This window comes from Nonomuraea recticatena (assembly GCF_039533245.1).
Classification (GTDB): domain Bacteria; phylum Actinomycetota; class Actinomycetes; order Streptosporangiales; family Streptosporangiaceae; genus Nonomuraea; species Nonomuraea roseola.
The window spans coordinates 1-113,059 of the sequence record NZ_BAAATE010000001.1; the positions used below are offsets into that span (position 1 = coordinate 1).

The 113,059-nt window shown below is 70.9% G+C and carries 101 protein-coding genes, 1 tRNA gene and 2 pseudogenes (1 of these 104 cut by a window edge); 55 read left to right on the forward strand and 49 right to left on the reverse strand.

The window, feature by feature from the left end; genetic code table 11:
• The 4 genes from ABFX50_RS00005 to ABFX50_RS00020 form a co-directional block, all read right to left on the reverse strand.
• A partial coding sequence (locus tag ABFX50_RS00005) for an AAA family ATPase (protein ID WP_346142148.1) occupies positions 1-1,126 on the reverse strand: 1,126 nt, incomplete at its 3' end.
• Positions 1,126-2,265: an exonuclease SbcCD subunit D gene (locus ABFX50_RS00010; protein WP_183649432.1), complete on the reverse strand. Its 1,140-nt coding sequence runs from the start codon at positions 2,263-2,265 to the stop codon at positions 1,126-1,128. The genes ABFX50_RS00005 and ABFX50_RS00010, both read right to left, overlap by 1 nt.
• A 10-nt stretch (positions 2,266-2,275) precedes the next feature.
• Positions 2,276-4,051, reverse strand: a complete 1,776-nt coding sequence (locus ABFX50_RS00015) for an ATP-binding protein (RefSeq protein WP_346142150.1) — start codon at positions 4,049-4,051, stop codon at positions 2,276-2,278.
• Positions 4,052-4,182: 131 nt separating this feature from the next.
• Positions 4,183-6,210, reverse strand: coding sequence for a M14 family zinc carboxypeptidase (locus ABFX50_RS00020; RefSeq protein ID WP_346142151.1), 2,028 nt, complete (start codon positions 6,208-6,210; stop codon positions 4,183-4,185).
• Positions 6,211-6,321: 111 nt separating this feature from the next.
• On the opposite strand from ABFX50_RS00020, the gene ABFX50_RS00025 reads away from it, so the two are divergent.
• Genes ABFX50_RS00025 through ABFX50_RS00035 form a run of 3 tightly spaced genes read left to right on the forward strand, consistent with a single transcriptional unit; the run spans position 6,322 to position 9,356 of the window.
• Positions 6,322-7,047 (forward strand): ThuA domain-containing protein, encoded by a 726-nt coding sequence (locus ABFX50_RS00025; RefSeq protein WP_346142153.1) that lies wholly within the window; start codon positions 6,322-6,324, stop codon positions 7,045-7,047.
• An 8-nt stretch (positions 7,048-7,055) separates the two neighbouring features.
• Positions 7,056-8,069 carry a Gfo/Idh/MocA family protein gene (locus ABFX50_RS00030; RefSeq protein WP_346142155.1) on the forward strand — a complete coding sequence of 338 codons (1,014 nt, stop codon included), beginning with the start codon at positions 7,056-7,058 and terminating at the stop codon, positions 8,067-8,069.
• A gap of 21 nt (positions 8,070-8,090) precedes the next feature.
• Positions 8,091-9,356 carry an alpha/beta fold hydrolase gene (locus tag ABFX50_RS00035; RefSeq protein ID WP_346142157.1) on the forward strand — a complete coding sequence of 422 codons (1,266 nt, stop codon included), beginning with the start codon at positions 8,091-8,093 and terminating at the stop codon, positions 9,354-9,356.
• On the opposite strand, the gene ABFX50_RS00040 is transcribed toward ABFX50_RS00035, so the two are convergent.
• A complete protein-coding gene (locus ABFX50_RS00040; RefSeq protein WP_346142159.1) occupies positions 9,346-10,557 on the reverse strand; it encodes an MFS transporter in 1,212 nt (403 codons plus the stop codon). The genes ABFX50_RS00035 and ABFX50_RS00040 overlap by 11 nt on opposite strands.
• A gap of 66 nt (positions 10,558-10,623) precedes the next feature.
• Between ABFX50_RS00040 and ABFX50_RS00045 the strand changes: the two genes are divergently transcribed.
• From ABFX50_RS00045 to ABFX50_RS00080, 8 genes are read left to right on the forward strand one after another with little or no spacing between them, the layout of a single operon-like run.
• Positions 10,624-11,556, forward strand: coding sequence for a LysR family transcriptional regulator (locus ABFX50_RS00045; protein ID WP_346143009.1), 933 nt, complete (start codon positions 10,624-10,626; stop codon positions 11,554-11,556).
• A 34-nt stretch (positions 11,557-11,590) separates the two neighbouring features.
• The gene (locus ABFX50_RS00050; RefSeq protein WP_346142161.1) at positions 11,591-12,898 is read left to right on the forward strand and encodes an extracellular solute-binding protein; all 1,308 of its coding nucleotides are present in this window, start codon (positions 11,591-11,593) and stop codon (positions 12,896-12,898) included.
• Entirely contained in the window at positions 12,895-13,761 is an 867-nt protein-coding gene (locus ABFX50_RS00055) for a carbohydrate ABC transporter permease (protein WP_346142163.1), read from the forward strand. The genes ABFX50_RS00050 and ABFX50_RS00055 overlap by 4 nt, the downstream gene beginning before the upstream one ends.
• Positions 13,758-14,573, forward strand: a complete 816-nt coding sequence (locus ABFX50_RS00060; RefSeq protein WP_346142165.1) for a carbohydrate ABC transporter permease — start codon at positions 13,758-13,760, stop codon at positions 14,571-14,573. The genes ABFX50_RS00055 and ABFX50_RS00060 overlap by 4 nt, the downstream gene beginning before the upstream one ends.
• On the forward strand, positions 14,570-15,409 hold the full coding sequence (locus ABFX50_RS00065) for an ROK family protein (RefSeq protein ID WP_346142167.1): 840 nt from the start codon (positions 14,570-14,572) through the stop codon (positions 15,407-15,409). Before ABFX50_RS00060 ends, ABFX50_RS00065 begins: the two co-directional genes overlap by 4 nt.
• 2 nt (positions 15,410-15,411) lie before the next feature.
• Positions 15,412-16,140: a GntR family transcriptional regulator gene (locus ABFX50_RS00070; protein WP_346143011.1), complete on the forward strand. Its 729-nt coding sequence runs from the start codon at positions 15,412-15,414 to the stop codon at positions 16,138-16,140.
• An 11-nt stretch (positions 16,141-16,151) separates the two neighbouring features.
• The gene (locus ABFX50_RS00075; RefSeq protein WP_221241155.1) at positions 16,152-16,910 is read left to right on the forward strand and encodes a sugar isomerase domain-containing protein; all 759 of its coding nucleotides are present in this window, start codon (positions 16,152-16,154) and stop codon (positions 16,908-16,910) included.
• A 57-nt stretch (positions 16,911-16,967) separates the two neighbouring features.
• Complete coding sequence (locus tag ABFX50_RS00080) at positions 16,968-18,086, forward strand: L-talarate/galactarate dehydratase (RefSeq protein WP_346142170.1); 1,119 nt, start codon at positions 16,968-16,970, stop codon at positions 18,084-18,086.
• A 75-nt stretch (positions 18,087-18,161) separates the two neighbouring features.
• Here ABFX50_RS00080 and ABFX50_RS00085 read toward each other — a convergent pair whose 3' ends face one another.
• Genes ABFX50_RS00085 through ABFX50_RS00095 form a run of 3 tightly spaced genes read right to left on the reverse strand, consistent with a single transcriptional unit; the run spans position 18,162 to position 21,231 of the window.
• Entirely contained in the window at positions 18,162-18,980 is an 819-nt protein-coding gene (locus ABFX50_RS00085; RefSeq protein ID WP_221241156.1) for a carbohydrate ABC transporter permease, read from the reverse strand.
• Entirely contained in the window at positions 18,977-19,879 is a 903-nt protein-coding gene (locus ABFX50_RS00090; protein ID WP_346142172.1) for a carbohydrate ABC transporter permease, read from the reverse strand. The genes ABFX50_RS00085 and ABFX50_RS00090 overlap by 4 nt, the downstream gene beginning before the upstream one ends.
• Positions 19,876-21,231 carry an ABC transporter substrate-binding protein gene (locus tag ABFX50_RS00095; protein WP_346142174.1) on the reverse strand — a complete coding sequence of 452 codons (1,356 nt, stop codon included), beginning with the start codon at positions 21,229-21,231 and terminating at the stop codon, positions 19,876-19,878. The genes ABFX50_RS00090 and ABFX50_RS00095 overlap by 4 nt, the downstream gene beginning before the upstream one ends.
• A 165-nt stretch (positions 21,232-21,396) precedes the next feature.
• Between ABFX50_RS00095 and ABFX50_RS00100 the strand changes: the two genes are divergently transcribed.
• Positions 21,397-23,277 carry a heparinase II/III domain-containing protein gene (locus ABFX50_RS00100; protein WP_346142176.1) on the forward strand — a complete coding sequence of 627 codons (1,881 nt, stop codon included), beginning with the start codon at positions 21,397-21,399 and terminating at the stop codon, positions 23,275-23,277.
• A 2-nt stretch (positions 23,278-23,279) separates the two neighbouring features.
• Here ABFX50_RS00100 and ABFX50_RS00105 read toward each other — a convergent pair whose 3' ends face one another.
• On the reverse strand, positions 23,280-24,146 hold the full coding sequence (locus ABFX50_RS00105) for a 3-methyladenine DNA glycosylase (protein WP_379506582.1): 867 nt from the start codon (positions 24,144-24,146) through the stop codon (positions 23,280-23,282).
• Positions 24,147-24,211: 65 nt separating this feature from the next.
• Positions 24,212-26,326 carry an SF1B family DNA helicase RecD2 gene (gene recD2 / locus ABFX50_RS00110; RefSeq protein WP_346142179.1) on the reverse strand — a complete coding sequence of 705 codons (2,115 nt, stop codon included), beginning with the start codon at positions 26,324-26,326 and terminating at the stop codon, positions 24,212-24,214.
• Between the two features lie 299 nt (positions 26,327-26,625).
• On the opposite strand from recD2, the gene chvE reads away from it, so the two are divergent.
• From chvE to araA, 7 genes are read left to right on the forward strand one after another with little or no spacing between them, the layout of a single operon-like run.
• Positions 26,626-27,732 (forward strand): multiple monosaccharide ABC transporter substrate-binding protein, encoded by a 1,107-nt coding sequence (gene chvE / locus ABFX50_RS00115; protein ID WP_183649473.1) that lies wholly within the window; start codon positions 26,626-26,628, stop codon positions 27,730-27,732.
• 11 nt (positions 27,733-27,743) lie between these two features.
• Positions 27,744-29,237 carry a multiple monosaccharide ABC transporter ATP-binding protein gene (gene mmsA, locus ABFX50_RS00120; protein WP_346142182.1) on the forward strand — a complete coding sequence of 498 codons (1,494 nt, stop codon included), beginning with the start codon at positions 27,744-27,746 and terminating at the stop codon, positions 29,235-29,237.
• On the forward strand, positions 29,234-30,457 hold the full coding sequence (gene mmsB / locus ABFX50_RS00125) for a multiple monosaccharide ABC transporter permease (RefSeq protein ID WP_183649478.1): 1,224 nt from the start codon (positions 29,234-29,236) through the stop codon (positions 30,455-30,457). Before mmsA ends, mmsB begins: the two co-directional genes overlap by 4 nt.
• A gap of 57 nt (positions 30,458-30,514) precedes the next feature.
• Positions 30,515-31,501 (forward strand): LacI family DNA-binding transcriptional regulator, encoded by a 987-nt coding sequence (locus ABFX50_RS00130; RefSeq protein WP_183660173.1) that lies wholly within the window; start codon positions 30,515-30,517, stop codon positions 31,499-31,501.
• Between the two features lie 60 nt (positions 31,502-31,561).
• Entirely contained in the window at positions 31,562-33,253 is a 1,692-nt protein-coding gene (gene araB, locus ABFX50_RS00135) for a ribulokinase (protein WP_346143013.1), read from the forward strand.
• Positions 33,250-33,897, forward strand: coding sequence for an L-ribulose-5-phosphate 4-epimerase (locus ABFX50_RS00140; RefSeq protein WP_346125873.1), 648 nt, complete (start codon positions 33,250-33,252; stop codon positions 33,895-33,897). The genes araB and ABFX50_RS00140 overlap by 4 nt, the downstream gene beginning before the upstream one ends.
• Positions 33,894-35,351, forward strand: a complete 1,458-nt coding sequence (araA, locus tag ABFX50_RS00145) for an L-arabinose isomerase (protein WP_346142185.1) — start codon at positions 33,894-33,896, stop codon at positions 35,349-35,351. The genes ABFX50_RS00140 and araA overlap by 4 nt, the downstream gene beginning before the upstream one ends.
• 84 nt (positions 35,352-35,435) lie before the next feature.
• Here araA and ABFX50_RS00150 read toward each other — a convergent pair whose 3' ends face one another.
• The gene (locus ABFX50_RS00150; RefSeq protein WP_346142186.1) at positions 35,436-35,963 is read right to left on the reverse strand and encodes a DinB family protein; all 528 of its coding nucleotides are present in this window, start codon (positions 35,961-35,963) and stop codon (positions 35,436-35,438) included.
• Between the two features lie 115 nt (positions 35,964-36,078).
• The gene (locus ABFX50_RS00155) at positions 36,079-36,423 is read right to left on the reverse strand and encodes an STAS domain-containing protein (RefSeq protein WP_346142188.1); all 345 of its coding nucleotides are present in this window, start codon (positions 36,421-36,423) and stop codon (positions 36,079-36,081) included.
• Between the two features lie 125 nt (positions 36,424-36,548).
• On the opposite strand from ABFX50_RS00155, the gene ABFX50_RS00160 reads away from it, so the two are divergent.
• Together ABFX50_RS00160 and ABFX50_RS00165 are read left to right on the forward strand one after the other, a co-directional pair.
• Positions 36,549-37,028, forward strand: a complete 480-nt coding sequence (locus tag ABFX50_RS00160; protein WP_346142190.1) for a MarR family winged helix-turn-helix transcriptional regulator — start codon at positions 36,549-36,551, stop codon at positions 37,026-37,028.
• Positions 37,029-37,104: 76 nt separating this feature from the next.
• Positions 37,105-38,151 (forward strand): PP2C family protein-serine/threonine phosphatase, encoded by a 1,047-nt coding sequence (locus ABFX50_RS00165; RefSeq protein WP_221241159.1) that lies wholly within the window; start codon positions 37,105-37,107, stop codon positions 38,149-38,151.
• A gap of 67 nt (positions 38,152-38,218) precedes the next feature.
• Here the strand turns inward: ABFX50_RS00165 and ABFX50_RS00170 are convergent, their stop codons facing one another.
• A complete protein-coding gene (locus ABFX50_RS00170; protein WP_346142193.1) occupies positions 38,219-39,175 on the reverse strand; it encodes a carbohydrate kinase family protein in 957 nt (318 codons plus the stop codon).
• 236 nt (positions 39,176-39,411) lie between these two features.
• Here ABFX50_RS00170 and ABFX50_RS00175 point away from each other — a divergent pair, with 236 nt between their 5' ends.
• Entirely contained in the window at positions 39,412-39,807 is a 396-nt protein-coding gene (locus ABFX50_RS00175; RefSeq protein ID WP_346142195.1) for a YkvA family protein, read from the forward strand.
• Here the strand turns inward: ABFX50_RS00175 and ABFX50_RS00180 are convergent.
• Complete coding sequence (locus ABFX50_RS00180; RefSeq protein WP_346142196.1) at positions 39,797-40,315, reverse strand: DUF2804 domain-containing protein; 519 nt, start codon at positions 40,313-40,315, stop codon at positions 39,797-39,799. The genes ABFX50_RS00175 and ABFX50_RS00180 overlap by 11 nt on opposite strands.
• 109 nt (positions 40,316-40,424) lie before the next feature.
• Here ABFX50_RS00180 and ABFX50_RS00185 point away from each other — a divergent pair, with 109 nt between their 5' ends.
• Positions 40,425-41,057 (forward strand): hypothetical protein, encoded by a 633-nt coding sequence (locus ABFX50_RS00185; RefSeq protein ID WP_346142198.1) that lies wholly within the window; start codon positions 40,425-40,427, stop codon positions 41,055-41,057.
• On the opposite strand, the gene ABFX50_RS00190 is transcribed toward ABFX50_RS00185, so the two are convergent.
• Positions 41,026-42,411 carry an alkaline phosphatase PhoX gene (locus tag ABFX50_RS00190; RefSeq protein ID WP_346142200.1) on the reverse strand — a complete coding sequence of 462 codons (1,386 nt, stop codon included), beginning with the start codon at positions 42,409-42,411 and terminating at the stop codon, positions 41,026-41,028. The two genes, ABFX50_RS00185 and ABFX50_RS00190, sit on opposite strands and share 32 nt — an antisense overlap.
• A gap of 140 nt (positions 42,412-42,551) precedes the next feature.
• Here ABFX50_RS00190 and ABFX50_RS00195 point away from each other — a divergent pair, with 140 nt between their 5' ends.
• Entirely contained in the window at positions 42,552-43,466 is a 915-nt protein-coding gene (locus tag ABFX50_RS00195) for an alpha/beta hydrolase (protein WP_346142202.1), read from the forward strand.
• Positions 43,459-45,033 (forward strand): flavin-containing monooxygenase, encoded by a 1,575-nt coding sequence (locus ABFX50_RS00200; RefSeq protein WP_346142204.1) that lies wholly within the window; start codon positions 43,459-43,461, stop codon positions 45,031-45,033. Before ABFX50_RS00195 ends, ABFX50_RS00200 begins: the two co-directional genes overlap by 8 nt.
• 7 nt (positions 45,034-45,040) lie before the next feature.
• Here ABFX50_RS00200 and ABFX50_RS00205 read toward each other — a convergent pair whose 3' ends face one another.
• Entirely contained in the window at positions 45,041-45,424 is a 384-nt protein-coding gene (locus tag ABFX50_RS00205; protein ID WP_346125886.1) for a PPOX class F420-dependent oxidoreductase, read from the reverse strand.
• Between the two features lie 83 nt (positions 45,425-45,507).
• Positions 45,508-45,924, reverse strand: a complete 417-nt coding sequence (locus ABFX50_RS00210; protein WP_346142206.1) for a DUF4259 domain-containing protein — start codon at positions 45,922-45,924, stop codon at positions 45,508-45,510.
• A 139-nt stretch (positions 45,925-46,063) separates the two neighbouring features.
• On the opposite strand from ABFX50_RS00210, the pseudogene ABFX50_RS00215 reads away from it, so the two are divergent.
• The 4 genes and pseudogenes from ABFX50_RS00215 to ABFX50_RS00230 all read left to right on the forward strand — a co-directional run.
• Positions 46,064-46,192 (forward strand): annotated as a pseudogene (locus ABFX50_RS00215) (phosphorothioated DNA-binding restriction endonuclease); the annotation flags it as partial.
• Positions 46,193-46,230: 38 nt separating this feature from the next.
• Positions 46,231-47,241 carry a phosphotransferase enzyme family protein gene (locus ABFX50_RS00220; protein WP_346142208.1) on the forward strand — a complete coding sequence of 337 codons (1,011 nt, stop codon included), beginning with the start codon at positions 46,231-46,233 and terminating at the stop codon, positions 47,239-47,241.
• Positions 47,242-47,607: 366 nt separating this feature from the next.
• Positions 47,608-48,006, forward strand: a complete 399-nt coding sequence (locus ABFX50_RS00225) for a DUF1801 domain-containing protein (protein WP_346142210.1) — start codon at positions 47,608-47,610, stop codon at positions 48,004-48,006.
• A gap of 185 nt (positions 48,007-48,191) precedes the next feature.
• Entirely contained in the window at positions 48,192-49,469 is a 1,278-nt protein-coding gene (locus ABFX50_RS00230; RefSeq protein WP_346142212.1) for an ATP-binding protein, read from the forward strand.
• Positions 49,470-49,489: 20 nt separating this feature from the next.
• On the opposite strand, the gene ABFX50_RS00235 is transcribed toward ABFX50_RS00230, so the two are convergent.
• Positions 49,490-50,065 carry a helix-turn-helix domain-containing protein gene (locus ABFX50_RS00235; RefSeq protein ID WP_346142214.1) on the reverse strand — a complete coding sequence of 192 codons (576 nt, stop codon included), beginning with the start codon at positions 50,063-50,065 and terminating at the stop codon, positions 49,490-49,492.
• Entirely contained in the window at positions 50,062-50,781 is a 720-nt protein-coding gene (locus ABFX50_RS00240; protein WP_346142216.1) for an alanyl-tRNA editing protein, read from the reverse strand. The genes ABFX50_RS00235 and ABFX50_RS00240 overlap by 4 nt, the downstream gene beginning before the upstream one ends.
• Positions 50,782-50,925: 144 nt before the next feature.
• On the opposite strand from ABFX50_RS00240, the gene ABFX50_RS00245 reads away from it, so the two are divergent.
• The 3 genes from ABFX50_RS00245 to ABFX50_RS00255 all read left to right on the forward strand — a co-directional run bounded on the left by ABFX50_RS00245 (position 50,926) and on the right by ABFX50_RS00255 (position 55,163).
• Positions 50,926-52,062: a hypothetical protein gene (locus ABFX50_RS00245; RefSeq protein WP_346142218.1), complete on the forward strand. Its 1,137-nt coding sequence runs from the start codon at positions 50,926-50,928 to the stop codon at positions 52,060-52,062.
• A 148-nt stretch (positions 52,063-52,210) separates the two neighbouring features.
• Positions 52,211-54,487: a catalase gene (locus ABFX50_RS00250; RefSeq protein ID WP_346142220.1), complete on the forward strand. Its 2,277-nt coding sequence runs from the start codon at positions 52,211-52,213 to the stop codon at positions 54,485-54,487.
• 160 nt (positions 54,488-54,647) lie between these two features.
• Positions 54,648-55,163 (forward strand): hypothetical protein, encoded by a 516-nt coding sequence (locus tag ABFX50_RS00255; protein WP_183649571.1) that lies wholly within the window; start codon positions 54,648-54,650, stop codon positions 55,161-55,163.
• A gap of 3 nt (positions 55,164-55,166) precedes the next feature.
• Here ABFX50_RS00255 and ABFX50_RS00260 read toward each other — a convergent pair whose 3' ends face one another.
• On the reverse strand, positions 55,167-56,240 hold the full coding sequence (locus tag ABFX50_RS00260; RefSeq protein ID WP_346142222.1) for a beta family protein: 1,074 nt from the start codon (positions 56,238-56,240) through the stop codon (positions 55,167-55,169).
• Between the two features lie 169 nt (positions 56,241-56,409).
• Entirely contained in the window at positions 56,410-59,058 is a 2,649-nt protein-coding gene (locus tag ABFX50_RS00265) for an AfsR/SARP family transcriptional regulator (protein ID WP_346142224.1), read from the reverse strand.
• Positions 59,059-59,232: 174 nt separating this feature from the next.
• Between ABFX50_RS00265 and ABFX50_RS00270 the strand changes: the two genes are divergently transcribed.
• Both ABFX50_RS00270 and ABFX50_RS00275 read left to right on the forward strand, forming a co-directional pair.
• On the forward strand, positions 59,233-59,946 hold the full coding sequence (locus tag ABFX50_RS00270) for a hypothetical protein (protein ID WP_346142226.1): 714 nt from the start codon (positions 59,233-59,235) through the stop codon (positions 59,944-59,946).
• A 1,088-nt stretch (positions 59,947-61,034) separates the two neighbouring features.
• Positions 61,035-62,081, forward strand: coding sequence for a hypothetical protein (locus ABFX50_RS00275; RefSeq protein ID WP_346142228.1), 1,047 nt, complete (start codon positions 61,035-61,037; stop codon positions 62,079-62,081).
• A 316-nt stretch (positions 62,082-62,397) separates the two neighbouring features.
• Here the strand turns inward: ABFX50_RS00275 and ABFX50_RS00280 are convergent, their stop codons facing one another.
• The 6 genes from ABFX50_RS00280 to ABFX50_RS00305 form a co-directional block, all read right to left on the reverse strand.
• The gene (locus ABFX50_RS00280) at positions 62,398-63,720 is read right to left on the reverse strand and encodes a serine hydrolase domain-containing protein (protein WP_346142230.1); all 1,323 of its coding nucleotides are present in this window, start codon (positions 63,718-63,720) and stop codon (positions 62,398-62,400) included.
• Between the two features lie 86 nt (positions 63,721-63,806).
• Complete coding sequence (locus ABFX50_RS00285; protein ID WP_346142232.1) at positions 63,807-64,304, reverse strand: hypothetical protein; 498 nt, start codon at positions 64,302-64,304, stop codon at positions 63,807-63,809.
• Between the two features lie 133 nt (positions 64,305-64,437).
• Positions 64,438-64,842, reverse strand: a complete 405-nt coding sequence (locus ABFX50_RS00290; RefSeq protein WP_346142234.1) for an Imm7 family immunity protein — start codon at positions 64,840-64,842, stop codon at positions 64,438-64,440.
• 92 nt (positions 64,843-64,934) lie between these two features.
• Positions 64,935-65,354 (reverse strand): hypothetical protein, encoded by a 420-nt coding sequence (locus ABFX50_RS00295; protein ID WP_346142236.1) that lies wholly within the window; start codon positions 65,352-65,354, stop codon positions 64,935-64,937.
• 91 nt (positions 65,355-65,445) lie between these two features.
• The gene (locus ABFX50_RS00300; protein ID WP_346142238.1) at positions 65,446-66,420 is read right to left on the reverse strand and encodes an alpha/beta fold hydrolase; all 975 of its coding nucleotides are present in this window, start codon (positions 66,418-66,420) and stop codon (positions 65,446-65,448) included.
• Between the two features lie 217 nt (positions 66,421-66,637).
• Positions 66,638-67,465: a DUF6597 domain-containing transcriptional factor gene (locus ABFX50_RS00305; protein ID WP_346142239.1), complete on the reverse strand. Its 828-nt coding sequence runs from the start codon at positions 67,463-67,465 to the stop codon at positions 66,638-66,640.
• Between ABFX50_RS00305 and ABFX50_RS00310 the strand changes: the two genes are divergently transcribed.
• The 3 genes from ABFX50_RS00310 (at position 67,464) to ABFX50_RS00320 (ending at position 69,692) form a co-directional block, all read left to right on the forward strand.
• On the forward strand, positions 67,464-68,006 hold the full coding sequence (locus ABFX50_RS00310) for a TIGR03086 family metal-binding protein (RefSeq protein ID WP_346142241.1): 543 nt from the start codon (positions 67,464-67,466) through the stop codon (positions 68,004-68,006). The two genes, ABFX50_RS00305 and ABFX50_RS00310, sit on opposite strands and share 2 nt — an antisense overlap.
• A gap of 151 nt (positions 68,007-68,157) precedes the next feature.
• On the forward strand, positions 68,158-68,688 hold the full coding sequence (locus ABFX50_RS00315; RefSeq protein ID WP_183660177.1) for a SigE family RNA polymerase sigma factor: 531 nt from the start codon (positions 68,158-68,160) through the stop codon (positions 68,686-68,688).
• Positions 68,685-69,692, forward strand: a complete 1,008-nt coding sequence (locus ABFX50_RS00320; protein WP_346142242.1) for a hypothetical protein — start codon at positions 68,685-68,687, stop codon at positions 69,690-69,692. Before ABFX50_RS00315 ends, ABFX50_RS00320 begins: the two co-directional genes overlap by 4 nt.
• Before the next feature lie 35 nt (positions 69,693-69,727).
• Here ABFX50_RS00320 and ABFX50_RS00325 read toward each other — a convergent pair whose 3' ends face one another.
• The 3 genes from ABFX50_RS00325 to ABFX50_RS00330 form a co-directional block, all read right to left on the reverse strand.
• Positions 69,728-70,168, reverse strand: a complete 441-nt coding sequence (locus tag ABFX50_RS00325; RefSeq protein ID WP_346142243.1) for a DUF6355 family natural product biosynthesis protein — start codon at positions 70,166-70,168, stop codon at positions 69,728-69,730.
• Positions 70,169-70,705: 537 nt separating this feature from the next.
• On the reverse strand, positions 70,706-70,993 hold the full coding sequence (locus ABFX50_RS51235; RefSeq protein WP_428834679.1) for an LppU/SCO3897 family protein: 288 nt from the start codon (positions 70,991-70,993) through the stop codon (positions 70,706-70,708).
• A 202-nt stretch (positions 70,994-71,195) separates the two neighbouring features.
• A complete protein-coding gene (locus ABFX50_RS00330; RefSeq protein ID WP_346143015.1) occupies positions 71,196-72,023 on the reverse strand; it encodes a class I SAM-dependent methyltransferase in 828 nt (275 codons plus the stop codon).
• A gap of 426 nt (positions 72,024-72,449) precedes the next feature.
• On the opposite strand from ABFX50_RS00330, the gene ABFX50_RS00335 reads away from it, so the two are divergent.
• Positions 72,450-73,301 carry a class I SAM-dependent methyltransferase gene (locus ABFX50_RS00335; protein ID WP_346142245.1) on the forward strand — a complete coding sequence of 284 codons (852 nt, stop codon included), beginning with the start codon at positions 72,450-72,452 and terminating at the stop codon, positions 73,299-73,301.
• Between the two features lie 603 nt (positions 73,302-73,904).
• Here ABFX50_RS00335 and ABFX50_RS00340 read toward each other — a convergent pair.
• Both ABFX50_RS00340 and ABFX50_RS00345 read right to left on the reverse strand, forming a co-directional pair.
• Positions 73,905-74,864 (reverse strand): hypothetical protein, encoded by a 960-nt coding sequence (locus ABFX50_RS00340; RefSeq protein ID WP_346142246.1) that lies wholly within the window; start codon positions 74,862-74,864, stop codon positions 73,905-73,907.
• A 257-nt stretch (positions 74,865-75,121) separates the two neighbouring features.
• Positions 75,122-75,511 carry an ArsR/SmtB family transcription factor gene (locus ABFX50_RS00345; protein WP_346142248.1) on the reverse strand — a complete coding sequence of 130 codons (390 nt, stop codon included), beginning with the start codon at positions 75,509-75,511 and terminating at the stop codon, positions 75,122-75,124.
• Positions 75,512-75,610: 99 nt separating this feature from the next.
• On the opposite strand from ABFX50_RS00345, the gene ABFX50_RS00350 reads away from it, so the two are divergent.
• The 3 genes from ABFX50_RS00350 to ABFX50_RS00360 are packed head-to-tail and all read left to right on the forward strand — an operon-like array spanning position 75,611 to position 79,002.
• Entirely contained in the window at positions 75,611-77,677 is a 2,067-nt protein-coding gene (locus tag ABFX50_RS00350) for a heavy metal translocating P-type ATPase (RefSeq protein WP_346142250.1), read from the forward strand.
• Entirely contained in the window at positions 77,640-78,482 is an 843-nt protein-coding gene (locus ABFX50_RS00355; RefSeq protein WP_346142251.1) for an ATP-binding cassette domain-containing protein, read from the forward strand. Before ABFX50_RS00350 ends, ABFX50_RS00355 begins: the two co-directional genes overlap by 38 nt.
• On the forward strand, positions 78,445-79,002 hold the full coding sequence (locus tag ABFX50_RS00360) for a hypothetical protein (RefSeq protein ID WP_346142253.1): 558 nt from the start codon (positions 78,445-78,447) through the stop codon (positions 79,000-79,002). The genes ABFX50_RS00355 and ABFX50_RS00360 overlap by 38 nt, the downstream gene beginning before the upstream one ends.
• Positions 79,003-79,572: 570 nt before the next feature.
• Here the strand turns inward: ABFX50_RS00360 and ABFX50_RS00365 are convergent.
• Positions 79,573-80,487 carry a hypothetical protein gene (locus ABFX50_RS00365; RefSeq protein ID WP_346142255.1) on the reverse strand — a complete coding sequence of 305 codons (915 nt, stop codon included), beginning with the start codon at positions 80,485-80,487 and terminating at the stop codon, positions 79,573-79,575.
• Between the two features lie 409 nt (positions 80,488-80,896).
• Here ABFX50_RS00365 and ABFX50_RS00370 point away from each other — a divergent pair, with 409 nt between their 5' ends.
• Entirely contained in the window at positions 80,897-81,271 is a 375-nt protein-coding gene (locus ABFX50_RS00370; protein ID WP_346142257.1) for a hypothetical protein, read from the forward strand.
• Positions 81,272-81,331: 60 nt separating this feature from the next.
• Here ABFX50_RS00370 and ABFX50_RS00375 read toward each other — a convergent pair whose 3' ends face one another.
• From ABFX50_RS00375 to ABFX50_RS00390, 4 genes are all read right to left on the reverse strand, one after another.
• The gene (locus tag ABFX50_RS00375) at positions 81,332-83,131 is read right to left on the reverse strand and encodes a protein kinase domain-containing protein (protein WP_346142259.1); all 1,800 of its coding nucleotides are present in this window, start codon (positions 83,129-83,131) and stop codon (positions 81,332-81,334) included.
• 414 nt (positions 83,132-83,545) lie between these two features.
• Complete coding sequence (locus ABFX50_RS00380; RefSeq protein ID WP_346142261.1) at positions 83,546-84,901, reverse strand: leucine-rich repeat domain-containing protein; 1,356 nt, start codon at positions 84,899-84,901, stop codon at positions 83,546-83,548.
• A gap of 80 nt (positions 84,902-84,981) precedes the next feature.
• A complete protein-coding gene (locus ABFX50_RS00385) occupies positions 84,982-85,110 on the reverse strand; it encodes a hypothetical protein (protein WP_346142263.1) in 129 nt (42 codons plus the stop codon).
• Positions 85,111-85,702: 592 nt separating this feature from the next.
• A tRNA-Arg gene (locus ABFX50_RS00390) sits at positions 85,703-85,774 on the reverse strand.
• Between the two features lie 117 nt (positions 85,775-85,891).
• Between ABFX50_RS00390 and ABFX50_RS00395 the strand changes: the two genes are divergently transcribed.
• The gene (locus ABFX50_RS00395; protein WP_312895617.1) at positions 85,892-86,278 is read left to right on the forward strand and encodes a response regulator transcription factor; all 387 of its coding nucleotides are present in this window, start codon (positions 85,892-85,894) and stop codon (positions 86,276-86,278) included.
• Between the two features lie 9 nt (positions 86,279-86,287).
• On the opposite strand, the gene ABFX50_RS00400 is transcribed toward ABFX50_RS00395, so the two are convergent.
• The gene (locus ABFX50_RS00400) at positions 86,288-89,023 is read right to left on the reverse strand and encodes a helix-turn-helix transcriptional regulator (RefSeq protein WP_346142266.1); all 2,736 of its coding nucleotides are present in this window, start codon (positions 89,021-89,023) and stop codon (positions 86,288-86,290) included.
• 101 nt (positions 89,024-89,124) lie between these two features.
• Here ABFX50_RS00400 and ABFX50_RS00405 point away from each other — a divergent pair, with 101 nt between their 5' ends.
• From ABFX50_RS00405 to ABFX50_RS00415, 3 genes are read left to right on the forward strand one after another with little or no spacing between them, the layout of a single operon-like run.
• Positions 89,125-89,730 (forward strand): LysE family translocator, encoded by a 606-nt coding sequence (locus ABFX50_RS00405; RefSeq protein ID WP_183649680.1) that lies wholly within the window; start codon positions 89,125-89,127, stop codon positions 89,728-89,730.
• A gap of 43 nt (positions 89,731-89,773) precedes the next feature.
• A complete protein-coding gene (locus ABFX50_RS00410; RefSeq protein WP_346142269.1) occupies positions 89,774-90,403 on the forward strand; it encodes a TetR/AcrR family transcriptional regulator in 630 nt (209 codons plus the stop codon).
• A 12-nt stretch (positions 90,404-90,415) separates the two neighbouring features.
• Complete coding sequence (locus ABFX50_RS00415) at positions 90,416-91,456, forward strand: alpha/beta hydrolase (RefSeq protein ID WP_346142271.1); 1,041 nt, start codon at positions 90,416-90,418, stop codon at positions 91,454-91,456.
• Here the strand turns inward: ABFX50_RS00415 and ABFX50_RS00420 are convergent.
• From ABFX50_RS00420 to ABFX50_RS00445, 6 genes are all read right to left on the reverse strand, one after another.
• Positions 91,449-92,636 carry a hypothetical protein gene (locus tag ABFX50_RS00420; protein ID WP_346142273.1) on the reverse strand — a complete coding sequence of 396 codons (1,188 nt, stop codon included), beginning with the start codon at positions 92,634-92,636 and terminating at the stop codon, positions 91,449-91,451. The genes ABFX50_RS00415 and ABFX50_RS00420 overlap by 8 nt on opposite strands.
• Positions 92,637-92,645: 9 nt before the next feature.
• Positions 92,646-93,026: a RidA family protein gene (locus ABFX50_RS00425; protein ID WP_183649686.1), complete on the reverse strand. Its 381-nt coding sequence runs from the start codon at positions 93,024-93,026 to the stop codon at positions 92,646-92,648.
• A gap of 8 nt (positions 93,027-93,034) precedes the next feature.
• Positions 93,035-94,120, reverse strand: coding sequence for an alanine racemase (locus tag ABFX50_RS00430; RefSeq protein ID WP_312895619.1), 1,086 nt, complete (start codon positions 94,118-94,120; stop codon positions 93,035-93,037).
• 25 nt (positions 94,121-94,145) lie between these two features.
• Positions 94,146-95,684, reverse strand: a complete 1,539-nt coding sequence (locus ABFX50_RS00435; protein ID WP_346142276.1) for an N-acyl-D-amino-acid deacylase family protein — start codon at positions 95,682-95,684, stop codon at positions 94,146-94,148.
• Between the two features lie 130 nt (positions 95,685-95,814).
• Complete coding sequence (locus tag ABFX50_RS00440) at positions 95,815-98,979, reverse strand: DUF4153 domain-containing protein (RefSeq protein ID WP_346142278.1); 3,165 nt, start codon at positions 98,977-98,979, stop codon at positions 95,815-95,817.
• Positions 98,976-99,659, reverse strand: a complete 684-nt coding sequence (locus tag ABFX50_RS00445; protein WP_183649694.1) for a response regulator transcription factor — start codon at positions 99,657-99,659, stop codon at positions 98,976-98,978. The genes ABFX50_RS00440 and ABFX50_RS00445 overlap by 4 nt, the downstream gene beginning before the upstream one ends.
• Before the next feature lie 63 nt (positions 99,660-99,722).
• Between ABFX50_RS00445 and ABFX50_RS00450 the strand changes: the two genes are divergently transcribed.
• Positions 99,723-100,589: an arylamine N-acetyltransferase family protein gene (locus ABFX50_RS00450; protein WP_346142280.1), complete on the forward strand. Its 867-nt coding sequence runs from the start codon at positions 99,723-99,725 to the stop codon at positions 100,587-100,589.
• On the opposite strand, the gene ABFX50_RS00455 is transcribed toward ABFX50_RS00450, so the two are convergent.
• Positions 100,508-101,410 carry a Rossmann-fold NAD(P)-binding domain-containing protein gene (locus tag ABFX50_RS00455; protein ID WP_346142282.1) on the reverse strand — a complete coding sequence of 301 codons (903 nt, stop codon included), beginning with the start codon at positions 101,408-101,410 and terminating at the stop codon, positions 100,508-100,510. The two genes, ABFX50_RS00450 and ABFX50_RS00455, sit on opposite strands and share 82 nt — an antisense overlap.
• Positions 101,411-101,480: 70 nt before the next feature.
• On the opposite strand from ABFX50_RS00455, the gene ABFX50_RS00460 reads away from it, so the two are divergent.
• From ABFX50_RS00460 to ABFX50_RS00475, 4 genes and pseudogenes are all read left to right on the forward strand, one after another.
• Complete coding sequence (locus tag ABFX50_RS00460) at positions 101,481-102,407, forward strand: GlxA family transcriptional regulator (protein ID WP_346142284.1); 927 nt, start codon at positions 101,481-101,483, stop codon at positions 102,405-102,407.
• A 154-nt stretch (positions 102,408-102,561) separates the two neighbouring features.
• A pseudogene (locus ABFX50_RS51240) lies at positions 102,562-102,900 on the forward strand (protein kinase domain-containing protein); the annotation flags it as partial.
• A gap of 3,417 nt (positions 102,901-106,317) precedes the next feature.
• Positions 106,318-106,980: a protein kinase family protein gene (locus ABFX50_RS00470; protein WP_346142286.1), complete on the forward strand. Its 663-nt coding sequence runs from the start codon at positions 106,318-106,320 to the stop codon at positions 106,978-106,980.
• A gap of 252 nt (positions 106,981-107,232) precedes the next feature.
• Entirely contained in the window at positions 107,233-107,424 is a 192-nt protein-coding gene (locus ABFX50_RS00475; protein WP_183649705.1) for a hypothetical protein, read from the forward strand.
• Between the two features lie 19 nt (positions 107,425-107,443).
• On the opposite strand, the gene ABFX50_RS00480 is transcribed toward ABFX50_RS00475, so the two are convergent.
• Positions 107,444-107,752 carry a DUF3817 domain-containing protein gene (locus tag ABFX50_RS00480; RefSeq protein WP_221241167.1) on the reverse strand — a complete coding sequence of 103 codons (309 nt, stop codon included), beginning with the start codon at positions 107,750-107,752 and terminating at the stop codon, positions 107,444-107,446.
• A complete protein-coding gene (locus ABFX50_RS00485) occupies positions 107,752-108,522 on the reverse strand; it encodes an SURF1 family protein (protein WP_346142289.1) in 771 nt (256 codons plus the stop codon). Before ABFX50_RS00485 ends, ABFX50_RS00480 begins: the two co-directional genes overlap by 1 nt.
• A 105-nt stretch (positions 108,523-108,627) precedes the next feature.
• Here ABFX50_RS00485 and ABFX50_RS00490 point away from each other — a divergent pair, with 105 nt between their 5' ends.
• The 4 genes from ABFX50_RS00490 to ABFX50_RS00505 all read left to right on the forward strand — a co-directional run bounded on the left by ABFX50_RS00490 (position 108,628) and on the right by ABFX50_RS00505 (position 112,052).
• Positions 108,628-108,801: a flagellar basal body-associated FliL family protein gene (locus tag ABFX50_RS00490; protein ID WP_183649713.1), complete on the forward strand. Its 174-nt coding sequence runs from the start codon at positions 108,628-108,630 to the stop codon at positions 108,799-108,801.
• 131 nt (positions 108,802-108,932) lie between these two features.
• Positions 108,933-109,748 (forward strand): M24 family metallopeptidase, encoded by an 816-nt coding sequence (locus tag ABFX50_RS00495; RefSeq protein WP_312895620.1) that lies wholly within the window; start codon positions 108,933-108,935, stop codon positions 109,746-109,748.
• On the forward strand, positions 109,745-110,614 hold the full coding sequence (locus ABFX50_RS00500; RefSeq protein ID WP_346142292.1) for a metal-dependent hydrolase: 870 nt from the start codon (positions 109,745-109,747) through the stop codon (positions 110,612-110,614). Before ABFX50_RS00495 ends, ABFX50_RS00500 begins: the two co-directional genes overlap by 4 nt.
• The gene (locus tag ABFX50_RS00505) at positions 110,601-112,052 is read left to right on the forward strand and encodes a flavin-containing monooxygenase (protein WP_346142294.1); all 1,452 of its coding nucleotides are present in this window, start codon (positions 110,601-110,603) and stop codon (positions 112,050-112,052) included. The genes ABFX50_RS00500 and ABFX50_RS00505 overlap by 14 nt, the downstream gene beginning before the upstream one ends.
• On the opposite strand, the gene ABFX50_RS00510 is transcribed toward ABFX50_RS00505, so the two are convergent.
• Together ABFX50_RS00510 and ggt are read right to left on the reverse strand one after the other, a co-directional pair.
• A complete protein-coding gene (locus tag ABFX50_RS00510; protein ID WP_346142296.1) occupies positions 112,053-112,424 on the reverse strand; it encodes a peptidase inhibitor family I36 protein in 372 nt (123 codons plus the stop codon). It abuts the gene before it with no gap.
• Positions 112,425-112,500: 76 nt separating this feature from the next.
• Positions 112,501-113,059 carry the 3' portion of a gamma-glutamyltransferase gene (gene ggt, locus ABFX50_RS00515; protein WP_346142298.1) on the reverse strand. The gene runs 1,190 nt beyond the window's last position, so only the last 559 of its 1,749 coding nucleotides appear in the window; the start codon falls outside the window, past its right edge — the gene reads right to left on this strand; it ends in the stop codon at positions 112,501-112,503.

A 113,059-nucleotide genomic window follows, 5' to 3' on the forward strand; every position in this document is an offset into this window, starting at 1 on the left:
GGAGCCTGCCGCGCTCGCCCTCGGCCGCCGCCAGCGCGCCGGCGGCGCGCCTCGCGGCGTCGGCGAGGGCCGGCAGCGCGGCGGCGGCTCTTTCGGCGGCCTGCCGAGCGGCCGACGCGGCGGTGGTCAGCCGCTCCCGTTCGTCCAGGGCGGCCAGGCTCTGGGCGAGGGCCTGCCGATCACCGAGCGCGGCCAGCTCGTCGTGGGCGCGGTGCTCGTCGGCCTCGAGGGCCGCGGCCTCCTCGGCCAGCGCCGTGACCGCGGCGGCGGCCTGCCTGGCGGTCTCGGCCAGCGTCGGCACATCGGCGGGCATGACGAGCGCCAGCAGCGCCTCGACCCTGGCCGCCACGCTCTCACGGTCGGCGCGGGCCCTGCGGATCTGCTCGTCACGGGCGCGCAGCAGGTCGAGGTCGACGCTCGCGGCCAGCGCGCGCAACGTCGCCACCTGGTCGGAGGCCGCCCGCTCGGCCGCCTCGTCGGCCCCCGCGAGCTTGCCGAGCTGGTCGCGCGCGAACGAGGCGGCCTGCTTGGCCGCCTCCTCCTCCCGCACGGCCCGCTGCCTGATGCGCTCGTAGACGTCGGCGTCGAGCAGCTGGACGAGCAGGTCCTGCCGCTCACGCGGCGCCGCGTGCAGGAACTCGGCGAAACGCCCCTGCGGCAGCACCACGCACTGCGTGAAGAACTTGTACTCGAGCCCGGTGACCCGCTGGATCTCGGGCGTGACCGCGTCGCCCTCGGCGACGGGCCGCAGCACCGCCTCCAGCACCTCGGCCAGCTCGCCGGCCACCGCGGGGTCGAGCTCGTCGAGCCTGGCCTCCTTGGTGCGGACCGTGCCCTTCGCGTCGCGCTGCAGCGCCCTGACCACACCATGGCGGCGTCCCGCGCTGTCGAAGACCAGCGCGACCTTGCCCGCGGCGGCCGAGGGGGCGAGGGCGTGCGAGATGACGTTCTCCTTGCCCCAGCGCGGCACCGTGCCGTACAGGGCGAAGCAGATCGCGTCGATCACCGTGCTCTTGCCCGCGCCCGTCGGGCCGATCAGCGCGAAGTAGTCGATGTCGGAGAAGTCGATGGTGACCGGCTCGCGGAAACTGCCGAAGTTCTCCAGGTGCAGCAGCAGAGGGCGCATCAGCTCGTCACCTCGTCGTACAGCCGGTCGAACAGCCCCGCCACCTGGTCGTCGTGGCGGCCGCTGCTGCTGAGGTAGTCGCGGAACAGCTCGCGCGGGCTGCGGGTCGCGCTCGAGGTCTTGGGCGCGGCGCGCACGGGGCGGAAGCGCTCGTCGAGGGAGACGTCGAGCGCGCCCGGCAGCAGCTCGCGCACGGTGTCGGCCAGGCCGGGGCGCGCTCTCTCCTCCACGACCACCTTGAGCCACGCGTCGCCGACGTCCATGGCCTCGAGCTGCTCGAGGGTGCCGGTGACCGTACGCAGGGTGCGGGCCTGCGCGAAGGTCACCTCGCGCACCACGGCGGGACGGCCGGGCGAGACGTCGACCAGCAGCGCGCCAGGCGTGTTGGCCTCCTCGCCGAAGTCGACCGCCACGGGCGAGCCGCTGTACCAGATGGGGCACGGGCCGGGGATCTGCTGCCTGCGATGCAGGTGGCCGAGCGCCGCGTACTGCGTGGAGGAGGGAAAGGCGGTCGCCTCGAAGTAGTAGGAGAAGATCGACTGCGCCTCGCGCTCGCCGCCGCCGAACGCGCCGCCTGGCAGCGTGCCGTGCGTGGTGACGACGTTGACGGTGTCGGCGGCGAAGCCCGCGGTCAGGGCGCCGATCAGCTCGCCGATCCTGGCGGCGTAGTCGCGGTTGTGCTCGGCGGCGGTGCCGGTCAGCACCTCGGCGGCGCGCACCACGTACCGGTGCGACAGGAACGGCAGGACGGCCAGCCGCACGGGCTCGCCCGTCCTGGCCGTGAAGGAGAGCGTGCCGCCGTGGTCGGGACGGCGGAAGGCGCCGACCACGTGGATGCCCAGCGCGCCGAGCACCGGGCGGTAGACCTCGAACAGCTGCGGGTTGTCGTGGTTGCCCGCCAGCACCACCACGTCGCGCCCGTCCTCGCGCAGCGCCATCAGCGCTGGCATCACCAGCGACTGCGCCTCGGGCGTGGGGGCGGAGGTGTCGAAGACGTCTCCTGCGACGATGACGGCGTCGACGTTCTCCTCGCGGGCCTTGGCGACGAGCTCCCGCAGCACCGCGCGGTGCTCGTCGATGCGGGAGCGGCCCTTGAGTACCTTGCCGACGTGCCAGTCGGCGGTGTGCAGGATCTTCATCGAGCTCCCATCAGAACGGCGGGATGTCGTCTTCGACGCCTGGCAGTCCGGCGAAGGGGTCGGCGCTCGGCGCCTTGATCGGCACCGCCTCCGACGGCCTGGTGGCCCACGCGGGGAAGGGGAAGGCCACGGCCAGCGGCACGGGGATCTCGGGCTGGGCGACGAACATCGTGCCTGGCTTGGCGATCGTGGCACGCTCCCTGACCGTCGGCGGCAGCCAGCCGTACTCCGACCTGGCGGCCTCGGCGGGGTCGAGCCGTCCCGCCACCCGCACCGCGCTGTTGGAGACGATGCGCCGCTCCACCTCCGAGGCGGTCTGCTGGGCGCCGATGAGGATCACGCCGAGGCTCCTGCCACGCTCGGCGACGTCGAGCAGGATCTCCTTGATCGGGGAGTCGCCCTCGCGAGGGGCGTACTTGTTCAGCTCGTCCAGCACGACGAACAGCAGCGGGCGGGCCGTGCCCGAGCTCTCCTTCCTGGCGAACTCGCCGCGCAGGACCACGCCGACCACGAACCGCTGCGCGCGCTCGGGCAGGTTGTGCAGGTCGACGATGGAGACCTGGGCGTCGGAGGTGCGGATGGAGTGCGGACGCCCCCCTGCCACGTCGCCCCTGATGATCGGTGACAGCGGTCTGACCGCGCTGCGCAGGCGGCGCATGAAGGCGTTGACGGTGCCGAGCGGGGTCTGGGCGCCGGTCCAGGTCGTGCGGCTCGCCTCGTCCATGAGCTGCTCGCTGAGCAGCTCGACCAGATCGCTGAACGTGCGGCAGACCCTGCCCTCGCCGCCTTCACCGCCGGTGTCCAGCCTGATCGCGCCGGTGTCGCCCACCGGCCTGGCCCACGCCGCGAGCCTCGCCGCCACCTGACCGACCAGCAGGGAGTATCCGGCCCGCTCGTCGTCGGCGTCGGCGAAGACGAACCGCAGCAGCTCCTCGGCGCAGAACTCGGCCAGCGTCCAGTAGAAGGCGCTGACCCCGTGCGTGCGGGCCGCCACGTGCGGCACCGCGTTGGGGTCGTTCGGCCGGGGAGGGGCGAAGACGTGCACGCTGCCGAACGGCTCGGCGGGCAGGCCGAGCCTCCTGTACGTGGCCTCGGCCGTGGCGTCCAGGCGGGAGTTGCGATGGTCGAGGAAGAGCAGGTCCTCGCCCTTCACCGAGAAGATCAGCGCTTTGGTGTTGGCTGCCTCGTTCTGCAGCACACCCGAGTTGAAGATCGAGTAGATGAGGAACGTGGCGAACGAGGTCTTCGTCGCCACACCCGAGACACCCGAGATGGAGACGTGCGCGCCCCTGGTGCCGTCGAGGAAGTCGAAGTTCACGTAGAGCGGCTGGCCGTCGCGGCCCGTCCCCATGGGAACGCGCCGGTCCATGACGTCGAAGTAGAGCGCCTGGTCCCTGTCGCCCGCCCCCGCCCTGTAGACCGGCGCGCCGGGCAGCGGGGGCACGAAGACCTCGGGCTCGACCCTGGTCACCTTGACCTCGGCCACCTCGACCACGGCGGCGGGCAGCGCGCCGTCGGCGATGAGGAAGACGTCGGAGTCGTAGGTGGCGCCCTCGTGCCTGGCCTCCACGGTCGTCACCACGCCCGCGACCAGCACCTGACCGTAGCCGGGCACCTCACGCCTGGTCACGACGACGTCGTCGAGCTGGATCACCCTGCCGGGTTCGAGGCCCACCCAGAAGGAGAGGGGCGAGGCCGCCTGCGTGCCAAGAACCCTGCCGACCGCCTCACCGGACGCGGCCGTCCCAGACGTAGCCGTGAGGCTCGTCACCCCGTTCTCGATCACTCAGCTCCTCCGCCCCATAACGCCACCCATCGCAGCGTAATGGGGACAGAGGTGTGCGTCCGGCATCTCGAGCAACGGCGCCGAGCTTCGGCATGGCCGAGAGGGCGGCTGCGCCCGGTGGGGCCGTGTCGTCAGGGGGCTCGGTAGTCGGCGGCGAGGCCGATCATGGCGATCAGTCCCGAGGCGTACTCCAGCGCCTCCTTGTGTCCCTCCTCGAAGGGTGGCTGGAAGCCGACCCCCTCCCACGTGCGGGTGGCGGGGTTCCAGATGTCGTTGCCCACCTCGAAGTCCCAGCCGAAGATCCCGAAGTCGTACCAGAGCTCGTCGGCGGAGTTGCCCGCGGCCGAGTACAGCACGTCCGTCACGGGGCCCGTCTGCTGCGGCCAGGTGACGGTGCCGCGTTCGGCGGCGATGGCCTCCTCGATCGTGCGGGCCGAGCGCAGGAAGTAGGCCTCCTGCGCCTTGGTCGGGCGCGGCAGGGTGACGCGTCCCGCGGCCTGGTAGGCCCCGGGCGGCCACATGAAGTATCCGCCGTAGCTGTGCACGTTCATCGCGAACTTGATGTTGCGGTAGGTCCGGGCCAGCCAGATCACGTTTCTGCTCTCCGGCTCCGAGTGCTCGCCCGGCCCCGCGTACGTGCCGCTCAGGCAGTTGGCGGAGGCGCCGACGTAGCCGTCGAACAGGGAGCCGACGGCGTAGTTCCTGTTGACGTCCACTCCCCACGAGTTGCGCGCCGCCGGGTCGGCCTGGGCGGCGGGGCAGTGGTTGGTCATGTTCTTCCGCTGGAAGTTGTAGTCGTAGAAGCTGTAGTTCGCCCCGTCGGGGTTGACGGTCGGCACGATGAAGATGTCCGTGCGCTGCAGCAGTCTGCGGGTGGCGGGGTCGCGCGCGTAGTTGCGCAGCAGCCGTTCGGCCGTCTCGATGGTGACCAGGGGGGTCACCCATTCGCGAGCGTGCTCCTGGGCGTAGGCGAGCACGCCGGTGCGCGAGCCGTCGCGGTGCGCGCCGATGCGCAGCGCCAGCACCCGCGCGGGCTCGCGCGAGACGTCGGCCGGCGCCTTGAGGAAGTCGCTGAGCTGGGTGAGGGGCGCGGGGGCCACGACACCCTGCCCGTTGTCCGTGCGGTACGGCGTGGCCTTCACCAGCGACCCCGCGCCCGCGTTGACGGCGGCGATCACCTGGGCAGCCGTGCTGGTGATCGCGCCGGAGGCGTCGGTGGCCAGGCTGACGGTGATCAGCTTGCCGTTCACCGTCACCTGGAGCGGCCTGCCCTGCGCGCCGGGATCGACGAGCTCCATCGCCAGGTCGTTGCCGCCCTCGGAGCCGTACGCGAGCGAGGTGACGACGACCGCGCCGAACTGCGCCTGCGCGTGCCGCCGGTAGCCGTTGGTCAGGTACGGCAGCGCGATGACGTCGGTCAACTGGGGGAACTGCCTGTGCAGCGCCTTGACCCGCTCGTTGAGCTGGCCGGGCGGCATGTACTGGGTGATGAAGTCCTTGCGGTAGCCGGGGATCGTCCTGTCGGGCCTTTCGCCGTCGGGCCACTCCTTGACCCTGGCCTGGGCCGTCCCGCCACCTGCCGAGGTCACGGTGACCCACGAGGGCCTGTCGGCGACCGGCGCGGGGGTGCTGAGCTGGTGTCCGAGGTAGGCGCCCGCGTCGGTGTAGGGCACCATCGGCACCGTGCCCGAGGCGCCGCCCCTGCCCCGCCACGCGGCGCTGAGCGTGGCGGTCGGACCGGCGCTGCTGGTGGCCTCGACCGAGAGGAAGTAGCCGTCGCGGGTCCTGAACCAGACCGCCCTCTCGATGACGATCTGGTCGGCGGCGGCTGCCGCCTTCGGGGTCTTCGGGGTCTTCTGGGCGGCGGGGGCGCCCGCCTTCTCCACGCCGAGGGGGGCGAGCGCGGCCAACTGGCCTTCCGACAGGACGGCGTCGACCTGGATGCTCCCGTCCGGCTGCGGCCGTACGCGCTCGGTCAGGTCGGCGCCGGTGGCCACGACCTTCTCCAGGGTGGCGGTGTCCGGGACCGAGATCGTGACCAGCGAGGTCACCTCGGGTTCCGGCGGCGCGCCTGCCGCCGCGGGCGCCGAGGGTGAGGCGGCGAGGAACGTGGTGATGGTTAACGAGAGGACAACTGCGGAAGCTCGTAAGCCACGCATCGGCCTTCCTCCTTGATCAGCCGTATGCCGATCAGTGAAAGCCGAAACGACGGGTCAGGCAAGACCCGGCGATGTGGGTAGAGATCGGCATGACCGAAGGGAGAGACCGGAGTGGCCATCAATGTCACCGTCTGGGGCGAGAACGTGCACGAGGAGCGGGAGGAGGAGGTACGGCGGCGCTATCCCGAGGGGATGCACGGCCAGATCGCGCGGGGGCTCGGCGACGATCTGGGTGAACGGGTCAGGGTGCGCACGGCGACGTTGCAGGAGCCGGAGCACGGGCTGACCGAGAAGGTGCTGGCCGAGACCGACGTGCTGACCTGGTGGGGCCACGCGGCGCACGAGGAGGTGAGCGACGAGGTCGTGGCCCGCGTGCACGAGCGGGTGCTCGGCGGGATGGGCCTGCTCGTCCTGCACTCGGCCCACTTCTCCAAGATCTTCCGTGTGCTCATGGGCACCACGTGCACGCTCAACTGGCGTGACGGAGGCGAGCGCGAGCTGGTCTGGACGATCGAGCCGAGCCATCCGATCGCGGAGGGAGTGCCGAACCCGCTGGTCATCGAGGAGCAGGAGACCTACGGCGAGCCGTTCGGCATCCCGGCCCCCGACGAGCTGGTGTTCGTCAGCTCCTTCGGCGGCGGCGACGTCTTCCGCAGCGGCTGCTGCTTCCGCAGGGGCAGAGGCAGGGTGTTCTACTTCAGCCCCGGCGACCAGGACTATCCCGTCTACTACCACGAGGGCGTGCGGCGGGTGCTGGCCAACGCCGTCCTGTGGGCCGCCCCCGTGGGCGGTCCAGGCGTGCCGCTGAGCAACGCCCACACCCCCATCACCTGGTAAGGGAGCTCATGACCTTCGACACCGTCACCGAGGACCGTCCCCTGCGCGCCGTCATCGCCGGCGCGGGTTTCATCGGCCGGCAGTGGGCCACCGAGCTGCTGCTCCATCCCGATGTCTCGCTGGTCGGCTGGGCCGACATCGACCCCTCGAAGGTGCCGTCCGGGCGCGGCGTGCCCGCGTTCGGATCCGTGGCAGAGATGGTCGAGGCGGTGCGGCCCGACTTCCTCGTCAACGGCACGGTGCCGGCCGCCCACCACGAGGTCACGCTGGCCACGCTGGAGCGGGGGGTGTCGGTGCTCAGCGAGAAGCCGATGGCGGTCACCTTCGAGGAGGGCGCGGACATGGTCGCCGCCGCCGACAGGGCGCGCCGCCTGTTCATGGTCAGCCAGAACCGCCGCTATCTGCCCGGCCTGGTCGCCTACCGGCGCACGGTGGCCGCGCTGGGGCAGCTGGCGATCCTGACCTCGGAGTTCTACATCCCGTACAAGAGCGTCAAGTTCCTGGAGGATCTGCCGCATCCGCTCATCCAGGACATGGCCATCCACCTGTTCGACGCGGCGAGGGCGATCTCGGGGGCCGATCCCCTGTCGGTCTACTGCGAGTCGTTCAGGCCCGCCGCCAGCTGGTACACCGGCGCCTGCTCGGCCACGGCGATCTTCGAGATGACCGGCGGCCTGCGCTACGTCTTCAGCGGCAGCTGGTCGGCTCCCGGCCTGCAGACGTCCTGGACGGGCAGCTGGCGGGCGATCGGCGCGCGGGGCACCGCCGTGTGGGACGGCGGCTCGGTGATCGGGGCCGAGGGGGTGACCCCCGTGGAGCTCGAACCCGACCCCCACCAGGCCCGCGACAGGTTCCCTGGGCTGGCATGGGCGTTGGAGGAGTTCGTCGGCGCGCTGCGCACCGGCAGGCCGCCCCAGGGCGAGGGTCACGACAACCTCGCCAGCCTCGCCATGGTGACCTCCGCCCTGGAGTCGGCCCTCAGGGGCGAACGGATAAAGTGCCCTCTCTATGGAGCTACGTAACAAAGTCCGCGGGCGACGACCGTGACCGCGTACACCATCCCGGGCATGCACGTGCGGGAGCACGTCGCCGACGTCCCGCTCGACTGGGCCGAGCCCGGTGGCGAGAGCATCACGGTCTTCGCCAGGGAGCTGGTCGATCCCACCCGTAAGGACGACGACCTGCCCTGCCTGCTCTACCTCCAGGGCGGTCCAGGAGGGAAGGGCCCGAGGCCGCTCGGGCCCTCGGGCTGGGTCGGCCAGGCGCTGAAGACGCACCGGGTGATCCTGCTCGACCAGCGCGGCACGGGCCGCAGCTCCAGGGTGGACGGCCGGCTCATGTCGCGCTTCGAGACGGCCGAGCAGGGCGCCGCCTACCTGTCGTGCTTCAGGGCCGACTCGATCGTGGCCGACGCCGAGCACCTGAGGAAGACCGTCTTCGGCGGCGGGCGGTGGTCGACGCTGGGGCAGAGCTACGGCGGCTTCCTCACCCTGACCTACCTGTCGCAGGCGCCCGAGGGGCTGAGCGCGTGCTACGTCACGGGCGGGCTGGCGGGCCTGGAGGCCGACGCCACCGAGGTCTACCGGCGCACCTATCCGCGGGTCGAGGCGAAGAACAGGGAGTTCTACCGCCGCTACCCGCACCACGTGGAGACCGTGGCGGCGCTGGCCGACCGCCTGGCCGAGGGCGACGTGCTGCTGCCCGACGGCGACACGCTGACCGTGCGGCGGCTGCAGTTCCTCGGCCTCGACTTCGGCATGAAGCCCGGCTACGAGCGCATGCACTGGCTGATCGAGGAGGGCCTGACCACCGGCTTCCTGCACCAGGTGCTGGCCAGGACCTCCTTCGGCGACAACCCGCTCTACGCCGCGATGCACGAGAGCATCTACGGCTCGGGCCAGGGCCCCACCGCCTGGGCGGCCGAGCGGGAGCGGGCCGCGCACCCGGCGTTCGCCGAGACGGCCAGACCGCTGCTGTTCACCGGGGAGATGATCTATCCCTGGATGTTCGAGGAGGTCCGCGAGCTGCGGCCCTTCCGCGGCGCGGTCGAGGTGATGGCGGCGCGCGAGGAGTGGCCCGCGCTCTACGACCTGGACCGGCTGGCGGCCAACGAGGTGCCGGTGGCCGCCGCGGTCTACTTCGACGACATGTACGTGGACTCTGGCCTGCAGCTGGAGACGGCGGCGCGGATCGGCAACGCCGAGGCGTGGGTGACCAACGAGTACGAGCACGACGGTCTCGGCGACGACAGGGTCTTCGCCCGGCTGACCAAGCTCGTCGACGAGCGGGGCGGCGGCCTCAGAGGGTGAGCGCGGCAGAGGTGCGCCGCGCCTGCCCGGCCCCGCGCCTGCGCGGCCCTCTGCCCTCCGCCAGCACGCCCGCCGTCGCCGCCAGCAGCCAGGCGGCGGTGAAGGCGACGAGCCAGCTCCACCCCGCCGTGCCGTACACGATGCCGCCCATGGTGCCGCCGACGCTGCTGCCGACGTAGAAGAAGAGCGTGTAGAGGCCCGAGACCTGGCCGCGGGCGCCCTGCGGCGCCTCGGCCGCGGCCCACCCGTTGGCCACGGCGTGCGCGGCGAAGAAGCCGCCGGTCAGCACGATCAGCCCGGCCACCACCATGGCCAGGTTGTCGGGGATCGTCAGCAGCGTGCCCACGACGGTGACCAGGAGCGAGGCGACCAGGACGGCGCGCTTGCCGTACCTGCCGACGAGCCTGCCGGCGGTGCCCGAGGAGAGCGTGCCCGTCGCGTAGGCGAGGAAGACCAGCGAGGCGATGGCGGGCGCGAGGCCGAGCTCGTGGATGAGCCTGAACCCGGCGGCGTTGTAGACGGCGACGAAGGAGCCCACTCCCGCCGCCGCCACGCCGTACTGCGCGAGGAGCACGGGGCGGCTGAAGGCGGCCCGCAGGTTGAAGGCCGCTCGCAGGCCGCCGCCCCGCGCGGCCTTCTGACGCGGAGGCGAGGCGGGCAGCGTCAGGACGGTGACCACCGCGCACACCGCGGAGAGCCCCGCGACGCAGGCCAGCGCGCCGTGCCAGCCGAGCGGTTCGGCGACCAGGCCCGCCGCCAGCCTGCCCGCCATGCCGCCGACCGAGTTGCCCGCGATCATCGCGCCCACCGCGGCGGCCACGCCCGCGCCGCCGAGCAGTTCCATCAGGTACGCCGCGGCGACGCCGGGAAAGCCGGCGATGGCCACTCCCTGCAGGGCTCTGAGCACCAGCAGGCTCTCGAAGGTCGGCGCGAGCGGCAGCAGCAGGCCGAGCACCACCGAGGCGATCACGGAGACGAGGATGATCCGCCGCCTGCCGACGACCTCCGACAGCGCGGCCACCGGCAGGACGGCGACGGCCAGCGCGCCCGTGGCCACGCCGATGGCGAGGGAGGCTCGTCCGGGGTCGAGGTGGAAGTCGGCGGCGAGCTGGGGGAGCACGGACTGCGGGGCGTACAGGAGGGCGAAGGACGAGATGCCGGCGGCGGCGACGCCGACGGTCACCCGAGGTGCGATAACCACACCCAAGAAACTAAGCAAAGCTAATAAATACGTCTAATACCGCTATATGCGAAAATTCATACCGTGATGCATGAATTGGCGCCCAACCTCGAGTTGCTGGCCGCGATCAGGGAGACCGAACACGTCACGAGGGCCGCCGAGTTGCTCGGCGTTCCGCAGCCCACGGTCAGCAGGCGGCTCGCCGCGCTGTCGGAGGCGGTCGGCACGCCGCTGGTCGTCCCACACGGCCGCGGCATCAGGCTGACCAGGGCGGGCCGCACGCTGGCCGACTCGGCCGCCCGGGCGCTGGCCGTCATGGCGACAGGAGTCCGCGAGGTGCGCGAGGAGATCGACCCGGCCAGCGGGCGGATCGTCCTCGGTTTCCTGCACCTGCTTGGCCGCTCGCTCGTGCCCTCGCTGGTCTCGGGGTTCCGCGAGCGCCATCCGCTCGTGCGCTTCAGCCTGGTGCAGGGCTCGCGGCAGGTGATGCTGCGCCGCCTGCGCGAGGGCGAGATCGACCTGGCCTTCGTCGCGCCCCTCCCCTCCGGCGACCAGGACCTGACCGGCGCCCCGCTCGCCGCCCAGGAGCTCGTGCTGACCGTGCCCGCCTCGCACCGGCTGTCCAGGCGCAGGAGGGTGCGCGCCGCCGAGCTGGCCGACGAGGACTTCGTCACCCTGGAACAGGGCTACGGCGTGCGCCAGATCACCGACGACCTGTGCGCGGCGGCCGGGTTCCAGCCCAGGATCGCCTTCGAGGGACAGGAGTCCGACACGGTGCGCGGCCTGGTCACCGCCGGGCTCGGGGTGGCGCTGCTGCCGAGGTACGGCGCCGCGCCGCTCCCCGGCGCCGTCGAGATCCCGCTGTCTCCCCCGCTGTTCCGCACCATCGGCGTCGTCAGGCCCGCCCAGCTCACCCCGCTGGCCCAGGCCTTCCACGACTACGTGCTCGCCGAGACCCCGGACCTCGGCCTCGAGTTCACCCCGGCGAGGTCTTCCCACGCGGCGGGAAATTCGTTATAACAACCTAACGACCTGATGAATCAGGAGACCCCCCATGAAGACCTCGACGATGCGGACGGTCGCGGTGAGCGCGGCCTTGGCGATGATGGCGGCAGGGTGCGGCGGCGGCGGCGAGGACGGCACCCCAGCGGCCACGAAGATCTCTTTCCTCACGCACTGGGGCCCTGACCAGGTCAAAGCCCTGGAAGCGGCCGCCCAGGCGTTCCAGAAGCGCAACCAGGGCGTCACCGTCGACATCAGGGCCGTCCCGTTCGGCAACCTGCTGTCCACGCTGCGCACCCAGGGCTCCAGCCCGAACGGCCCCACGATCGCCAGCGTCTACGACCTGTGGCTGCCCGAGCTCGTCCGCGACGGCCTGGCGGGCGACATGCCCGCCGACGCCGAAGCGGACCTCGCGGCGAACTGGCCCAAGAACCTGGTCGAGGGCGTCACCAAGCAGGGCGGCCCGCGCGGCTACCCCAACGAGGTGGACCTCTACGCCCTCAACTACAACAAGAAGCTGTTCAAGGAGGCGGGCATCGCCGCGCCGCCCAGGACGTGGGCCGAGCTCGAGGCGGCGGCCGCGAAGCTGACCAAAGACGGCAGGCAGGGCTTCGGCGTCATCACCAGCTGGCCCGCGGGCGTCGTGCACCCGTGGCTGTCGCTGGTCAACTCCAACGGCGGCAGGCTCCTCGACGGCGCCGTCCCCAAACTCGACGACCCCAGGACCCTCGCCGCCGCCCAGCTCTACTCCAGGCTGGTGAAGTCGGGCGCCACCCAGGCCAAGATGAGCAACGCCAACGCCAACACCACGGGCCCCTACCTCGACAACTTCGTCAACGGCAGGACCGGCATGATCATCATGGCCAACTGGTGGCAGGGCGCGCTCAAGGAGGCGATGGGCGAGCGCTACCAGGACGTCGGCGTCGCCCCCATCCCCGTCGGCCCCGACGGCGCCACCAGCGCCTCGGTCTCCTACTCCTGGCTCACCGTGGTGAACGGCAAGGCCGACCAGGCCAAGCAGCAGGCCGCGTGGAAGTTCCTGACCTTCCTCAACGGCAAGGACAGCGGCAGGAACGGCTCCTCGGCCATGGGCGACATCCTCACCTCCATGGGCATCCTGCCGAGCAGCATCAGTGACCTGAAGGCGCACCAGGCCGAGCTGTCGGACCCGTTCCTGTCGGTGTACGTGGCCGAGCTGGCCAACGCCGTGCCCTTCCCCTCTGTGCTCGGCGGCGAGGCGATGAGCCAGGCCGTGCAGAAGCACGTCGAGAACGTCGTCTTCGGCAAGGAGACGCCCGAGGCCGCCATGGGCGCGGCGCAGCGGGAGGTCGCCGACATCCTGACCAAGGCAGGCACGTGACGCGGCACGCCAGGAGCATGGCGGCCGTGGCGTTCCTGTCACCCGCCATGCTGGTCATCGGCCTCTTCACGGTGGTGCCGATCGGGCTGACGTTCTGGATCAGCCTGCACGAGTGGTCGATGTACACCCCGCTGGGCGAGATGTCGTGGCGGGGGCTCTCCAACTACACCGACCTGCTCGGCGACGAGGGCTTCTTCACCGCGCTGGTCAACACCGCCGCGTACGTGGCGCTCGTCGTGGCCGTGACGCTGCCGCTCTCGGTGGCGCTCGGGATGCTGCTCTACTTCCCGAGGGTCATGGGCAAGGCCGTGGCCAGGGCGGTGCTGTTCTCGGCGTACGTGGTGCCGACGGTGGCCATCTCGATCGTCTGGGGCGCGCTCTACGCGCCCGACTACGGCCCGCTGTCGCAGCTGTTCGCCGCGTGGGAGCCCACCTGGCTCAGCTCTCCCGGCACCGCGCTGGTCTCGCTGGTGATCTTCCATGTCTGGCAGATGACCGGCTACTACACGGTGCTGGTGATCGCGGGGCTCACCCAGATCCCCTCCGACCTCTACGAGGCGGCCCGCATCGACGGCGCGGGGTTCTGGCGGCAGACCCGGCACGTCACGCTGCCGCTGCTGCGCCGTACCACTGTCTTCATCGGCCTGGTCGCGATCATCAACGCGATCCAGGTGTTCGACCCCGTCTACATCCTCACCCAGGGAGGGCCCGCGGAGAGCACGGCCGTGCTGTCGTTCGCGATCCAGCGCGCCGCCTTCCAGCACGGCATGGCGGGGCAGGCCAGCGCGATGGCGTTCACGCTGCTGGTGCTCCTGGTGGCTCTCGGCGGCGTGTTCCTCGCCGCGGTCAGGAGGCGGTCATGAGGCGTGCGCTCGCCGCGGCGGCGATCGCGCTGGTCATGCTGCCCGCGCTGTTCCCGCTGTACTGGATGGTGATCTCCAGCCTCAAGGGGCCCGAGGAGCTGCAGTCCATCCCGCCGACCTGGTGGCCTGGCGAACCGTCGTTCGGCGCGTTCGCCGAGGTGTTCGAGGCGGTGCCGTTCGGCACGGCCTTCCTCAACAGCCTGCTGCTGGCGGGCGTCGCGACGCTCTCGGTGCTGGTCACCAGCGTGCTGGCGGGGTACGTCTTCGCCAAGCACCACTTCAGGGGGCGCGAGGTGCTGTTCTGGGGCGTGGTCGCGACCATGTTCCTGCCGCCGGTCGTGACGCTCGTGCCGCTGTACTGGCTCGTCTCGTCGATGGACCTGGCCGACACCTATCTGGGCGTGCTGCTGCCGTGGCTGGCCAACGCGTTCGGCATCTTCCTCATGCGGCAGTTCGTCTCCGACGTGCCCGACGAGCTGCTGGACGCCGCGCGCATCGACGGCGCGGGTGAGCTGCGCATCGTGTGGCGGGTGGTCACGCCGCTGCTGCGGCCGGCCGTGGTGAGCCTGGCGATCTTCTCCTTCGTCTTCTACTGGAACAACTTCATCTGGCCGCTGTCGATCCTGCAGGACGACGCGAAGTTCCCCGTCGTGCTGGCCCTGAGCCAGCTGCTGAGCTACAGCACCTCGGTGCAGTACCAGAACGTGGTCATGGCGGGCGCGCTGATCGCCTCGCTGCCCACGATCGTGGTGTTCCTGCTGGCCCAGCGCGTCTTCGTGGCCTCGCTGTCCAGGACGGGGGTGAAGGGATGAGACACGTCGGCTTCGACGTGGGCGGCACCCTGCTGCGGGTGCTGGCCGCGAGCGGGGGCGTGCGCGGCCCGGTCGCCAGGCACGAGGTCCCCCGCTCCTACGAGGCGCTGCTCGACCTGCTCGCCGAGCTCACCGGCCCTGGCGCGGACGCGGTGGGCATCGGGCTGCCCGGCACCTCGGCGGAGGGAAGGCCGGTGTTCGTGCCGGCGCTGCCGTGGCTGGAGGGCCGTCCGCTCGCCCGCGACCTGGAGGCACGGCTCGGCGCCCCCGTGCGACTCGGCCTCGACGGCCATCTCACCCTGCTGGCCGAGTCGGTTGAGGGCGCGGCCAGGGGCAGGCGCTCGGCCGTTCTGGTGGCGGTCGGCACCGGCATCGGCGGCGCGCTGCTCGTCGACGGCAGGATCTGGCGGGGCGCGCACGGCAGCGCGGGCTCGTGGGGCTGGCTGCAGGGCGAGCCCGAACCCGCTCCCCTCGCCGCCGGGTACCCCGCGCACGGCGGGTTCGAGCGGGCCGCCTCCGGCTCCGCGCTCGGCGGGCGGGGCCCGGAGCTGGTCGCCGCCGCCCGCGAGGGCCGCGTGCCCCCCGAACTCGAGGCCCATGCCGTACGGCTGGCACGCGGCATCGCCGCGCTGGCCAGCACGCTCGACCCGGAGATCGTCCTGGTGGGCGGCGGCATGGCCGACGCGATGGACGTGCTCGGACCCATGCTGGCCGTCCACATCGAGCGGTTCGCCTCCCCCGACGGGCGGCGGGTGCCGGTGGTGGCGGCGGGGCTCGGGTCGGGCGCGGGAGTCGTGGGCGCCCTGCTCGCGGCTGAGATCGGGGAGGACTGGTGAACATGAGAGGGCTCGACCCCACGTCGGGCGTGCCGCTCTACCTGCAGGTGGAGCGGTCTCTGCGACATCGCATCGACGCGGAGGAGTGGCTGCCCGGCGCCCGGCTGCCCACGGAGGACGAGCTGGGCAAGGCCTACGGCGTGAGCAGGGTGACCATCCGCCAGGCGCTGGCCAGGCTGGTCGACCGCGGGGTGCTGGTGCGCGAGCAGGGCAGGGGGACGTTCGTCCGCGACACCAGCCTGACCGCGGGAGCGCGCGGCGTCACCTCCTTCACCGCCGAGCTGGCGGGGCTCGGGCATCCGTCGGGCGCCAGGGTGCTGGAACAGAGCGTGCTGCCCGCCGCCGACTGCGACCTGCCCAAGGAGATGGGCCTCGGCCCAGGCGACCTGCTGCTGCGGCTGCGCAGGCTCAGGACCGACACCGCCAGACCCGTCGGCGTGCAGACGGCGCTGCTGCCGCTCGAGCGCTTCCCCGGGCTCGATCGGCTCGACTTCACCGACCGCTCGCTCTACCAGACGCTGCGCGAGACCTACGGCGTCGTGCCGCGCGAGGCGATCGAGACCTTCACCGTCGGGGGCGTGCTCGACGAGGACGCCCCCACCCTCGGCGTCGCGCCGGGCGCGCACGCCTTCTACGTCGAGCGCCTCACCTTCGACGCGCACGGCCCCTTCGAATACGTCCGCAGCGTGATGCGCGGCGACCGCTACCAGATCCGCCTCGCCCTCCGATGAGAGGAATCCCCGTGACCTACACCCGCCTGATGATCGACCTGCTGGACCGCCTCGACTCCACCCAGGGCGAGGTGCTCGACACCGTCGCCGAGCGCTGCGCCGACGCCGTGCAGAACGGCGGCCTGATCCACCTGTACGGCAGCGGCCACTCGGTGATCCCCACCATGGACGCCTTCCCCCGCTACGGCAGCTTCGCCGGGCTGCACCCGCTGACCGACCCCCGGCTGATGTGGCACAACGTGCTCGGCCCCGGCGGCGTGCGCGAGCTGCTGTGGCTGGAGCGGACCGAGGGCTACGTGCCGCAGTACCTCGACCACGAGCCGCTCAACGCCGGTGACGTGCTGATCGTCTACTCGCACGGCGGGCGCAACGCCGCCCCCGTCGAGGCGGCCATGTACGGCGCCAAGCACGGCCTGTTCACCGTCGCCGTCACCTCGGTGGCCAACCTGGAGCGCCCCGCCGAGCACTCCAGCGGCAAGCGCATCGCCGAGGTCTGCGACGTCACGGTGGACACCGGCGTGCCCGTGCAGGACGCCATCGTCGAGGTGGACGGCTGGGACCGCCCGGTGGGCGGCGCCTCGACGGTCGTGGCCTGCGTGGTCAGCCACGAGATCGTCACCAGGACGGCGGGGGTGCTGGCGGGGCGCGGCGTGGTGATCCCCACGTTCGTCTCGCCGACCGTGCCGGGCGCCTCGGTCTCCTCCAACGACGAGGTCTTCGCCGACCACCGGCGCCGCCTGCACGCGGCCGAGGGCAGGGCGCAAGACTAGGGGTTCCGCGGCCGGGGATCTCCCCCGGCCGCGTCACCACGAGTTGGAGCCCCCGCCATGAACGACCGCATCACCTCGGTGCGTCTCTCGTCCGTTCGCCTCCCCCTCGACGTGCCCATCAGCGACGCCAAGGTACTCACCGGCAGGCAGCGGCCGATGACCGAGGTCGCCATGCTGTTCGCCGAGATCGCCACCGAGCAGGGCCACGAGGGCCTGGGTTTCGGCTACTCCAAGCGCGCGGGCGGCCCCGGCCAGTTCGCGCACGCCGTGGAGATCGCCCCCGACCTGCTCGGCGAGGACCCGAGCGACATCCCCCGCCTGTGGGAGAAGCTCGTCTGGGCGGGCGCGTCGGTGGGCCGCAGCGGGCTCTCGGTCCAGGCGATCGCCGCCATGGACATCGCGCTGTGGGACCTAAAGGCCAGGAGGGCCGGGTTGCCGCTGGCCAAGCTCCTCGGCGCGCACCGCGACTCGGTGCGCTGCTACAACACCTCGGGCGGGTTCCTGCACGCCCCGATCGAGCAGGTGCTGGAGAACGCCTCGGCGGCGCTGGAGCGCGGGATCGGCGGCGTCAAGATCAAGGTGGGGCAGCCCGACACGCGCGCCGACCTCGCCAGGGTCGAGGCGGTCAGGGCGCACCTGGGTGACGCCGTGCCGCTGATGGTCGACGCCAACCAGCAGTGGGACAGGCCCACGGCCCGGCGGATGGGCAGGGCCATGGAGCAGTACGGCCTGACCTGGATCGAGGAGCCGCTCGACGCCTACGACCACGAGGGGCACGCCGCGCTGGTCTCCTGCCTCGACACCCCCGTGGCCACCGGCGAGATGCTCACCAGCGTGGCCGAGCACGCGGCGCTCATCCGCGCGGGCGCCGCCGACATCCTGCAGCCCGACGCGCCGCGCATCGGCGGCATCACCCCATTCCTGCGCCTGACCGCACTGGCCGAGCACCACCGCCTCCAGCTCGCTCCGCACTTCGCCATGGAGATCCACCTCCACCTCGCCGCCGCCTACGGCCAGGAGCCGTGGGTGGAGCACTTCGAGTGGCTCGAGCCGCTGTTCGACGAGCGCATCGAGATCGCGGCCGGCCGGATGGCGGTGCCCTCCAGGCCGGGGCTCGGCCTGACGCTCAGTGAGCAGGCCGTGAAGTGGACGGTGGATCAGGCCGTCATCGCCTGACCCGGACAGGCGCCTCGGGACAGGCGCCTGGGGGGAAGGCGCCTGTGGGGGGGAGGCGCCTGTGGGGGGAGGCGCTCAGCCCTTGCTTCCCGTGGTCGCGATGCCCCTGACGAAGTGGCGCTGGCCGACGAAGAAGAGCACGATCATCGGCACGGTGGTGATGACGCTGGCGGTCATGACGATCTCCCAGTGCCACTCACCGCCGAAGCCGTACTGGTCGAGCAGGGCCTTGAGCCCGCGCGGCACCGTGAAGGTGGTGGAGTCGCGCAGGTAGATCAGCGGCCGCATGAGGTCGGTCCACGCGGCCTGGAACTCGAACAGCCAGGTCACCACGATCGCCGGCCTGCACAGCGGCAGCGCGATCCTGGTGAAGATCTGCCAGTTGTTCGCCCCGTCGACCCTGGCCGCCTCGAACGGCTCGCGCGGCAGGCCCAGGAAGAACTGCCGCAGCAGGAAGATGTAGAAGGCGCTGCCGAACAGGTTCTGCGCCCACAGCGGCGTCAGCGTGCCGACCATGCCGAGGGAGTTCCAGATGAGGTAGGTCGGGATCATGGTGACGGCACCCGGCAGCATCATCGTCGCCAGGACCAGCCCGAACAGCGGCCCCCTGCCGGGGAAGCGGAAGTAGGCGAAGCCCCACGCCACCATGGCGCTGGTGACCGTCACGGCGATCGCCGCCATGACGGTGACGAAGGCGGTGTTGAGCAGCCACAGCGCCATCGGCGCCTCCTGCCACACCTTGATGTAGTTGTCGAAGGTGAAGGTCTCGGGGATCAGCCGGTGGTCGAACACCTCTCCGCGCGGCTTGAAGGAGGCGCTCAGCAGCCAGACGAACGGATAGGCGAACAGCACCGAGATCACGCCGAGCGCGGCCCAGACGAGGATCCTCTTCACGGCCGATCCCCCTCGTAGTAGACATACCGCCGCGTGAGCAGGATCTGGACGGCGGTGACCACCATGATCACGACGAACAGCACCCAGGCCAGCGCCGATGCGTAGCCCATGTGCAGGAACTCGAAGGCCTGCTGGAACAGGTAGATCACGTAGAACAGCGCCGCGTCGTTGCTGTAGGTCGTGTTGCCCGATCCGAAGAAGGCGGTGTACGCCTCGGTGAACGACTGCAGCGCGTTGATGCTGTCGACGACGAACAGGAAGAACAACGTCGGGCTGATCATCGGCACGGTGATCCGCAGCGTCCTGCGCCACCATCCGGCCCCGTCGACCAGCGCCGAGTCGTACAACTGCTGAGGGACGGCCCGCAGCGCCGCCAGGATGATGATGACCGAGGCGCCCACGGTCCACAGGCTCATCAGCACCAGCCCCGGTTTGACCCAGTCGGGGTCGGTGGTCCACGAGGGCCCCTCGATCCCGAACAGGCCGAGAGCGCTGTTGATCAGCCCGCTCTGCCCGTTGAAGAGCAGCAGCAGCAGGATGCCGATCGCCACGGGCGGCGTCATCTTCGGCAGGAAGAAGACGGTCCTGAAGAAGCCCGTGGCCCTGGCCGCGCTGTTGAGCAGCAGCGCAAGGCCGAGCGAGACGACCAGCTGGACCGGCACCGACATCACCGTGAACACGAAGGTGTTCCTGAGAGCCAGCCTCACCTTGGGGTCCTGGAACAGCGTCACATAGTTGTCGAAGCCGATGAAGTTCGGGTCGTTGATGACGTCGTAGTCGGTCAGCGACAGGTAGGCGCTGTTGATGACAGGCCAGGCGGTGAAGACGAGGAACCCGATGATCCAGGGGCTGATGAACAGGAGCGCGGCCCTGGTCTCACCGGCGCGGACGCGCATCATCCCCACGCTTTGTCGAGGGCGGCCTGAGCCTCCTGCTGGGCCTGGTCGAGTGCGGCCTTCGGCTCCTGCTGGCCGTTGAGCACCCTGTTGACGGCGTCCTGCCACGCCTTCTTGAACTCGGTGTCGGCCGGGTTGGCCGGAAGGGTGAAGGTGTGCGCGCTCGCCTCGTAGACGGCCTTCACGCCGTCGTCCCACGGCCGGCCGCCCGAGGTCACCATCTTCCTGATCTCCGCGTCGGCCCTGGTGTTGCCGGTCAGGACCCCGGTGAACGGCTTGCCCTCCGCCTTCCGCTTGGCCAGTCGGGCCTGGGCCGCCGCCTTCCAGGTCTCGACCAGCGTCATGGTCTTGGCGAACCTGCAGGCGGCCTCGGGGTTCTTCGAGCCCTTCGGGATGGCCCATGCCGAGCCCGAGGAGTAGGCGATGGTGTTGCCCTGCTTGTCATGGAAGGTGTCGAAGGCCATCGGCGTCTTCGGCGAGACGTTGTTGAGCACGTTGACGTACCACTGCTCCATCGGCATCGCGCCGAGCTCGCCCTCGGCGAACTGGTTGCCCTTGCCGAAGAAGTCGGCCGAGTCCCTGACCGCCTTGACCTTCGCGAAACCGCCCTGCGCGTCGTAGACGCCGACGGCGAACTCCAGCGCCTCGACCACCCGCGCGCTGTTGAGCTGCGCCTTCCTTCCGTCGGCCGACAGCAGGTCCGCGCCGTTGGCCTTGGCCCACAGCGGCAGGAACTCCGGCAGCTTGCTGTCGAAGCCGATCTTCCCCGACGCCTTGAGCAGCTTCGGCGTCGCCGCGGCGATCTTCGTCCAGTCGGTGCCGTTGACGTCCTCGACCGTCAGGCCGGCCTTCCGCAGCAACGCGGCGTTGGCCATGGTGATCTGCACCTGGTTGAACTCGGGGACGGCCCAGAGCTCGCCGCCGAACGTCACCTGGCCGAGGGCGGGCTTGTCGTACATCGAGGTGTCGATCCGCTCGCCCTGGACGCACGCCGTGAGCGGGATGATCGCGCCGCGCGAGGCGAAGGTGCCGATCTGGTCCCTGTTGGCGTAGATGATGTCGGGAGGGGAGCCCGAGGCCACCGACGACAGGAACTGCTGGATGTCGAGGTCGCCCTCGATCAGCTTGACCTTCGCGCCACCGAGCGAGGCCTCGGCCTTCTCGATGCGTGTGGTCGCGATCTCGTCGATGCCCGCGATGCCCATCACCGTGAGCGTGCCCTGGAAGGCGGCCCGCGGGTCGTACGTGCCCGACGCCGTGGGTGCCGCTCCGCCACCGGTTCCTCTGGCACACGCGCTCAGCGCCATGGCGACGGCCAACGACACGACGGACCATCGGACGAGTCGCGATGTCATCTGGTTCGCTCCTCCACACCGGTCAGGCCACTCTGCCCCCCGCCAGTGTGGCGCAGTTCACATCTCTGAGAAGGTAGGCACGTCCGTCGCCGGCCGTCAACAGCCACGCGCCCGGCCTCCTTGACCGGGTGGAGCGGTTTTCCCAGCGTCGGCCGAGGAGGTTCGATGAACGCCGCGTACACGCCCGACTGGCAGGGGATCCGCCGCAGGGTCGCGACCAGCCCGTGGGCGGCGAACGTGCTGGCCGCGATCGGCTCCGACTTCACCCGCTGGACGGACGACCTCGTCATTCCAGGGCCCGACCGACCGTCCGCGTGGACGCACCACTACTTCTGCGACGCCGACGGCGCGCCCCTGCGCTTCGATCCGGCGGCCCCCGCGAGCCACGCCTGCACGCGCTGCGGCTGCGCCTACACCGGCGAGCCGTGGGACGGCGCGTGGCGTACCACGATGCACAACGCCGCCGCCGCCCAGGCCCAGCGCGCCGCCCTCCTGGTCAGGCTGGCCGACGACCACCGAGCCGCAGGGGAGCTCGAACGGATCGCCGCCGCCTACGCCCGCGACTACCTCTCCTACGACATCCACGGCGTCAACGCCGGCAGGGGCAGGGTCCACCCCCAGTCGCTCGACGAGGCCGTCTGGGCCGTCTGCCTGCTGCGGGCGCTGCGCTGGGCGGATGACGCGCTCACGCCCGCCACCTCCGCCGCCGCCGACGCCATGGCCCGCGCGATCGCCGACCTGTTGCGCCCCCAGGTCGGCATGGTCCACAACATCCACTGCTGGCTGCTGGCGGCGCTGGCCGAGTGCGCCGTCCGCCTGCGCGACCACGAACTGCTCCGGTGGTGCCGCGACTCCCCTTTCGGCGCGCAGGCGCAGGTCAGCGAGGGCTTCCACCCCGAGGGCCTCTGGTACGAGATCAACCCGCACTACCACTACTACACCGTCGCCGCCCTGCTGTCCTACCGCGAGGCCGCAGGTCCCGAGGGCCTGTCCGAGGAGGCGGCGCGGCGGCTGTCGCGGGCGATCACCGCCCCGCCCGCCCTCGCCTACTCCGACACCCGCCTGCCGGCCTACGGCGACGGATGGGCCGAGTGCCACGTCGGCGACTTCGCCCCGCAGGCCGAGGCGGCCTGCGCGATCCTGCCCGAGGAGCCGATCGATCTCGCCCCCTACTACGCCAGGACGCGCCGCGCCCCTGTCCCGCTGTGGATCGGCAACACCTCACCGGCGCCAGGCTGCGTGGAGCTGGAGGGCCGCTCGTCGGTCGCCGCCCTCGTCTTCGGGCCTGACGACGTCCAGGCCGCCTCGCCCGGCCGTCCTGGCTCCTTCGTCTGGCCGCACGCGGGGATCGGGTTGCTGCGCTCGCCCGCCGTACGGCTGGCCATGCGGTTCGGGCCGGACGCCGGCTGGCACGACCACCGTGACAAGCTCGGCGTCGACGTCGAGACGGCCACCGGGTGGTCCAGCCTCGACCTCGGGACCAGCGGCTACGGGTCTGACTTCACGGCGTGGATGCGCTCGCCCCTGGCCCACAACCTGGTGGTCGTCGACGGGGCGCGCCAGCCCGAGCACGCGGGACGGCTGCTGGAGTCGTCGGCTCGGCGGCTGGTGGCCGAGTCGGCGTGGGAAGGGCAGGTCATGCGCCGCTGCGTCACCGTCTCCGACGACGGCTGGAGCGACCTGTGCACGGTCACGCTGGCCGCGCCCCTGCGCATCGAGTGGGTCTTCCACGGAGACGGCGCCTTCCTCCCCTCGGCCCACGCTCTTCCCGCGCCCGGGCCGGACGGCGAGGCGGGGCACGCGTGGCTGCGGGAGGTCAGGCGGATCGAGGTGCCGCACGACAGGGTGCTGCGCGGCTCGTGGGAGGTCGACGGCGCCCCTGAGCTCACGCTCGCCGTACCCGGGGGGTTCGAGGCCTTCACCGCGCTCGCCGAGGGCAACCCGAACGGCCGTCCTCTCGGCGTGCTGCTCCTGCGCGGCCACGACGACCACGCCCGCTTCCACGCCACCTTCCGCCTGCGGGGTGCGAGCGAGGCGGCCGGCTGAGGTCAGCCCGCCGGGACGCGCAGGCCGTCGAGGAGCCGCTCGCACAGCTCCAGGAGCGTACGGCGCAGCGGCGCCGCCCGCTCGGCGAAGCCCCGCTGCGCCGCCGCGTACGTCACCCGGCCCTCGGGGGTCTCGATCGGCACGGGCTCGTAGCCGAGGGCGCCCAGGTCGTAGGGGCTGGCCCGCATGTCGAGGGTCCTGATGTCGCGCGCCAGCTCGAAGCAGTCGGCGACCAGCTCGCTCGGCACCAGAGGGGAGAGCTTGTAGGCCCACTTGTACAGGTCCATGTTGGCGTGCAGGCAGCCGGGCTGCTCGAGCTCCGCCTGCCGCTCGCGGGTCGGGTGCAGCGTGTTGAGCGGCCTGGCCGGCTCGGTGAAGAACCTGAAGGCGTCGAAGTGGCTGCAGCGCGCTCCCCTGCGCTCTACGACGGCGGCGATCTCCTCCGGCGGCATGCGCAGGGGCTGGGCGGCGTGCCGTACCTCGTCGGCGGGCAGCTTGTAGACCATCGCCCATTCGTGCATGCCGAAGCAGCCGAAATGGCCCTGCCGTGAGGCGGTCGCCGACAGCAGCGTGGCGGTCCACTCGACCATCGCGCCCCGCTTGGCCAGCAGCCGCTCCACGTCGAGGGTGGAGCCCTCGGCGGTGTCGACGTAGTCGGCGCCGTAGCCGCTCGCCCCCGCCAGCACGACGCCCGCGCCGGGATGCCACCTGCGCAGCCGTCCTGGACGGTAGCCGTAGTAGTCGAAGAGGAAGTCCTCCACCGGGTGGGGCGTGCCCGCCTGGCGGCGCTCGAGGTGCGGTCCGATCCAGGCGTCGACCCGTCGCTGATGCGACTCGGCCCTGGCCCGCCACTCCGGCTCGTCGAGGATCCTCACCGCACCATCGTAGAAACCCCCGCGGGGTGCCCGGTACTGCCGCACTTCCGCCTCGCCTCTCAGCCGAGGGCCGCGGTGAGGCGGCGCGACAGGCCGGTGTTGCGGCGCTGCCCGAGCCTGGCGACGGCCAGTTCGAGCGCCTCGCGCTGCCCGACCAGCACGACCCACGCCTTCGCCCTGGTGACCAGGGTGTAGAGCAGCCTGCGGCGCAGCATCACCCCGCCCGCCTCCACGACGAGCGGCGCGACCACGAACGGGTATTCGCTGCCCTGGGACCTGTGCACGCTGATCGCGTAGGCATGGGTGAGGTCGTCGAGCTCGTCGAAGGCGTAGGAGACGGTGTCGCCGTCGTCGATGAGCACCTCGACCACGCGCTCCTCCTGCTTGAGCGCGACCACCGTGCCCGTCTCGCCGTTGAAGACGCCCTTGTCGTAGTTGTTGCGGATCGGCATGACCCTGTCGCCCACCCTGAAGACCGAGGCTCCCGACCAGTGCTCAGCCGTGCCCTCACGAGCGGGGTTGAGCCGCTCCTGGATCATCCGCCCGATCTCGGCCGTGCCCGCCGAGCCCTTGCGCATCGGGCAGAGCACCTGGACCTGACCTGGCCCGACCTTCTGCTTGGCGGGGATGGCCTCGGTCGCCAGGTGGACGACGCGCGAGGCCACCGCCGTGGGATCGTCGAGCTCCTCGAACCAGAAGCCGCCGCCACCCGGGGTGAAGGGGAGGGCGCCACCCCTGATCTGGTGGGCGGCCTGGATGATGCCGCTGCCCTCGGCCTGGCGGAAGACGTGGGTCAGCCGCATGCGGGGAACCGCCTCGACGCGCAGCAGGTCGGCGAGCACGCTGCCGGGCCCGATGCTGGGCAGCTGGTCGCTGTCGCCGACCAGCAGCAGGTGGCTGCCCGGCGTGATCGCCGAGCACAGCCGCGTGGCCAGGTGCAGGTCGAGCATGGAGGCCTCGTCGACCACGATGAGGTCAGCCTGGGCCGGGGTCTGGTCGAAGAGCTTGTCGGGGTCGGGCTGGACGGCCAGCATGCGGTGCACGGTGGTCGCGGGCAGCCCGGTCAGCTCCGACAGCCGCTTGGCCGCCTTGCCGGTGGGCGCGCAGAGGGTGACGGTGCCGCCCATCGCCCTGACGGTCGCCGCGATCACCTTCACCGTGTGGCTCTTGCCGCATCCTGGACCGCCGGTGAGAACCGAGACCGTGCTGGTCAGCGCCATGGTCACGGCCGCCCGCTGGTCGTCGTGGAGCCCGGGGTCGTCGCTGAAGGCGCGCAGCGGCAGCGTCGAGCGGGCGGTGAGGAGCCTGGCCAGCAGCGCGGCCAGCTTGGCCTCGCGGCTGTGGTGCTCCTTGGCGTAGACGACCAGGTCGTCGTCGCCTTCCTCGACGACCACCCTGCGCTCGGCCAGCAGCGCGTCGACCAGCTGGCCGACCAGCTCCTCCTCCAGCTCCAGCCTGGCGGCGGTGCGCGTCACCAGGGCGTGCAGCGGCAGGAAGCAGTGGCCGTCGCGGGCGGCGGCCGCCTCGAGGCCGTCCATGAGCGCCGCCTTGATGCGCTGGGGGCTGCGCTCGGGCACGCCCGACTGCAGGGCTATCTTGTCGGCCGTGGCGAAGGCGATGCCCCTGACCTGGCCGATGAGCCGGTAGGGGTCGGAGGCCAGGATCTCGGCGGAGGAAGGGCCGTAGACCTGGTAGATCTTCGCGGCCAGCAGCGGGCTGACCCCGAAGCCCTGCAGCACCACCATCAGCGCGGCGACCGCCTTCTGGTCGCGCCACGCCTCGACGATCTGGGCCTGGCGGCCAGGGCCGATGTTGATGACCTCGGTGAGCCGCTCGGGCGCGGTGTCGATCACGGTCAGCGTCGCCTCGCCGAAGTGGCTGACGATCGCCTGCGCCAGCCGGGGGCCGATGCCGCGGATCAGGCCCGAGCCGAGATAGAGCTGGATGGCGTGGACCGTGGCGGGCACGACGCGCTCGCAGGCGGTGACCGCGAAGCGCTTGCCGTAGGTGGGGTGCTCGGCCCACTCGCCCGTCAGGCGCAGCGTCTCGCCGGGCTGCACGCCGGCCAGCGCCCTGCCCGAGGCGACGAAGCCCGCCATGGACTCGCTGCTCAGGCGGGCGACGGTGTATTCGTCCTCTCTGACGTACACCAGCTGCTCGACGGATGCCTCCACGCAGAGGATCCAATCACGCGGCTGCGACATTCGGTCCTGCTCGGCCGCCGGCCAGCAGTCACGAGCCGGTGCGGGCCGCCCACGGCGAGGGCCGACATATGCTGACGAGGCGCCAGGTTTCCAGCGACTTCACCCTCCGGCGGAGACGCGCTCGGGGCACGCTCGACCGCCCTCCGACCTCCTCGAACGTTACCTCCGTGTTTCCTCCGTATCGTTGACACACCCGAGTGTTAACGATAACAATCAGCCAAACGCCATGCGTTTATGTCTGATTCATCCCCTTCATAAGGAGAGCCACGATGGGACGGACCTGGGGCATTGTCTCCGCACTCGCCCTCGCCGCCACCCTGACGGCGTGCGGCTCCAGCCAGAAGACCGTCGACGCGCAGGCCGCTCCGAGTGGCAGCGCCAGCGGCAACGCGGGAGCCCTCATCGGCGTGACCATGCCGACGAAGTCGTCCGAGCGCTGGATCCACGACGGCGACAACGTCAAGACGCAGCTGGAGAAGCTCGGCTACAAGGTCGACCTGCAGTACGCGGAGAACGACATCCCGACCCAGGCCAACCAGATCGAGAACCAGATCACCAAGGGCGCCAAGCTCCTGATCGTGGCCTCGATCGACGGCACCGCGCTCACCTCTCAGCTCCAGCAGGCCGCGGACAACAAGATCCCGGTCATCGCCTACGACCGGCTGATCCGCAACAGCCCCAACGTCGACTACTACGCCACCTTCGACAACTTCAAGGTCGGCGTGCAGCAGGCGACCTCCCTGATGAAGGGCCTGGAGGCCAAGAAGCCTCCCTACAACGTCGAGCTGTTCGGCGGCTCCCCCGACGACAACAACGCCACCTTCTTCTGGAACGGCGCGATGTCGGTGCTCGAGCCCAAGATCAAGGACGGCACGATCAAGGTCAAGAGCGGCCAGACCGACTTCAAGACCGCCGCCATCCTGCGCTGGGACCCCGCCACCGCGCAGAAGCGCATGGAGGACATCCTCACCAAGACCTACACCGGCGGCGAGAAGGTCGACGGCGTGCTCTCGCCGTACGACGGTCTCTCGATCGGCATCCTGTCGGCGCTCAAGAGCAACGGCTACGGCACCAGCGGCCAGCCGTACCCGATCGTGACCGGCCAGGACGCCGAGCTGGCCTCGGTGAAGTCGATCGTGGCGGGCGAGCAGTACTCCACGATTTTCAAGGACACCCGCAAGCTGGCCGAGACGACCGTGAAGATGGCCGACGCCGTGCTCAAGGGCGGCAAGCCCGAGGTGAACAACACCAAGGACTACGACAACGGCAACAAGGTCGTCCCCTCGTACCTGCTGGACCCGGTGATCGTGGACAAGAGCAACTACGAGCAGGTCATCATCGGCGGCAACTACTACACGGCGGACCAGCTCAAGTGAGCATCCTCCAGATGAGCGGCATCACCAAGACCTTTCCAGGGGTGAAGGCGCTCAAAGACGTCAACCTCACCGTACGGCGTGGCGAGATCCACGCCATCTGCGGCGAGAACGGCGCGGGCAAGTCGACGCTGATGAAGGTGCTGTCGGGCGTCCACCCGCACGGCGACTACGACGGCGAGATCCTCTTCGAAGGGCGGCGCTGCGCCTTCGGCGGCATCCGCGACAGCGAGCGGGCCGGCATCGTCATCATCCACCAGGAGCTGGCGCTCAGCCCTCAGCTGTCGATCGCGGAGAACATCTTCCTCGGCAACGAGCGGGCCAGGCGCGGCCTCATCGACTGGAACCGCACCAACTTCGAGGCGGGCGAGCTGATGAAGCGCGTCGGCCTGCGGGAGAACCCGGTGACGGCGGTGTCGGACATCGGCGTGGGCAAGCAGCAGCTCGTCGAGATCGCCAAGGCGCTGTCGAAGGACGTGAAACTGCTCATTCTGGACGAGCCGACCGCCGCGCTGAACGACGACGACTCCGCCCACCTGCTCGACCTGCTGCGCGGGCTGCGGGACGACGGCATCACCTGTGTGATCATCTCCCACAAGCTGAACGAGGTGATCGCGATCGCCGACACCGTCACGATCCTGCGTGACGGCCAGACGATCGAGACGCTGGCCGCGGGCGAGGTCACCGAGGAGCGCATCATCTCCGGGATGGTCGGCAGGGCGCTGGACAACCGCTTCCCTCCCCACGAGCCCTCCATCGGCGAGGAGGTGCTGCGGATCGAGGACTGGACGGTCCACAGCCCCAGCCAGCCGGGCAGGAAGGTGGTCGACGGCGCGACGCTGACACTGCGGCGCGGCGAGATCGTTGGGCTCGCGGGGCTGATGGGCGCGGGCCGTACCGAGCTGGCGATGAGCGTGTTCGGCCGCGCCTACGGCACCGGCATCTCAGGACGGATCCTCAAGAACGGCAAGCCGGTCGAGCTGCGCAGCGTCGAGGACGCGATCAGGCACGGCCTGGCCTACGCCACCGAGGACCGCAAGCGCTACGGGCTCAACCTGATCGACGACATCAAGCGCAACATCTCCGCGGCCGCGCTGAAGGGCGTGTGGGTCGACGAGCGGGAGGAGTACAGGGTCGCCGAGGGCTTCCACCGGAGCATGAACATCAAGGCTCCGGGCGTGTCGAGCGTCGTCGGCAAGCTCAGCGGCGGCAACCAGCAGAAGGTCGTGCTGTCGAAGTGGATTCTGACAGAGCCCGACGTGCTGATCCTCGACGAGCCCACCAGGGGCATCGACGTCGGCGCGAAGTACGAGATCTACACGATCATCAACCGGCTCGCAGGCGAGGGCAGGGCGGTGCTGGTGATCTCGTCGGAGCTGCCCGAGCTGCTGGGCCTGTGCGACCGCATCTACACCCTCTCCGAGGGCCGCATCACCGGAGAGCTGCCCAGGGGTGAAGCCACCCAGGAGAGCCTCATGCACCTCATGACCAAGGGAACCCCTCGATGACCATGACCACTCCGCGCACCGCCGAGACGGGGGTCGAGGCGAAGCGGCCCTTCAGGATCAACCTGCGCTCCAGCGGCATCTACGTGGCCTTCGCGCTGATCGTCGCGCTCTTCTCGGTGCTGACCGACGGCGCCCTGCTCACGCCGCAGAACATCTCCAACATCATCGTCCAGAACTCCTACGTCCTGATCCTGGCGATCGGGATGATCCTGATCATCATCGCGGGGCACATCGACCTGTCGGTCGGCTCGGTGGTGGCGGTCACGGGAGCGCTGTCGGCCGTCCTCATGGTGAACATGGGCCTGCCATGGCCGCTCGCCCTGCTGCTCACGATCCTCGCGGGCGGGCTCATCGGCGCGTGGCAGGGCTTCTGGGTCGCCTACTTCGGCATCCCCGCGTTCATCGTGACGCTGGCCGGCATGCTGCTGTTCCGCGCGCTCACGCTCACCGTGCTGGGCAACCAGGGCATCGGCCCCTTCCCTGACGCGGTCCGCACGCTGGCCAACGGCTTCACCGACGGCTACCTCGGCAACATCGGCCTCGGCCCCCTCGGCGGCGCCGACCTGTTCAGCCTGCTGATCGGTCTGATGGCGATCGCCGGTATGGTCGCGGCCCAGTGGCGCACCCGCTCGGCCCGCAGCGGGTACGGCCAGGCCGTCGACGCCATGCCGCTGTTCGTGCTGAAGATGGCCGCGGGCGCCGCGCTCATCCTCTTCCTCGTGGTGCAGCTGGCCCGGTTCAAGAACCTGCCGTGGGTGCTGGTCCTCCTCGCCTTCCTGGTGCTGGGCTACTCCCTGATGGCCAACCGCACGGTCTTCGGCCGCCGCATCTACGCCATCGGCGGCAACCTGCAGGCGGCGGTGCTGTCCGGCGTCAAGGTCAAGCAGGTCGTCTTCTGGATCTTCGTCAACATGGGCGTGCTCTCGGCGATCGCCGGCATCATCTTCGCGGGCAGGCTCAACCAGGCCGGCCCCACGGCGGGGAACAGCTTCGAGCTCGACGCCATCGCCGCTGCCTTCATCGGCGGCGCGGCCGTCCAGGGCGGCGTCGGTAAGGTGGTGGGCGCGATCACCGGCGGCCTCATCATGGCGGTGATCAACAATGGCATGTCCCTGATCGGCTCACCGAGCGAGCGCGTCATGTTGGTGAAGGGGGCCGTCCTGCTGGCCGCCGTCGCCTTCGACGTGTGGACCAAGCGCCGCGCGGGCGTCTCGCGCTGATCTATTCTGGGCAAGCCAGCGAAAGGAGTCATTGTGACCAGGCGTCGCCCCCCAGTGATGTCCGACGTTGCCAAACTCGCTGGAGTGTCGCACCAGACGGTCTCGCGGGTGCTGAACGACCACCCCAACGTGCGCGTCGAGACCCGCGCCAGGGTCATGGCCGCGATCGACGAGCTGGGCTACCGGCGCAACCTCGTCGCCCGCGCCCTGGTCACCAGCCGCTCGAACACCCTCGGCGTGGTCAGCTTCGACACCACCCTGTACGGCCCCGCCAGCACCATCTACGGCATCGAGCAGGCCGCCAGGACCGCCGGCTACTTCGTGAGCATCGTGAGCCTCAAGTCGCTCGACGCCTCCAGCGTGCGCGACGCCATCGAGTACCTCGCCGAGCAGGGCGTCGACGGGGTGGTCGTGGTGGCGCCGCAGCGTTCGGCGGCCCGCGCCCTGGAGACCCTGCCGGTGGGCATGCCCGCGGTGGCCGTCGAGGGCACGCACAGGTCAGAGGTGTCAGCGGTGTGCATCGACCAGATCGAGGGCGCGAGGCTGGCCACCAGGCACCTGCTCGACCTCGGCCACTCCACGGTCTGGCACGTCAGCGGCCCCTCCGACTGGCTGGAGGCCGAGGGCAGGCTCGAGGGCTGGCGCTCGGCGCTGGAGGAGGCGGGCCGTCCCGTGCCCGAGCCGCTGGCGGGCGACTGGAGCCCGCGCGCGGGCTATGCCGCAGGTAAGCGCCTGGCCTCGATGGACGAGGTGACCGCGGTCTTCGCGGCCAACGACCAGATGGCGCTCGGCGTGCTGCGCGCCTTCACCGAGGAAGGGGTGAAGGTTCCCGACGAGATCAGCATCGTGGGCTTCGACGACATCCCCGAGTCGGAGTTCTTCTCACCTCCGCTCACCACGGTCAGGCAGGACTTCGACGCGGTCGGCAGGCACTGCATCGAGGTGCTGCTCAGGCAGATCCAGGCACAGGGCCCCATCTCGACGGAGCGCCTCATCGTGCCGCCCGGCTTCGTGATCAGGGCCAGCACGGCCCCTGCCCCCTAACCCTTCTCTCCCCTCCTTTCGGTCAGCTGCATGGAGCTATATGTGAACGCTAACAACTACGTGGTCGGCGTGGACTTCGGGACGCTCTCGGGACGCGCCGTGGTCGTACGCGTCTCCGACGGCGCCGAGGTGGGCAGCGCCGTGCACGAGTACGCCCACGGGGTCATCGAGGAGCACCTGCCCGGCAGCTCCGTCCGTCTGGGGCCCGACTGGGCGCTCCAGTCGCCCCAGGACTGGCTCGACGTGCTGCGCTTCGCCGTTCCCTCGGCGATCTCGGCGGCGGGCGTCTCACCTTCACAGGTCGTCGGCGTCGGGACCGACTTCACCGCCTGCACCGTGCTGCCCACCACCGCCGACGGCACGCCGCTGTGCTTCGAGACGCCTTCGCTGCCGCACGCGTGGCCGAAGCTGTGGAAGCACCACGCCGCCCAGGCGCACGCGGACCGGATCAACGCGCTGGCGGCCTCCCGCGGCGAGGCGTGGCTGCCGAGGTACGGCGGGAAGATCTCCTCGGAGTGGGAGTTCGCCAAGGGGCTGCAGGTCCTGGAGGAGGACCCCTCGGTCTACGAGCGGGCGCGGCGGTGGATCGAGGCGGCCGACTGGATCGTCTGGCAGCTGACGGGCGTGGAGACCCGCAACGTCTGCACCGCCGGCTACAAGGGGATCTATCAGGATGGCGGGTACCCGTCGGCGGAGTTCCTGAGCGCGCTGAACCCTGATTTCGCGGACTTCGTCCACAAACTCACCGTGACGGAGCCGTCCACGCCGGGGGCTCCCGTGCTGGCGCCGCTCGGAGGGCTGGCCGGGCGGCTCACCGCTCGGGCGGCCGAGTGGACGGGACTGCCCGAGGGCATCGCCGTCGCCGTCGGCAACGTCGACGCCCACGTCACGGCGGCCGCCGCCGACGCGGTGCGGCCCGGCCAGATGGTGGCGATCATGGGCACCTCCACCTGCCACGTGATGCCCTCCGACCGGCTGGCCGAGGTGCCGGGCATGTGCGGCGTCGTGCGCGACGGCATCGTGCCCGGCCTCTGGGGTTACGAGGCGGGCCAGTCGGGCGTGGGCGACATCTTCGCCTGGTTCGTCGACAACGCCGTGCCCTCCTCCTACGCGCAGGAGGCGAAGGCGCGCGGCCTGTCGATCCATGAGCACCTGACCGGGCTGGCCGCCGCCCAGGCGGTCGGCGAGCACGGGCTGCTCGCCCTCGACTGGCACAACGGCAACCGCTCCATCCTCGTCGACCACCACCTCTCCGGTGTGATCGTCGGGCAGACCCTCGCCACCAGGCCGGAGGACGTCTACCGGGCGCTCATCGAGGCGACGGCCTTCGGCGCCCGCCTCATCGTCGAGACCTTCGAGAGGTCGGGCGTGCCCGTGGAGGAGTTCGTGGTCGCGGGCGGCCTGCTGAAGAACCGCTTCCTCATGCAGGTCTACGCCGACGTGCTGCGCCGTCCGCTGTCGGTGATCGGCTCCGAGCAGGGGCCCGCCCTCGGCTCGGCCGTCCACGCCGCCGTGGCCGCGGGGGCGTACGAGGACATCGAGCAGGCGTCGGCCGCGATGGGCAAGCGCACCGTGGCCGCGTACGTGCCCGACGACAAGGCGGCCGACGCCTACGACCTTCTGTACGCCGAATACCGCAGACTGCACGACCTCTTCGCCGACGGCGACATCCTGCACACCCTCCGCCGTCTGCGAAACGCCGCCACCGGGCCGGGACGGCCCTCGATCCAGGGAAGCGAGGCAGGAGCATGAGGGAGATCGTCTGTGAGCTGCACGCCGAACTGGTCCGCAACAACCTCGTCGCCTGGACCGCCGGCAACGTCTCAGGCCGCATCCCCGGCGAGGACCTGTTCGTCATCAAGCCCTCAGGGGTCTCCTACGACGAGCTGACCCCCGCCGCCATGGTCGTCTGCGATCTCGACGGCAACCTGGTCGAGGGCGAGCACGCCCCCTCCAGCGACACCGCCGCCCACGCCTACGTCTACCGCCACATGCCCGAGGTCGGCGGGGTGGTCCACACCCACTCGACCTACGCCTCCGCCTGGGCCTCGCGCAACGAGGCGATCCCCTGCGTGCTGACGGCCATGGCCGACGAGTTCGGCGGCGAGATCCCGATCGGCCCCTTCGCGCTGATCGGCGACGACTCCATCGGGCAGGGCATCGTGCGCACGCTCAAGGACCACCGCTCGCCCGCCGTCCTCATGCGCAACCACGGCGTGTTCACCATCGGCAAGGACCCCAGGGCGGCCGTCAAGGCCGCGGTGATGTGCGAGGACGTGGCCCGCACCGTGCACATCGCCCGCCAGCTGGGCGACCCGCTGCCCATCCCGCAGGCCGACATCGACCGTTTGTACGACCGCTACCAGAACGTCTATGGACAGAGGAGCCCCCGTTGAGCATCTGGTTTCTGACCGGCAGCCAAGGGTTGTACGGCGAGGACACCCTGCGTCAGGTGGCCGAGCAGTCCGGGCAGATCGCCGCGCAGCTGCCCGTCGAGGTGGAGTGGAAGCCGGTCCTGACCGACGCGGCCGCCATCAGGCGGGTGATGCTGGAGGCCAACGCCGACGACGACTGCGCGGGCGTGATCGCGTGGATGCACACCTTCTCCCCCGCCAAGATGTGGATCGCCGGGCTGGACGCGCTGCGCAAGCCCTTGCTGCACCTGCACACGCAGGCCAACGTGGCGCTGCCGTGGAGCTCCATCGACATGGACTTCATGAACCTCAACCAGGCCGCGCACGGCGACAGGGAGTTCGGCTTCATCCAGACCAGGCTGGGCGTCCCGCGCAAGACGGTGGCGGGGCACGTGAGCGATCCGGCGGTGGCCGCCCGCATCGTGGCCTGGAGCCGGGCGGCGACCGGCCTGCGTGAGCTGCGCACGCTCAAGCTGGCCCGGTTCGGCGACAACATGCGCGACGTCGCCGTCACCGAGGGCGACAAGGTGGAGGCGCAGCTGCGCTTCGGCGTGTCCGTCAACACCTACGGGGTCAACGAGCTCGTGGAGGCCGTGGACGCCGCCGCGGAGGCCGACGTCAACGCCCTGGTCCTGGAATACCAGGACCTGTACAAGATCGCTCCTTCGCTCCTCGGCGAGCGGCACGAGTCGCTGCGCTACGCGGCCCGTATCGAGCTCGGCCTGCGGCACTTCCTTGAGGCGGGCGGGTTCAGGGCGTTCACCACGAACTTCGAGGATCTCGGCGGGCTGCGCCAGCTGCCGGGCCTCGCCGTCCAGCGGTTGATGGCCGACGGGTACGGCTTCGGCGGCGAGGGCGACTGGAAGACCTCCGTGCTGCTGCGCACCATGAAGGCGATGGCCCCCGACGGGGGCACCTCCTTCATGGAGGACTACACCTACCACCTGACCCCGGGCGAGGAGCTCATCCTCGGCGCGCACATGCTCGAGGTCTGCCCCTCGATCGCCTCGGGCACCCCGTCGTGCGAGATCCACCCGCTGTCCATCGGCGGCAGGGAGGACCCCGTCCGCCTGGTCTTCGACGCCACGCCTGGCCCCGGCCTCGTGGTCGGGCTGGCCGACCTGGGCGACCGCTTCAGGCTGGTGGCCAACGAGATCGACCTGGCCGCCCCGCTGGAGCCGCTGCCGTCGCTGCCCGTGGCGCGCGCGGTCTGGCAGCCGAGGCCGAACCTGCGCACCTCGGCCGAGGCGTGGCTGACGGCGGGCGCCCCGCACCACACGGTGCTGTCCACGGCGGTCGGCGTGGAGGAGCTGAACGACCTGGCCGACATGCTGGAAGTGGAGCTGGTGGTGATCGACGCCGACACCACGATGCGGCAGTTCACCAAGGAACTGCGCTGGAACCAGGCCTACTACCGGCTCGCCAGGGGCCTGTGAGCCGGGGGCGCTGAGATCGCCTGACGCGCGAGCCGGCAGGACCGGCAGGACGACGGCCACGGCCTCGTCCGGCCGGTCGGGTTCTCACGCCGCCGACGCGGCGCGCACCAGCCGGAGCTGGCCGATCTCGGCGGCGTTCTTCATCAGCTCGGCGTTCACCCAGGCGAGCATGTGGGCCACGGTCATGCCGGAATCGGCGGGCCAGGGGAAGGGCGCGACGGCGTCCAGGTCGGTGTCGCTGAGCCTGTCCAGCACCGCCAGCCACTCTTCGCGCAGGCCGCGCAGCCACGCCACGGCCGCCTCGCCGTCGCCCGGCCAGGTGATCTCGACGCGCTCGCGCGGCGTGCGGCCCCGCGCGTGGTCGATGGTGACGCTCCACCACCAGCCGATGTGCCAGCTGAGCCAGCCGACGGTGGGGACGGGGACGGGGTCTAGCTCGGCTTCGTCCCAGTCGGGCAGCCACGCTCCTTCGCCGCCCGGCCGTACCGTCCAGTGGTGCGGGGCGGGCTCCCACAGGAAGTCCTCGGGCTTCAGCTGCTCGAGATGGAGCTCGAACAGCGACCAGGTCAGGTCGAACTGCCAGCGCAGCAGATCACGTCGGGAAACAGACACCGGCCGATCCTGGCACACCGCCGGCCTCCCCCCGAAGCGGTTTTCGACCGGCGCCGCGCCGGACGGCACGGCCGCCGCCAGAACGCGCCACCGCGCCCGGCCCGTGGATCGACGGTCAGCAGGGGAAGAGCAGGACGCCGCTCGGCCGCAGGTCGAGGACCTTGTCCAGCCCGCGTTCGGCCAGGAGCGCGCGCACGGGCGCGTCCACCCCTGTGACGCTCATCCAGCCGCCGGTGTCGCGGGCGTACCTGTCGGCCGCCATGAGCACGGAGAGGGCGAAGGAATCGATCGAGCGCAGGCCGGTGAGGTCGACGTCCACCCTCGGCGGCTGGTGCGCGGCCAGCGCCCTGGCCAGCCAGGCCTGCAGCAGCGGCTCGACGGTCAGGTCGATGTCGCCCGCCAGCGCGACGGTGGCCACTTCGTCGCTCGTCATCGCGTTGAGGACGAATGTGGCTGGCATGTGCCGTCCCTCCGGTAGCTGTGGATTGCCGGGGAAGTCCCGCGTCCTGAGCGCTCGGTCCCCTCAATCCTTGCACACTGCAAAGAAAGAGGGTCTCCGGGGAGAAGCGTGTAGAAACCATGTCCATGGGCGAGCAAGAGGATCTGTCCGCGGTCACCTCCGCGGTGCTGACCGGTTCGCGGCTGCTGGTCGCCATAGCCGCCAGGTCGCTGACGGCGGTCGAGGACAGGATCACGCTGCCCCAGTTCCGCATGCTGGTCGTGCTGGCGGGCAAGGGCCAGACCAAGCTGGTCACCCTGGCCGAACGGCTCGACGTCAACCCCTCCACCGCGATGCGCATGGCCGACCGCCTGGCGTCCTCGGGCTTCATCGTGCGGGAGGTCAACCCCAGGAACAGGAGGGAGACGCTGATCAGCCTCACCACCGACGGCCTGCGCATCGTGGAGGAGGTCACGGGACGGCGCCGCGACGAGATCGCCGCCATCGTCTCGCGCCTGTCGGCCGACCAGCGCCTCGCGCTGGTCTCGGCGATGGCCGCCTTCACCGAGGCGGGTGGCGAGCCGCCCGCCAGCGCCTCCCATCCGCTGGGCTGGCCCGAGGCGTGAACAACATCGTTGCGCTCACCGTTGCACGGTGCAAGAGTAACGCCACGAGTTCGTCCAATCCTGGCCGAAAGCGAGCATGAAGCCTTCCAACCAGCGGCGAGTCGTCGCCCTGCCGTACCTGATGATGGCCGTGGTGGCCGCGCTCGACCTGCTGTCGGGGCCCGAGGTCGGCTTCCTTCCCCTGGTGGCCCTGGGGCCCGCGTTCGCCAGCCTGGCCGGCGGCGTACGGCGGACGGTGCTGATCGGGCTCGTCGCCCTGATGCTCTGCGTCCTGCTGTCCGCCTACAACAACGTGCTGGGGACCACCCGCGGCTTCACCAGCCTGGCCAGCATCCTCGGCGTCACGGCGGCGGGCATGGTGGCCGCGGCCGGCCGTCAGCGCCGAGAGAAGGAGCTGGCCGACGTCCGCTCGATCGCCGAGGTGGCCCAGCGGGTGCTGCTGCGCCCCGTGCCGCGCAGGGCGGGGCATCTGCGGGCGGCGGTCTCCTACACCTCCGCCGTGGCCGAGGCGCGCATCGGCGGCGACCTCTACGAGGTGGTCACCGCTCCGGGCGGGGCCAGGGTGATCGTCGGCGACGTCCAGGGCAAGGGCCTGGAAGCGGTCGAGACCGCCGCGGTCGTGCTGGGCGCCTTCCGCGAGGCCGCGCACGACGAGGCCGACCTGGCGGGGGTCAGCTCCCGCCTGGAGAAGGCACTCAACAGGCACCTGTCGGGCGAGGAGTTCGTCACCGCCGTGCTCGCCGAGATCAACCCCGACCGCACCGTCACGCTGCTGAACTACGGCCATCCCGCCCCTCTGCTGGTGCGGGCGGACGGCAGCGCGCTCTTCGTCGAGCCCGCCGAGCCCGTCCCGCCGCTGGGCCTGGCCTCGCTCGGCCCCGAGGGACCCGTCAGTCACCGGGTGACGCTGGCCCCCGGCGACCAGATGCTGCTCTACACCGACGGCGTCACCGAGGCCCGCGACAGGCGCGGCGCGTTCTATCCCCTCGCCGACCGCGTCTCCCTGCTCAGGGAGGACGACCCGGAGGCCGCGCTCGAGGCGCTCAGACGCGATCTCGTCACCCACGTCGACGGCCCCCTGCACGACGACGCCGCCATGCTTCTCCTGCGCTACCTGGGCTGACCGTGGAAGCCCAGATGAAGATCGATGTCTCTCGGTGACCGTCGACATGACGGGCGGGCGGGCTGCGTCAGGTCTCGTCGTTCGCGCCGGGGGTGACGGCGGGGGTCAGGGCGGCTGCCCACGGGGGGTTGGCGCCCGCCACCGTGCACGTCAGCGCGGCGACACGGACGGCGAAGGCCAGGGCGTCGCGCAGCTCGGCCGCCCCGAGCGTGGAGAGCCGCCCGCCCAGGCGTCCCAGGGAGTCAAGCCTGTGCAGCAGGCCGGCGGTGAAGGCGTCACCGGCGCCCACCGTGTCGGCCACCTCCACCGCGGGGGCCGCGACGTCCATCCGCTCGCCGTCCAGTGAGGCGGTCACGCCGTCCGCGCCCCTGGTCACCAGCACCAGCCTGACGCCCGCGGCGTGCAGGCCGACGCAGAAGCCGTCCAGGGAGCCGAGATGGGCCAGGTCCTCCTCGCTGACCTTGACGATGTCGGCAAGGGCCGCCCAACGAGGCATCGCCGCCCGGTAGACGCCCGGATCGACCAGGAGCGGACGGATGTTCGGATCCATCGAGATGGTCGCCGAGGGGCGGGCGCGGGCGAGGAACTCCTCGATCCGCGCGGCGCCGGGCTCGCGGACCAGCGCCAGCGAGCCCGTGTGCACGGCGGCGATCCCTCCGAGGTCGACGGCGGCCAGCTCCTCCGCCGTCCACTGCCAGTCGGCGGTGCCCTCGGCGTGGAAGGAGTAGCTGGCCCTGCCCTCGCCGTCCAGCGTCGCCACGGCCAGGGTGCTGGGCTCGGCGGCGGTCACCACCCACGACAGGTCGACGCCCGAGGCGGTCAGCCGCTCGGTGAACAGCCTCCCGAACGGGTCGGTCGAGACGCGCCCGAGGTAGCGGGCGCCGGTGCCGAGCCTGGCGAGCGCGACGGCGGCGTTGGCCGGGCCGCCTCCGGGGATCACCCGCAGGGCGAGCTCACCGTGGCGGGCGTGATCAGGATCGGTGAAGGCGTCGGCGACGCACTCACCCAGAACGGCGACGGTCATCGGAGGTCCATGGCGGGCTAGGGGGACGAGGGGGTGGTGGACTCTATCGCGCGCTCCCCGATCAGTCACCGTGCATCCTCCCCCTCCCCCCGACCTCGCCGACGCGGGGTTCGAACCCCTGTCGGCGGTCTCCGCGCTGGTCGCCGCCCTCGGCGACGCCGGACGGGCGGTGCTGCTACTCGAGGGCCGCCTGGCGGAAGGGCTCACAGCGACGGCCCGCGACTATCGTGAGGTGCATGGGGACCGTGCTGGCAATCGTCGTCGGGCTCGTCGCCGCATGGCTGCTGCTCGTGGCCGCCCTCGCCCTGGCCACGCCCAGGCACGGGCTGCTGCGTGAGGCGTTGCGGATCCTGCCCGACCTGATCCGGCTGCTGCGGGACCTGGCCGCCGACCCCGGCCTGCCGCGCGGCGTGCGGGTGTGGCTCGGCCTGCTGCTGGCCTACCTGGCCATGCCCTTCGACCTGATCCCCGACTTCGTCCCCGTGCTCGGCTACGCCGACGACGCCATCGTGGTGACGCTGGTGCTGCGCGCGGTGGTGCGGCGCGCGGGACTGCCTGCCGTACGGGCCAGGTGGCGGGGCACCCCCGAGGGCTTCGCCGCCCTCTGCCGGCTGACGGGTCTCACGCTCTGATCGGCCGCCCGCGGCGCTGCAGCCGTCCCTCGACGAACAGCGCGTTCTCCGTCATCCCCGTGCCGTCGGTCCACCTGCCGCCCAGTTGGACGGCCAGCCCCCTGCCGCTGCCCGCCGCCCAGTTCCAGGTGATCGAGTACGGCCAGCGGCCCCTGCCGTGGTCGAGCACCGCGAAGGAGTCGGCCTCACTCACCGGGTGCTCCGCCGTCCCCAGCCTCAGCCGCCCGCGCACCGGGCGGGCCAGGTCCTTCACCGTGTACTGGAACCTGCGCGGCCCCCACGGCACCACCACGCCCAGCGACTCGTGCCCCTCGGGCATCGGCGCCTCCAGGTCGACGAGGACGCCGGGCGCCTGCGCGCGCAGCCACGTGCACTCGGGCCGCTGGTCGATCTCGATCCGCAGGCCGGCGCCCGCGGCCGACACCGTCCCGCTCCCGCTGCGGTCGGGGAAGCGCGCGCCGCGTGCCAGCGGCACCACCACCTCGCTCCCTGCGGCCTGTCCCGCCACCCTAGGCCACCCCGGCCGGCGGCATTCCTGGTGCCGTGCCGTCCATGGTCGGACGTAGTCTCGTTCGGTGCGACTACGTCCGGAGTTGACGCGGCGGCCCTGGCCGTCGATGAACCACCGAGAGGTCACGGCCGAGCTGGTGCTGGAGGGATGGGTCCCCTGCGGCCTCGGCGACTGGGCCACGGCGCTGCGCTCCCCCGACGGCTCCATGGCCGCCAGAGTGTGCCCCTTCGACCCGGCCTACGCCGCCTTCACCGAGCTGTGCAGGCGCCTTCCGGACAATCCCTACCTGCCGCGCGTCGTCCTCGACACGCCGCTGGAGGGCGGCGGCACGCTGGCCGTCCTGGAGTTCCTCGCCCCGCTGGAGCAGGCGCGGGCGGAGGAGGTCGCGCGCCAGTGGCGCGAGGGCGGCGGCGAGGCCGCGCTGGCCGAGGTACGGCGGGCCGCCGCCGAGGTGGACGCCGAGTGCCGCGCCACCGTGCCCTGGTGGGACGGCGTCGACCTCCACCCCGGCAACGTGCGGAGGGCGCTGGACGGCAGGATCGTGCTCATCGACGTGTTCTGCATGGACGGCGCCGCCCTCTACGCCCAGATCCTCGAGGACGCCGCCGTCGTCAGCGACCGGATCTCCGGCATCAGGTACGTGCTGGACATCCCCTACATCGCCCGCGAGAGCACGCCGGAGGAGATCCAGGCCCTCCGCGACGCGCTCACAGCGAGCCGTTCTCCCAGGGCCCGGTGATCGCGAAGGTGATGCCCGGCGTCTGGATGTTGGCGAACAGCCAGCCGCCGTCCTTGCTGTCGAAGGTGGATCCGCACCACTCCGAGCCCGTGTAGTCGCCAGGGGCGACCGACTTGCCCCGCACCCCTCCGGCGGGGATGACCACCGCGTTCTCCGCGAAGGGGAAGATCTCCCCGTCCATGGTGAGGCCGTGCAGGTACTCCACGCCCGAGCCGTCCTCGCACAGCACGATGCCGCCGCGGGGGCTGACGCAGATGTTGTCCGGGTTGTTCAGCACGGTCGCGCTCGGCGAGGCGAACAGCACCCGCATCGTGTCGGCCGCGAGGTCGTACTCGAAGACCTGGCCCTGCCCGGTGGGGCCGCCGCTGGTGCTGACGATGTAGATCTTGCCGTCGTGGTACCAGGCGCCCTCGAGGCGGCGGAAGGACGCGCCGCCCTTGGCGATGCCCTGCTGAACGACGCTGGTCTCGCCCGGGCCTGGATCGGGCTCGTCGATCACGACCCAGTCGATCTCGGGGTAGACGGTGCCGGTGCCGTCGGCGTAGGTCGTGTAGGCGCCGCCGCCGATCTTCATCATCTCCAGGATGCCGCCCTGGGCGAGGTCGCCGCGTACGGTGGGGCGGAACCTGTACAGACCGCTCGGCGTGGCGTCCTCGGTCTCGTACACGTAGCCGGTGGCGGGGTCCACGGCGACGGCCTCGTGCGAGAACCTGCCCATCTCCCTGTACGGCCTGGCGTCGCCGATGCCGTCGTGGGGGACCTCGAAGACGTAGCCGTGCCGTACCGAGCCGTTGATCTCGGTCGTCTCCTCGCACGACAGCCAGCTCCCCCACGGCGTCGGACCGCCCGCGCAGTTGCGGATGGTCCCGGAGAGGCTGGCGTAGCTGTGGACGAACTCGCCCCTGCGGGTGTCGAAGACCAGCGTGGTCGTGCCGCCGCCGGCGGCCGGGTTGTAGGCGGGCTCGACGAACGCGCCGGAGTAGGCGCTCACCTCGTGGTTGCGGACCAGCGCCGTCCAGTGGCCCTTGCCCGAGCCCTTGATCTGGTTCTTCAGCTTGCCGCTCGGCTGGAAGGCGGCCATGCCGTCGTGCATGGAGGGGGTGGGCCGCCCGTCGGACATCAGATCGCCGGTCCAGCCGTGCGTCAGGTACTCGAAGCCGCGGGGCAGCTTGAGCAGTTCCAGGCCGGTGGTGTGGTCCTTCACCGGCGACAGCGGACCGTAGTCGGGGCTGAAGGCGCGCTTCACCATGGTCGAGGCGTCGGCCGTACGTGCGGACAACGCCGCCAGCGGGCCGCCCGCCACCATGCCGATCGCGGCGGCGCGGAGGAAGCCGCGCCGGTCGATGTGTGTCATGCGACGTACCTTCCAGCCTCCCGCTGGCCGTACGGCAAAGCGGGAATGTCGGCCGCACGACCGCACGATGGCCCGTTGACCTCTCCGGCGGGCCATCCTACGGTCAAGTTCTAGAACGTCGTTCTACGGAGGAGAGCCGCATGGCCCTGGACGAAGCGACGACCGCCCTGCTGACCCAGATGGCGCAGGCCGAGGTGCCGCCCCTGGAGCAGATGACGCCCCAGCAGGCCCGCGCCTTCTCCAAGGCGATGGCCGCCGAGAGCGCGGAGACCGGCCCCGAGATGTTCACGACGAGCGAGAGCGACGCGTCCGGTGTTCCCGTCAGGATCCTGGTGCCCGGCGAGACGCCGCGCGCGGTCATCGTCTACTACCACGGCGGCGGCTGGGTGCTCGGCGACCTCGACCAGTACGACGCCGTCGGCAGGCGGCTCGCGGCGCGCACCGGCTGCGCGGTCGTGCTGGTCGGCTACCGTAAGGCCCCCGAGCATCCGTACCCCGCCGCCGTCGAGGACTCGTGGGCGGCCCTGCGGTGGACGGCCGGCCACCTCGAGGAGATCGCAGGCGCGCCCGTCCCGCTGATCGTGGCCGGGGACAGCGCGGGCGGCAACCTGGCGGCGATCATGGCAAGGCGAGCCCGCGACCACGGGGGGCCTTCGCTCACGCTGCAGATCCTCATCTATCCGGTGACCGACTGCGACCTCGAGACCGCCTCCTACCGCGACCCCGCCAACCAGCTCATGCTGACGAGGGAGGGCATGGCCTGGTTCTGGAACCACTACCTGCCCGACCTGCCCTCACGCGAGGATGCGGACGCCTCCCCCCTACGCGCCAAGGACCTGTCGGGGCTCGCTCCCGCGGTCGTGCTCACCGCCGAGCACGACGTGCTGCTCGACGAGGGCGAGTCCTACGCCGAGCGGCTGCGGGAGGCAGGCGTGCCGGTCTCGTCGCGCCGCTTCGACGGCCAGATGCACGGCTTCTTCACCATGATCGGGTTACTGCCCGGCAGCGGCGCGGCCTTCGACCACCTCGCCGAGAGCGTCGACCGGCATGTATGACGCGATCATCGTCGGCGCGGGCCTGTCCGGGCTGTACGCGCTGCACCGGCTGCGCGGCCTCGGCCTGCGGGTGAAGGTCTTCGAGGCGGGCGAAGGCGTCGGCGGCACGTGGCACTGGAACCGCTACCCGGGCGCCCGCTGCGACGTGGAGAGCGTCGACTACTCCTACTCCTTCTCCCCGGAGCTGGAGCAGGAGTGGGACTGGACGGAGAAGTATCCCGGTCAGCCCGAGATCCTGGCCTACCTCGAGCACGTCGCCGACCGCTTCGACCTGCGCCGTGACATCCTGCTCGGCACGCGCGTGGTCGCCGCCCGCTTCGACGGCGGCTGGCACGTCACGACGGAGACGGGCGAGCGGGTGGGCGCGCGCTATCTCGTGATGGCGACGGGCTGCCTGTCGGTGCCCAAGCCCGTCGAGGTCGACGGCCTGGCGAACTTCCGCGGCGAATGGCACCACACCGGCCGCTGGCCGCACGAGGGCGTCGACTTCACCGGCAGGCGGGTCGGCGTGGTCGGCACCGGCTCCTCGGGCATCCAGTCGATCCCGGTCATCGCCGAACAGGCCGGGCACCTGACGGTCTTCCAGCGCACGCCCAACTTCAGCCTGCCCGCCTACAACGGGCCGCTCGCGCCGGAGACGCGGCGCGCGGTGAAGGCCGCGTACGGCCTGCGCCGCAGCCTGGCCAGGCAGACGCACTCCGGCATCCCCGCCGAGCCTGCCGTCCAGTCGGCGCTCGAGGTCGGTCACGAGGAACGGCTGGCCCGCTACCAGGCGGGATGGGAGCGCGGCTCGCTGGTGGGCATCCTCGGCGCCTACACCGATCTGCTCATCGACAGGGCCGCCAACGATACCGCCGCGGAGTTCGTCCGATCGAAGATCCGCGAGCGGGTCGAGGACCCGGCCGACGCCGAGTCGCTCTCGCCGAGGGACCACCCGTTCGGCACCAAGCGGCCCTGCCTCGACTCCGGCTACTTCGAGACCTTCAACCGCGACGACGTCACCCTCGTCGACGTGCGTGAGGACCCGATCGCCGAGATCACCGCCAAGGGCCTCAGAACGGCGGGCGGCTCCGAGTACGAGCTCGACACCCTCGTCTTCGCCACCGGCTTCGACGCGATGACGGGCGCGCTGACCGCCGTCGACATCCGCGGCGCGCACGGCAGGTCGCTGCGGGAGACGTGGGAGGCGGGCCCGCGCACCTACCTCGGGCTCGCCGCCGCGGGCTTCCCCAACCTGTTCACCGTCACGGGGCCGGGCAGCCCTTCGGTGCTCAGCAACATGGTCGTCTCCATCGAGCAGCACGTCGACTGGATCGCCGACTGCCTGGCCTTCCTCGAGGGCCGCACCATCGAGGCCACGGCGGCGGCGCAGGAGGCCTGGACGGCGCACGTGCGCGAGGTCGGCGCGGCCACCCTCTATCCGGCCGCCGACTCGTGGTACATGGGCGCCAACGTGCCGGGCAAGCCGCGCGTGTTCATGCCGTACGCCGGAGGGGTGGCCCTCTACCGCCGGCTCTGCGACGAGGTGGCGGCCAAGGGCTACGAGGGGTTCGCGATCACCGGGTGAGGACCGGTCAGCCGAAGTTCACCGCGAGGGCGTGGGAGGGCTCGACCAGGAACACCACCCGCTCCTCACCCCTCGGGTACGGCTCACCGGTGTACTTGCGGGAGATCCTGTCGATGATCTCCCAGGCCGCCTCGCCGTCGAGGAGCTCGACGGTGCCGCGCACGGTGGCCATCGTGAACGGGTTGTCGTGGGCGGTGATGGACAGCGCCACCCGTGGGTCTCGCGCGAGGTTGCGCGCCTTGCGCGAGCCAGGCCCGGTGAGAAAGGCGATCCTGTCGCCCTCGACGCCGACCCACAGCGGCACGCTGTGCGGCGAGCCGTCAGGCCCCACGGTGGCGACGTGCGCGTAGTTGGGGCCTTCGAAGAGCGCGCGAACGTCAGGGGACAGCATCGGTTTCCTCCACGTGGTCGGCGACGGCATCTGGCATCCTCCCGAGCGGACGCCTGCCGTTCAAGCAGGCGCCGCCGGGAGAGCTAACGGCTGAGGCCCTCGCGGATGGAGGTCAGGACGGCCGTCGCCTGGGGAAGGGCGCCCGCCTCCTCCCAGAGGTCACGCCACTCCGACCGCTCGGCCGCCACCCGGTCGAGCGCTCGCAGCGCCAGCGCCGCCAGGTCGGAGTCGGAGGGGAGCTCCACCCCGCCGCCCTTCACCAGGAAGCTCGGCGCGTAGGCCGAGGTGATCGGCTGCCCTCCGCGCTGCGCCGCGACGATGGCCGCCGCCGCGATCGCGCTGTTGGCGTCGTCGCCGTCGAGATAGTCGTCGCTGCCGGCCGCCGTGGCCAGCGCCTGCCTGATCAGCTCCACGCGCCGCTCGGCGGAGGCGTCGTTGAGCGCGCCGCACCAGTCAGCGGCGCTGTCGTTGTCGAAAGGACCCACATCCCATGTACCCATGGGGGCATTCCTATCGGAGACCACCGACAATCGGCACCTCGCCGAGATCGCCGTAAACTCCCGGATCGTGGACTGGATCGAGCGGATCGCAGGCACCGCTCCACCACCTGACCAGCGACGGCCTCTGGCTGGTCGACAGCGTGAGCTGGTGCTGTCCCTGGCGGGACGTCCCGCGCAGGATCCGCAGGCGGGTCTCGACGCGGTCGAGCCCCGCCATATCGCCTGGCATGGCCGTCAGGTCTTCCGCACCCCCGCCCGTCTCCCCTGACCATGCGCGCCGCGCCGGATGGGCGCACAATAGGGCGGATGCACGACGTTCTTCTCATCAGCGGGCAGGGCGCGGTCGCGGTGGCGCGCGAGGTCTCCCGGCTGCTGCGGGACGCCGGGGTGGCGCACGCGCTGCTCGAAGGCGACTCCCCCGCCGACCCGAGCCACAGGCGGTCGGTCCGCGCCGACGTCTCGCCGGGCGGGGCCGTCACCGCCGTCCTGCTGGAGGGCGGTCGCCGCCTCAGCCTCCCCACCACCGACGGCGACGCCGTCGAGATCGCCGACCTCACCGGCTGGATCGAGCGGCCCCTCCATGGAGGCGGGGTCAACCAGGTGGTCAGGGCGGGCGCCACCGTCAGGCGGCCTACGGGCCCGTGGACCCCCGCCGTCCACCGCCTGCTCGCCCACGTCGCCGCCGCCGGTTTCCGCGGCGCGCCCCGCGCGCACGGGCTGGACGCCGAGGGCAGGGAGGTCCTCGACTTCGTCCAGGGAGAGGTGGCCCACTACCCGCTGCCCGACCACGCCTGGAGCGACGCCACCCTGCGGGAGGTCGGCAGGCTGCTACGCGCCTACCACGACGCCACGGCCGGCTGCCCCGCCGAAGGCCCCTGGTATCTGCCCGCCCGCGAGCCCGCCGAGGTCATCTGCCACGGCGACGTCGCGCCGTACAACACGGTCTTCCGCGACGGGCTCCCCATGGCGTTCATCGACTTCGACACCGCCCACCCCGGGCCGCGCCTGTCGGACGTCGCCTACGCCGCCTACCGGTTCGTCCCGCTCAGCGCCCTGGGAAACGGCGAGGCCGTCCTGACCGTCGCCGAGCAGGCACGGCGACTGCGCCTGTTCTGCGACGCGTACGGCCTGCCGCCCGCCGAGAGAGCGGCGCTGCCCGCCATGGTGCGCGAGCGCCTGCACGCCCTGGTCGACCTCATGCGCACCCAGGCCGCCGCAGGCAACGCCGCCTTCGCCCAGCACCTGTCCGAAGGCCACCACACCCTTTACCTCACCGACGCCACCCACGTCACCACCCACGCGGCCTCCCTGGTGTAGGGGCCCTCAGGAGGTCAGCGGTGGCGCCTTTCGGGTGGAACCGCGGTAGGAGGCGGGGGGTCGTCACGTCTGGCGACCCTACCGGGAGCCGGGCACCTCCGACGGGTCCGATCCGCTGTCGCCCTGCCACTGTCTGACCTCGCCGTTCACGGCTGAACCACCCGACCCCGGACCGCCCACCGCCGGAGGGCCCGCGGGCCTGCACGGCGGACGGCGACGCCGCCACCGCGGGGTCGTGGGCGTGGAGGCCCTGGGGCAGATGTCCGGCATGGGCCACAGCGCCACCCCGCGACCGCGAGGATGGACTCGCCGGCCGGCACCGTGCGCCTGTGGTGCGGCCCGTCCCGAACGAGTGGGAGGAAGGTCATGACCTACACCAAGGACTCTCGCGTCGACGCCTACATCGACGGCCTGCCGGGCTGGCAGCAGGACATCTGCCGCGAGGTGCGCGATCTGGTGCACGCCGCCGACCCCGAGGTCGCCGAGACCATCAAACGCACCCGCCAGCCGTACTTCGTCCTGCAGGGCAACATCTGCGCCCTGCTGGCGGCCAAGGACCACGTCAACGTCTTCCTCTATGACGGCGCGATCGTCCCTGACCCCGAGGGGATCATCACGGCGGGGCACGAGAACAAGACCGCCCGCACCGTGGCCTTCCGCCAGGGCGAGGCGATCAACGCACCCGCGCTGACCGCCATGTTCAGGCAGATCATCGCCAACAACCGCGCAGGCGGCTGGCGGAAGCTGAAGCGGGACTCGTCCTAGGGCGAATCGCGCCTGGAGGCGCCGGCGTCTGAGCTCTCTACCGCCTCAGATCCGGCCCTTCGGAGGGAAACTACGGCACATCTTCCACTCGGTACATCTTTCGCCGTCCTGTTGTCCAGCTTGGCGAGGGACCAGGCCCCCGAGCTGCCCTAACGTCGGTAGCCCCCCACTGAGGAGGCACACCGGTGAACTGGCACATCCATGACTACCGCGAGGACGATCTCGCGGCCGTGGTCCATCTGATCGACAGCACGGCTGGGCTCGGCCAGGAGTCGGTGTTCCCCCTCGCCGAGTGCATCGGGGCCCTGACCTCGCGCCAGCCGGCCGTCGTGGCGGTCCACAGGGGCGTGCCCATCGGGGCGGCGCTCTCCCACGTGGCGGGAGAGCGGGCGTGGGTGATGCGGATCGCGATCGCCTCCGCGTGGCGGGGGCGCGGGCTGGCCAGCGCGCTGCTGAGGGAGCTGGAGCGGCGGCTGATCGAGGCGAGGGTACGGCGGATCGCGTACGTGCTGCCGGAGGAGGAGCTGATCGGCGAGGGGCTGGTGAACGCCGGCTACACCAGGCGTCCCGCCGTGGCCTACTTCGAGAAGGCCGAGCCCGCCGTCGGCGTCGGCGCCGACCTGCTGGCCGAGCTGGGCGGCCGGCTCCTGCCCGGCGACCTGTGGGACAAGGTGGCCGGCATGGAGGTGGAGAAGGAGCTGATCGAGCGGCGCGTCGTGCTGCCGCTCGCCGAGCCCGAGCGCGCCGCCAGGCACGGCGTGCGTCCGCCGAGGGCGATCGCCCTGTTCGGCCCGCCAGGCACGGGCAAGACCACCTTCGCTCGCGCGATCGCCTCCAGGCTGGGCTGGCCGTTCGTGGAGCTGCTGCCGTCCAGGCTGGCAGGCGACGGCAACCTGGCCGAGGCGCTGCGCACCGCGTTCTCGCGGATCGCCGAGCTCGAGCGGGTGCTGGTCTTCATCGACGAGGTCGAGGAGATCGCCGCCGTACGCGCCGAGCGTCCCGAGGCCGGCAGCCACGGCATCACCAACGAGCTGCTCAAGCTCATCCCCGGCTTCAGGGAGAGGGACGAGCGGCTGCTGGTCTGCGCGACCAACTCCATCCGCTCGCTGGACCCCGCGTTCCTGCGGCCCGGCCGCTTCGACTACCTGGTGCCGATCGGCACCCCGGACGCGGCCGCCCGCTCGGCGATCTGGGCGCGGTACTCAGGCGCGCGGCCGGACGTGGACCTGGACACGCTGGTCGCGGCGAGCGAGCTGTTCACGCCCGCCGACATCGAGCACGCCGCGAGGACGGCCGCGCAGACGGCCTTCGAAAGGGACCTCGCCGCCGACCGGGCCGTGGAGACGCCCGCGGGCGCGGACACTGCCGACTACCTGGCCGCGATCGGGCAGTGCAGGCCGACCATCACCCCCGCGATGATCGACGAGTTCACCGCGGACATCACCTCGCACGCCAGGCTCTGAGCCCGGCAAGGGCACCGTGGCTAGGTGAAGGACGGGGAGGCGATGACGACGGTGACGTCGGCGGGCGTCGCGTCGGTGCGGTAGGCGTGGGGGGCGTCCCCCGCGAAGGCCAGCAGATCACCGGCCTGCAGCAGGCGCGGGTCGTCGGCGGGGCCGGCGGTCAGCCGTCCCGAGGCGACCAGGAGATGCTCCACCGTGCCCGGCGCATGCGGGACGCCGTCCACGGAGGTGTGCGGGGGCAGGCGCAGCCGCCACAGTTCGAGGCTGTGCCCGCCGCTGATCCGCCGCAGCAGCTCGCGGGTGGGGCCGTCCTGTCCCGCCGGGGTGGCGGGGACGTGGTGGGTGCCAGGGCCGGCCTGCCGGGTCAGCAGGTCGGTGAGGGGGATGCCCAGCGCGACGGCGATGGCGTCCAGCGTGTCGATGGTGGGGTTGCCCGCACCCGCTTCCAGCTGCGACAGCGTCCCCTTGCTGAGCCCGGTACGGCGGGCCAGCTCGGCCTGGCTCATCCCGCGCTGCAGGCGGCGGCGCTGGATCTGGGCCCCGGCCGCGGCCGCCGCGCTGCTGGCCGGCCTGCGCTCCCTGTCGGGGGCGTTCACCGCAGCGGCCCGTGCGCGGCGGAGTAGGACACCCTGACGCGGCCCTTCTTCACCTTGACGGCCGAGATCGTGATCTCCGCCAGGTCTGCCAGGCCGCGCACGTGCGTGCCGCCGCAGGGCGCGGCGTGCACGTCTCCCAGCCGCACGATGCGCAGGCCCTGGGCGTCATGGTCCACGGTGACGGGCAGGTCGTCGGCCACCTTGGCCGTCACCCACCGGAGAAGGTGGGCGGCGGCCTCCTGCCTGCCCTGCGGGTCGGCCAGCCCCGTGTCCGTCTCCTGCGCGGTGAACTCGATGCGCGCCTGGCCGGGGAAGTGGGTGTTGCCCGCCAGCACCCATCCCCTGCTTCGCCCCGCCGCCTCGATGAGGTGGCCGGCCGTGTGCAGCGCCGCGTGCGACAGGCGCAGTTCGGTGTCGACCCGAGCCTGGACCTGGTCCCCCTCGGCCAGCCCTTCGAGCCCGGCGCCATGCTCGTCGCGGGCGCGCACCACGACCAGGCCCGTCGCGGCATCGCGGACGGGGGTGACCTCGCAGGTGTCCAGCCATCCCCTGTCGGCGGGCTGGCCGCCGCCCTGCGGGTGGAAGATGTTCCGCCGCACCGCGACCCATGCCGCGCCGTCGTCCTGCCGTCCCGTCGCGGCCACGGTGGTGGTGACAGCGGTGAGGTAGGTGTCGTCCAGGTAGGCGGCGCTCTGACATTCAGTGAGATGAACCATACGTTTACTATATCGAACACACGCATAGCTGCGGGTGTCTCCGAGCGCTTCACCTACCGTTCATGACTTTGTGGGAAGTGTCGCCATTTCGCCCCTATAGCGTCTAGTTTCGGTTTTGATCGTTAACGAAAGACGGGTGTGAACATGCGCAAGCTGTTGTCCCTCGCGGCGGTGGCCACCTTCTCCCTCGGCGTCCTCTCCTCCCCGGCGGCGGCGGATGGAGGAAGGCCCGCGGAGCTGCCGACCGAGGTCTACGGCGGGGCGTGGAGCGCCGGCCACGTGCAGGGCATCGCCGTCGACCAGCGCAAGGGCTTCATGTACTTCTCCTTCACCAACCTCCTGGTGAAGACCGACCTGCGGGGCAATCCTGTGGGGTCGGTGACCGGGTTCACCGGGCACCTGGGCGACCTGGACTTCAACACCAGGGACGGCAGGGTCTACGGCTCCCTGGAGTACAAGGCCCAGGAGTCGTTCTACATCGCCATCTTCGACGTGGACCGGATCACCAGCATGGGCATGGACGCCCAGACCAGCGACGTGGTGAAGACGGTCTACCTGAAGGAGGTCGTGGCCGACTACGTGGCCGACATGAACGGCGACGGCAGGTTCGACGGCAACGTCGCCAACACCCCCGACCACCGGTACGGCTGCAGCGGCATCGACGGCGTGTCCTTCGGGCCCGAGTTCGGCAAGAAGAACGGCAAGCAGAAGCTCACCGTGGCCTACGGCGTCTACTCCAACGTCTCCAGGCAGGACAACGACCACCAGGTGCTGCTGCAGTACGACATCCAGCAGTGGAAGAAGTACGAGAGGCCGCTCACGGAGAGCGCGCCGCACACCAGCGGTCCCGAGTCGGTCGACGGCAAGTACTTCGTCCACACCGGCAACACCAGGTACGGCGTGCAGAACCTGGAGTACGACGACCACACGGGCAACTGGATGATGGCGGTCTACAAGGGCGCCAAGCCGCAGTTCCCCAACTACTCCTTCTTCATGGTCGACGGCAGCGCCGAGCCGCGCGAGGCCGACATCGTGGGGCAGCCCCAGCCGGAGCGGGGACAGCTGCTCTCCCTGGCGCCCGGCGGCCTGGAGCACGCCCCCTCGGGGGTGCGCGGCTGGGAGTTCGGCGGCGAGTACGGCCTGATCTCGCTGGGCGACGGCCGGTTCTACGTCTCCAAGGCCGGCACCCTCACCGAGGGCGGCGTGACCAAGCAGACCAGCCACTCGCAGCTGTACCGCTGGACCGGCCAGGCGCCGACGCCGTTCGAGCGAGTGAGCTGACGCCAGGGGGCCGATGGTCGCGCTCCAGCCCCGTTTTCCCCCGATCTCCGGAAACGCTCGCTTTGACACGGGCAATCCGGGTAGGGCCCGCCCATGGATCAGCGCCGTGCCGAACGAGGGCACGGCGCCCTTCTCTGGGGGTAAACGAATGGAAGAGTCTCACCCGACGAACGCGTCCGGGGCCATCCCCGGCCGTCCCGGCAGCGAGCCGCCGCCGGTCGCCGAGCCCACCGAGCCGAGGGGACCGCTCCCGCCCAAGCAGGATCAGCGGGGCCCGGAGCCCTTCACCCCCACGGGCCAGCCGGAGGACGTGCCCCAGGAGGCGCTGGCGCAGGGCGGGGCGTACCTGACGACGGCGCTGGGCACGCGGCTGCCCGACAGCGACCACTCGCTGAAGGCCGGGCCTCGCGGACCCGTGCTGCTGCGCGACCACCACCTGAGGGAGAAGATCACCCACTTCGACCACGAGCGCATTCCCGAGCGCGTCGTGCACGCCCGCGGCGCCGCCGCGCACGGGATCTTCCGTTCGTACGGCACGGCCGCCACGGTGACGAAGGCGGCCTTCCTCGCGGAGGGCGCCGAGACACCGGTCTTCGTCCGCTTCTCGACGGTGCTGGGCTCGAGGGGCTCGGCCGACACCGTCCGCGACACGCGCGGCTTCGCGACGAAGTTCTACACCAGCGAAGGCGTCTTCGACCTGGTGGGCAACAACATCCCGGTCTTCTTCATCCAGGACGCCATCAAGTTCCCCGACATCATCCACGCGGGCAAGCCGCATCCCGACAGGGAGATCCCGCAGGCGCAGAGCGCGCACGACACGTTCTGGGACTTCGTCTCCCTGCACACCGAGGCGACCCACCACACGTTGTGGAACATGTCCGACCGCGGCATCCCGCGCTCGTTCCGGACGATGGAGGGCTTCGGCGTCCACACCTTCAGGCTGGTCGACGCCGCCGGCGCGACCACGCTGGTGAAGTTCCACTGGAAGCCCAAGGCGGGCGTGCACTCCCTGGTGTGGGAGGAGGCGCAGCTGATCAACGGGATGGACCCGGACTTCCACCGGCGCGACCTCGCCGACGCGATCGAGGCGGGCGCCTTCCCCCAGTGGGAGCTGGGCATCCAGGCCTTCCCCGACACCCCTGAGCAGATGTTCGAGGGCATCGACCTGCTCGACCCGACGAAGATCGTCCCTGAGGAGCTGGCGCCGGTCCAGCCGATCGGCCTGCTCACGCTCAACGCCAACCCGTCGAACTTCTTCGCCGAGACCGAGCAGGTCGCCTTCCACGTCGGCCATCTCGTGCCCGGCATCGACGTCACCGACGACCCGCTGCTGGCCGGACGGCTGTTCTCCTACCTCGACACGCAGATCACCAGGCTGGGCGGCCCGAACTTCACCCAGCTGCCGATCAACAGGTCGCACGCGGTGGTCAACGACATGCTGCGGGACGGCATGCACCAGACGGCCGTGCACAGCGGGGCCGCGCCGTACAAGCCGAACTCCCTGGACGGCGGCTGCCCCTTCTTCGCCGGGCAGCAGGAGGGCGGCTACGTCGAGGTGCCGGTAGAGGTGGCGTCGGCCCCGCGGGTGCGCGAGGCGCCCGCGACGTTCGCCGACCACTTCAGCCAGCCCCGGCTGTTCTGGCTGAGCCTGAGCCCGGTGGAGCGCGAGCACGTGATCGCCGCCTACACCTTCGAGCTCGGCAAGGTCTACGAGCAGGCGATCAAGGAGCGCACGCTGCAGGTGCTCGCCGAGATCGACCCGGTCCTGTGCGAGCAGGTCGCCGCCGGGCTCGGGCTGCCCGCGCCCAAGGCGGCCGAGCCGCTGCCCTCCGTCACGCCGAGTCCCGCGCTCTCGCAGGTGGGCAAGGTGTGGCCGACGACAGGCCGGATCATCGGCATCATCACGGGCGAGGGCGCCGACCTGAGCACGGTCAGGTCCGTACGGCAGGCGATCCTCGACGGCGGCATGGTGCCGCTGATCATCGCGCCCACCGGCGGCCCTCTCGACGGCGCGTCGCGAGACGGCGTGCGCGGCGTGCTCGACGCGCTCACCGGCGGCGACGAGCCGCTCGTCGCGCAGCGCACGTTCGCCACGGCCAGGTCCGTCGAGTTCGACGCGCTGCTGGTCGCGGGCGCCCCTGCGCCGGGCGCCGACGCCTACGGCGCGCGGGACGCCAAGGCCGGTGACGCCGGCGGCGCGATCGACCCGCGGGTGCTGCTCATGATGGCCGAGGCCTACCGTCATGGGAAGCCGATCGGCGGCTGGGACGGCGCCATGGAGGCCCTGGCGCTGGCGGCCATCCCCACGGGAGCCGCCGGCGTGCTGCTCGGCGACCGCGGCGACGAGGTGCTGACGGAGATCGTCAGGCTGCTCGGCCAGCACCGCGTCTGGGACCGCTTCCCGGCCGCCGCGGCCGTGGGCTGACGCGCCGGCGCTCCGTCTCGTCGTGGGTGGCTCGTCTCCCACGACGAGGCGGAGCGCTGATTCCGCGCCGTTTCCGCCCTACCGATCACTCGTCGCGGCACGATGGGGCACCACCGCCCAACGCACCCCCGGCTCCATCCGCGGCCACGAAGGAGAACCCGTGATTCCCGAGCGCGAGCAGATCGGATCCGTGGACCTCACCACCTGGCGGGTCGTCCCCGCCGACGGCAATCCCGACAAGGACGAGCACGGCGCCTGGGCGATCGCCGGCGGCGACAGCGACGAATACGACCTGTACCTCGAGGTCCGCGAGGCCGACCGGCCGAGGGAGGTCGCCCGGTTCGTCGTCGAGGCCGTCACCCGGCACGCTCGCGGTCTCCGGCTGAAGGGCGCGCTCGCCGACGTCGCCCACGTGCGCGACCGGCAGCCGGCCGACGACGAGCGGGCCCCCTCCAACCCGAGCCTGCCGGACGTGACCAAGCTCGCCCACCTGGTGGAGGCGGTCGGCGGCCTGGCCCACGAGGTCAGCCAGGCGGTCCCCCGCGACGAGCGAGGCGCCTACCAGGACAGGCTGTACGGCCAGCTGGCCCAGGTGGCCGCCACCACGGTGGCGTGGATGGAGGCCGTCCTGTCCGAGCGCACCCCGGACCCCGACGCCGGGCCGGTCGGCGCGTAGCGACTACGGCCGCCGCAGGTGGTCCAGGCGGTGACGCACCATGGCGAGATGGTGCGACTGCCCGCAGGCCCGCCACGAGGCGCGCGTGTTCGGCAGCGTGGAGGCGCCCGCCGCGAACTGCTCGATGTGCCGGTCGCCCCAGGAGAACGCCGCGCCCTGCGCGGGCCAGCCGTCCGAGTTGACCACCGCCTGGCACACCTTGCGGAAGCAGTCGAACGCGCCCTCGCCCTCGCCCGCCGCGCACCGGTAGATCTTCCAGTGGTCGTCGACCGTGTAACACAGCTTCGGGTGGCGGGACAGCTGTCTGCCGGACGGCTTGCGCGGGCTGGCCACCCCGTAGTCGGCGTACCCGATCTTCCTGTGGCGACCGGCGTGCGACACCGCGGCCAGCCACACCCCCGCGTCACGGCGCGGCGCTTCCACGGGCGCGTCCATGGGGGCGGCCGACACGCCGCCAGGCGGAGGGAAGGCGCCGCCTGCCAAGGTCACCGAGCGCCATGGGATGCCCGCCGCCCAGGCCAGCGCCTCGCGCGCGCAGCGAACCTGTTGGGCCGCCGCATGGTCGGACTCGATGGCCCACAGGTCCACCAGGAGATCGACGTCACGGAAGGCGAGCCCCATCCTGCGTAACAGGCCGGACAGTTTCGCATCCTTGCTGCCGTGCCGGGGACCGGTCCATGGCAGGCGCAGGCAGGCGCCCCTCTGGTGCTCCTGTACGGCCTGCGCCACATCGTCGAGATCGTCGGGGTCGTCGGTGAGGCGGAACACCGGTGTCGCGGCATAGTGGAACTGCCCGATCGCCTCGAAGACGAGCCGCACGGCGCCGCCGACGTCAGGGCGGCCGTACTGCGTGACGAGATACCGGCAGTCGATCGCGAACCGCAGATCATCGGGAATCCGATGGACGACGTTCTTGGCCAGGTTCAACGCGTCCCCGTACAGCGTGCGCTCGTGGTGACCCTCGCCCGGCAGCGCTTCGATGATCGGCCGTGTGTTCGGGTGGTCATGGGCCGGGATGTTCTCCAGGGCGCGGAACTCGCCCTCTTTGGCTTTGACGATCGGCATGTACACCGTCATGACCTGGTTCTCCGTACGTAGGCGAACCGCGTGTCCGGTGCAGCGGCCGTCCCTCGCCTCCCGGCAGGCCGCCGTCTTTCCGGTTGCCCCGAGGGTGAACGCCCAGCCGCGCGACCGTCAATTGTCCACGAAGACAGAGTTTCTGAGAGCCTGCCCGTCGGCCTCCTGGTCAGGTGAGGTCGGCCTGACCCACAGGCTCTCCTGACAGGGAGTCCAGCAGCCGCGCGTACTCCTGCTCGGCGTTGGCGTCGCCGAGCGCGCGCGCCATGGCCAGCGCGTCGCGCGCGCAGGCGGCGGCCTCCTCGATCCTGCCCTGGCCGCGCAGGCTCCTCGCCCTCACGGCCATCACCGAGGGCTCCAGCCGGCGGTCCCCGATCACGGCCAGCTCCGCCAGCACCTCCGCGCTGAGCCGCTCGGCCCGCTCGTACTCACCGCGGTCGTTGGCCATGCGGGCAGCGATGAACCTGATCACGGCCTGTGGCCGCCTGATCCCCTCGGCCACGGTGGCCGCCCAGCCGAGTATCGCCTGAGCGGTGTCTCGTCTGCCGGCCTCGTGGTGCACGGCGGCCATGTGGCTGAGCATCAGGGACTCGGTCGCCCTGTCCCCCTCGTGGAGGGCGATCTCCCTGGCCTCCGTCATGTGGGCCAGCGCCGCCTCCGCCGCTCCCAGCGCGCGTTCGATGAGGCCGAGGTTGCCGAGCGTCAGCGCCCTGTAGGGGCCCTCGATCTCGGGCAGGGCCTGGACGAGCAGCTCCCGCGCCGGCTCGTAACGCTTCTCGAACAGCTCGAGCGAGCCCAGGGAGACCAGCATCACCGCCGCGCCGTAGGAGTCGCCGTGCTCGCGGCAGAGCTCGAGCGCGATCGTCGAGCTCTCCCGCCAGTCGGACATGTTGCCTGTCAGCTCGTACAGCCTGACGCTGAACAGCGCGAGGTCCCAGCAGGCGGCGACCCTGCCCATGGCGGCCGCCTGGCGCACCCAGGCCATCAGCGTGGCCCGTTCGGCAGCCAGCCAGCCCATCGGGTGCGCGGGCAGCACCTCACCCTGGAGACGCCAGCGGGGCGCGTCGCCGCGCGCGAGCCTGAAGCCTCCGGCGTACTCCCGCAGGTAGGCCTCCTCTCCCAGCGCCAGCAGGCAGCCGAGCACCCTGTCGAGGGCGGCCTCGCGCTCGGCCCGCGCCATCGACTCCAGCGCCCGTTCCCTCGCGAAGATCCGGACGAGGTCGTGGAAGCGGTAGCGTTCCTGCCCGGCCTCGTCGAAACCGAGCTGCTGCACGAGCTGGGCCTCGGCCAACTGCTCCAGCAGCTCCGCCGCCTCCGCCAGCGGAAGGTCCATCAGCGCCGCGGCGGTCCACGGCGCGAAGTCGGGCGCCTCGACCAGTCCGAGGAGTTCGAACAGCGCGCGTTCGGGCGCGGGAAGGTCGCGATGGCTGACCTCGAAGCTCGCCCTGACGTCGAGCTCTCCCGCGCGCAGCTCATCGAGGCGGCGCCGCTCCTGCTCCAGACGGTCGGCCAGTCTTCGTGGCGTCCAGCCAGGCCTGGTCACCAGCCTCGCCCCCGCGATGCGCAGGGCCAGCGGCAGCCGGTCGCACAGCTCGGCCAGGGCGAGGGCCTCGTCGGGGTCGACCCGCGCCACACGGCCGAGCAGCGTCGCGGCCTGCCCGCTCGACAGCACCTCCAGCGGCACCGGTCGGGCCCCCACCCCCGCGACCAGCCCCTCGAACCTGCTGCGTCCCGTGACCACCGCGAAGCAGCAGGGCGAGGCGGGCAGCAGGGGCCTGACCTGGGCCGAGTCGGCGGCGTTGTCGAGCAGCACGAGCAGGCGCCTGCTGCTGGCCAGGCCACGGTAGAGGGCGGCTCGCTGGTCGAGCCCTTCGGGCACGCGCATGACACCGAGCGCGGCGAGGAAGCGTTCGAGCACCTCCCCCGGGTCCCTGCCGCCCAGGTCGGCGTAGAGCTGACCGTCGGGGAAGCGGTGGGCGACGCGGTGGGCCCAGCGCACGGCGAGACCCGTCTTCCCGACCCCGCCCACCCCGCTGATGGCCGCCACCCGCGCGCTGCCCTCCGACTCGAGAAGGTCGTCGAGGACGGCCAGCTCGGCCTGCCTGCCGGTGAACGCGAACACGTCGGGCGGCAGCTGGGCGGGGCGCACCGAGACCGCGGGCGGCTCCTCCCTCAGAATCTCGGCGTGCAGTTCGCGAAGGGCGCCGCCAGGCTCGATGCCCAGCTCGCCGGCCAGCAGCTCGCGTCCGTCGCGGTACAGGCGCAGCGCGTCGGCGCGCCTGCCCGCCTGGTGCAGGGCGCGCATGAGCAGCTCCCTGAGCCGTTCGCGCAGCGGATGCGCGAGCAGGTGGGGCTGCAGCTCGGCCGCGGCCTCGCCGTCGCGCCCGAGGTCGAGCAGGGCCAGCGCCCGCCGCTCGACGGCGGCCAGCCGCAGCTCCTCCAGTCTCGACGCCTCGACGCCGACGGGCGCCGCGTCGGCCAGGTCGGCGTAGGCGGGGCCGCGCCACAGCGCGAGCGCCCTTTTGAGGACCTCGGCGATCCTGGCGGGGTCGTCGAGGTCGGCGGCCGAGGCACACAGCCGCTCGAAACGCTCGGCGTCGAGCTCGCCGGGGTGGACGGTGAGGAGGTAGCCCTCGGGCCTGCGGGTGAGGCGGTCGCCGCCGAGCGCCTGCCGTACGTGGTGGACGTGCCAGCGCAGCGTCGCGGGCGCGGGAGGGCTCTCGCCCCAGGCGGCGTCGGCCAGCCTGTCGGAGGGCACGGGCCTGTTCGCCTCGGTCAGCAGCACGGCCAGCAGCGTGCGCTGTTTGGCGGAGGTCACCTCGACCGCTTCCCCGTCACGACTGATCGACAGCCGCCCTAACACCCCGAAATCCACCCGCCCCACGGTTGCACAACACCCGCCCCAGGACCACCTGGCCGCCTGGCCGCCCGAGCGGCGTGTTCGGTCGGCGTGACCCACGCGGGCGAGGCGTGGAGCGCCGATAATGAGCCGATGTCCGGATGGGAAGCCGCCAAGGCCCGCATGTACGACGTGTTCGGACACGTCCCGAGGCCCGAGCGCGTGGCCGGCTGCCCGCACTGCGTCGAGCCAGGCGAGGAGCGCTGCCTCCTGTCCTGGCCCGTCGCCTCGGTGGAGGCCGAGTCGCTGGCCCGCTACGCCGCCAAGGCCCTCACCACGTGGGGCGGCGTCACCGAGTTCCGCTACTTCCTGCCGCGCCTGCTCGAATGCGCCACAGCGGACGCCTTCTCCTACCCCGACCCCGAAATCGTCCTCGGCAAACTCGCCTCCGCCGACTGGCGCGCCTGGCCGGAAGAGGAGCGGAATGCCGTGTCGGATTTCCTGCGCGAGTGGTGGGGTCAAACGCTGCGCCACCATCCGGCCAGGCCCTCGATCGACACGGTGCTGTGCGCCCTGGCCGCCACCGGCATGGACCTGACGTCCTGCCTCGACGCCTGGAGCGGTCTCGACACCGACGCCTCGATCAGACACCTGCACGACTTCGTCATGACCGGCTGGTCGGGCAGGCGCCTGACCAACGCCTTCTGGAACCGCGACAGCCCCGCCCACGAGCAGGCCCTCACCTGGCTCACAGGCGGCCCCGCCGCGGCGGCAGTGGAGGCCGCGTTCGCCAGGGAGAGCCGAGAAGACCTGCTCGAACTGCTCACCGCGATTCATACCGTCATAACGCCGCGATCACCCGGCTGAAGGCGTTGAAACGTTCGGCAGGGAACGGCAGGTGAGGCCATTTCTGGCTTTCTCGGCAACGCGTTGAAATGCCGCCGATAATCGAATCAGCGCCTGGCCACAGGGTTTCACGTCTCGTCGAAGGCTGCGGAGAACGAAAATTCCGAACCCCGGCCTTCAGGGTAGATCCGCCGCCCGGCAAGGCCCGGACGGCCTTTGTCTGTGCTTTCTTCGAGCGAGACAGACATGGCGTGCCGAGCACATTCCGTTCGCGGCATTGAGTTGACGCACAGACCCTTCGCTCCCCTTTCCATGAGCGCGACACTTCTTTCTCGTGCCCAGCCCGCTGAGCGCCGTCGCCTCCGCGTGCTCGACGGCTTCTCCCGTTCGTCCCAGGCACCCGAGGCCGCCCCCCGGGACCGCCTCGGCATGCGTCCGGCTGGGCGACCTCAACCCTTCGACCACGGGCGGCGGATGCCGGTCGCCTCGCGTCGGCGACGAGCCCGGCCCGCTCCTTCGCACGTCAGCAGGCGGGGCCACCTCTCGCGCGCCGCGATAGTGATCAACGAGCATCAGCTACCCCGGCACCCCTTACTGCGCCGACGTCCACCGTCAGGCGGTCTGCACCTTACGCGCGTTTCGATCCAAAGAGTCTCATAAACGGATGTTCGCCCGTTTGGTAGGACTACACCCATGGATATCCCTAAATAGGCAATTGTCCCTTTTGTGTGACGCCTGTCTCGCCGTGCCATGCCGCACCGTCTCTAAAGCCCGCGAGGCGGGGCGGGGAAAGAGCCGATCAAGCGCTTCTCATGGATCGTCCGCAGGCGTGAGTGGGCGCTTGACGCGGTAACGCGCCCTGGCCGGCGGCGGCGAGCGCAGTGGCAGCCCGCGTGGGAGCGGGAACACGCACGCGGCTGGAAAATCCGGCTTAGTCAAGCAAGGAGCTGGTTGCACAAAGAAGCGGGTAATGTCCGTTTATCCGCTGATCGGCCGGGATATCTACGTTCCGCGCAAGATAATCCTTCAGGGTTACGAGGGGCGTTTTCCAGCGATTTGGCGACTAGCCATGCTGGGACAAATCCAGTCTTTTCAGGGGGAATCACTCAATGAACAAGCTCAAGGGTGTCGTCACAGCGGCCGCCGTGTGCTGCGTTATGAGCGCCGGCACTGTGGGCCTGGGGGCCGCGACGGCCGCCACCGCTGCCAGCGCGAGCACCGCTTCCAGCGCCAGCACCGCTTCCAGCACCAGCTGGGGCGGCGGCTGCGGTCACCGCTGGGGCGGCGGCTGCGGTCACGGCTGGGGCAGGCACCTGTTCCACCGCTTCAACAGGCAGTTCCACAAGCAGCGTCAGTGGCAGAAGCAGCTCCAGCGGCAGATGCAGAGCCAGCAGCAGAACCTGCACCAGAACGTCAACTTCCACCTGAACACGACTGCCGACGCGGGCAGCACCGCCGACGCCGTCGCCAGGCAGCGCGCCGAGGCGGACGCCAGGCAGCGCGCCGACGCCGACGCCCGCAACCGCAACGAGGTCGACGCGGACGCGGACGCGCGCAACCGCGCCGACGCTGAGGCGGACGCCAGGCAGAAGGCCGAGGCTGAGGCTGAGGCCAAGCAGCGCGCCGACGCCGACGCCCGCAACCGCAACGAGGCCGACGCGGACGCCCGCAACCGCGCCGACGCCGAGGCGGACGCCAGGCAGAAGGCCGAGGCCGAGGCTGAGGCCAAGCAGCGCGCCGACGCCGACGCCCGCAACCGCAACGAGGCCGACGCCGACGCGCGCAACCGCGCCGACGCCGCGTCGAAGCAGCACGCCGACGCCGACATGCACAACCACGCGGACGGCAAGCACCAGGCCAAGACCGACCACCGCTGGGAGGACGAGAAGGGCAAGCACCACCACGTCAAGAGCGACACGCACGACTGGGCGGACGTGAGCATGCACGACGCCGCGGCCGACAAGCGCAACTCGGCGGACGGCGAGGCCAGGAAGCAGGCCGAGTCCGAGGCCAAGAAGAAGTACGAGCAGGAGATGCGCAACAAGCTCGAGGCCGAGCTCAGGCAGAAGCTCGAGGCCGAGCTCAGGCAGAAGCTCGAGGCGGAGCACAAGCAGAAGCACGACGCCGCACATGCCGACGAGGCGGCCTGGTCCTGATCGAAAACCGGTGACAAGGTAGCCACCTGCTGTGCGACAGCGGGGGCTGACCTCCTGATCAGCGTCCAGCCTGCTTTTGATGGTCTGCCCCACTGTCAAGGCTGGAAGAGCACCGGCAGGTGGAAGCCGCCGCCGGAGAAGTTCAGGAGCAGCCGCCGCCACGTGAGACCGTCGCGATGAACCCTGAGGGGCCGAGCGGACACCCGTCCGCCCGGCCCCTTTCGGCCTGTCACGGCCGTCGACGCCGCGCCCGGGTCACGTGCGTGATCGGTGAGCCGTCACGCCGCCCCCCTCACGATCAGAGCGCACCGACAGGTCAGCGGACCCGCCTGGCCGCCCTGCCGCCCAGGTGCAGGAACGCGACCTCACCCGCATCGTCTCGCAGGAAGCGGCCGACGACGCGCTGCGGGTCGGCGGCGATCGTCACGTCGTCACTGCCCTCGACCAGCGCGAGCGGCATGTCGGGCATACCCTCCACCCCTGCGGCCGCCAGTTCGGGTCGCAGGACGAATCGCGCCGTCAGACTCTCGTCGACCTCGAAGGTCCACTGCCCCGCGTCGTAGCTGCCCGCGTACTCCGGCGAGGGTTCGCGCAGCGCCAGCCGTACGGCCTGCGGTCGGGCGTCGAGCAGGTGCTCCAGGCACCAGTCGGTCACGAGTGCGCCCAGCGCCTTGCCGGGGGCGGAGTTGGTGAGCGTGGTGACGGCGAAGCCGCGCTCGGGCGCCAGCACGAACGTGGACAGCTGCAGGTTGCCGATGTTGCCGCCATGCGTGACCAGCCGCACGCCCGCCCGCTCCTCCAGCAGCCAGGGCAGTCCGATGCCGGTCCACGGCGCACCGACCCGGACGTGCTCGGCCTGCATCAGCTCCCTGGTGGCCGCTCCGACCGGCTCCTCGCCGCTCGCGCCCAGGTGGAAGGCGGCGTAGCGAAGCTGGTCGCGCACCGACGACGCCAGCCCGCCCTCGGCCATGCAGTCGCGGAACAGCCCCCACGTGTGCGCGACCCGCGGGCCGTCCTCTCGTACGGCGTGCCCGACGGCGTGCGATCGCGTCGCCGCCTCCCAGGGGAAGAAGAAGCTGGAGCCCATGCCCAGGGGTTCGAGCACGACGCGCCTGACCACGTCCTCGTACGGCTCGCCGCACACGACCTCGATGACCCTGCCGAGCAGCCGGAACCCGGCGTTGTTGTAGGAGGCGAGCGCTCCGGGCGGGAAGAGCTGGGGCAGCTGGTCATAGGTGCCGATCGAGTCGGCCAGCGCCGTGGTGTCCCAGCTCTCGCCGTCGTCGATGTCGCCGAGGAACCCGCCGGTGTGGGTGAGCAGGTGCCGGATGGCCAGCTCGTCCGCGGCCCGTTCGTCGGCGAGCCGGAAGCCGGGCAGATACTGGCGCACCCGCCCGTCCAGGTCGAGCCGGCCACGCTCGACGAGGTGCATGACCACGGTCGCGGTGACCGTCTTGGTGGTCGACCCGATCTGGAACAGCGTGTCGCCTGTCACGGGAGCCGGCGCGTCGACGCTGGTGACGCCGGTGGTGAGGACGTGCTCCACGCCGTCGACAAGCACGCCTACGGCGGCGCCTGGAACGTGGAGGGACTTCGCCTCGCTGTCGAGCAGGCTCTGCAGGGGGTTGAGGTCAGCCATTCGTTCATCCTGCTGACGGCGAGAGCGGTGGGCTTCGTCCGCCCGCACCAATTCCGCCGAGCCGTTCGTCCAGCCCCGCGGGACGGTCAGCGGGCTCCGGCCTGCCGCACCTCGTAGGCCTCGCGTAGCAGGCCCGGCGCCTCATGCCGGTGAACGGCGGACAACGGCGTCCACACGCGTCTGGCCATCGGCCGGTCGTAGCGCAGGAACGTGCCCAACGACACTTCCTCGTCGCCGACGATGATCACGAGATGCCCGGTGAGCATCCAGGAGCGGGCCTCGAGCCTGAGCCAGCGGTCGCCCCGCTCAGCGATCTTCCATCCCGCCACGCAGGTGGGGGACGTGCGCCGCTCGAGACGCAGGCCGAGCAGCACCCGCCAGATGAACTGTCCCTTGAGGCCCGCGACGTCCTCGAACGCCGCACGGGCCCACTGCTCGGGTGATCCGGGTGCGGCGTCACCTGTCGCGATCGTGAAGAGGTCGACGTAGTCGGGGTCGGCGAGCGGGCTGAGCGCGAGAACCTCCTCGGGGACGTCGTGCTGCCGGAAGACGGTCAGGGTGGATGCGCTTTCGGATCGAACCACGTGGAGACGCCTCTCATCAGGTGCATCGGGCTCCTCGTCGCTTTCGGCAAGGCAGCGATCACAATCTAACCTACGTACATGTCTGTACGTAAAGTGGGTAGCCCGCTTTGCGGGGAGTGGCTCCCGCCTGGGACTAGCTCTCCGGTGAGGGATCCTCCACCGTGGGGATCACCGGGGACAGCAGCGGGTCGGCGTGCTCGCTCACCTGGCCGCGCACCAGCCGGAACACCCGGAACTCGTTCGGGTGGGAGCCCTCGTCATCCCACACGTGGAGCAGCCCGTAGGAGCCCGGGGCGATCCTCCCGACCCGCTCGAACAAGGCGATGAGAACCTCGCCCCACCCGCCGTCGCGGTTGGGCTGACCGGCCAGATGGACGAACGGGGTGCCGTTCATCCATCGGAGGTCGACCAGGCCGTAGTCGCGGAGCTCGGCCAGGCAGGCGCGGACCTCCTCCACCTGCCGCTCCAGCCGGCCATCGCGGTCGTCCTCGACGCCGGCCGTCTCGCGGATGGTCACCCACCCGTGGTACTCGAACATCCCCGTCCCTCAGAACCGCCGCCGGTGGAAGACGCCCTCGCAAGTCTCGCGCATCCGCGACGCCCCCGCCGGGCGCCCCCTGTCCCGGTGGGTCAGTCCGGCGCCCAGTACTTCTCCAGGGTCTTCTCCAGGTCCCGCACCACCGGGCTCCAGGAGGCGGGCAGCGTGTAGCGGCTGACGCGGTGACCCCGGTAGGCGATCGTGTACTTGATGAAGTCGGCCCCCTGGGGCTGGGCCTCGGAGCGCCCGAGGCGCAGGAGCTTCAGGTGTCCGCGCAGCGTCCGCATCTCCTTGCTGGTCAGGCACTTGTCCACGGTCGGCCCCGTCCTGCGGCTCAGCCGCGCGCACCCGTCGGTGTACACGATCACGCGATCGGCGAGGCCCGCGAACCCGCCCTGCTTGTGGAGCGCGACCAGCGTCGTCTTCGCGGTGAACGCCTGGGCCGGCGGCGCGACGCCCGCGCCCAGGGCAAGGAGCAGTGCCGGTAGGACCACGATTCGCCAGATCTTCATGTCTCTCTGACGTACCGGAGCGGCCGACGGCTCACCGTTGCGCCAAGTCTGTCGCTCGGCGTCGTGCCCGCGGCGCGATCGCCGTGCACGGTCACCGCCGTCCGTGCGCGGAAGCGACCTCCCGGATCGCGTCGAGGACGAGGTCGGGCTGACCGTGCTGCACGTAGTGGTCCTTCGTGGTCGCGACCACCAGGCGACCGCGCGTCGACAGCGCGGCCAGAGCCCTGGCCTGCTCCGTGACGGCCGCGGGCTGGCCGGCAGCGGAGATCACCACGACAGGCAGGTCACCCCACGCTCGCGGGCGGACCGTCGCGCGGACCTGGGTGGCGCTGTCCACTCCTGCCCAGGCCTCGGCCCGGGCGGCCGCCATGCTGCCGGACCCGTAGACGACGACGGCATGGCGGCGGGCCGCCGCGGTGGCCTCGGCGGGCACGAAGGCATCGCCCATCAGCCGGAGAAGGCCGAGGCGGGCGGCGACCTGATAGGCGGTGAAATGGACGGCCATCAGTGGCCTGGAGATCTGAAGCGCCTCGACGGCCGTCTCGTCGGTCACGTCGATCAGCACCAACCCGGCGGTCAGGTTCCGCCAGCGATCGGCGAACACACGTATGGCGTTGCCGCCGTAGGAGTGCCCGACGAGGACGTACGGCCCCGCCTCCCCTGCGGCGACCAGCATCGTGCGCAGTTCGCCCGCGGCGTGCTCCGCCGTACCCTGCGAGGGGCCGTCGTCGCTCCAGGCGTATCCGGCCCTGTCGTAGGAGCACACCCGGTTGCCCGCGGAGAGCCGCCGCTGGATCACCTCCCAGCTCGCGCTCGATTCCGCCAGCCCCGCTTCCAGCACGACGGTGGGGGCGCCGGCCCCGGTGCAGTGCAGGTGCAGGCGGTGACCGCCCACATCGACCAGCCGCCCAGGCGCCTTGTGGTGTTCTGGGTCGCTCTGCCGGGCGATCGTCTCGTAGCCGAACCCGGCGGCCGCCGCCAGCACGAGCAGGCCCGCACCCCAGACGGCGACCCGCCGCAACCGCCGCCGCAGCCATCCGCCTGGCCGCGTAGTTCCATGCGTCATGCCTCGAATCTAGGTTTGGGGTCGGCCCGTTTCCTCCTCCGGCCGGATGGCGCCGGGTCAGGACCAGCGCACCCGCCGCCGCCCCTTCCTCCTCCATCAGGATGACGAACGACTCCGTCCCCCGAGCGCCGATGTGCGGCGAGACGGCGTTGCGCGGCCGATAATCCGGCGACCGGCGCGGCCAGGCCGGTAGCGACCGCCGGCGCCTCGCTGAGGATCAGGGTCGGCTGCTGAGCCGGGCGTAGGCCGCGGGCGGCATGCCCACCGCGGCGGTGAAGTCGCGGGTCAGGTGGGCCTGGTCGGTGTAGCCGAGTTCGGTGGCCAGCGTGGCGAGGTCGAGGCCCTGGCAGACCCGCTCCGCGGCCTCGTACAGCCTGAAGCGGCGGATCACCCACTTGGGGCCGATGCCCACATAGTCGCGGAACAGCCGCTGCAGCGAGCGCACCGAGCGGCCCGACCGGGCCGCCAACTCGTCGACCCTGGTCATCGACACGTCGCCCTCCACCATCGCGACCAGCGCCGCCACCTCCTCGGCCACCGGATCCTCCTCAGGACCCAGACCCAGCAGGAACGTCTCGATGAGGCCGACGGCGGCCACGGGGTCGGGTTCGGCCAGGACCTGCTCGACCAGGGTCGCGCCCGCTGCGCCGTACATCTCGTCGATCTCCGCGAAGCGGCCGGTCAGCGTGGAGACCGGGCCGCCGAGGAACGGCCGGTAGCCGCCGGGACGGAAGCGCGTGCCGAGCACGCGGCCACTGTCCCGCATCGTGTGGGAGAACCCGCCCTTGATCACCCCCGCGATCCGGTGGAAGTCCTGGGCGAAGATCATGTTCACCGTGGGGTGCGAGACTATGCGCTGTACGTAAGGCTCGGCGAGGTCGGCCCAGGTGACGACCCAGAAGTGATCCACATACGCCGAGATCTCCGGCGACGGCGCGTGCCGGGCGAAATCGAAGGCGTCGAGCCCGGCGTGCGGATCGACCCAGCCGCGCTGTCGCGTTTCTACAAGCCGCCTGCGAGACGGGCGAGGCACCATGGCTGCCATGGACGACATGATGCCGCTGATGACGCGCGCCACAGAACGGACCTCGGGACTGGTGCGCGCGGTGCCACGGGAGCAGTTCGCGTCTCCTACGCCCTGCGCGGAGTTCGACGTCAAAGGCCTGATCACCCACCTGGAGTGGGTGGCGGAGCTGTTCGAGTCGCTGGGCCGCAAGGGGCCCTACGTCGAGCAGGGATCTTACGCGGGCGACTTCCCCGAGCGAGCGGAGCGCACGCTCGCCTCCTGGTCACGACGCGAGGCGTGGGACGGGACCGACTCCGTCATGGGTCTGCCGATGACCGCTCTGGCCCACATGTACCTCGTCGACATGGTCGTGCACGGCTGGGACCTGGCCGTCGCCACCGGTCAGCCGTACGAGCCGGAGCCCGAGGCCGTCTCGCGCGCGCTGGCCTTCTCCGAGCGGACGGCGGAGACGGGCAGACAGCGCGGCGTCTTCGGGCCACAGGTGGCGGTGCCGGACGACGCCCCGGAGTTCGACCGCCTGCTCGGCGTCATCGGCCGGGATCCTGCCTGGACAGCGTGAACCGCTCCGGCCCTTCCTGCGCCTCGCTCGGGTAGACGGCGCCCGACTCCATCGCCTCGTCGATCTCGTCTCCCCTTCTGAGAATCCTCTCCGCCGCCAGGGGACGCCGGTGAAGACCCTCACGTACCGGGGCAACCCGTGCCGCCGCTCGATGCGTCAGTACCGTCGACAGGCGACAACGGGAGGCCCGCAGGTGGCGGACAGATCGATATTTCCGGAGTTCGTGGCGACACGCTCCGACCGGTTGTTACGAACGGCCTACCTGCTGACGCACAACTGGGCCACGGCCGAGGACCTCCTCCAGGAAGCCCTGGCCAAGGCCTGGTTCGCCTGGTCCAGGGTGGACGACCCCGAACCGTACCTGCGCAAGGTCATCGTGACCACGTACACCTCCTGGTGGCGGCGCCGATGGCGGCGTGAACTGCCGAGCGACGAGCTGCCCGAACCGGCGGCCGGCGACGCCACGCGCGGGTTCGACGATCGCGACTCGCTGTGGCGGGTGGTGGGGCAGCTGCCGGCCAGGCAGCGGGCGGTGATCGTGCTGCGCTTCTATGAGGACCTGTCGGTCGCCGAGGCGGCGGCCGTACTGGGCTGTGATCCAGGCACGGTCAAGAGCCAGACGGCCAAGGCGCTGGCCAAGTTGCGGGTGGACGAGTCGATCGTGAAGGAGCTGCACCGATGACCGTGCAGGAGTTGCGTGACGAGCTGCGCGGGCGGGCCGAGGCCGTACCTCCGGCCAACCCGGCCCGCCCGGCGCAGGTGCGGGCCCGCATCCGCCGCCGGCGGCTGCGCAGGAGCGCGGTGGCGGGCGTCGCGGTCGCGGCGCTGGCGTCCGCCGGGTTCCTCCTCCCCGGTACGGCCCAGCGACCGCCCGACCACACCGCGGTCGCCGTCCAGCCGCCGCCTTCGCTGCCGGAGAGCTTCACCGCGCCGGACGGCACCGCCTACCGCCGAGTGGGCGCGACCAGCATGCGCGCCTCCGGCAAGGAGAGGATCACGATCAAGGTCCCGTACACGGGCAAGCCTCTCGACGTCGCGGGCGTCTGCGCGGGAGAAGGCAACCACGCGCCCCGGTTCCATGTCGCCGGTGGTCCGAAGCAGGCCGGGTTCTTCGGCCGCTGCTCGCGGCAGAGGCAACTGCAGCCGCTCCACGTGCCGAAGAGCGGCTCCGCGGTGGAGATCATCTTCGATGCCAGGACCTCCGGCACGGCCTGCACGAGGAGCAACGCGCACGCCGCGTGCGTGCCGCAGCAGGACAAGCTCACCGAATGGTCGCTGGCGGTCTACGAGTGGACGCCGCCACCCCAGCCTGTCGTTCCCGACCGGCCGCGCGACCTGCCGTCCAGGCTCGACGGCTGGAAGCTGGAGGAGAGCAGATCCGGCAGCTGGCCGCAGGACGGCGACTCGGTCACCTTCGACGTCACAGGCGACGGCGGCAAGCTGGGCGTGGACCAGATCTGCACCGGCGACCTGGCCGGGCGGCTGCGGTTCAGCCTCAAGGTGAACGGCGAGGACACCGGTTCCAGCGGCGACTGCGGAGTCTGGGAGGACGGCGCGTTCCCCTCGGCGATGAACGAGATCGAGGCCCCCGCAGGCCGGCGCGTCACCATCACGATCTCGCTCGACCTGCGGGGGGAGCACACGAACCGGCCGGTGCGCTGGTCGGTCGGCCTCTACAGGAAATAGAGGATGTTCCTGTTCGCTCCGCTACAGAGAATGCGCTAGCACAGGTGACCCGTGTACCAGGCGTGGGAGGCCCGGTCAAAGGTCTCGAGGACTCTGTCCTGCCATGGCTGCATGCAGGCGTAGTTGTTGGGCCAGTGACGGTAGTCGACTTCGACCTCGACCTTACTGCTGCCGCAGTGCCAGTAACGGAGGTCCGCGTTCCAGGCGGTGCTCACGCGATAGGCGCCACACCGCACGCCCACAGGGGCTTCGAAAATGCTGACGTCATTGGAGGCGGTGCGTGGGGTGTGGCCGTTGGACGCCTGGGCGGCGGGTGCGGCCACGGCGATGCTTCCGACGGCCACGGTGGCCAGGGCGATCCGGGACATGGTGGTGAACAGGCTCATGCCTCCCCTTTTCCGTCCGTTTTTCTGTCCGTGCGCGTAGCAGCGATTGTCGCCATGTATTGCGGCCGGGCCAAGAATGAGCAGCGCCATTGACCGTCGATATCCTGCCATTCACCCTCCCTGCGCTGTCTGCAGGGGATATCCGCCGCTGATCGCATACGCGGGGGACTACGGAACGCGCGCCGCGCGGTCGCGCGGTGACCGGCCCGGCGCGCCTCAGGTCGACTTGGCGGGCCGGAGGGTCTGTTCGATCAGAGTCTCGCCTGGTCAGCAAAGGCATCCTCGTCGAAACCGAGTCGGGATCGTTCGCTCGAGCCCCTGGAGTTCCCCATAGGTATGCGCGGTCAGCCGCTCATCCAAGTCGTCGATGGTAAGCCGCCCTTCGACATGGCCGTCTTGGAGTAGCTCTGCATGCAGCAAAGTCACGGTCCGCGTCACACGCCAAGGTGATGGAGGTGGGATTCCACGATCGAACGGCAGTCAGCAAGGCGCTTTCACGGGACACGGCTTCCTGCGCTTGCCAACGGTGCCGGTTGCGGGCGCGGAATGCCAGACCTATCTAGCACGTGGCCCAAGGTGATCGACGGGAGGCTGGCAAGTGATGCCCGGTCCGCGTCGCCCAACCTGTCATGGCGTCCCGATACAGCGGCCCTCGCCATCGTATTCCCGCATGGCGTGGGTGCCGTTGGGGCAGTCGGTAATGCTGAGCGACGAGCCTCGCAAGATCTTCAGTATTTTCTTGTCCGCGTCGGGCGATGTGCAGTCGACGACCTCATAGTTCCCCTCCTTATCCTTGAAACACTCTCCTTCCTCAGCGCCGTACCCGCTTCTGGAGCAGCTGGCGGTAGCAAGGACCAGTACAAACAGTGATGTGAGCAGAGCAAGGCGGGGAATCAAGCGAGCTCCAAAATACATGATTGTTATTTGTGGAATATACGAGTCAGACTGGAAGCCTGGCAAGATCACCAGCGCCCTCAGGGCTGAGCTCAACTTGCCTTGCCTCAGAGCGTCTACAAGGGTTGGGGCGGCCGCCACACGATCACACCACCGCCGTCGAGCCAGGTCCACACAGGCAAGAAGTAACCGAGGGGGAGGCCGTGACCCGACACGAATACCCTCAGGCCTGACGGGCGCGGACGAACCAGACGTCCTGGATGGTGGTCCGCAACCGCTCGGGCAGCGGCGGCAGCCAGTCGCAGCGGCCCTCGGCGATGTCGCCGTGCAGCGCCGCCTGCGCCGACCAGCCGTACGGCATCAGCCACTCCACCGGATCGCGGAACGAGCCGACGAACGGCGAGCCGCGCCCGCTCATCTCCCGCAGGAAGTCCTGCCTGGCGGGATCGGTGAGGAACCGGTCGTGCGGCCCGTCGAACGTCAGCCACGAGCCCGGCGCCGACAGCACGCTCATGGCCTCGGCCAGCGCCCGCCCCTGCGGCTTCGTGAGGTAGTAGAACAGACCCTCCGCGATCCAGTGGACCGGCTGCTCGGGGTCGAACCCCGCGGCGAGCAGCGCGACCGTCCAGCCGTCCTCTCGCAGGTCCGCCTCCACGACCTCGACCCGGCATCTGGCGGTGTACCCGGCCGCGCCGAGTATCTCCGCCTTGCCGGCGAGCTGACCGGGCAGGTCGACTTCGTAGTAGCTGAAGCTCTGGTCGAGCGGCAGCCGGTAGGCGCGGGAATCGGTGCCCGAGCCCAGGCACACGGCCTGCCGTACGCCTGAGTCGAGCAGCGTCAGGTCGCCGAGCCGCCCTCTGATCGGCACCACCTCCGACGGCAGCCCCTTGCTGCGGATCTCGTCATAGCTCGCCTCGGACTCCGAGGTGACGAAGGCGGCGGCGCAGGGATCGTCCAGGTAGGCGTCCGCCTGAGCACGCTCCCTGGACCGGATCACGGCCATCCAGTCGCTGGTGAGCATCACGGACCTGGCCTGCACCTCATCGCCCATCGACACGCCTCACTCTTAGCACGCGATTCCTCACTTACAGTCATCATGCCTGACGGCGTCCCACCGATACCGGAGGGGTGCGGAGCGCGCGGGCCGAAGGCCGACAAGCAGACCTTTCGCCGCGACCGTGAGGGCGGACATCGCACGGTCCGGCATGAGCCGGCACGACTGGCTTTCCTGTCGCGAGCGGGGGGCGCGGCAGCTTGGTGACCGCGGCCACGCCGGACCGCCACCTGCAGCACGCGCAGGCCGACCTCGCCCCGGACGCGACGTCTCCGCGTGGATACTGTCGATTACGCCAACCGTAATGGCGTATTTATTGGCGAGTTACTCGAAATTAATTTCCATACGCTATGATAAGCGCGGGCATTATGAATAGGCATTTAGCATCGTCGTTCCAGGCACCAGGAAAAGGAACGGCGACATATGCACACAGCGCAGCCCAGCCAGACCGCGCTCATCACGGCGGCCTCCCGTGCGGCCCACCTCGTGGTGGACCAAGAGCCCTTCATCTTCCGTGACACCGTCGCCGCCACTCTGCTCGGCGAGCTCGCCGAGCAGTTCATCGGCTACCACCGGTCCCACGGCGACCACCTTGTCCTGTCAGGCACCAGAGCCCAGGTGACAGCCCGTAGTCACTACACCGAGCGCCGCCTGGTCGAGCTGGCCCGCGACGGGCTGGAACAGTACGTGGTGCTCGGCGCGGGACTCGATACCTTCGCCTGCCGTCCGGGCCCGGAGGTCAAGATCTTCGAGGTCGACCATCCCGCCACCCAGCGGTGGAAGCGCGACCTGTTCGCGGCCGCGGGCGTCACGCCCTCGCACGCCCTGGCCTTCGCCCCCGTGGACTTCGAGACCGACGATTTGCTGGCCAGCCTACGCGCCGCCGGGTTCGACCCGTCCAAACCGGCCCTGGTGAGCTGGCTCGGCGTCTCCATGTACCTCACACGGGATGCGGTCGCCGCCACCCTGGCCACCGTAGGCCGCCTCGCCCCCGGCACGGAGCTGGTGATGGAATACGCCCTGCCGTCCGCCTTCCGCGACGAGCGGGGCGCCGCGTTCGCGGACTTCGCCCTCCCCGCCGCCGCCGAACGCGGCGAGCCCTGGCTGACCTTCCTCGCCCCAGACGGCCTGTCCGCCCTGCTCGTTCAGCACGGACTCAGGGCGACCGAGCACGTACGGCAGGCCGACAGCATCGCCCCCGCACTCTGGCACCGCTCCGACGGCCTACGCCCTGCCGACCTGTGCCGCCTGGCTCGCGCGACCGTGCTGCGCTGATTGCCCATGACAAGGGGAAGCGAAATCCTTCTGGTCATTACCTGACCCAGCCGGTCATGAACCTAGCCAGTGCCGCTGCAGCAACGTCTTCCGCAACTGGGGCGGCCTACCGGCGGCGCAGACCAGGGGTGCGAGGTGGCGGCGATGCGGATGCTGTCCAGTTGTCCTTCACGGCCGCTGCAGGAGATGCCGCCGGCCTTCGTCGCCAGCACCACCTGGTCCCGGCGTCCTTCGACGGCCCCCTCTTCGGCGAAGGGCCCCGGCCGGCTTCCGCGCCTCGGGTGACAGAGGGGGACGTGCCGATGTTGACGGCGCTGACACCGGCGGCGTCCCTGTCGGTGGCGGCGCCGCCGCAGGCGGTCAGGAGGGCGGCCGGCGCCCAGCCCGGCGACAACGCGGCTGAGATGTCGTGAGCGGTTCATGGTGTCATGCATGCACGCAGGATCGGTCCGGCGCAACAACGGGCGAGGCGATCGGGGTCTGAGCCTGTCGAACGCGGCGTCACCCACGACTCCGTCCGCGAGCACGACGACGATCGCGGCCCATGATCCGCTCATGGGGCCGCTGCTTTTCGATCTACTTCGCCAACAGTGTCACGAAGAGCTAACCGAGGGGCGGACGGGCAGCCAGCATGTCGATGGTGTCGTCGGCCTCGGGGAGGTTCGCCGGTCCTGCGGAGGAGGAGACTTCGCCGGCCGGTGGCGGTGCGACCGCGGCCCGGTTACTCCACCCGATGTAATCAGTCACGGTCACATCAGTGAAGAACCTCACCTTTTCCCTGACCTCCCAGAATGAGACCACGCGTAGCGGCAAGCCATCCTTGCCCACGAAGACAGCCCAGTTGAGGTGCCGGCCGCGATCAGCGTCGGGCAACTCGCCATTCGCAGCTGCGCGGAATGTAGGGGACAGCTTGAACATCTCGGCGAAGGTCAGCACCCCCGCATACATGAGCTGCCACTCCTTTTTGCCAGTGGGCCCGGTGGCTAGATGGCCGCGGCCCTTGCGATTCTTCTCAGTGATGAACGCTTTGAGTGTGGCGGGCTCGAAGATATTCACCAGCAGGTCGCCGTAGGCGGCATCCGGACCGGCGGCGCGCTTCACGCGGGCCCAGCTCTTCCCTTCGGGCAGGGTGGCGGTGAAGAGGTTGCCTGAACCGTAAAGCCAGCCCTTGGTACTGATCCACCGGTGCCACGAGGTCTGAGGGATCAGACTGGCCACATGCTTGTCGCCTGCAGCCGCCACATCACGAGCTGCTTGCCCAGCCAGGGACGAGTTGAGGGTGATGCGGCGACTGATGTCCGAGCCAATCACCCCGCCACGTCCGAGTTGGAGGCGGCCCTTCACCTGCACGGAAAACCCCGCGCTGTACACCATCCGGTCGGAGGCCGGGAGGGCCTGCAGCCGGGAGGAGCTCTTCTCGGCGATCGTAACGCCGCCCCCCTTGGCGACACGGGCCGTGATCGCAGAAACCACGTCAGGCAGCGGGACGATCTCCGCCAATGCTGGGGCTGCGGTCAGCCCAGGCGCTACAAGCGCGATCACGAATGGGGTCAGGCGTCTCATGCCGGCCATCCTGTCGACCAGCACCCTGGGTGGCCATGGTGCTGAATCCGCTGACGCCGATTCGTGATCATCACATCCCCGGAGATGCAGTGGCCTCGAGACGAACACGCGACGCCGACGCGATGCGCGTGTCCGTGGGTCGGCGCTTGCTTGGGTGGCACGGGCACGGCGGGGGCGAAGGGGGCACGCGACGGGTTCGTGGGGCCGGTCCCGTGGCCTCTCCTGGCACACTGAAGGCGATCAGATCGCCACGGCGTTCATCCGGCGTCGGTCCTGCCGGCACGTTGATCGGGCAGGCCGGCGGGCAGGTCGCGCACGCCCAGCCGTAGATGCTCGATGTGATAGACGGCCTCATCCAGCAGTTGGGCCACGTGGTTGTCGTACAGGCTGTAGACGATGCTGCGCCCGCTCCGGCGGCCGGTGACCAGTCCGAGGGCGCGCAGCAGTCGCAGTTGGTGGGAGACGGCCGACTGCTCCATGCCTACGGCCTCGGCCAGTTCGGTGACCGGCATGGCCCCGTGTCGCAGACGGGTGAGGATCAGCAGCCGCGAAGGAGTGGCCAGGGCCTGCAAAGTGGCCGCGACGGTGGCGGCGGAGTCGGCGTCCAGATGCGCGGCCGGCCGTGCTTCGTCGCGTCCGTGTCCCATGGAAGGATCCTACCCGAACGCATACACATGAAGACGTCTTCATATGTTCTGGTAACGTCGACACGTCCTCTCGCCCTGTCTCTTCCTTCTGGATGCCTGATGTCTCCTGTTGTAGCCACTGAACGGCCCTTCGCCCGGCCGCCCGCTGACCGCGCGGGCCTCCGTCCTCGGCGTACGCGGTTGTTCGCCCTGTCCGAGGTTCGCTGGGCCTCGATGTCGCTGGCGGCCTTCGCTCTCGCGCTCGCCCTGCAGCTGAGCGGGGCATCCGCCTGGGCCTGGGGGCCGGTGTACGCGGCCTGTTACCTGGCCGGCGGCTGGGAACCGGCGCTGGAGGGCCTGAAGGCGCTGCGGGGCAAGAGCCTGGACGTGGACCTGCTGATGATCGTGGCCGCGATCGGGGCGGCCTCGATCGGGCAGGTGATGGACGGCGGCCTGCTGATCGTCATCTTCGCCACCTCCGGCGCGCTGGAGGCTTTGGCCACCGCACGCACCGCCGATTCGGTGCGCGGCCTGCTGGACCTGGCCCCGCCTACCGCCACCCGGCTGCTCCCGGGTCGCCGCGAGGAGGTGGTGGACACCACCGACCTGCGTATCGGCGACGTCGTGCTGATCCGTCCCGGCGAGCGGGTCGGCGCCGACGGGCGGGTGCTGGAGGGGGCCAGCGAGGTCGACCAGGCCACCATCACCGGCGAACCCCTGCCGGTGGCCAAGCTGGCCGGAGACGAGGTGTTCGCCGGCACCCTGAACGGCACCGGAGCGCTGCGGGTCCAGGTGGAACGCGAGGCCGCCGACACGGTGATCGCGCGCATCGTCGCCATGGTCGAGGAGGCTTCGGCCACCAAGGCGCCCACCCAGCTGTTCATCGAGAAGATCGAGCAGCGCTACTCGGTCGGCGTCGTGGTCGCCACCCTGGCCATCTTCGTCCTCCCGCTGGCCTTCGGCGCCGACCTGACCGGCTCCCTGCTGCGGGCGATGACCTTCATGATCGTCGCCTCGCCGTGCGCGGTGGTGCTGGCCACCATGCCGCCGCTGCTGTCGGCGATGGCCAACGCCGGACGCCACGGCGTGCTGGTCAAGTCCGCCGTGGTGATGGAACGCCTCGGGCAGGCCGACGCGGTCGCCCTGGACAAGACCGGCACCCTGACCGAGGGCACTCCGCGGCTGACCGACATCCACCCCTTGGTCGGCTCGGATCTGGACGAGGTCGCCCTGCTGGCCCTGGCCGCAGCCGCCGAGCATCCCAGCGAACACCCCCTGGCCAGAGCCGTCGTCGATGCCGCTCGCGAACGCGGCCTGAGCCTGGCTGCCGCGGAGGATTTCACCTCCACGCCTGGCCAGGGCGTCACCGCCACCGTGCAGGGGCGCAAGGTCGCGGTCGGAAGCCCGGCCCGGCTACTGGACACCGGGGCCGGTCCGCGCGTCGCGGCCGCCCAGGCCGCCGCCGCCGATCTGGAGGGCAAGGGCCACACCGCCGTCCTGGTCAGCGTAGACGGCCAGCCGGCCGGGGTGCTGGCCATCGCCGACCGGCTGCGCCCGGACGCCGCCGCCACCATCACCTCCCTCACCGCCCTGACCGGCAGCGCCCCCGTGCTGCTGACCGGGGACAACCCGCGCGCCGCCGCACGCCTGGCCGACCAGGTCGGCATCATCGACGTGCGCGCCGGCCTGCTCCCGCAGGACAAGGTGGCGGCCGTGCGGGAAATGGAGCAGGCCGGACGTCGGGTGCTGGTGGTCGGCGACGGCGTCAACGACGCCCCCGCGCTGGCCGCCGCCCACACCGGCATCGCCATGGGCCGGGCCGGGTCCGACCTGGCCCTGGAGACCGCCGACGCGGTCATCGTCCGTGACGAACTGGCCACCATCCCGGCCGCGATCAGCCTGTCCCGCCAGGCCCGCCGCCTGGTCGTGCAGAATTTGGCCATCGCCGCCACCTTCATCACCGTCCTGGTCATCTGGGACCTGGTCGGGCACCTGCCGCTGCCGCTGGGCGTGGCCGGGCACGAAGGCTCCACCGTCATCGTCGGCCTCAACGGGCTGCGTCTGCTGCGCGAGGCCGCCTGGCGCCGCGCCACCCAGGGCGCAGCGCGCGACCACACCGCTCGCCTCGCTCCTGGGCATCGTCTACCAGTTGCAGCTGGCCGCCGCCCATCTCGGCCGCATCGCTGACCTGATGGGCACTCCGCCAGAGCACACCGGCGGGATCCGCCCGGACGGCGGACTGCATGGCAGCATCACCGTCACCAAGATCAGCGTCGGCTATGACGCCCGTACACCGGTGCTCCGAGACCTGTCCCTGCGCATCCCGGCCGGCGCACGGGTCGCCATCGTCGGCGCATCGGGATCCGGTAAGACCACTCTCGGCCGCACCCTCATCGGCTTGACCGAGCCGACCTCCGGGCAGGTCCGCCTCGACGACATCCCCCTGCAAGCACTCGACCGGCAGTGGCTGCGTCAACAGGTGGGCGTGGTCACCCAGCAACCACACCTGTTCGCCGGCACCATCGCCGGCTTCACCTCCGTCAACCACCAGGTGGTCGAGCACGCCGCCCGTCTGGCCGAACTCCACGACGAGATCGTGCGCCTCCCACAGGGCTACGACACCCACGTCGGCGAGGGCGGCACGCGCCTGTCCGGCGGCCAGCGCCAGCGCCTGGCGCTGGCCCGCGCCCTGGTCCACCGCCCCCGCATCCTCCTGCTGGACGAGCCCACCGCGGCGCTGGACGCGGTGACCGAGGAACGCATCCGTCGCAACCTGCTCAAGCTCGGTCAGACCCAGATCATCATCGCCCACCGGCTGTCCACGATCCAGGACTACACGATGCGAGCGGCGAGACGCGCACAGGCAAGCAGTCCGGCGCTGGAACGTTCAGTGGTGGGCCGCGCTCGCCACCGTTCTTGCTGGACTCATGTCCCTGCCCGCGCTCGTTATATCTATGAATGCACTCAGGGTTGCGGAGCAGCAGAGGCTTGATTCACGCCAGGTTGCGGAGCAGCAGAGGCTTGATGCGCAGCGTCAAGAAGCCGAGGAGGACGAGACGGTCAGGCGAGCGTTTGTCCAACGGATAACCTACGACGGGTCGGACAATGTGTTCTTCGATGACGGCGACCTCATCTTTGCCAACGGCAACACGTCGTGGGCCACTACTCGCGTCCTGCTCAGGTTCACCCGTGACAAGGGGGCTGGTGCGGCCGCAAGCTGGACCTACAGCCTCATGGAATTCCGGGTACCGGCCTGTACAGAGGCGACCTTCCGGATCACTAAGGATCTTGAAGACGAGATTCAAACCGAGGGCATCACGTTTTCTGACGTGGTAGCCGAGAATTATGCATCGGTCCTAAATCCTCATGACAACCGATGGTGGTATGTCCCGGCGTTTGCTGACAGTGTCCCTGAACCTCTGGCACAAGAAGACCACGTGCTCCAGCAACAGCAGTCGGTGAGCACTTTCACCGAGCCGGACAAGAGCCGAGAGCTCTCGGGATGCGCATGACCGGCCTACGGCCCGGGGTCGAAGCGCACCAGAAAGAAAACGTACGCCACCGCCGTACACCCGGCAGAGCAGGCACACCGGGGCGGGTCGAGTCCTGCCGGACTCCGGCGGCATCCCTCGTGCATGCACGCGCCGCTCGCGCCTCCGCGTGTCGGAGCATGTCCGTGCACACATGCACGTGCACAACCGGCTGGCCGAGATTCGCCCGCCTCCAGCCACCCGCGGTGACGGGGGTGTGGTCGTGAGGCGTCGACAGAGTCTGTTCGTCCGGCCGGTCACCATGAAGGAAGGCCGCTGGTTGCGGCGGATCAGCCGGACGGCGAAGGATCCGGTCCGGCTGCGGCGGGCGATCGTGGTGCTGATATCCGTCCGCCCAGGGACAGACGTTCAGGGATGCGCAATGCGGCGTCTGCCCTCACCAGTGCGGCCTCATCAGCCAGCTTACGTATCTGCTCGGCGAGGCGAGTGGCACTCGCATAGCCGTACGCAGGTTGGGTTGGCCGCCGACAGGCCCACCTCCTCGCCCTTCTGACCCGCTCGGATCTCGATCGCTCCTGAGAGGTCCGCCGGTCAGGACCTGAAGACGTCGATAACGTCGTCCCCGTACGGGTCCCGCGCCGTCCCACCGGCACGCGGAGCCTTGATGGCGGCGGCCTTGACGTTCCAGCTGAACCGGGTGGCCACCGCCACCGACTGCATCGGATAACCCTCGCCCGGCCGCCAGACCGCCTGCACGATGACGGGCCTGCCGGACAGGTCGGTCGAGATCCCCCAGTGGAGGGTGATCCCGCTGTACTTGGGGTTCAGCCGCCCGCCAAGCATCTGCTTGAACGGCGTCGACACCTTGAACAGCTGCCCGAACGTGGTCGTGCCGCGGTAGCCCCAGGTCTTGACGGCACGGTTGTCGGCGTCGTGGATGCTCGGGCCCGGCTTGCTGCTGGACGCCGAGGCGACCAAAGCTTTGAGCGTGCCGAGGTCGAAGACGTCGATGATCTGGTCGCCGTACAGTGCCGCGCCACCGGGTGCGCTGCCGAGCCGCACCCACGACTTCCCTCCGTAGGCTGGCCCCGCGCCGTACAGCACGCCGCCGACGCCGCGTACCTTGTGGGCCGCCGAGCCGACCTTGGCCAGGTCGGCCGCCCGACGGTCACCACCCGCGGCGTCATCCCTCAGGAACTGCAGGTGGCACTTGCCGAGTGGCATCGACCGCGTCACGTCGGCGGCGACCGCCCCGCCCAGACCCAGCCGCGCCACCCCCGTCAGCCGGGGGTCACTGCTGCCGCCACGGCACGCGCCGCGCGGCATCTCGCCGAAGCGGGGATCGTACGGCCAGTCAGCCGCGGTGTGCTGCACGACCTTCACCGACTGACTCTGGGCCAGCAGCCGCTGCACCGCCGCGACCACATCGACGGCCGCCGCGGCCTGGGCAGGAGCCGGCACGGCCGCCAGCCCCACCACACCCGCCATCGTCACTATCCTGCTCATGGGAGGCGATCATGCCATAAGCCCGCATTCGCCCCGCCTACCGGCGATCATGGTGGGACGCCGCGCGACCCGGAGATATGCGCCGGTCAGGCTAGCCGATCTCACCCACAAGACGCACCGGCCGCTTGATCAATCCAGTCCCTCAATGGGAGCCGCACCCATCTGCGCTGGCTCCACGCCGAGCACGGCACCGCTGAGGCACGTGCTGCTCTACGGCCACCAAATCGCGGCCAAGATCGGTACGCGGCTGGTACGTGATCATGGGCATTCGATCATTGCTCGTTTGACCGGTACCGCTACCGCTACCAATACATCAGGGCTTCGGGGGGCTGCGGCGGGGTGGCGCGGGTGGGACCGTTGATCGATGAGATGGTGACAGCCGCGCTCCTCGCCGAGCATCGACGGCATCTTGGTGGTGCGTTCCAGAACGTTGCGTCCGCGTGGACGGGGGGAAGCGCGTCTGGCGGAGATCGATGAGGAGATCGCTACCTACATGCAGGCGCGGAGGAACAACGAGATCTCGCCGAGATCGCTGATTGCGCTGCTGGGGCCGTTGGAGGAGGAACGCGACGTGTTGATGGCTGATCGGCGTCGCCATTCTGCTCAGGTGGTGAAGCGGGAGGAGATGAGCGTGGAAGTGGTGGAGGAATGGGAGACGCTGCCGATTGAGCGTAAACGGGCATTGGTTCGGGAGTCGATTTCTGCCGTGGTGGTGCATCCGGTTGGGCGGGGTGGACGGTTCGACCCGGATTCTGTCGAGATTTCGTGGCGGCAGTTGGAGTGACGTGCGACACCACGAGGTTGGGCGGGCATGCGCAGCTTGCGAGCGCGGTCCGCACCGCGATCAGGCAGCGCCGCCTGCCGGTGAAGGTCCGTTCCTAGCCCGTACGGCACGCACGAGCAAGCTCACTGCGAGGGCGACGTGCCACAGCGCGTAGCCCAGTGCGCTGATGGCGTCCCAATGGGTAATGTCGGTCCAGCTGACACCGCGGTTCTCTATCGCGAACCAGAGCACATACGTCGCCGTTGAGACCAGCCCGGTCAAGGTGCCCAGCACCGCGGGGACCCAGCCCGCTCGCCAGGCCAGCAATGCCGTGAGCACGACCAGCAGCCCCTGGACTGCGGAGACGGCGATCACTGCCTGCTGGTTGAATCCTGCCACCATGGTGATCGACACTGTCACGCTCACGAGAGCTGTCGGCAGGATGGTGATGGTGGCGGCGAGGCTTGTTCGCCGGAGGGCGACGGCGAGGGCGACCAATGCTGCTACCAGGGTGACGTCGCTGACCACCCACACCGCCTGCATGATCTCCCGCAGCTCCTTCCTGCCCCAGATGAGGAGGATGATGGTCAGGATCAGGATGAAGAAACCGGACAAGATGGTCAGGACTAGCGCGGTGGTCGCCTGTGGCACTCCCGTCTTCGGCTTGGCTGGGCGAGCGTGCGGGTGCATAGGCGGTGCCCCCCAACCCGGCTGCTGGGCTCCAGGCATGGGCTGACCCCAGCCAGCCTGCTGCCCACCAGAACCCCAGCCTGGCTGCTGCCCCCCGGAATGGCCAGGCGGACCCCAGTGGGCCCCGACCCCATGCACGGCCACGGCCGGACGAACGGTGTGCTGGTCGGAGTCGGGCAGCAGCAGGGTCGCGGGCGGTGACCCTGACAGCAGGGTGGGCTGTTCGGCCAACGCAGCCGGAAGCTCCTCCCCGGTAATCCGCCGCAGCAGGTTAGCGGCACTAGGTCGGGAGGCGGGGTTCTTGGCCAGACAGGCAGTCAGCATCGGCCGCAGTTCATCGGGCACAGCGGACAGATCCGGCTCCCGAGTCATAATCGCATGCATAACCGCCGGAAAAGTATCCCCACGAAACGCCTGCTGCCCACTGGCCGCGTAGATCATCGTCGTGGCCCAGCTGAACATGTCCATCGCCGAAGTGGGCGAAGTCCCCTCGAACTGCTCAGGCGCCATGAACGCAGGAGTCCCCATAACGCTGTGCGTGGCACTACGATCCAACGCCCGAGCGATCCCGAAATCGATCACCACCGGCCCCTCGGGACCCAAGATCACATTGCTCGGCTTGAAGTCCCGATGCACGATCCCAGCCCGATGAATCGCCGCCAACGCGGTCAACGTCGTCACGGCAAGCCGCTCCAACCCACTCCCCGACCGCGGCCCCTCCTTCCGGACCAGCTCATCCAGCGAAGGCCCCGGAATGTGCTCACTGACGATGTACGGCCGCTCATCCGCGATCCCGACATCCAACACCCGCGCCGTACAGAACGGAGCCACCCGTCGCGCCGACTCGGCCTCCTGCAGAAACCGCTGGCGCGCGTTGTCATCAGCCAGCGCCTCAATATGTAAGGCCTTAACCGCCACCTGCTGCCCAGTAGGCCCCTGTCCGAGATAGACAGTGCCCTGGCCACCCCGGCCCAGCACACCCGTCAACCGATACTCGCCAAGTTGTCCGGGATCTCCCGGTGTGAGGGCTTGCACAAGATCCGACCCTATATGTTGACCTTCTGGCGGGCCGACTACAAGAACTGCCGACCTCAGACATGAAAAGAGCGCCCGCCCTCCCCAAAGGAGAGCGGGCGCTTCCCATATCACCAGGCAGGCTGGTTCGCCTGCCACGGCATGGCAGTGGATCACTGACCGTTGAGCTCGGGACAGCCTGGCGGCTCTACGCGCTCGATGCCGATCGGAGTTCTTAGACCAGTTTTGATGTCAGCGCTGTAGCCGCCGTTAGGGATCAACGTGGGGGTTGGCTCTGGCCGCGCTGAAGGGTACTTCTCGTTCCATGAGTCGAGGAAGTCCTGCTCTATGGCAGCGATCTGTGCGTCACTGAGAGCCTGCTGACAAAGAGATGCGGCCGCTGAGCCGGTGACCACGAATGCCCTGGCCGAGTCAATCTTCGAGTGATGCGCCCACAGACAAGAGCCCGTGGTTATCTGCCTGCACGCCCGTGTCCCGGACGCCATTGAGATTGCGCCTCACCGGGGGTGCCGATGTCGTGGTTGCACCCGTCATATCCCTCGGATCTGACCGAGGCCGAATGGGTGTCGCTCAGCCGACGAGCAGGCCCCGGGCCTCCAGGTCGGCGATGACGGTGGACGTCAGCGCGGGGCATTGATTCACCCATACCTCCTTCAGGGACGGCAGGTCGATGAGCGTCCCCAGGTCCGCCAGGGCACCACAGCAGTGGAGGCCCAGGATGCGCAGGCCGGGCAGGTTTCCGGGGTCGCCGAGGGCCCGCAGATGATCGTCGAAGGCTACGTGGAGCTCCTCGAGCCGCCACAGCCCGGCGAATGGGGTCAGATCGGTGAGCTGGTCGAGACCCTGCAGGGTGAGCTTGCGCAGGGCGGGCATGCGGGCCAGGGCGGAGAAGTCGCGCAGGTCCTGGGCGTAGGTCAGGCTGATCTCGGCGAGCGAGGGATGGTCTTCCAGCCCGTCCAGCGAGGTCAGTTTCTGCCAATTGTCGATGTTGAGCTCGGTGAGGGCGGGCAGGCGGGACAGGGGGCGCAGGTCCGGGATGCGCGCGTTCGGCAGGCCGAGTTTGGTGAGGTGGGGGTGGTGGCCGAGGCCGTCGAGGCTGGTGAGGTTCGTGCAGCCGCTGAGCCACAGCCGGCGCAGCCTGGGCATGGCGTCGATGCCGTCGAGGCTGGTCAGGCGGGCACAGTGCATGGTGAGCTCGGTGACGGAGCTTAAGTCGCGCAGCCCGGCGATGGATCGGATCTTGGTGCCGGAGAGGACCAGCTTGGTCAGGCGACGCAGCCCCGACAGGGGTAGGACGTCCTCTATCGCCCGGCAGTGGTCGAGGTTGAGGTGTTCCAGGTGGGGGAAGGCGTCGCCGACGCCTTCGACGCTGGTCACGCCGCTGCTGCGCAGGTCGAGATGGCGCAGGGTGCGCAGGGTGAGCAGCGGGGTGATGTCGGTGAGCGCCCGGCTGCTGCGGAGGATGAGTGTTTTCAGTACGGGGAGACCCGACAGCGGGGTGAGGTCGGTGACGGCCGCGCAGCCGTCCAGCTCGAGTCGGAACAGCCCGGTCAGCGCGGCGAGGTCGGACAGGTCCGTCAGGTGCTTGCAGTGGTCCAGGCGCAGTGTTCGCAGCATGGTCAGGTGCCGCACTCCGGTAATCGTCTCGCGGCGGCGCAGCTCCAGCGTGGTTCGCCCCTCGCGGGTGAACGCGGGCCCCAGCAGCAGTTCGGCGAAACCGTCCGGGTCAGGCGCCTCTGGCCAGAGCTTGAGCAACTTGTCGGTGGACGGCTCGGCGATCTCCGCGAATTCGGCGGCCAGCGTGAGGGCGTCTTCGCGACCGTCGAGGACGAGCTCGCGGACCGTTTTCCAGGCGTGCGCGGGAGAAACCGAGTCGAGCTTGGCCCGGTAGCCCGGCAAGTCCGGCCGTGCTGGGGAGAAGGTCATGCCATGGCAGCGTAGGGGGGCGTACCGACAGAAGCGATCATTCTCCCGCCGGACGTGACGGCTCCGGCCGGAGAATGAGGTCACGAGCGGGCGAGCCAGTCCTCGAAGCCCGCCTTGCCCAGGTCCTCGTCGGCGGGCACCAGGCTGCCCTCGTCGAGCTCGGCGCCGAAGTAGGGCGCGTTTGACTCGGCCAGGGCATCCGTGGTCACCGGCTCAGCGACCAAACCCTTTGTCAGCAGGCTCTGAGAGGCTCCATCGTGCAGTTCATGCCCTGTCGTTCAGCGTCGCCGGCCAGCGTCAGCGACGCTAGCGCCAGAGAAGCCAGAAGGATCGTTGAACGTCGCCTAATCACCTTCTAGCCCCCGCTGCTGATCGACCATCCGTGAAGCAGGGCAATCATGGAGGATCTCCATCGCGGATCGGTAACGCCTTCCGAGCTGAGATCTTGGCTGACCATCGGGGCCGTTCGACCTCCAGCGGCTCACTATCACGAGCGGACACCAATGATCGAAGGATTTCAGCAGGGATCACTCGCTGACAGCTGCCGAGAGCCTGCCTTATCGGCATGAGCGCGAGCGCCCGTCTCGCGGGAGTATCGGCCGAAGGAGAATATTCGGCGTTGCGTATGCAGCCGGGACTGGCTCGCCAGGATGACATGGGCGCATTGATGATCTCTGCCCGCGTCCTGCCCGCAACAAATGACATCGGGAGTCTTGAGCTGTCATCAGGCGGCAAGATCGCATACTCGCCGAGGGAAGCAAAAAGCCAGGTCAGACAAGGTCTGGCCTGGCTGGTCGAGGGTGCCCCCTGTAGGATTCGAACCTACGCACCCGGCTCCGGAGGCCGGTGCTCTATCCCCTGAGCTAAGGGGGCTCAACGAGTGACAACGTTACCAGTATCCGGCCACCACTCGTCACCACGATAAACCTCCTGGCACACATCCATCGAAAACCGCACGTGACCCCCCTTCCAAGGGTTAGCTTTGCGGCCGTGGGCGAGGATCTGGGCAGGGTACTGGTAGTAGACGACGACGAGGTCATTCGGCAGCTCATCGCGGTCAATCTCACCCTGGAGGGGTTCGAGGTGGCGACGGCGACCGACGGGCAGGACTGTCTCGACCGGGTTCTGGACGTGCGGCCCGACGTCATCACCCTCGACGTGATGATGCCGAGGCTCGACGGCTGGGAGACCGCGTCGAGGCTGCGCACCGAGGAGGGGACCACGCACATCAAGGTGGTCCTGATCACTGCGAGGGCGCAGGAGGACGACAAGCGGCGCGGGTTCGGCATCGGTGTGGACGCCTACCTCACCAAGCCGTTCGATCCCGCCGAGCTCATCCAGGTGGTGCGGGAGCTGGCCGCGACGGCCAGGGCCTGAGGACAGGCGTCAGGGAAGCAGACCCTTACGGCGGGCGATGGCGGCTGCCTGCGTGCGGGTGGAGGCGTCGAGCTTGCCCAGGATGTTGGAGACGTGCACGCTCACCGTCTTCTGCGCGATGAACAGCCGCTCGCCGATCTCGCGGTTGCCCAGACCTTCCGCCACCAGTGTCAGGACCTCGATCTCGCGAGCGGTCAGCCCGCCGCTGGACGTGGCGCCGGTGAAGCGCGCCCTGCGTCCGAACTCCGCCAGCGCCGCGATGAACGGCGTGGCGCCCAGTTGCTCCGCGCTCTCCTTGGCCAGCGTCCACTCCTCCTGCGCGCCGGTACGGTCACCGGCCGCCAACAGCGCCTCCGACAGCCGCCACCGCGACCTGGCCACCTCGTAGACGAACCCGTAGGAGAAGGCCGAGACGACCTCCCGCCACTGGCCGGGGTCGGACCGCCCGTGCGCGCGTGCCCATTCGGCCTCGGCGCGCAGGCGCCAGGCCCTGCCTTCGAGGCCCATCTCGCCGCGCTCGCCGTCGGGTCCGTGGGCCGCGGCGTAACGGGCCCTGGCGATCAGGTCGTCGGCGCCGTCGGTGACGCCGAGTTCGGCCATGGCCCACAGCCCTGTTCCTGCGATGCGCAGGGTGGCGGCGTCGTTGGGCTCGAGCATGTCGAGGACGGCCTCGACGTGTTCGAGGGCGGTGACGGGGTCGCCGTTCCACAGGGCGTGCTCGGCGGCCAGGCCGCGTGACATGTAGGTGACGAGGGCGTCGCTCCAGAACGGCTGGAGCCAGGTCAGCCGCTCGTCGACGCCGGGCCGTCCGCGGGCGACCTCGATGAACAGGGCGAAGGACGAGAGGACGGACTCGGGGATGGTGCCGACGCGGATGGGGAAGCGGGCCGCCATGGCCTCGGCGGCGTCCCATTCGCCTGCGACGTAGTGGATGAGGAAGCGCATGAAGCGCAGGTCGGTGCCGTAGGTGCTCCAGCTGAGGCCCGTCTCGGCGGCCAGGGCGACGCCGCGGTCGGCGACTTCGGCGGCTTCTTCGAGGCGGCCGAGGTCGTAGTGGACGCGAGTGAGGTTGAACTGGGCGCGCAGGTCGATCGCGAGATGGCCCGAGGGGCGGGCGGCGGCCGTGGCGAACAGCTCTTCGGCGCGCGACCAGTCGCCGCGCAGCTCGGCGGCGGAGGCGAGGGTGACCAGGGCGCTGGCCTCGGCGTCGACCGCCCCGGAGGAGCGGGCGGCCTCCAGGGCGCGCAGGCCCGTGGGCTCGACCTCGGCGTGGCGGTGGGTCCAGGCCAGGCAGCGGGCGAGGGTGGCCAGGGAGCGGGCCAGGACGGCGGGCTCGGTGGCCATGGAGACGGCCGACTCGGCGGTGGCGATCGCCTCGTCGGGCTGGTACATCTCCCACAGGTAGTTGGCCAGGCGCTCGTAGGCCTCGGCGGAGGGCGGGACGGCGCGCAGGCGGACGATGGCGCCGTGGTTGTCGCCGCTGTCGGCGGCGGTGAGGGCGCTGCGCATGGCGATGGCGACGCGGGTCTCGCCCGCGAGGCGCTCGGCGTCGTCGACCCGTTCCCACAGCTCGAGGACCTGGTCGTAGTGGCGGTGCGCCTCGGCGGGCGCGCCCAGGCGCTCGGCGATCCTGCCCGCCTCGGCAGAGGCGGTGAGGGCTCCCACGAGGTCGTGGCCTGCGAGGTGGTGGTGGGCCAGCTCGGCGGGTGAGGTGAGCCTGGCGGCGAAGGCGGCGTGGAGGCGGGTGCGCTCGCCCGGCAGCAGGTCGGTGTAGACAGCCTCCTGCAGGAGCGCGTGGCGGAAGGCGTAGCCGTAGCCGTCGACGAGGAGCAGCCCGCGGGAGACGATCTCGCGCACGGCCTCCTCGAACTCGCCCACGGGCAGGCCGGAGACCTCGCGCAGCAGGGAGTCCTCGACGCGGCGCCCCGCCACGGCCGCGGCGCGCAGCACGCGCTGGCCGGGCTCCGAGAGCACCTCGACGCGGGACATCAGCAGGCTGGCCAGGCCGTCGGGCAGGGTGTCGCCCTCGGCCACGGCGGCGAAGAGCTCTTCGGCGTAGAAGGGGTTGCCGTCGGCGCGGCTGACGATCTCGCCCAGCTCGCGGGCGTCGGTGTCGCCGAGTGAGGCGACGTAGTCGGACATCTCGTGCGGGCTGAGCGGACGCAGCTCCACCGAGGTGACCACGGGCAGGCGCTTGAGCTCGGCCAGCACGGGACGGAGGGGATGGCGGCGGTGGAGGTCGTCGGTGCGGTAGGTGCCCACGACGCAGACCTGCTCGGACTGCAGCATGCGGCTGAGGAAGACGAGCAGGTCGCGGGTGGAGCGGTCGGCCCAGTGGAGATCCTCGATCACGAAGACCACGGGCTGGATGTCGGCCAGCAGGCCGAGCAGCGACCCGAACAGGCGCTGCTGGGTCAGCCCCGAGGACGGCGCCGCGGCGCTGCCGTCGCCGAGCAGGCTGCCGAGGATCGGCCGCGCCGCGACGGCGGCGGCGAGCTCGGGGTCGCGCAGCGCGTCGGCCAGCGGAAGGTACGGCAGGGCGTCGCCGAGCTCGGCGCACTGCCCGACCATCACCTGGAAGCCCCGCTTCCTCGCCTCCGCGAGCAGCTCGGTGGCCAGGCGGGTCTTGCCGATGCCCGCGTCGCCGCCGACGAGCGCCACGCCCGCCCTTCCCTCGGTGGCGCTTTCGAGCACGCGAACGAGGCCGCCCAGCTCAGCGGATCTCCCGATCAGTAGCCCGTTCACGTCGGCCACTATGCCATGACCGGGCGACATTCCGATTGGACCGGGAAAGTCACCGCGCATTGGACTCCATACCAGGACCAAACCCTGCCTACCGTTGCCCTATGCTCCTCTTCCTCGCCGCCACGCTCACGCTGGTCCTCATCCCGGGGCCCAACCACCTCTACATCGCCGCCCGCGGGCTGGCCCAGGGCCGGGCAGCGGGGCTGGCCAGCGCGTTCGGGGTGGAGGCGGGGACCCTCGTGCACATCGTCGCCGCGGCGGGCGGGCTGTCGTTCCTGATCGCCCAGTCGGCCACGCTGTTCGGGGTGGTGAAGTGGGCAGGGGTGGCGTACCTGGTGTATCTCGGGGTGCGCACGCTGACCAGCAAGGACGAGCTCACCACCCGTACGGCCGAGCCGCAGCCGCTGAGGAAGGTCTTCCTCGAAGGCGTGCTGGTGAACGTGCTGAACCCGAAGGTCATCCTGTTCTTCCTCGCGCTGCTGCCGCAGTTCGTCGATCCGAAGGCGGGCTCGCCCACGACGCAGATCGTGCTGTTCGGCGCGACACTGCTGGTGCTGGGGCTGCTGTCGGACATCGTGTACGCGTTGACGGCGGGAGCGCTGAGCGGACGGCTGGCCAAGCGCGCCAAGCAGCTGCGCTACTTCAGCGGGATCGTCTACATCGGGCTCGGCATCGCCACCGCCTTCACCGGGCGCCGAGCCGTCTGACCGTACGGGTGCCACGCAACGGTGCGTTGCTAGCATCGCCCGCATGGCACCTCGCAAGCAGCAGGAGATCTTCGACGCCACCCTCGCCCTGCTGGCCCGGCGGGGTTACGAGAGCCTGACCATCGAGGGCGTCGCCGAGCTCTCCGGCGTCAACAAGACCACCATCTACCGCTGGTGGCCGTCCAAGCCCGCGCTGCTGGCGGCCGCCCTGATGGAGGCTGACGCGCTGGCCTTCGACCCGCCCGACACCGGCACGCTGCGCGGCGACCTCGAGGCGCTGGTGGAGGGGGTGATCGCGCTGCTGACCAGCCCGCCGTCCAGTGACATCGCGGTGGCCGCGCTGGGCGCCGCGGTCCACCATCCCGAGCTGAACATCGGCGCCTTCTTCGCCGACAGGTTCGCGCGCGAGCAGGAGATCTTCGAGCGGGCGCGGGTGAGGGGCGAGCCGGCCGCGACGGCCGACCCCCTGATGGTCCTCGACCTGCTGGCGGGGGCGGTGTGGGTGCGGGCGATCTTCAGAGGGCTGCCGGTGGAGGCCGGTTTCGCCAGGCGGGCCGTCTCCGCCGTCCTCGACGGGGTGGCCGGCGAAGAAGGGGCCGACAGCGGAGAAGGGGCCGGCGGCGAAGTGAGGGTGGGCAGCGATGAGGGGGTGGGCAGCGGAGGAGAGGGGTGACACCCTGGCGCGGTGACCCGTAGCCTGCTCGCCGCCCTGCTCCTGGCCGCACTCACCGCCACCTCCTGCGCGACCACCCAGCCGCAGTCGGAGCGGCCGACGGCGACCACCCAGCCGCAGACGACGGCGAGCGCCCGGCCTCGCTCGGAGCGGCCGACCTCGACCGCCCCGTCCCAGGAGCAACGGGCGGACGCGACCGCCGCCGCGCCGAGCTCCGGGGCTCCGAGCACGCGGCCAGGAGGGCTCGCCGTCCTCGACGAGGAGCGGGCAGGGCGGCTGGTCAGGCTGACCGTCGACTCCCCCGCGCTCAAGGCCACCGCCAAGGTCGAGCTCCTGCTGCCCACCGCCTGGCGGCCCGGCACCCGGTGGCCCGTCCTCTACCTCCTGGACGGCTGCTGCAGGCGCGGGGGCCCCGCCTGGGTGAGCGACGGCCGGGCCGACGAGGTCACCAGGGACGCCCAGGCCATCGTCGTCATGCCGGAGGCGGGATACGCGGGCTTCTACAGCGACTGGCTGGACGGCCCGCAGTGGGAGACCTTCCACCTGACCGAGCTGCGCCATCTCGTCGAGCGGCGCTACGGCGGCACCGGCAGGCGGGCCATCGCGGGCCTGTCGATGGGCGGGTTCGGCGCGCTCTCCTACGCCGCTCGCCACCCCGGCATGTTCAGGGCCGCCGCCTCCTTCTCCGGCCTGGTCAACGTGAGCAGGGAGGACGTCGAGTACCTCACGGACCAGTCGGGCGACGACCCCGGGAAACTCTGGGGCGACCGCATCGCCGAGCACAACCCCACCGCGCTGGTGCGACAGCTCAGGGACATCCCCGTCCACGTCTCGTGCGGCAACGGCGAGCCCGGTCCTCTCGATGCCAGGAACACTCCCAGGGACGGCGGCGAGGCGTTCATCGAGGCCGAGAACCGCGCGTTCGTCAGGGCCGCCGAGGCGGCGGGGGTGAAGGTCACCGCGAACCTCTACGGCCCTGGCACGCACCGCTGGCCGTACTGGACGAGGGAGCTGGAGCGTGCGCTGCCGATGCTGCTCGGGAGCCTCAGCTGAGCGCGGAGGGGATGCGGTCCAGCGTCAGGTACGGCACCAGGCCGTAGGCGTAGAAGTCGACGGCGGCGGCGCCGGCGGCCTTGGCGCCGCGCACCTTCGCGATGAGCCTGTCGGCGGTGTCGCTGTCGGGGTGGCCTGGCCGCACGACGGCCCGCACCTCGCGGTCCTTGCCGACCGAGCGCAGGTAGGCGGCCACGTCGTCGGCGACCCTCGCCGCGTCGCGGGCGTAGGCGAGGACGCCGAAGGACGGCACGAGGTCGCCCAGCGCGACCAGGTCGACGCCGAGCTGCCAGGCGTCGTGCGCGGCCAGCCCTGGAGAGGGCAGGCCGTGCTTGTAGCCCTTGACCGCGCCGGTGGCGTCGATGAAGGTGAGCTGCGAGCCCTCGGCCGCGACCGCGGCCGACACCTCCGAGACCAGCGAGGTGACGGTCTCGGAGCGGGCGCGGGCGTAGTTGACGACGTCGGGGCCGGCGTAGGCGGTCAGCGCCGCCCTGGTGACCTCGCCCTGGGCGGGCTGCTCGCCGTCGAGCACGGCCCCGACGATGCGCGAGCACTCGTCGCGGGCCACCTCGGCGTTGACGCCCAGGTCGTCGGCCCTGCGCATGCAGTAGTCGCAGAAGCACAGCGCCATGAGGTAGGCGTCCATGGGGCCGAGCGGGACGAACGAGCGCTCGGCCTTGAGCGGCCGGTAGTGCAGCGACTCGGCCACGACGCTGTCGACGCCCAGCCTGGCCACCGCCCTGGCCAGCGCGACGGCGTAGAGCCGTACGTCGGGGTGGGCGGGGCACAGGTCGGTGGGGTAGCCCCTGTCGCCGAAGCAGTTGCGCACGGTCACGTCGGGATGGGCGACGCCGATCGCCTCGTTGCGCAGGAACACCGTCCAGCCGTGGAACTTCATGCCGCGCGAGGAGCAGGCCTCGCGCATGCCGTCGAGCACGTCGAGGTAGCCGGGGGCGGGTCGCAGGCGCAGCTCGCCGAACAGGTCCTCGGGCAGGGGGAAGTGCGCTCCGTCGTGCCTCAGCGTGAGCCTGGACAGCCCGTGGGGGGTGACGTCGCGGGTGCGGTGGTGCACGACGCCGACGGTCACGCCGCCCACGCCGTAGCCGCGAAGCCTGTCGAGTACCTTTTCCCTGCCCTCGCTGCGGAGATCCTCGGCGAAGACGTACACGGAGCTGTCCACAACGGAACCCTAGACGCTCTTGTGAGCCACGAAGTCGATCTCCACGAGGATGTTCATCAGCTCGGAGCCGACCGTGGTCCTGACGGGGTACGGCTGGCTGAAGTACGACTTGTAGACCTCGTTGTAGGCCGGGAAGTCGCGCTTGAGGTGCTGCAGGTGGACGGTCGACTTGACCACGTCGTCGAAGCCGAGCCCGTGGGCGGCCAGGATCGCGCCGAGGTTGCGCATGACCTGGTGGGTCTGGGTCTCGATGTCGTCACCGACGATCTCGCCGGTCTCGGGGTCGAGCGGCCCCATGCCCGAGGTGTAGACGAAGTCGCCGACCACGAGGCCCTGCGAGTAGGCGCCGACGGGAGCGGCGCCCTCGGTGGTCCTGAGTTCCTTCTTCACCGGATCTCCTAGAAGTGGGTGTTGATCGTTCCGACAACGGTGTAGTCAGCGTCGACCAGCGGCAGCACGCGCCACTTGTCGAAGGCGGTGCACGGGTGCGAGATGCCGAAGGCGACCAGCTCGCCCACCTCGAGCGAGCCGCGCACGATCGTGTGCTGGTCCTGCATCCTCACCACCGTCAGGCCCTCGCGCCTGGGGATCGGCAGTCCCTCGTCGAAGGGGGCGTCGCGCTTGCCCATGCCGACGATCGCCAGTCCGGGCTCGGGCGTCGACAGCACGTGCGCCCAGATCTCGAAGGCGGGCTCGAGCGAGCCCTGGATGCGGTTGAAGGGGGTGCGCTCGCGGTAGTAGCCGTCGTCGTGGGAGACGTAGGCGCCGCTGCGCAGGATGACCTGGGCCTGGGTGGTGACCAGCTCGCGGCCGATCACGTCGAACCACTGGCTGCCGCCGACGCTCAGGATGGGGGCGCGCAGGTGCTCGGCGGCGTTCTGCAGGATCGCCAGGTACTTCCTGACGTCCTGGGCCGTCTTCAGCGAGCCCTCGTAGCCCGCCACACCGGCAGGCTCGACGCCCTCGACCTGCCGCACATGGTCGGCCAGGTCGAGCAGGTCCTGAAAGGTCCTGCACCCGGCCCTGCCACCTTCGTGACCCATCTCTACCAGCACCCTGAAGGGCCGCGCGCCCGCGTGCTTCGCGAGCAGGTCCACGCCCGCGCGCGAGTCGACGAAGCTGAGGAACTCGAAGGAGGGGTCGGCCGCCAGCTCCGCCGCGGCCCAGTCGAGCCCGGCGGGGTCGACGACCTGGTTGGCGACGATGATCCTGGAGACCCCGAAGCCGCGCACGATCATCGCCTGGCTCGGCGTGGCGACCGTCATCCCCCACGCGCCCGCGTCGAGTTGCATTCCGGCGATCTCGGGGGACATGTGGGTCTTGGCGTGGGGCGCGAAGAGCATGCCGTGGTCGCGGGTGAAGGCGGCCATCGTGGCGATGTTGTGCTCGAGCGCGTCGCGCTTCACGACCATCAGCGGGAAGCTGAACGGCCCGCCGAACACGTGCTGTCCGAGAACTTTCGCTCCTGACCGAATCCCCTTCACCGCACCGACCCTACCGGGCGCGCGCTCAGGAGGTGGGGCGCAGGGCTCGCCCCGGGGTACGGCCGGTCAGCGCGCCGTCCGACAGCACGCGCACCCCCGACACCAGCACCTCGGAGATCCCTGTCGCGGGGGTGCGCGGCGCGGCGTAGGTGGCCAGGTCGGCCACCGTCGCGGGATCGATCACGATCACGTCCGCGGCGAGCCCCTGGCGCAGCAGACCGCGGTCGCCCAGCCCGAAGCGCCTGGCCGGGTGCGAGGCGAGATGCACGACGGCCTCCTGCCAGGTCCAGTCCCCCAGCTCGCGCACGTGGGTGCCGAGGAACCTGGCGAAGGCGCCCCAGCCGCGGGGATGCGGATGCCCGCCCACGTAGATGCCGTCGGAGCCGCCGGTGTGCGCGGGGTGGCGCAGCACGCGCCGCACCGACTCCTCGCCCTCGGGCCCCTCGTCAGGACGGCCGACCACACAGCCGGCCTCCAGCCTGGTGTCCACCAGCAGCCTGCGGCAGAACTCCGACGGCGAGACGCCCTTGCGCACCGCGGCCTCCACGATGGTCAGCCCCTCGGCCCACTCCTCGCCGGGCGCGTGCGAGACGGTCAGGCGGGGCCACAGGCCGTCCAGCGTGGGCCACCAGTCGGCCAGGGAGGAGGACTCGAGGACGTCGAGCGCCCTGTCGACCTCGGCGGCGGGCACCTGCGGCGGCAGCACGATCATCGCCAGGATGGTGCTGCCGCGCAGGTAGGGATAGGTGTCGAAGCTCAGGTCGACGTCGTGGGCGAGCGCCGACTCCACCAGCGGGAGCAGGACGTCCGCGGGCCCGTGCAGGTGGGAGACGTGCATGGCGGCCCCCGACGACCTGGCGATCTCCACCACCTCGGCCATCCCGACCCCCGCGCCGGTGCCGTAGGCGCGCATGTGCGTGACGTACGGCAACGCGCCCAGCGGCCGGCACAGCGCCGCGAGCTCGGCGGAGGAGGCGTTGCGCCCCGGCAGGTACTCCAGGCCGCTCGACAGCCCGACCGCGCCGTCGGCCAGCCCCTTCTCCACGTGGACGAGCATCTGGGCCAGCTCGCTCGCCGAGGCGGCATCGGGCGAGGCGCCCATCACGTCGTAGCGGATGGTGCCGTGCGGGAGCAGGTAGGCGGTGTTGAGCGCGGTCGCCCTGTCGTATCCGGCCAGCAGCTCGGCGACGCTCGCCGCGCCGTCGAGAAAGGGGTGCACGCCGTTGACCGCGGCGAAGTAGCGGGTGGCGTAGTTCACGGTGGCCGCCGAGCCCGGCGCGTAGGACAGGCCGTCCTGACCGAGGACGAACGTGGTCACCCCCTGGCGCAGCGCCGCCAGCTGCACCTCGGGGTCGAAGACCAGGGCGTCGCCGTGGGCGTGGCAGTCGATGAATCCCGGCGCGACGAAGCGCCCCGACGCGTCGATCACCTGCGCCGCGTCGGCCTCCTCGAGCCGCCCGACCGCGGTGATCCGCTCCCCGGTGATTCCGATGTCCGCCCTGAACGCCGGAGCCCCGGTGCCGTCGAGCACCCGCCCGCCACTGATGACCACGTCGAACGTCACACGAAGATTCAACCACTGGTGCGCTCCGCCGACGCCGACGCCGACGCCGGCGCGGCCCGCGGCTTGGCCCCGACCCGACGCCCCGTGATCACCGTCACCGGCGACCACGGGGCGCCGTAGGCGCTCACTGCTACCTGGAGCGCCCCTCGCAGGCCGGCTGCGGCACGACGGGGTGCAGGGCGAGCAGGTCGCGGGCCTGCGCCCTGGCCAGGTTCCAGCCGTTCCACGAGTCGGCCTCGGCCAGGCCGTTGTTCTTGACCACGTCGGCCAGGACGCAGCTGCGCAACGGCTCCGGCAGTCTGTCCAGCTCGGGGACGGCCTCCGCGCCGAGGTCGCCGACGTAGTCCTGGTCGATGCGCTCCACGCCCCTGATGTCGACCTGCGTTCTGGCGACCTGGAGGTCGGGGTTCCACACGGCGAACGACAGCAGGCCCGCGCCGGTCAGCAGGACGACCGTTCTCGGCAGCCAGGCCGAGCCGAACCCCGCCAGCCGTACGGCGCCCGCCACCAGGACCGTGGCGAACACCGCGCCGAGCCACCAGATGGTCGCGGCGACCGAGGCGCGCAGGCGCGACAGGCCGTAGGCGTCGGTGTAGAGGTCGAGGCGGTGCATCGCCGAGACCAGGATGACCAGGGTGAAGGCGCACAGCACACCCAGCAGGATCGCCAGCGCCCATCGGTCCCCCCGCTCGGCCTTCACCACGCTGGTGGCCACGGCGACGATGCCGAGCACGAACACGCTGACCACCATGAGCTGGAAGAAGCCCTGCCTGGCGTAGTCGGCGTAGGTGAGGCCCGTGGTGCGCATGACCCAGGCGCTGCTGCCGAACAGCGCGGTGACCTGGACGGCGACGAAGGCGGCGAACAGCAGGTTCAGCCCGGTCAGCGGCACCACCCACAGGCTGCGGTTCAGGCGGGTCCTGAACGACGGGCTGACGGGGTCGGAGACGGGACGCATCGCCACCAGCACCGCCGCGGCCGCCAGCGCGGCGAAGAGCACGAAGACGAAGATCCGCAGCGGCAGCGCCTCCGCCCAGTCGGGGGCGGTGAACAGGCGGTCGACGAAGGAGGCGAAGACCTTGTCCGCCGAGGCGAACAGGATGCCGAAGACCACCAGCAGCACGGCGGTGATGCCGAGCCCCGCCAGCAGCGGCATGATGCGCCGCCGTCCCACGAACGTTTTCATCGGGCCCGCGAGGAACCACGGAACGGGAAACAGCGCGAGCACGATCGAGATGCCGCCCCTGATCAGGGCCAGCCAGCCGCGGCCGGCCCCCGAGACGGCCAGCGCGCCCAGGCCGAAGGCCCCGCCGAGCAGCGGGACGACCAGCCAGTCCGCGTCCCTGACCGCGACCATCGCCACCAGGCCGTAGGCGATCAGGGCGTAGGCGGCGGTCCACGGAGTCACCCTGCGCAGGGCCGCGGGCAGCGTGGCCGCGCCCAGCACCAGGGCGACCAGCGCCAGGCCGAGGCCGGGCATGGCGTCCGGCAGCGCCACAGCCGCGAAGACGCCCACCCCGAGCACGGCGGGCAGCAGCCAGCGCGGGCTGTCGGGCACCTCGGGGCGGGGGAACAGCGGCGGCGGCACGTACGGCGGCGCCGGCGACCGCGGCCCCTGCGGCGGCTGGTGATGCGGGCCGGCGGGACCGGCCGTCTCGCGGGTCCTGGCGGCATCAGCGGCACCCGCCACGAGAACGGGAGTCGGCGGATAGGGCACCCGCTGGTGGGACGGGGGTTGATGGGACGCCGGCTGGTGGGGCGCCGGCGGATGGGGCGCCCGCTGGTGGGACGCGGGTTGATAGGGCGCGGCCTGGTGGGGCGCCGGCGGATAGGGCGCCTGCGGGTAAGGCTGGTAAGGGGCTCCCTGCGGCCGGCCCGCGCCGATGGCCGAGCCGACGGCGGCCCCGCCCGCGCTGGACATCAGCATGATGATGACGCCGGCCACGGCGCCGAAGAGCAGCCCGATGAAGAAGGCCAGGAAGAGCCCGATGAGGAAGCCGACCGCGAGCCCGACCATGGTCCACAGCATCACCGCGCCCCTCGCCACGCCCGCGGGCTGCGGCGGCGGCGCCAGGTGGCCGGGCAGCCGCTGAGGCGCGTGAACGTCCTCGCGCGCGAGTTGCTCGGGCGGGGCGGCCGCTTCCCGCACCTCCCGCTCCCCCGGTTCGGCGACCGCCTCCTCGGCGGCCTCCCCCACCGCGAGGGCCTCCGCGACCTCCACGACCCCGACGGCCTCGGTGATCTCGGTGATCTCGGCGGCCCGAGGGGGACCCGTCACCCCTAGCCGCGCCATGTCCGGTTCCATCATGATCCTCTCTGGAAGGTCGACGATCATGCGGCACCCCGCGCCGTCGTCGATGCGAATGGATCCACCGTGCAGCTCGACGATCTCCTTCACGATCGCCAGGCCGAGCCCCGATCCGCCGGCGTCCGCCGCACGCGCCGAGTCCAGCCTGGAGAAGCGTTCGAAGACCCGCGCCCGCGCGGCCTGGGGGATTCCCGGGCCCCTGTCGGCCACCACGAGGCGCACCCCCTGACCGTGGGCGGAGGCCGACAGCGTCACCACGCCGGCGCTCGGGCTGTGCCGTACGGCGTTGTCGAGCAGGTTGGCCAGCACCTGCGCGAGCAGGTCAGGGTCGGCGCTCGCGACCAGCCCCTTCGCGCAGGTGTAGGTGATCGTCACGTCGTCCCTGGCCAGGGCGGACTCACGGGCGGCCTGCTGGAGCAGCGGCTCCAGCGTGACCGGCTCGGCCTCCAGATGACGCACCCCCGAGTCGAGGCGTGACAGGTCGAGGAGCTGGGCGACGAGGCGGCCGAGGCGCTCGGTCTGGGCCAGCGCCGTCCCCAACGTGACAGGGTCGGCGGCCGAGACGCCGTCGACCACGTTCTCCAGCACCGCGCGCAGCCCCGTGATCGGGGTGCGCAGCTCGTGGGAGACGTTGGCGACCAGCTCGCGACGCTGCCTGTCGACCTCGCCGAGGTCGGCGGCCATCGCGTTGAACGCCCTGGCCAGCTCCCCCACCTCGTCCCGCGACGAGGCGCGCACGCGCAGCGTGTAGTGGCCCTTGGCGATGGTCTGGGCGGCCGAGGCGAGCTGGCGCAGCGGCTTGGTCATGCCGTGCGCCAGCACCTGCACCATGATCAGCGCGAGGATGCTCGCCACGGCGATCCTGACCTCGCGCGAGGCGCCCGCGTTGAGCCCGACCTCGTTGACCACGAAGGCCGTGCCCACCGCCAGGACGATGACGATGCCCAGCTTGACCTTGATGCGCCCCAGGAAGTCGAGCGGCCTCATCGGCGCACCAGCGCGTAGCCCACCCCGTGCACCGTGCGCACCACGTCGGGTCCGAGCTTGCGGCGCAGCGCCCGCACGTGGCTGTCCACGGTCCTGGTGGCCGCCGCCTCGGAGAAGCCCCAGACGTCGGACAGCAGCCTGTCGCGCTCGAAGACCTGTCCTGGCCGCTCGGCCAGGCGGCGAAGGAGGTCGAACTCGGTGCGGGTCAGCTGCGCCTCCGTGCCGCGCACGAACACCCTGCGGGCGGCGGTGTCGATCTCGACCTCGCCGACCCTGATCACGGTGTCCTCGACGGCCAGCTGGGCCGCCCGCTCCACCCGCCGCAGCAGGGCGTGGATCCTCGCGACCAGCTCCCGCATGCTGAACGGCTTGGCGAGATAGTCGTCGGCGCCCACGCCGAGCCCGACCAGCACGTCGGTCTCCTCGCCGAGCGCGGTCAGCATCAGCACGGGCACCGGCCTGGCCGCCTGCATCCTGCGGCACACCTCCAGGCCGTCGAGGCCGGGCAGCAGCCGGTCGAGAATCACCAGGTCGGGCTCCGCCCTGCCGTAGGCGACGAGCGCCGCCTCGCCGTCGCTCGCGACGCGCACGTCGAAGCCCTCCGCTGCCAGCCTGTTGCGCACGGCCAGCGCGATCGTCTCGTCATCCTCGACCACGAGGATCCGTCGCTGATCTGCCACGGACCGAAGCCTAGAAGGGGCGTGTGCAGACGACACTGCCTCGGTCGTGCATATTTGGTGCACATGGACATCTCCGCCTACCTGCGCAGGCTCGGTCTCGAGGCCGCCCCTCCCTCACTCGACCAGCTGAAGGCGCTGCACGTCGCGCACATCGAGCGCGTGCCGTACGAGGCGCTGGAGATCTGGCTCGACCGCCCGACCACCGTCGATCCGGCCGAGTCCGCCGCGCGGATCGTCCGCGGGCGCGGAGGGTACTGCTACCACCTCAACGGCGCCTTCTCCCTGCTGCTCGAGGCGCTCGGCTACCAGGTGACCAGGCATGTCGGCGGCGTGCACATGCGTGGCGCCGAACCGGCGATCTCCGCCAACCATCTGGTTCTCACCGTGCGCCTGCCCGAAGGCGACTGGATGGTGGACCTCGGGCTCGGCGACGCTCTCCACGAGCCGCTCCCCCTGGCCGAGGGACGCTACCGCCAGGGGCCCTTCGAGTACGGCCTGCGCCCTTCGACAGTGGCCCCCGGCGGCTGGCACTTCGACCACGACCCCCGCGGCTCCTTCGCCGGCATGGACTTCGGCATGGAGCCGGCGCCGATGTCGGCCTTCGAGCAGATGCACAGGCACCTGACGACCTCTCCTGAGTCCGGGTTCGTCAGGGTGGCCACCGTGGCCCGCCGCGACGCCACGGGCGTCGACATCATGCGCGGGCTGTCGCTCACCAGGCTGGAGGCCGACAGCCGCGCCACGACCATGGAGACCTCAGCCGACTACTTCCAGGCTCTCGCGGACGTCTTCGGGCTGAGGTTCAACGCCGACGAGCGGGCGCTGCTCTGGGACAAGGTGTCCAGGGCTCACGCGGCCTGGACGGCCTCGGCGAGCACCTCGTCCACGGGCGAGGGCTTGATCCCGAGCACCTCCTCGGTCTCGGAGTAGTCCACCACGTAGGGCAGCCCCGGCGTGTGCAGGACCTCTCGCAGCTCGGCCCAGAACGGGTCGGTGAACGCGAGCAGCGCGAGCTCCCTCTCCGTCATGGGCTCGAGCCTCGGCGCGGGCGCGTCGGCGACGTCGGCCAGCCTGGTCGCCAGAGCCCGCACCGAGAGCGTCGCCACGGGCACGTGCCAGGCCCGGCCCCACACCCGCTCGTCCCTGGTGGCGGCGACCAGCGTGCGGGCGACGTCGCCGATGGCCGCGAAGCTGTGCGGCACGTCCAGCTCCGAGGGGACGAGGGCGAGCGCGCCCGAGAGCACCTGCGGCTGGACCAGCAGGCCGAACTCCGACATCACGCCCCTGCCGTAGAACTGTGCCGCCCGCACCTCGGTCACCCGCGCGCCTGACGACACCGCCTCCTCCCACATCGCGGCCCTGACCCTGCCCTTGGGGCCCTTCGCCAGCAACGGCAGGTCGGGGGTGATCGGGCCGTCGACGAGGCCGTAGCCGTACAGGTTGCCGAGCATCACGTAGGAAACGCCCGTCCGCTTCACCGCCTCCAGCAGCGAACCTGCCAGGGCGGGGAAGTGCGAGGGCCACAGGTGGTAAGCGGGGGCGGCGCAGTTGATCAGCGTGTCCGCGCCGTCGAGGAGCCTGGTCAGCTCGGCGGTGTCGGTCGCGTCCGCCGCGACCTTCTCGATGAGCGGATGGTCGGGCCCGGCTCCCTTGCGGCTGACGAGGCGCACCCGCTCGCCGTCCTCCGCGAGCAGCATGGCCGTACGGCTGGCGGTCGCCGCAGCGCCCGTGATCACATGAAGTTTCTGCATACCGCCACCCTGGCTTTCCGGTACGGCATGCGATAGTGGCCTGAATGCCAACCATCCGGAGGATCTGGCCATGCATCGGATCGCGGTCGTCATCGTCCCGCCCGTCATGAGCTTCGACGTGTCGATCCCGCACATGGTCTTCGGCGACGCGTCCGGCTACGAGATCGGGGTCTGCACCGCCGTACCGGGCAGGCTCGACACCGTCGGCGGCCCGCAGATCCACGTCCCCGACGGGCTCGGCCTGGTGAAGGGCGCCGACACCGTGATCGCCGTCGGCAGCGGAGGCGAGGACGCCGACCCCCGCACGCTCGACGCCCTTCGCACCGCCCACGCCGAGGGCGCGCGCATCGCCTCCCTCTGCACCGGCGCGTTCGTGCTCGCCCAGGCCGGGCTGCTCGACGGCCGCGACGCCACCACCCACTGGGGGCTGACCGGGGACCTGGCCGCGCGCTACCCGTCCGTCAACGTCCGCCCCGACGTCCTCTACGTCGAGGACGACGGCGTCTTCACCTCAGCGGGGGCGGCCGCCGCCATCGACCTGTGTCTCCACCTGGTGCGGCTCGACTTCGGCGCCGCCGCCGCCAACGCCGCCGCCAGGCTCGCCGTCGTCGCCCCCGTACGGCCAGGCGGCCAGGCGCAGTTCATCGAGACCCCGCTGCCTCCCGAGCGGGGCACCTCGCTCGCCGCCACCCGCGCGTGGGCGCTCGCCAGGATCGACAGGCCGCTGACTCTCAAGGATCTGGCCGCCCACGCCAGCACCAGCGTCCGCACCCTGACCAGGCGCTTCCACGCCGAGACCGGGCTCAGCCCGCTGCAGTGGCTGCTCCACCGGCGCGTCGACCGCGCCCGCGAGCTCCTGGAGACCACCGACCTGCCCATGGACCAGGTCGCCGAGCGCAGCGGACTGGGCAGCGCCGACTCCCTGCGCAAGCACCTCACCACCAGGGCGGGACTCACCCCGACCGCCTACCGCGCCACCTTCACCCGCCAGCGATGATGGTGGCAATTCACCACAAACCGCTATCGTGCTGTCTCGCTGCACGCGGTTGGACGGAGAAACCACGATGAACGGCCAACGCCGGCTGGCCGGACGCTATCGGCTGCTGAACACCCTGGGCAACGGATCGCTCTGGCTCGCCGCCGACGATCTCATGCGCCGCGACGTCGGAATCAGGGAGGTACGGCTCCCGCCCGACCCCGCCGCCCGCAGGGACCTGTGCGGTGCGGTCGGCCGCGAGGTCGGACTCGTCACAGGGCTCGGCCACGCCTCGATCGAGGCCGTCCACGAGGTGATCGTCGAGGACGGGCGCCCCTGGCTGGTCGTCGACCTCCCCCAGGGCCCCTCCCTCGAGCAGACGGTCCTCGAACGCCACCCTCTCCCGCCCGTGCAGGTCGCCCGCATCGCGGTGCACCTCATCTCGGCGCTGCGCGCGGTGCACGGGGTGGGGGTCGTGCACGGCGACATCCAGCCGTCCACCGTCGTCCTCACGCCCACGGGACGGGCCGTACTGACGGGCTTCGGTGTCTCCACCCCGTTCCGCCCCGCGTCGGTGGGACCCGCGGCCGACCTGTGGTCGCTGGCCGCGACGCTGCACTTCGGACTCGAGGGCCGCCCTCCTGAGCAGGGCCGGCCGATCGGGGGACCGCTCGGCCCCCTCCTGACCGACATGCTCCACCCCGACCCCTCGGCCCGGCCCTCGGCCGAAGCGGTCGCCGGCGCCTTCGCCGATCTGGCCCGCGCCACCGCCTCCCCCTCGACCACCCCTTCCCCGGCCGGATCCCCCCACGAGGAGCCCCCGCCGGCGGAACCCCGCGCCTGGGAGCAGCCCCCCTCCGACCCCGAGGCGAGTGGCACCTCTACCACGGGGCCGTCCGGCACGCCGCTGTCCTGGGAGCCGCTACCGGCCCCCGACCCGCCGACGTTCACCCCCGCCCGCCCGGTCGCCACCCCCGCGTCGGGCCACCGGCCACCCGTGGCGCCCGCGAACGACGAGCCTGAGGGCGAGCACTCCTCGGAGACCGCTCCCGACCACACGCTGCCCTCCGCCACGCCCGCGCACGCGCAGCCCGACCTCTCGGACGCCGAGTCCACCCAGCGAACCCCCCGCTCCACGCCGCTTCCCGACGACCTCGCCCCCACCGAGGAAGCCGCAGCCCCCCGGGACGCGAACCCCCACTCCACCCCCGGTCCCGGCTCTGGTCCGGGTCCCGACTCGGGTCCTCATTCCCGCGTCGATTCCGGCTCCGATCCGCATTTCGGCGTCGGCTCCACCGCCGGTTCCGACTCAGGCCGTCATTCCTCAGGCCCTCATGACGGCCTCGGCTTCGGGCCTGCCGCCGACCCGACGGTGCCCGGCGTCGTGCCGCACCTCGCGGAGGGACCTCCGACCGATCCGGGGATCGTCCGGTCGTATCCCGAAGACACACCTGACGACGGCGCGCCCCAGACGCACTGGGCTCCTCCCGCTGATCCCGAGGCGACCCAGGGCTTCCCGCTTCCCGCTCCCGTCGAGCCGGTCCCCGCCCCCTGGGAGGCTCCTCCACCTCCAGCGGCATGGGACACCCCACCCTCCCAGCCGATGTGGGACGCCCAGCCCCCTCAGCCGACCGGAGACACCCCGCCTTCCCAGGCGACGTGGGACACCCAGCCCCCCGATACGACCTGGGACGCCCGGCACCCTGGAACGACCCGGGATACCGAGACAGCTGAGGCGACCTGGGACGCCCGACCCTCCGGAACGACCCGGGAAACCGAAACCGCTGAGGTGACCTGGGACGCCCGACTCTCTGAACACACCCGGGACACCGAGACAGCCGAGGCCACCTGGGACGCCCGACCCTCTGAACACACCCAGGACACCGAAACCGCTGAGGCCACCTGGGAGGCCCCACGGTCCTCGACGACCTCGGACGCCCTTCACCCGGCGGCCTGGGAACCCCCGACCGCCTCGGGTGCGCCACCGCACCCGGCGGCCTGGCAGCCTCCGGCGACCTGGGATGCCCCACCGTCGCCGCCGACCTGGGACGCTCCCCCAACGCCGGCCGCCTGGGACGCCTCCGACCCGGCGGCGACGGGCCATGGCGGCGCCGTGCCAGGCCAGGGGTCCGCGATGACAGGATCTGACGGGCCGCCTTGGACGCCCGGAGATGAACCATCAGGTCCTACGGGTATGCCGCCGGGCCTTGGGAACTCGGCGTCCGCTCCTGCCGATCTGCCCCCGCCAGACGGCGTCCCCGCGCAGGGTCCTGCCGATCTGCCCCCAGGAGCTGGGGGCACCGTGCCGGATTCCGCCGATCCGCACCCGGGCGCGGATGGTCCCATGCTCGGGCCTACCGGCATGCCCCCGAGGCTTGGAGACCCCGTGTACGGGCCTCCCGGCGTGCAGCCGGGGCCCGGAGGTCCCATGTCAGGGCCCGTCGGTCCCGGAGGTCCCATGGCCGGGCCTGCGGGCATGCCCCCGGGGCCCGGGGGGCCGGGGTACGGGCCCGTCGGTGTGCAGCCGGGGTATGGGGGGCCGGTGCCGGGTCCTGCGGGTATGCCGCCGGGACCTGGGATGGCCTATCCCGGTGCTGGAGGTCCTCCCGCCGAGGGTCAGGGCGAGCGGCCTTCGTTGCTTCGCCGGGTTCTGCGTCGTGGCGGCAAACAGCAGGCCGCCCAGCCGGGGCCACAGGCCGCACCGCATCCGGGCACGCCGCCCGGTCCTTGGGGACCGGCGCCCGCCGCGCCGCCCATGGCCGGAACCGCATGGCCTCATGGCGCCCCACCACCCCCCCGCACGCCCCAGGCCCCTGGCCCGTTCCCACCTCCCGGCATGCCACCGACCCCCGACATGCCGCCGGGCGACGGAATCCCGTCAGGCTCCGTGATGCCGCCAGGCGACGGAATGCCGTCAGGCCCTGTGATGCCGCCAGGCGTCGGGATGCCGTCAGGCCCTGTGATGCCACAGAACGTCGGGATGCCGTCGGGTTCCGTGATGCCACCGCCTCCAGGGATGACGGACGCCCCAGGAGCGCCGCCATCTGCGGGGATGCCGTCAGGACCCGCTGTGCCGCCTCCTGGGATGCCTCCGGGTCCGGGGATGCCGCCGTACGGGCCCGGCATGCCGCCTGCTCCCGGGAGCCCGGCCGATGCCTCCCTGCCCGCCGCCCCGCCGTGGGAACCGCAGCCGGGCGGCCTCGTACCGCCCTGGGAACCGCAGCCGAGCGGCCCCACGTCCTGGGAACCGCAGCAGCCGGGCGGCCCCACACCATCCTGGGAACCGCAGCAGCCGGGTGGCCCCACGTCCTGGGAACCCCAGGCGGGCCCCACCTCGTGGGAGCCCCAGCAGCAGGGCGCCCCCACGCCATGGGAGCCGCAGTCGGGCGGGGCTTGGGAGCCCGAGGGTGGGGTCGGGGCAGGTCCCGAAGGCGCGTCGCAGGCCGCGTGGGGGCCCCATTCATCGAGTGGGCCTCAGCACCCATGGGCGCCGCCCCCCGCCTCCGCCCCCCAGCCGTGGGGGCCTCCGCAGGGAGACGTCGGATGGACGCCCGCCCCTGAGGGCCCACGACCCGCCCCAGCCGGTGCACCGCCTGCTCAGGACGCGCAGCCCGGTGGGTGGATGCCGCCTGTCGGTCCGTCCGGCCCTTGGGGCCCGCCCCCCGAGAACTGGGGAGGCCCGGGACCGGACGGCCAGGCACCGCAACCATGGGCACCCGCCCCGGACGCACCTCCAGCACAGGCACCGCAACCATGGGCGCCAGGCCAGCACGCGTCCCAACCGGAGCCATGGGCGCCAGGCCAGGAACAGCCGGAGCAACCGTGGATGCCAGGCCAGCACGCGTCCCAACCAGAGCAGCCATGGGCGCCGGGCCAGGAACAGCCGGAACAGCCGTGGGCGTCAGGCCGGGAACAGCCGGAGCAGCCGTGGATGCCGGGCTCCGACAGCTGGGGACCGCCGCCGAGCCGGGCGGCGCAGTCGTGGGAACCCGCGATCGACGCCGCGCCCCCTGTGCTGGCCGCTGGTCACGACGAGCCCGAGCCGCCCCCCATCGTGGAGACGACGGCTCCCTTCAGGCGGCCCGCCTACAGCGGTCCCCTCGTGCTCACCGAGGAGCAGGAGACGGCGGCGGCCCCCAGGGCCGAGCGTCCACCGCGGACGCTGGACCAGCTGCTGGCCGAGGACGGCCTGCTGACGCCGGAGGCCGCCGCCCGGCTCGGACTGGCGGTGCTCGACCGCCTCGCGGCCGTGCACGGCGTGGGCGGCCACCACGGCGACCTGCGTCCCGCAAGCATCCTGGTCGGCGGTGACGATCAGGTGCGGCTGGCCGATCCGTCACCCGCGCCTGGGCTGTCTCCCTACACCGCGCCCGAGGGCGGCATCGGACCGGCGGCCGACCTGTGGTCGCTGGGCGCCACGCTGTTCACGGCGGTCGAAGGGCGTCCTCCCGCGCCCGGCGCGCCGCTGACGAGGGCGGGCGTGCTGGCTCCCGTGCTGTTCCGCCTGCTGTCGGGGGTCCCCGCGCAACGACTCACGGCCGACGCGCTGCGTCTGGACCTGCGGACGATCGCAGGCGAGCCGAGCCGTCCGTGAACGCCGTCTCCAAGGGACGGTGAACGCACGAGGAGCGTCCCCTGGACGGGCGGTGAGCGGTGACCGCGGAGGCGCCCTCCCGTGCGGCAGCCGTAAGGGAAGGTCCGACGGGAGGGGCCGCGCCTGGAGCCGAAGGCTCCGGAAAATGAGATATATCGCGGATGGAACCGTGCGGGGGCTGCCGATCGTTGGACGGACGACGCAGAATGTGGAAAGGCGGGGCGCGGGCTCCGCGTTCGGAGGGATTTGAGGATGTCGCCCGTCCAGAAGTACGCCATAGGCGCCGGTATAGCCGTCCTGCTGTCGTGGATCTTCCTGCCCGGCTGGCTCACCCTGCTGGTGGTGCTCGGCGTGGTCGCCGCCCCTGTGGTCGGCTACATGATGCTCGACCCCTCGCAGCGCGAGCGGCTCAAGAGGGCGCGCCGCCGCGGGATCGGCGGCTAGAGCAAGGGGCGGGAGGCCCTCAGGCCGCGATGGTCTCCCGCACCCCGGCCGTCACCCTGCGCTCGACGTAGAACGACAGCAGCGGCACCGTGCCCGCGAGCATGATGCCGAGCATGCGCCCCCAGCTCCAGCGGGCCTTCATGCCGAGGTTCATCACGGCGATCAGGTAGAGCATGTAGAGGAACCCGTGGATCGGCGAGACGATCTTGGAGGGCTCCGGGATGTCGAAACCGTACCTGAGCACGATGGCCACGCAGAGCACGAGCAGCATGGTGCCGACGATGTACGCGAGGACCCGGAAGGGCTTGAGAGCGGACTCCACGATCATCAACCTTCTAGAGCGACTTCGGGGGACTTGCTGGCGGAGGAGGAGCGGACGGCGTCGCGGACGAAGTGGAACCACATGAACACGGCGAACCCCGCGAAGATCCACCAGTTGGCCGCGTAGGCCAGGTTGCGCCAGGTGAGCGTGCCGCCCGTGACGGGTGGCGCCACCTTGACGGGGGTCAGGCCAGGGGTCGGCGCGACCACGAACCCGTTGCGCACCTTCTCACCCCGCCACAGGTTGATCAGCTCGGCGGTGGAGACCGTCTGCACCTGTCCTGCGGGCACGCCGCCCGCCCTGCGCTGGACGCTGTCGGTGCCCTCGGGCGCGCGCAGCCGCCCGCTCACCGTCACCTGCCCAGCCGGTACGGCGATGGCGGGGTCGTCGGCCTTGGGCACCCATCCCCGCACCACCGGCACCATCGTGTCGTCGGGCAGCACGAGCGGGGTGAGCACCCAGTAGCCCTCGCCCCTGGAGACGTTGCCGCCGGGAGCGGCGACGTCGGGCCTGCGGTCGGCGACGAGCAGTTGCCTGGCCGCGTCGTAGGACCCGGACGCGGTGACCTTGCGGCCCACGGCGGGCCCTTCGATCTGGGCGCCGACCCTGCTGAGCGTCTCGACGGCGACGGGCGCGGGGTCCACGCTGGCGTGCGGCTTGCCTGACTCCTCGAACACGCCGAGCTGCCAGCGTCCGAGCAGGATGAAAGACACCAGAACCCCGATCACGAGCAGGTGCAACCCCAGCATGCGGGGTGAGAGCAGGGTTCTGAGCATGCGTTCACGGTATCCGCCCACTCCGCCGGTCCGATAATCGAGTGGCCCTATCGAGTCATGCCAAAAGGTGCAAATGCACCAGGTGATCCCGCTAGAGTGCAACGCATGTCTGACCAGCACATCGATCCTGCGGGGAACACTCAGCAGTTCCGCGCGTTCGCCCAGCGGTCCGAGAACGAGTCGGCGGCCGCGCCCAAGCGCTCCGCCGCCCTCCCGATCATCGCGGTGGTCCTCGCCATCGCGATCGTCGGCGTGGTCGCCTACCTGCTCCTGGTCTAGTCGCCAGGAGCCCCTCCACCCGCCGCGAGACGAGTCACGGCGGGTTTTTGTCGTGTCCTGAGACGCTCGGGCACTCCGGATCGGAGCTCTCCTCTGGACCCCGGCCAGGGTGAATGACTACATTGGACTATGTGTCCAATAAAGTCGATCTGGACAGGTTCCGCGAGGTGCAGCGGCTCGCCTACCGGGGCGCCGAGCACGTGGCCTCCCGGCTCGAACCCGGCGTCACGGAGCGCATGGCCGCGGCCGCGCTGCGCCGGTGGCTGGAGCGCCACGGCGTCGACGACTGGTTCCACGTCCCGTTCGCCTGGTTCGGCGAGCGCACGGCCTTCCGCCGCTTCCGCTTCCCGACGCAGTTCCTGCCGACCAACACGCGGCTCGCGGACGGCATGCCGTACGTGCTGGACGCCGCGCCCGTCGTGGACGGCTACGTCGCCGACATCGGTCTCTCGGGCCGCCTGGGCTCCAACCCCGTCTGGGATCGGCTGGACAGGGACCTGTCCGTCCATCGGTCGGCCATCCTCGACCTCGTACGGCAGCGCCGCACGTTCAGCGACATCTACCGCGCGGTCGACGACCTGATCGCCCGCCAGGGCAACACCAACAGGCACCAGGTCTATCCCGGCAGGGTGATCGGCCACCAGGTGACGCGCATCCGCGTGGGCGGCCCGCGCTTCGTCGTCCTCGACTCCTTCGGCGTGCGGACGCTCAGGACCATCGGCAGGGAGCTGATCAAGGAGAGGCTCGAAGGACGCTCTCCGCTATGGGCGGGCGGCGCGGCCTCCGCCCATCCGCCCACTCCCGGGCTGTGGGCGGTCGAGCCCCACCTCGGCACGGAGGGCGACAGCGTGGGCGCCAAGTTCGAGGAGGTCATGGTCGTCACCGCCGACGACGCCTTCTGGCTCGACGACGACCTGCCCCACGTCCACCGCTGGAGGCGGGCGTGATCCACCCGCGCAGGGTGCGCTTCTCCTGGGAGGAGACGCCGCTCCACTGGGTGCCGGGCGACCCCTTCACCACCCATCTGATCAACGTGCTGCACATGCTGCTCCCCGCGGGCGAGCGCTGGTTCGTGCACGTCTTCAGGCAGGCGCTGCCGTACGTCACGGACGACGAGCTGAAGGCCGAGGTCAAGGGGTTCATGGGCCAGGAGGGCACGCACGCCGTGGCCCACCAGCGCGTCCTCGAGCACATGAAGGAGCAGGGCCTCGACCCCACGCCCTTCGTCGAGAACGTCGAGTGGCTCTTCGAACGCCTGCTCGGCGACCACACGCTGCCGCCGACGGCCAGGCGGTACTGGCTCAGGGAGCGGCTGGCGATCATCGCGGCGATCGAGCACTACACCGCGGTGCTCGGCGACTGGATCCTGCGCGCCAGGCCTCTGGACGAGGCGGGCGCCGACCCGGTGATGATGGACCTGCTGCGCTGGCACGGTGCGGAGGAGGTCGAGCACCGCAGCGTCGCCTTCGACCTCTACACGCATCTCGACGGCTCCTACGCCCGCAGGGCGCGCACGATGGCGCTGACGGGCGCCGTGCTGCTCTTCCTGCTCAGGCGCGGCGCGGGGTTCCTGCTGGCCAACGACCCGATCGTGGACGGCCGCGTGACCGCCAGGTGGACCCACTTCCTCCGCAGGTCGCGCGAGGGCAGGGTGCCGACGCTGCGCAGCCTGGTCATGGCCGCGCCCCGGTACCTGCGGCCCGGCTTCCACCCCAGCCAGGAAGGTGACCTCGGAGCCGCCCTGGACTACATCGCGATCTCCCCCGCGCACGCCGAGTTCGAGTCGTACAGGAGGGCCCGTGGAAAGCAGTGACAAACCGGGAATCGTCATCATCGGCTCCGGCTTCGCCGGAATCGGCATGGCGATCAAGCTGAAGGAGGCCGGCTACCACGACTTCGTCATCCTGGAGAAGGCCGAGGACCTGGGCGGCACCTGGCGCGACAACACCTACCCCGGCTGCGCCTGCGACATCCCCTCGCACATGTACTCCTACTCCTTCGAGCTCAACCCCGGCTGGTCGCGGATGTTCTCTCCGCAGGAGGAGATCTGGGAGTACATGCGGGCGTGCGGGTGGAAGTACGGCATCGACCCCCACGTCCGGTACGGCAAGCACGTCGTGAGCCTCGAGTACCTCGGCCGCGAATGGGAGATCACCACCGCGGACGGCGAGGTCATGAGGGCCAACGCGGTGATCTCCGCCATCGGCGCCCTCCACATCCCGAAATTTCCGGAAATTGCGGGGCGGTTCGCGGGGCCTTCGTTTCACTCCGCCGAGTGGGACCACTCCGTGGAGCTCAAGAACAAGCGCGTCGCCGTCATCGGCACCGGCGCCTCCGCCGTCCAGTTCGTCCCGCGGATCGCCCCCGAGGCCGCCCACCTCACGCTCTTCCAGCGCACACCTCCGTGGATCCACCCGAAGCCCGACTTCGCCGTCTCCCCCGCCATGCGGCAGGCGCTCCGCCTGCCGGGAGCGGCCCGCGCGCTGCGCAACGGCATCTACTGGGCGCTGGAGACCAGGGCGCTGGGCTTCGCCGTCGACCCGCGCCTGATGAAGGTGCACGAGAGACTGGCCCTGCGGCATCTCGAACGCCAGGTCCCCGACGGGGAACTGCGCCGCAAGCTCACCCCCGGCTACACGATCGGCTGCAAGCGCATCCTCATCTCCAGCGATTTGTATCCGGCGCTGAGCAGGGAGAACGTCACCCTCGTCACCGAGGGGATCACCGAGCTGCGCGACCACGCCGTCGTCGACGCCACGGGCGGGGCGCACCCCGCCGACGTGGTGATCTACGGCACCGGCTTCAGGGTGACCGACGCCCTGCAGGAGCAGCGCATCGTCGGCAGGGAGGGGCTGAAGATCCAGGACGCGTGGCAGGACGGCATCGAGGCCTACTACGGCATCACCACCGCCGGCTTCCCCAACCTGTTCTTCCTGCTGGGCCCGAACACGGGGCTGGGCCACAACTCGGTGGTGTTCATGATCGAGTCGCAGGTCCGCTATGTCATGGACTGCCTGCGCCTGCTGTCGAAGACGGGTGCGAGGGCGATCGACGTCAGGCCCGAGCGGCAGCGAGCCTTCAACGAGCGGCTGCAGGAGCGGCTGAACCGGCTGGTCTGGACCGAGGGCGGCTGCCGGTCGTGGTATCTGGATGAGCACGGCGTCAACAGGACGACCTGGCCGGGCTTCACCTTCGAGTACTGGGCGCGTACCAGGAAGATGAAGCCCGACGCCTATGAGCTGATCTACTAGCTAGCAATAACGGGCAGGCGCGATTCGGTCCATTTTGTAACCGAAACGGCCTCGGTAGTTGGCGCTGTAGTCACCGTCCGAGGCCCTCCGCCGGTCGTGCCAGTTCCATTCGGAGTCGGCCGTGTCGACGAAGCAGGCGCCGCGGTTGGCCACGAACGAGCCCACGTTGTCGGCGTGGGTGCCGCCGACGAAGACGTTGCCGTTCCCCTCCCACCAGGCGAAGACGGCTCCGGTGTAGTTGGCGCCTGTCCACAGGCACACGTGCGCGTGGCACGGCGGCGGCGCCGCCACCGCGCCCTCCGCCGACGCGGCCGGCATGGCCAGCGCGCCGGCGACCAGGGCGGAGGTGACCAGCAGGTGCAGGGGTCTCATACGGGGGGTTCCTCTCACGACGAGTTTCGGACACCCCGCACCCTATGGCGTTGCGTAATTCTCTGACTACGGACAGTTAGTGAGGTCTCACCACCACGGCGCTGCCGCCGCCTCGCCGTACCGGCTCGGCCACGGCCTGGATCCTGCCCCTGCCCACGAACTCCAGCGCGGTGGCGGCGCCGATCTCGGGGTTCGGCGCGAAGACGTGGCCCTTGGCCCTGAGCTCGGCGCCGTGGTTGTCGATGAAGCCGGGCTCGGCCTGGGTCTGCGCGGTGTTGCGCTGCGTCGCCCTCGGGGCGGCGAGCGCCTCGGGAAGCTTCATGCCCAGCTCGTAGCGGTTGACCAGGATCTGCAGCACGGTCGTGATGATCGTGGAGCCGCCCGGCGAGCCCACGGCCAGCACCGGCTTGCCGTGGTCGAGCACGATGGTCGGGGCCATCGAGGAGCGGGGGCGCTTGCCCGGAGCCGGCAGGTTCGGGTCACCTGGGGCGGGGCCGAAGGTGAAGTCGGTCAGCTCGTTGTTGAGCAGCACGCCGCGGCCCGGCACCACGATGCCGTTGCCGCCGGTGGACTCGATCGTCAGGTTGTAGGCCACGACGTTGCCCCAGCGGTCGGCGACGACCAGGTGGGTGGTC

Excerpts from the sequence above, each read along its gene's own strand:
- ABFX50_RS00010 (WP_183649432.1), bottom strand. The coding sequence starts at position 2,265 with ATGAAGATCCTGCACACCGCCGACTGGCACGTCGGCAAGGTACTCAAG.
- ABFX50_RS00020 (WP_346142151.1), bottom strand. The coding sequence starts at position 6,210 with ATGCGTGGCTTACGAGCTTCCGCAGTTGTCCTCTCGTTAACCATCACC.
- ABFX50_RS00030 (WP_346142155.1), top strand. The coding sequence starts at position 7,056 with ATGACCTTCGACACCGTCACCGAGGACCGTCCCCTGCGCGCCGTCATC.
- ABFX50_RS00045 (WP_346143009.1), top strand. The coding sequence starts at position 10,624 with ATGCATGAATTGGCGCCCAACCTCGAGTTGCTGGCCGCGATCAGGGAG.
- ABFX50_RS00050 (WP_346142161.1), top strand. The coding sequence starts at position 11,591 with ATGAAGACCTCGACGATGCGGACGGTCGCGGTGAGCGCGGCCTTGGCG.
- ABFX50_RS00060 (WP_346142165.1), top strand. The coding sequence starts at position 13,758 with ATGAGGCGTGCGCTCGCCGCGGCGGCGATCGCGCTGGTCATGCTGCCC.
- ABFX50_RS00065 (WP_346142167.1), top strand. The coding sequence starts at position 14,570 with ATGAGACACGTCGGCTTCGACGTGGGCGGCACCCTGCTGCGGGTGCTG.
- ABFX50_RS00070 (WP_346143011.1), top strand. The coding sequence starts at position 15,412 with ATGAGAGGGCTCGACCCCACGTCGGGCGTGCCGCTCTACCTGCAGGTG.
- ABFX50_RS00080 (WP_346142170.1), top strand. The coding sequence starts at position 16,968 with ATGAACGACCGCATCACCTCGGTGCGTCTCTCGTCCGTTCGCCTCCCC.
- ABFX50_RS00090 (WP_346142172.1), bottom strand. The coding sequence starts at position 19,879 with ATGATGCGCGTCCGCGCCGGTGAGACCAGGGCCGCGCTCCTGTTCATC.
- ABFX50_RS00095 (WP_346142174.1), bottom strand. The coding sequence starts at position 21,231 with ATGACATCGCGACTCGTCCGATGGTCCGTCGTGTCGTTGGCCGTCGCC.
- ABFX50_RS00100 (WP_346142176.1), top strand. The coding sequence starts at position 21,397 with ATGAACGCCGCGTACACGCCCGACTGGCAGGGGATCCGCCGCAGGGTC.
- chvE (WP_183649473.1), top strand. The coding sequence starts at position 26,626 with ATGGGACGGACCTGGGGCATTGTCTCCGCACTCGCCCTCGCCGCCACC.
- mmsA (WP_346142182.1), top strand. The coding sequence starts at position 27,744 with ATGAGCGGCATCACCAAGACCTTTCCAGGGGTGAAGGCGCTCAAAGAC.
- mmsB (WP_183649478.1), top strand. The coding sequence starts at position 29,234 with ATGACCATGACCACTCCGCGCACCGCCGAGACGGGGGTCGAGGCGAAG.
- ABFX50_RS00130 (WP_183660173.1), top strand. The coding sequence starts at position 30,515 with ATGTCCGACGTTGCCAAACTCGCTGGAGTGTCGCACCAGACGGTCTCG.
- ABFX50_RS00140 (WP_346125873.1), top strand. The coding sequence starts at position 33,250 with ATGAGGGAGATCGTCTGTGAGCTGCACGCCGAACTGGTCCGCAACAAC.
- ABFX50_RS00155 (WP_346142188.1), bottom strand. The coding sequence starts at position 36,423 with ATGCCAGCCACATTCGTCCTCAACGCGATGACGAGCGACGAAGTGGCC.
- ABFX50_RS00160 (WP_346142190.1), top strand. The coding sequence starts at position 36,549 with ATGGGCGAGCAAGAGGATCTGTCCGCGGTCACCTCCGCGGTGCTGACC.
- ABFX50_RS00165 (WP_221241159.1), top strand. The coding sequence starts at position 37,105 with ATGAAGCCTTCCAACCAGCGGCGAGTCGTCGCCCTGCCGTACCTGATG.
- ABFX50_RS00170 (WP_346142193.1), bottom strand. The coding sequence starts at position 39,175 with ATGACCGTCGCCGTTCTGGGTGAGTGCGTCGCCGACGCCTTCACCGAT.
- ABFX50_RS00175 (WP_346142195.1), top strand. The coding sequence starts at position 39,412 with ATGGGGACCGTGCTGGCAATCGTCGTCGGGCTCGTCGCCGCATGGCTG.
- ABFX50_RS00185 (WP_346142198.1), top strand. The coding sequence starts at position 40,425 with ATGAACCACCGAGAGGTCACGGCCGAGCTGGTGCTGGAGGGATGGGTC.
- ABFX50_RS00190 (WP_346142200.1), bottom strand. The coding sequence starts at position 42,411 with ATGACACACATCGACCGGCGCGGCTTCCTCCGCGCCGCCGCGATCGGC.
- ABFX50_RS00195 (WP_346142202.1), top strand. The coding sequence starts at position 42,552 with ATGGCCCTGGACGAAGCGACGACCGCCCTGCTGACCCAGATGGCGCAG.
- ABFX50_RS00200 (WP_346142204.1), top strand. The coding sequence starts at position 43,459 with ATGTATGACGCGATCATCGTCGGCGCGGGCCTGTCCGGGCTGTACGCG.
- ABFX50_RS00205 (WP_346125886.1), bottom strand. The coding sequence starts at position 45,424 with ATGCTGTCCCCTGACGTTCGCGCGCTCTTCGAAGGCCCCAACTACGCG.
- ABFX50_RS00210 (WP_346142206.1), bottom strand. The coding sequence starts at position 45,924 with ATGGGTACATGGGATGTGGGTCCTTTCGACAACGACAGCGCCGCTGAC.
- ABFX50_RS00220 (WP_346142208.1), top strand. The coding sequence starts at position 46,231 with ATGCACGACGTTCTTCTCATCAGCGGGCAGGGCGCGGTCGCGGTGGCG.
- ABFX50_RS00225 (WP_346142210.1), top strand. The coding sequence starts at position 47,608 with ATGACCTACACCAAGGACTCTCGCGTCGACGCCTACATCGACGGCCTG.
- ABFX50_RS00240 (WP_346142216.1), bottom strand. The coding sequence starts at position 50,781 with ATGGTTCATCTCACTGAATGTCAGAGCGCCGCCTACCTGGACGACACC.
- ABFX50_RS00245 (WP_346142218.1), top strand. The coding sequence starts at position 50,926 with ATGCGCAAGCTGTTGTCCCTCGCGGCGGTGGCCACCTTCTCCCTCGGC.
- ABFX50_RS00250 (WP_346142220.1), top strand. The coding sequence starts at position 52,211 with ATGGAAGAGTCTCACCCGACGAACGCGTCCGGGGCCATCCCCGGCCGT.
- ABFX50_RS00260 (WP_346142222.1), bottom strand. The coding sequence starts at position 56,240 with ATGACGGTGTACATGCCGATCGTCAAAGCCAAAGAGGGCGAGTTCCGC.
- ABFX50_RS00270 (WP_346142226.1), top strand. The coding sequence starts at position 59,233 with ATGTCCGGATGGGAAGCCGCCAAGGCCCGCATGTACGACGTGTTCGGA.
- ABFX50_RS00275 (WP_346142228.1), top strand. The coding sequence starts at position 61,035 with ATGAACAAGCTCAAGGGTGTCGTCACAGCGGCCGCCGTGTGCTGCGTT.
- ABFX50_RS00280 (WP_346142230.1), bottom strand. The coding sequence starts at position 63,720 with ATGGCTGACCTCAACCCCCTGCAGAGCCTGCTCGACAGCGAGGCGAAG.
- ABFX50_RS00290 (WP_346142234.1), bottom strand. The coding sequence starts at position 64,842 with ATGTTCGAGTACCACGGGTGGGTGACCATCCGCGAGACGGCCGGCGTC.
- ABFX50_RS00295 (WP_346142236.1), bottom strand. The coding sequence starts at position 65,354 with ATGAAGATCTGGCGAATCGTGGTCCTACCGGCACTGCTCCTTGCCCTG.
- ABFX50_RS00300 (WP_346142238.1), bottom strand. The coding sequence starts at position 66,420 with ATGACGCATGGAACTACGCGGCCAGGCGGATGGCTGCGGCGGCGGTTG.
- ABFX50_RS00310 (WP_346142241.1), top strand. The coding sequence starts at position 67,464 with ATGGACGACATGATGCCGCTGATGACGCGCGCCACAGAACGGACCTCG.
- ABFX50_RS00305 (WP_346142239.1), bottom strand. The coding sequence starts at position 67,465 with ATGGCAGCCATGGTGCCTCGCCCGTCTCGCAGGCGGCTTGTAGAAACG.
- ABFX50_RS00315 (WP_183660177.1), top strand. The coding sequence starts at position 68,158 with ATGCGTCAGTACCGTCGACAGGCGACAACGGGAGGCCCGCAGGTGGCG.
- ABFX50_RS00320 (WP_346142242.1), top strand. The coding sequence starts at position 68,685 with ATGACCGTGCAGGAGTTGCGTGACGAGCTGCGCGGGCGGGCCGAGGCC.
- ABFX50_RS00325 (WP_346142243.1), bottom strand. The coding sequence starts at position 70,168 with ATGGCGCTGCTCATTCTTGGCCCGGCCGCAATACATGGCGACAATCGC.
- ABFX50_RS51235 (WP_428834679.1), bottom strand. The coding sequence starts at position 70,993 with ATGTATTTTGGAGCTCGCTTGATTCCCCGCCTTGCTCTGCTCACATCA.
- ABFX50_RS00330 (WP_346143015.1), bottom strand. The coding sequence starts at position 72,023 with ATGGGCGATGAGGTGCAGGCCAGGTCCGTGATGCTCACCAGCGACTGG.
- ABFX50_RS00335 (WP_346142245.1), top strand. The coding sequence starts at position 72,450 with ATGCACACAGCGCAGCCCAGCCAGACCGCGCTCATCACGGCGGCCTCC.
- ABFX50_RS00340 (WP_346142246.1), bottom strand. The coding sequence starts at position 74,864 with ATGAGACGCCTGACCCCATTCGTGATCGCGCTTGTAGCGCCTGGGCTG.
- ABFX50_RS00345 (WP_346142248.1), bottom strand. The coding sequence starts at position 75,511 with ATGGGACACGGACGCGACGAAGCACGGCCGGCCGCGCATCTGGACGCC.
- ABFX50_RS00350 (WP_346142250.1), top strand. The coding sequence starts at position 75,611 with ATGTCTCCTGTTGTAGCCACTGAACGGCCCTTCGCCCGGCCGCCCGCT.
- ABFX50_RS00360 (WP_346142253.1), top strand. The coding sequence starts at position 78,445 with ATGAATGCACTCAGGGTTGCGGAGCAGCAGAGGCTTGATTCACGCCAG.
- ABFX50_RS00365 (WP_346142255.1), bottom strand. The coding sequence starts at position 80,487 with ATGAGCAGGATAGTGACGATGGCGGGTGTGGTGGGGCTGGCGGCCGTG.
- ABFX50_RS00380 (WP_346142261.1), bottom strand. The coding sequence starts at position 84,901 with ATGACCTTCTCCCCAGCACGGCCGGACTTGCCGGGCTACCGGGCCAAG.
- ABFX50_RS00405 (WP_183649680.1), top strand. The coding sequence starts at position 89,125 with ATGCTCCTCTTCCTCGCCGCCACGCTCACGCTGGTCCTCATCCCGGGG.
- ABFX50_RS00410 (WP_346142269.1), top strand. The coding sequence starts at position 89,774 with ATGGCACCTCGCAAGCAGCAGGAGATCTTCGACGCCACCCTCGCCCTG.
- ABFX50_RS00440 (WP_346142278.1), bottom strand. The coding sequence starts at position 98,979 with ATGAGGCCGCTCGACTTCCTGGGGCGCATCAAGGTCAAGCTGGGCATC.
- ABFX50_RS00450 (WP_346142280.1), top strand. The coding sequence starts at position 99,723 with ATGGACATCTCCGCCTACCTGCGCAGGCTCGGTCTCGAGGCCGCCCCT.
- ABFX50_RS00455 (WP_346142282.1), bottom strand. The coding sequence starts at position 101,410 with ATGCAGAAACTTCATGTGATCACGGGCGCTGCGGCGACCGCCAGCCGT.
- ABFX50_RS00460 (WP_346142284.1), top strand. The coding sequence starts at position 101,481 with ATGCATCGGATCGCGGTCGTCATCGTCCCGCCCGTCATGAGCTTCGAC.
- ABFX50_RS00470 (WP_346142286.1), top strand. The coding sequence starts at position 106,318 with ATGCCGGGCTCCGACAGCTGGGGACCGCCGCCGAGCCGGGCGGCGCAG.
- ABFX50_RS00475 (WP_183649705.1), top strand. The coding sequence starts at position 107,233 with ATGTCGCCCGTCCAGAAGTACGCCATAGGCGCCGGTATAGCCGTCCTG.
- ABFX50_RS00480 (WP_221241167.1), bottom strand. The coding sequence starts at position 107,752 with ATGATCGTGGAGTCCGCTCTCAAGCCCTTCCGGGTCCTCGCGTACATC.
- ABFX50_RS00485 (WP_346142289.1), bottom strand. The coding sequence starts at position 108,522 with ATGCTCAGAACCCTGCTCTCACCCCGCATGCTGGGGTTGCACCTGCTC.
- ABFX50_RS00490 (WP_183649713.1), top strand. The coding sequence starts at position 108,628 with ATGTCTGACCAGCACATCGATCCTGCGGGGAACACTCAGCAGTTCCGC.
- ABFX50_RS00510 (WP_346142296.1), bottom strand. The coding sequence starts at position 112,424 with ATGAGACCCCTGCACCTGCTGGTCACCTCCGCCCTGGTCGCCGGCGCG.